The organism is Pseudoalteromonas sp. T1lg76 (genome assembly GCF_002964725.1).
In the GTDB taxonomy this organism is placed as follows: Bacteria; Pseudomonadota; Gammaproteobacteria; order Enterobacterales; family Alteromonadaceae; genus Pseudoalteromonas.
Map to the genome: position 1 here is coordinate 1 of NZ_PQCE01000003.1, position 90,689 is coordinate 90,689.

Genomic DNA, 90,689 nt, shown 5'->3' on the forward strand with positions numbered 1-90,689 from the left:
AAATGGCGGAGTGGACGGGACTCGAACCCGCGACCCCCGGCGTGACAGGCCGGTATTCTAACCAACTGAACTACCACTCCGCAGTATCTATATTCTTTAATTATTCCTAATGGCGGAGTGGACGGGACTCGAACCCGCGACCCCCGGCGTGACAGGCCGGTATTCTAACCAACTGAACTACCACTCCGCGAAGGAATATTGTGTTTGCTTAACTGGCGGAGTGGACGGGACTCGAACCCGCGACCCCCGGCGTGACAGGCCGGTATTCTAACCAACTGAACTACCACTCCACAGAGTAAGCAAACTGGGATAATTGGCGGAGTGGACGGGACTCGAACCCGCGACCCCCGGCGTGACAGGCCGGTATTCTAACCAACTGAACTACCACTCCGCTTTATCCAAACTGTTCAGGACTCTGCCCTGACAGCGGCGTGAATGATACGAATCACCCCTTGGTGAGTCAACAGTTTTTTTGAAATTTTAAGGCTTTTTTAGTCATCTGGCATCGAAAGGTTTAAAATTTCACCTGATTTATCACTTTTTGAGCCATTTTTACCTAAGTTTGCTTGTAAAGCACTGATATAGCCTTGTTGTTTTTTCCACCAAAACAGCAAATTAGCACCTGACATTAGTGGCTTTTTCAGAGCGAAAACACGACGAAACAGGCACCAATCAGCAAATAATCAACTTGCCCGGAACCCGCTAGGGCAACTCATTGCCTGCGGATAACAAAGACGGCACGTTATCCTGCACATCCTTGTTGTAAAAGCCTGGTATTTATTCACCACGCCATAAACAGCTGCCACCCTCTTTGGCGACCAAGTCCAAACGCTCTTCATGCTCAGCCAGCTCAGCTTCGCTGGCGCGTATCACACTAAGCGGGGCTCGATCGCTCGATAGGCGGATAATACCGCCGCTGTTGGCACTGTCTTGTTGTTCGTTATTTTGCGCTAGATTCAGTTTTTTCTGGCCCCCGGTCATGGCCAGGTAAACATCGGCCAAGATCTCGGCATCCAGTAAGGCGCCGTGCAAGGTTCGCTTTGAGTTATCTATATCATAGCGACGACATAAGGCATCCAAACTGTTCTTTTGACCCGGGTGCATATTTCGGGCCATAACCAGGGTGTCAAGAACCTCACAGACGTCCGCGGTTTTTGGCAGGCCGCGATTAAGCAGGGCAAATTCGTGATCCATAAAGCCGACGTCGAACGGTGCATTATGAATGACAAGCTCAGCACCGCGAATATAGTCAAGAAACTCATCGGCTACCTGATGATACAAGGGCTTACCCTTTAGAAATTCGGTGGTGATACCGTGTACATCTATGGCTTCGTCTTCGATACCCCGTTGCGGATTGATATAAACATGAAAGTTATTGCCGGTCAGGCGGCGATTAACCAATTCCACACAGCCTATTTCTATAATGCGATGGCCGTCTTTGGGGTTGATGCCCGTGGTTTCGGTATCTAGGACTATTTGTCTTTGCGCCATATCAGTTTACGCTCATATTTGCTATCTTTGCTGCTTCGGACATTGTACATAATAACAAGGTAAAGCGTGCAAAAAAGCGTAGAAATTTATACCGACGGCTCCTGTTTAGGTAACCCCGGACCGGGCGGCTACGGCGTGTTATTACGCTACGGAGAACATCAAAAGACGCTCAGCCAGGGCTATAAGAACACCACCAATAATCGTATGGAACTGCTTGCGGCCATTGTCGCCCTTGAATCCCTTAAACGCCCCTGTCATGTCGATATCACCACCGACAGCCAATACGTAAAACAAGGCATTGAAAGTTGGATAGACAATTGGAAGAAGCGCAACTGGCGCACCGCCAATAAACAGCCGGTAAAGAATGTCGACCTATGGCAACGTCTTGACGCAGCTCGTACTGCGCACCAGGTAAGCTGGCACTGGGTAAAGGGTCACAGCGGCCATGATGAAAATGAAATCGTTGATGATTTAGCTCGTGACGCGGCCATGAGCCATAATTTATTGGTGGATGAGGGCTACCAAGGTTAGTCCCAAAGATGCCGCCGCCGTTAGCCGAGGCTAACTTTACTCAAGGGTGTGAATGTTATATAACGAATGGATATAACTTATAACTAATTTTGGAATAGCTATGTCACTCAAGGTCATTCCCTTTTTCCATGATGACAGTAACACCCTGAGTTACATTCTTTATTGCGCCCATACTAAGGTCGCGGCGGTGATAGACGCCGTCGCCGACTATAACAGCGAGTCGCATACCCTCAGCTATAGCAGCGCCGACAAGCTGCTGGCCTATATCAATAAGCATCAGTTACAGCTGCAGTGGATCATTGAAACCCATGTTCATGCCGATCACCTCAGCGCCTGCGCCTACCTGCGCCAGCACAGTCACGGGAAAATCGTGGTCAGCGAGCATATCACCGAAGTGCAACAAACCCTGAAACCCATCTATCAACTGGACTGCGCCACCGATGGCTCGCAATTCGATGTGCATGTTAAAGACGGCGATATTTTAGCTCTGGGTGACCTGAATATTGAGATTATTGCCACCCCGGGCCACACGCCCGATGGCATTAGCCTCTATTGCAATAATCAGGTGTTTATTGGCGACACCCTGTTTATGCCGGACTCCGGCAGCGCCCGTTGCGATTTTCCCAATGGCAGTGCAGCACAGCTGTATGACTCCATCACTCGCCTGCTGGCCCTACCCGGGCACACCAAGGTGTGGGTTTGTCATGATTATCAGCCCAATGACCGCGCCCTGGATTGCCACAGTACAATCTTGGAGCAACGCCAGGCAAATGTGCATTTGCAACAGCGCAAAGAGGATTTTATCGCCCAACGCCAATTGCGAGATGCCAGCCTAAACAAGCCAAGACTGATGGATATCGCCGTGCCCTTTAATCTACAGGGGGCGCTGGTCCTTTAAGGTTTTGTTGGTGCGTCCTCGGCGACTCACCTCCACTCCCTTGATGGCAGGCTTAAAGGTTGGACGAGCCTGCCACTTGGGTTTGATTGGCGTCAAAGGTGTCACTCTTTTGCGCGCCACCAGCATATAGACACTGCCCATGGGTTTTAGATAATGACGGCAAAAGCTGCGCCAGCGAGCAAAGCGGGATAACCGTGAGCCACGCGCTAAAGAGGCGTGCAAAAAACGCTCCTCGGCAACCAATTCAAACCCCAGTAAATCCAGCCAGTCTTTAACCCTTGAGGGGGTAAAGAAACGACCGCTCCAGGGTAATTTTTTTCGGCTAAAAGGCATCAAACTGGCTAAGCCACAAAAACTAAGAGGATTAAAACCAGTAATAACTATATAGCCACCGGCTATCAGGGTGCGATGGGCTTCCCTGAGTATATGGTGGGGATCTGTGTTGTATTCCAGGCACAGGCTTAAAACACAGGCATCAACACTGCCCTCGGCAAAGGGCAACTCATCCACCTCGGCAATCACCCCGGCCTTTGGCGTACGCGCCGCCACTCCAACCTGGTGCTTGATGGGACTGGCGGAAGTATCCAGTTGCACGCTGAGATCACCTATTTTCAACAGGTGATAGCCAAACATGCGCTCCAGCCAAGGCTGCATCTTGCGTTCAATATCGCTTTGCAGATACTCGCCATGAGGAAACTGCCCCCAGGCATGGGGCGGCGGATGTCTTTGCAAACTCAGTGCTGGTTTCACACAATTAGCTCGTTATACTAATGAATATGTTAACGATATAGAGCAATGGCCCATGGTGCAAGTAGAGGCAATAAAAGCCTACAAGGATAATTATATTTGGGCGCTACAAGGTAGCGATAATAAACAGGTAGTGGTCGTCGACCCAGGCCTGGCAGAGCCGGTTTTTGACTACCTTAAGGAGCAAGGCAAAACTCTGGCCGCCATCCTTATTACCCACCATCACTGGGATCACACCACAGGGGTGGACGCACTCAAACAGGCCTATCCACAAATCACAGTGTACGGGCCTAAAAACAGTCCCTTTACTGATGTCGATGTCGCACTTGGCGACGGCGATACGCTAAGCGTGCTTGGATACGACTTTAAAGTTCATACCACCCCAGGACACACGCTTGATCATATTTGTTATATCGGAGTCGGCCTGGTTTTCTGTGGTGACACCCTGTTTAGCGGCGGTTGTGGGCGTCTGTTTGAAGGCAGCGCCGAGCAGATGTGGCAATCAATGCAGGTTTTTCGGGCATTAGATGACAACACACAAGTTTATTGCACCCATGAATATACGCAGGCCAATATGCAGTTTGCTGCTGCCAGTCAGCCCAATAATGCAGATGTCTTAGTCTACAAACGCGAGGTCGAGGCCAAGCGTGAGCAGGATCTAAACACCTTGCCGAGCACCATAGGCCTGGAAAAACGCATCAATCCATTTTTGCGTGCCAATGAAATAGCCCTGAGCGCCCTTCCCCCGCAATATCGGCCACAACAGGACGATGCGGCGGCCAAGTTTGCCGCCCTGCGCGCCTGGAAGGATAACTTCTAAGGCCATTGCGAGCTCGGCAAACTGTGCAAAATTTGTCTACGCTCATAACTTTTTGCTAGTATGCGCGCAGTTTTTGCAAAAATTAACGGTTCATGAACAAGATTACCTATTCGCTGGCATTGTTGTTGGCACTATTAACGGGCTGTACGGCAACCGAGACCACTCCGGTGGCACAATTACCGGATAATGGCGCCAGCCCGCAAGAAATAAGTGAAGCGCTCACCCTGGACCTGCTCGATGATGGGCAGCAGCTTGAGGCCGACAGCGAAGAGCCGGTACCCGTTTTTGATGATGTATGGGAGCGCATTCGCTTCCAGCTCTCTATCGACATACCACAAAATCGCCCTGTGGTGACCGAGCGTAATTATTATGCCCGTCATCAAGCCTATCTGGATCGCATCTCACAACGCGCCGAACCGTATCTTTACTACATAGTTGAAGAAGTGGAAAAGCGGCAGATGCCCATCGAAATCGCCCTGCTGCCCATAGTTGAAAGTGCCTTTGACCCCTATGGCTACTCCCATCGCAGCGCCAGTGGTATCTGGCAATTTATGCCGCAAACAGGCAAGCGTTTCGGCTTAAAGCAAAACTGGTGGTACGACGGTCGTCGCGATATTCCCGAGTCGACGCGCGCGGCTCTAGATTACCTGTCATATTTGCACAAAACCCTTGAGGGCGATTGGCTTAACGCCATCGCCGCCTATAACTCGGGCGAAGGCCGGGTGATGCGCGCCATTAAAAAGAACCGTCGCAAACACTTACCTACCGACTTCTGGTCCTTAGAGCTACCTAAAGAAACCACCGCCTATGTGCCTAAGCTGTTGGCCCTTGCCGACTTGCTAAAGCGTCAGGATGAGTTTGGTGTACGTTGGAATAAAATCGTTAACGCCCAGGTCGTTGACCGCGTCGATGCCGGTACACAAATCGATCTTGAGATGGCAGCAAAAATGGCGGGCATTTCCTTGTCGGAGCTATACCGTCTGAATCCAGCTTTTAACCGCTGGGCCAGCGACCCTGAAGGGCCACATCATTTATTACTGCCGCTCGACAGCATAGAGCGCTTCGAGAAGCGTCTGGCGACGGCACAACTCAAAGACCGCATGCGCTGGCAACAGTATGCTGTGCGCTCCGGCGACAGCCTGTCCTTGATTGCCCGCAAGCACAACACCAATGTTAAAGCCATTCAAAGCCTTAACTCCTTATCGTCCACCAATATCCGCGTCGGCCAAACCCTGATGATCCCCTTATCGGACCAGGGTGCCGCCCATCTACCCGAGCGTGTACGTTTGGCTGTTAATGGCGGTTCAAGTGTGACCCGTAGCCATACGGTGAAATCCGGCGATACCCTGTGGGATCTCAGTCGCGAATATGATGTGACAGTAGCCCAGCTTAAAGCCTGGAATAACCTTAAAGACAATGCGGTGCTGCGCCTGGGACAAAAGTTAAAAATTCGCCAGGCGGCCAACTCGGGGGCCGTTAAAAGTGTTAACCGCACCATCACCTACAAGGTGCGCCGCGGTGATTCCCTCTCGCGTATCGCCTCGCAGTTTGGTCTGCGCGTCAGCGACATTCAAAAGTGGAATAAACTGGACAGCAAAAAATACCTGCAGCCTGGGCAAAAACTCAAACTGATTGTCGATGTAAAACGCGGGTAATTTATGAACGAAAAAAGCGCTCCTTGAGCGCTTTTTTTATAATTTAAAGAGTAGTTTATTACCTGCTTAAGATTGCGCTACCAAGCGCTCCACCCAAGGCAGAGCGACAGGCTCGGGCTCAAAATCAACCATGGCATCAATATCCAAGCGTGGTTGGATAATCTTGCCTTGTAGCTCAATAAGCAGCTCTTCAAACTGGCGTCCACCGCCGCAAAAAGTCTCGCCATAACTGCTATCGCCGAGGGCAATCACTGCACAAGGTTTAGCACCCAGTAGCGGAAACTGATCTTGCAACCTAAATACAGTGGCAAGATGTTATCCGGCAAGTCGCCCTGCCCCGTGGTCGAAGTGACCACCAAAATCTGTTCGGCGGCAATAATATCTTCCACCTGAGGGTTATCAACTAGCTTAGCACTGCCGCCCAACTCGTTAATATGAGCGCTGAGGGTTTCGGCAAGACGTTCGGCGGCGCCATACACACTACCGTAAAAAATACTTATGGTTGCCATTTATGGTCCTTTACATAATACCAATTCACTTAAATAGCTAATCATTCTAGCGAGCTAAACATCATGCTAACAGCCTTGGTATAATAACTTTCTTCGCTTTGCGGCCAGCCCAAGCGTGCAAAAATTGCCAAAGCCTGCTCGCCAAGGGGCGCACGAATATGAATTCTTGTTTGCGTATAAGGATGCACAAAGTACAGATCCGTTGCAAACAGCATAAGGCGGGTGCAGTCGAAATGGTCAATAAAAAAGTGGTTTTGGGTGTTATCACCATGGTTTACGTCATTAATAATGGGATGGTTAATGCCGTTAAGGTGACGACGGATCTGATGCTTGCGCCCGGTCTTCGGCCAACACTCCACCAGCGAATAACGCACACTGGGGAATTTTCCTAGGCTTACTGGCAGGCTTGCCTGATGTAGGCAATGCACCTGAGTTTGCGCCTCTTGCGGCCCTTTATTGGTGTCGGCAAACTTATCGGCAATTTTATCCAGCTTTTCTTTTAATGGCCGGTCGATAAACCTATCTTCTGGTGCAAAGCCACGTACTAAAGCCAAATAACGTTTACAGATCAGCTTGTCGCTAAACAGAGTTTGCGCATCCCGCGCCGCTTCGCTGCTAAGGGCGAACAACAAGACGCCTGAAGTAGGCCTGTCGAGACGATGCAAAGGGTAAACATGCTGACCTATTTGGTCACGCAGCATTTGCATCGCAAACTGAGTTTCTCTTTTGTCTATGGGCGAGCGATGCACCAGCAAGCCGGACGGCTTATTGATAGCAATAAAATGCTCGTCGCGATAAAGGATCTCCAAGGGCTCGATCGGCAGCACCTCAATCTCATGCGACTGTGTTTGTTCACTCATAAGTGCCACCCGCATCGTGGCTTAAATGCTGATCCAAAGCAGTAAGCACCTTATGTAGGTCCAAGTAACGTCCGGGCCACTGTACCTCGGCCATGGGTGTCAGCGCTATGCTACTTGGCAGCACGGCGCGATTTTGTACCAAGACGCGCATTTTTACGATAAAGACAAATTGCAACCACTGCTCAAAACGCAGGGTATCGACGCAAAAGGGCTGCCCAGAGTGCAGCAAATGCGCATCTATGGGTTCGGCTTGCCACAATTTATGTGCCTGTAATTGAGTTTCTAGCTGCTGTAACAGCGACGCGGTTTTATCGTACATACTAGGAATTAAAAAAATTTAGCAGCCGCCATAATAGCATTTCCCTTGGGTTGATGACGCAATATGCCTATAATTTGCGGAATTTTATTTCCAGGAGCAGCCCATGACTGCAAATATTGCCACCCTAGCCGAGCTACTCGACGCCGCAGGTACTACCTGGCGGGTGTACGACATTGGCCGTCGCGTGCAGAAACTAGATAAAGCCACCTTTGCCGACATCGAGTCAACCAAGCAGGCTTATCCTTTCCCTTTGGCACAGCATGCCCTACTCGCCATACAATTCTGGGATGCCAAGGCCTCCGCAGAGCCCTATGTGTGGTTTTTAAAGTTGCCACTGGATGAGCAAAGTAAACTGGTTGCCGCCAGTCGCGATCACTTCGCCAATATGGTGCTAGAAGCCGTGGGGACTCAATTACTGGGCGATGAAAAAGAGCAAAGCAAGCTCGACAACAACCCTTATGTGTTTACCCCCAATGCCAATAAGCGCGCAGCCTTTAATGCGCATATTAAGGTAGAGCTACGCCAAAGTGCATCTCAGTATTATGAGCACACGCAGCTGTATTTCAGCGGTAAACTGGGTTGGCAGCAGTGGCAAAGCATAGCGGTGCAAGGGCTGGCGGATTTTGCCGCGCGCTTAAACCAAGGCGATAACGAGCAGCGGTTATGCAGCGCTTGGGAACATCTTCCCGCCGAGGTACGCCAGCCTTTAGCGGCACAACTGGAAAACGCTCAGGTATCGACACAGGTGGCAGAGATGCTACAGCAATCGATACAGCATGCCTTAGGTAAAAATGACAAAGCCTTGTTGATAGACAGCCTGCGTGCTATCAGCTTTGCTCCTGCTTCTGGCATCTGTTGCGCCGCCATCGATGAGGTCCTGGCATCAAACTGGGCTGAAGATGCGGATATTTGTCAGGTGATCGCCGGGCGTTTATGGACTCACCTGCAAGCGCCGGAGCGCCTTGCCGCCTTTATGGAGAAAAGTGCGCAAATCACATCCGAACAGCCTGTTTTTGCCAGCCTGTTTGCCGATCTCGTTGCAATCCCAACGCTGCGCCCCCATGTCTTAGCCATGTTAAGGTGCGAGCAACGCTCTGAAGCGCTGTCGCGGGCAATTGGAGGCTTGTTCTCTTAGTGGCAACTTTATGGATGTTAATGCTGGTCGCGGCGGTGATCGGCTTATTTTGGTATCAGCGCAAGTTAGCTGAACAGGCGCGGATACATGCGCAGCATCAGTGCCAACAGCTGGGTGTTCAGCTTGTCAGTGTGGCCTGTCTAAAATGGCGTATTGGTATATTAACTAACGGTAAGTTGGGAATACGCAGCACTTATCTGTTTGAGTTTTCGAGCGATGGTGAGAGCTTGTATCAAGGAAAGCTGTATATGGACAATGAGCGCCTGCACGGCAAAGACATTCCGCCACACAAAATATAAAGCGCAAATGTAAGACATAAAACTAAGGCGTGACCCTGGTCACGCCCTAATCTAACTCTTCCCTGTGCGATATCCTCTATCGCTGACCACCATGGTCGTCCTTACACCTTCCTGGTTCGATTACCTATCTTAACCGACAGCACTCCGTGCCCTAATTCCTGCTTCGTCCTGAAGTGTCCACTTGCCATCTTGGCTATTCCTAGGCTCCAAGCCTTCCCTGTACTTCCTGTACTCCAGTCCCTGAACGGCTTTCCTAACCGTCTATTCCCTTGCTATTCCTGCAACACCTTGCTTTGTTGGCCTCTATCCCTTCCTTGGCCCGGTACATCCTGCACCCTTGTCTTCCTGACTCTTATAATGATAGAGAAAAATGCCGCCAATACAGCCATTAGGAAGCAATCAAAACCAGTGTCATTAAAATGACATAAAAACAAATGCCTTTAAAATCATGTCATTGAAATTTTTTTGATGCTTTTTTAGAAAGTAAAACACAGGAATACCGCACATCAATGTGAGATATTTCCTACAAGCGAATTTCCCTATACGCCATTGCTTTTATGTTTGAAAAGCAGCTCGCCACTGACCTTACTAAATTGCAATGTCTGCAATACTTCAAAACCGTGGCTGATAAAAAAGTCGATATGAGGTTGTTGGGTGACAAACACGGCCATGCCTTTAAGATCATTATCCTCCTGCATCAGGCTATCCAGGCTATTTAACAGATAATGCCCTAAGCCATGACGTTGGCTTTGCGGCGCTACGGCAATAAAGGCCAAAAACAAATAATTACCCATGGTTTGCAAGGCATTGCGTATGGTTTGCTCTTTTTCAATAAGCTGCTGGGTAGTCAGGTAACCGGCGCTCATCATTAATTTCAAACGCCAATGCCAGTAACGCTGGGCCGGCAAGGATGCCGCCGAGGCAAACACGCAGGCGATGGCCTGTAACCTGTCGTCTTCAAATAACCCCACCAAAGGTTGTTTGGCCTGCCAAAAGGTATGCAGCTCTTCTCGAATTAAGGCGCGCAATTTCTTTTCGTAGTGTTGCTCTGACTGTTCATGGCCATGGAGCAATTCCCGCATTAATGGGTCTTTATGATAGGCTTGATAAATCAGGCTGGCGGCTACGTTTAAGTCCTCTGGAGTAAGGTATTTGACCCTGTATTCGACGGTCACTGACATAGAATTTCCTTGTTATCATTGTTGTTCTATATTTAAACATAGTTGCTATCAACAAAATTGAGAAACTCATGGATACCTCAAAGCACAGTATGAATACCCTGTTCGATCAATTGGGTCTGCCGAGCAGCGATAGCCAGATTGAACAGTTTGTTAGTAATCACAAACTAGATAACAGTCTTAAACTTGCAGATGCGCCATTTTGGTCCAATGCCCAGCGTCATTTTATTAGTGAATCTCTTGCCGAGGATGCAGATTGGGCGGAACTCATTGATATTCTTGATGCTCAGCTTAGACACTAGGCTGTAACCGGGCGAATTTGGCGCCAGCACTGGGCTTGCGGACAGTTTGGGTTCAGCAAAATCGCACTACACTGCGCGGATATTTTTCGCCCCCAAGCGAATCTGCCTTTATAATGCGTCGATTTTCAGTAAGAGGACCTAGCACAATGAACCCTGTGGTGTTTGAAGCGATCAAAGCCCTATTGGCTCAAAACAAAACCCCTACCGTTGCCCTAACCAAATCCATGTTAAGCGAACCTGTGCCCATGCCGATGATCATCGCTGCGGTCAGCCAATACAAGAATAACCCTGAAGCCTTCAAGAACATGGTTATTGAACCTAGTACACAGATCTCGCAACAAAAATCATCGCAACTGGATCGTATTGAGCAAAAACTTGATAAACTATTGGCTTTATTAGAAGCCAAGAAATAAAGATGTTTGTTGCCGATTTAACCTTTGACTGTTATCAAGATACTCAATTAGCCGACGCCGAGCAGGCGATCAACCAAATGGTGGTGGCACTGCGCGCGAATGGGCAGATAATCGGTGACGAATTTCCCACGGTATTAAAAGAGGGCTACTTTCTTACCCGGGTCATGTGCCCAGAAGAAGACTCGCTGCATCCCTTGCATCACAGCCCTTTTGTTAAACACGCCATCAACAAACTTAATGAAGCCGGACTGCTGGCGCCCAAGGTTAAGGTGATCGGTCAGGATATTCATGCCAACAGTGCCGACGCCTGCGACGAGCCGAGCTGTTATATTCTCTATACCACCTATTTGCATACCTGCAGCCCGTTGTATTGTGGCGATGATTTCTTGCCGGTGCCACTTTATAAACTCCCCGCCATTGCCAATGGCGATTACAAGACCTTAATCAAGTGGCAAGAAGACTGGCAGGCCTGCGATCAACTGCAGATTAACGGTGCCACCCGTGCAGAATTTGCGGCGCTCGATGAAATGAGCCTGCTCGATAGCTCGCTCACCCGCCGAGGTCTGGACTTGAGCAAGCGCATTCGTTTTCTTACCAAAAAGCCGGTGTACTACTATTTGTACCGAGTTGGTGGGGAGAGCCTGCAGCACGAACAACAGCGCCGCTGTCCGGGCTGTGATGGCGAGTGGGCACTCGCCGAACCTTGGTTTGGCTTATTCGATTTTCGCTGTGAAAGCTGTGAGCTGGTCTCGAATATTTCCTGGGATCACCAATAGGGTTAAACAACCTCAATGGCGTCTAGTAAGGCGCCAATATTCTCAGCTAATACATGGTGCGGCTCCTTGCCCACATATTCTAGGCACACGGCTCCGTCGCTTAAGCGCACCGTCAGCAAGAGGTCGTCCTGCTCGGTTAAACCGATAAACACAGTATCCTGTTGCTTTAAACGGCGCTTCATCAGCACATGACCGGTAATATTTTGCTGCAAACGCACAAAGTCTTCTTCATTCCAGGGCAATAACAGATCGATACCGCGACCATCGATTTGCGCCGGCAAGTTACCGCCATAGCAGCTGCAAAACAGCTGCTCCAATTGCGCCGGGAATTCAACCTCTAACGCCTTGGCCAAATCGCTTAAGGTCGCCTTATCATCGCGCACATAAGTTTGCCACTGTACTTGTTCGCCCTGCTCGGTGCCGCTGATGGCCGCCGGACTAGGTGACTCGGGGTCGATATAGGCCAAAGGATTAGAATTAAACTGGGCCTGGTGCTTATCGATATGGGTTTGTAGTGCCTGTTGGAGTTGTGTGCTTACACTCATGCATGCTTTCCGTAAATTCGTTATAATGACGTCATTGTAACTAGATTTATAGCATCATGACAGATTACCGTAACGCCCCCGAGCTGCAGGCCAGCATGCTGGGTAAAACCACCGAATACAAAGACTCTTACGATGCGAGTCTGCTCTACCCCATTGCCCGTAAGCTTAACCGCGATGATTTAGGCATAAATGAGCAGGCGCTGCCATTTCAAGGCGAAGACCTGTGGACCGGCTATGAGCTTTCCTGGCTCAATAGCAAGGGCAAACCACAAGTGGCGGTAGCGGAATTTGTGTTTCCCTGCCAAAGCCCAAGCATTATCGAGTCCAAATCGTTTAAGCTGTATTTGAACAGCTTTAATCAGACGCGCTTTGAGAGTATGGACAAGGTACGGAAAGTTCTTGAAGCGGATCTGAGTCAGGCAGTGCAAACTCAGGTTAAGGTAAGCTTGTACGGACCGGACGACACATCTTTGTTTGCCGCCACGCCAATGCCGGGTTTCTGTATCGATGAGCTGGATATAGAAATTGATACCTTCGACCTTGACCCGGCGCTGTTACAACTTGCACCTAATAGCGAACAGGTAGAGCAAACCCTGCATAGCCATCTGCTCAAGTCGAACTGTTTGATCACCTCGCAACCGGACTGGGCCAGTGTGGTGATACGTTATAAAGGACCGCAACTGAGTCATGAGTCCCTGCTGCGCTACCTGGTATCGTTTCGCTCCCACAACGAGTTTCATGAGCAATGCGTAGAGCGTATTTTTAGCGATATTATGGCGCTGGCCAAACCGCAAGAACTAGAGGTCTATGCCCGTTACACCCGTCGCGGCGGCTTGGACATCAACCCCTATCGCTCAACGCATCAGCAACATATTCCCTTTAGTCTGCGTATTAATCGTCAATAACGCTGGGCACCGCCATGGCGCAGGTATCTATGTAGTTCGGGGTGGCCACAAACCAGTCCTCCGGGCGGTTCTTTCGAGCCGCTACCAGCGCCCCAAAGCGTGGCGAGTCGGTACGCATCACGCGAATTTTTGGCTGTTGCGCCACTTCCAATTGACTGGCAAATTGCAAGTCTTGAATAGGATTAAAGGGCATTTGCTTGCTACTAGGACGCTGTAACTGCTGCAGGTGCTCCATGCCACTTAGGACGCGACCAAATACCGTGATGTTTTTATCCAAATAGCGCGGGGCGTGGCCTATTACCACATAAAACTCACTGGTGGCACTGTCTACACCATTGCCTCGGGCCATGCCTAGGGCGCCCATACAATGGAGCTGCCAGGTTTGCGTACCTGCTTCATTTTGACCTACGGCAAAGCCGTTGATAAAGCCACTGCGCGGCGCATAACCGTCATTGTAATTAACTTGGATATCAAGGGGCATGGGCTGCTCACTGTGCCAGACGAACTCCTGCTGCAGCGGCGCAATATCGGTTTTTTGCTCCCCGGCCCCACCTTGGGCGACAAAGCCTTCAACAAAGCGATACATGCTTAGCCCTTGATAGAATCCAGCTTTGGTCAACTCGCGCAGTCTCTGCACATGCTTAGGCGCCAACAGTGGGTTCACCTCAAGATACACGGAGCCGGTTTGCAGGGTGAGGATCATCAGATTATCGCTATCCACCTGACGCCAGTCCGACTCCTGAGCGGCGGCGATAATTTGCCCCGGCGATTGCGCAGCTGGCTTAGCCGGGTTAAAGGCATATGCCTTAGGAGTTAATTGACCGCTCATTTGCGCAGCCAAAAGCCCCGCACTGAGCAAGGCTAAGGATTTTTTTATCATTATTATTTCCCTATTATTTAATCGATATCGAAGCGATAAAGAATATCCAGCGTATCATACAAGCCGCTGGTCACCTCGATATAAAGCTTTTGCAATACCTGATAGCGCACCGCCACCTCGGAGATAGACTCAAACACGCCAACACTGTATTTAACCTGGATCCCCGGAGCAATATAACCGGCGATTTCCACCTTGGTATCATCGCCGCTGCCGCTGGAGTTAAGGGTCACATCACGCAAGCCGATGGACTCACCTATGCGCGATACCAAGCCTTCACCACGATTGGTGCCCTGGGCCAGTAGCATACGCGTTAGTAAAGCATCGGTATTAGTGTCGCCATCCCCTAAGGGTTGGCCGTTGAGCACATACGACAAGGCTTGAGAGCGGTCCATGGCGGGCTCGGAAAATACATGCAGCTGCGGTTGCTCTACGCTGCCAACCAACTCAATGCCGGCCACCACACCATTGGCGGTGTTATCTGGGTTACGAATGGCGCGGACATTAATATGAGGCTTATCCAAGGTACCGCTAAAACCTATTTGTCCTGTGCGGATCAGCAGATCTTGGCCAAAGGCACGGTATTTCCCATCCACCAAATTCAGCTCGCCCACCGCCAGGGGATGACTTTCATTATTGGCGGTGATCATCAGGTCGCCCTTAATATAGGACTTCAAACCAAATGAATCTATATACACATCGTCTTGAATATTAACCTTTAAATCAACATCATACATAAAAGGCACGGTCTGCTCCTGCACCGGAGCATCGACAATGATTTCATCATCACTGACCTTCACCGCCCCCTGCGGCAGCTCTTTTATTTTAATGCGACCATAGGGGACGTCGACAATGCCCCCCACCTTCACCTGCTGGGCATTCACTTCAATATTAAGGTCTGGGGAAAGCGCAATCATGATGCCCTGATCGGGAATGACAACAAATCGCTGCCCCTGCACCTTAAGTGTCAGGTGCGGTTGCTCGCCTAACCATAGGCCTTCACCGCTCACATTTAAGTCTCCCCCATCTGGGTTGGCCAAGTGACCGGTCACCTGGATTTGCTCACCCGCCAATTGCACATTTAGGCGCGATTCGGCTAAAGATAGGGGCAAGGTTTCCCCCTCTAAAGACAAACCTTCTGCATTAATTTGGCCATGCACCAAAGGCTGACTGATATTGCCGGTAAAACGCAAGTCGGCACTGATATCCCCGGCCAGATTCTTAACCTCGGGAGCTAATGCAGCAAGCTTAGTAAGTTGCACACCATCCATTTGCAGTTGCCCATCGAGCTCCTGCGCCGCCATCACATCGGTAACCTTAAGGTTGGCGTTCAAGTTCCCCAAAATGGATGATTTCAGCTGTAACTTAGCCTGAGCCTGGTTAATATCGCTGTGCAAAGACAGGGCTAAGGTTTCAACGGGGAAGTTATGCAGTTGTTGCTGATAACGATAACTCGCCTGCAATTGTTCACTTTGTAGCTCGACATCTATTTGCGGCGCCGCGCCGCTGCGCCATTTAAACTGGGCATGACCTTTGGCTACTCCCGTCAACCCGGTATGAGGGCCAAGATACGGAGTTAACGCCTGCAAATATAAGTGCGTTAGCGTGGCTTTCGCCTCGCCTTGCATTGGGTCTATGTTTGCAGGCTCAAGGCATAAATCCAGCGCCTCACCGCGCAGACACAAACGCTCCGAGTGCAGCGCCTGCTTGGCCAAATCCAGATGCACCTTGGTCGGTGCAGCCAAAGCCACCTGATGCTCCTGAGATTGGAGTTCAAATTGCTCCAATTGCAGCTTTATTTGCTGATATGACGACGACAATTCACTGGTAAAAGCACTTTGCAACTGTGCCAGTGGCGAGTCCAGACGTAAGGAGGTTTGTTGCACCTTGTCGCTGCCACGGGATTGTAATTCAAGGCTATCAAGGTGTTCCCCGCCGGTTTTAATGCCCGATAGCTGAGCAGAAATATCATACTGAAGCGCGTCTTGATATTCACTTTCAACATCCAGGTTGAGGCTGTCCACACTGACGCCTGCACCTTGTACTTGGGCCAGTTGAGCCTCAAGCTTTATCTTCGGTGCCAAACGCTGGCCACGGATCTGCAATTGGGCCTGACCCTTGGCGCCATAACCTGGCATCAATGGCGTGTCGGCGGACAAGGCCAAAGCCCCTTCGAGGCGCCACTGCTCGTCTACCTCCCCCTTGAGGTTTAAGATATTGTCGCCCTGGCGCAGCTGCAACTGACGTACCACGCCATGCAGTGAACTATTGAGGTCGAGATCGGCCTGCAATTGCAGCGCCATGTCGTTTACCGTCCCGCTTAAGGTCGAGGGGGCCACCGCCAGTTGCCACTGGCCTTGAGAGTCCATTTCGAAGGAGCCAGATACCTGGCCGGAAATATCACTTTGCACCGTATCGATAAGATATTCGCTATGCAGATCTGCCAGCTCGGCGCTAAATTCAGCACTTAGGCCATCGCGCCAATTAAGCGCTGTTTTTACCTCGGCTTTACTTTCACCTGCCAGTAATTGCAATGACTCCACTTGCAGCGAGCTTAACGTCCCATTGGCGTTTAGTTGGCTGTGCAGCTCTGGGTAATCACCCAACTGCGAGTGCAATGTCAGCTCAACTTGATAGTCGTCGATATTACCCTGTGCTTGGATTTCGCTTTGCAGCAATTGCAAAGTCTGAGCGCCCGAGGCCGAACTCAATGGCAGCTGCCATTGCTGTTGCTTGGCATGCAAGGTAAAGGGCCAGTTGCTTTGTCGCAGCTCTGCTGTGGCGTTCAAGGTCAGCGGATATTGCCCCTGATTTGCCAATGTAAATTGCAGCTCGCTAAGGCTGCCACTCACATCCAACTGGCTATGCTCGCCCAAGGCTTTCACTTGCAGCGCCAATTGCAGCGCATTATCACCAGAGAAAGCAAGGTTACCGCTTAGAGCGGCGTGCAGTAATTCGGCCTGGGTTTGTGTATCAGTCGCCTCAAAAGGTAACTCATAGCTGAGGCTAACTTGGTCGATGGCCAGCTTATTTCCTAGCAAGGCCGCATTTAAGTGCACATTGCTGAGCTTATGTGTGTTTTCCCCTTGCACCAGGGTTGCATTATTTAAGGCAAAATCCTGAATACGAATATCCAGACCGAGATCAAAGGCAATCTCGGCCAGTGGCGGCAATTGCAACAAGGGCTCGCTTTTTGGCTCTGGTGCCGCAGGAGCCAACTCAAGCTGCAGCTCTTTTACCTTAAAGGGCTTAACCTTGATGCGGTTACCCTGGGCGCTCAGGCTGGCACTCAGATCCTTTACCTGGATCTCTTGCCCCGCCACGGCGATGTCCGCCTCGCCAATGGCGAAGCGTTTAACGGCAATATTAGGTAATTGCAGTTGCACCAGAGGCCCGCTCGTTTGCCTCTTTTCATCATCGGCATTTACGTTAGAACTTGATACTGAGTCCTGTTGTGGAGCGGCACTGATGCTTTGTACGCTTAAACGCTTTGCGGCGATATTATCTAAACACACGCCGACACAGCCGAAAATTCGCACGTCAATCTGCACTGCCTGGGCATTCAGAGTCAGGCCATCACTTTGGTATTGCAGCTCAAAGGGATCATTGGCAAGCAAACGCCCCTGTTTTAGCTCTATATTAAGTCCGTCGACCAGATTATTGGCTATGGCCACCAGGGTGCGATTGCCATATCCGGTAAAGAGTAACAGCGACAGCAACAAGATCAGGGTAAAAAGAGCTGCGGCGAAAACTTTTAGGCTTAAGGTAATAACGCGCTTCATAGCTCAGGCCCCACGGTAATACTTAATCTTGTGGTATTGCCAGGACTGGCTAGGGCCCAGGCGTGATCAAAACGAATGGGGCCAACGGGCGTAAGGTAACGCACGCCAAAACCCACGCCCACAGAGAGCTTTTCGGAAAAGTCGTTGGTGGCCGTACCGGCATCGACAAACAAGGCGCCGCGCCAGTTGCTGGCAAACTGATAGTTATACTCCAAAGTACCAGTTACCAGGTACTTACCCCCAACCTTGGCGCCATCAACCTCGGGGGAAATAGACTCGTATTTATAGCCGCGGATGCTTTGATCGCCACCGGCGAAAAAGCGCAGCGACACAGGTACATCACGGATGCTATCGACATACATGGCGCCCAAATTGACGCGGCTAAAAAACAAATGACGCTGCCAATAGGTTTCTAACCAGGCATATTGCAACTGTACCCGCACTATATCCGTGGAAGATTCAAGAGAATCAGCACCGACCTCGGTACTTATCAGCCATTGTCGCCCCCAATAGGGAGTTGTGCCCCCTTTCGAACGCTTGCGGGCAAAACTGACACCAGGCAAGAGCATTTTCGTGGTTTTTTCTTCATCGGCAATGCGGAACTCTTCGAACTCACGACGGATAAAGACGGTGCGAATCCAATCATCCTCTATCTTCCATTGTCGCTGTACCAGACCGGTTAAGGTTTTTGAGAAGATATCCGTGTCGATATTGTCTTCCAGCTTATAACCAAGACTAAAGCGCCAAATATCATCTATGGGGTCGTCTACTGGGATAGTATAAGAGAGACTGATATCCTGCTGACGCTCGGACACATTAAGGTTACTTTCTAAATAGTGGCCATCTTCGCCTATCCAGGGGCGCGACCATTTAAAACGCACCTTAGGACCCAGGTCGGTCGAATAGCCACCGCCGACCTCGAAGCTGTCTTGTGGTTTATGCAGCACCTCAACACGAATTGGCACTTCATGGCTGCTGCGTTTGGCGATATCAGCGTAGACGCGCACGCTACTGAAATAAGGGGTTTGCGACAGGGCCAGGTTAAATTCGCTGACCTTATTGGCATTGTAGGCCTGTCCGGCTTTGAACTCCGCCAAAGAATGAATATAACCGCTAGCCGGCGTGTCGGTGGCAATATTTAAGGGGCCAAAGTGATAGCGTATTCCCGTGCTCACCACCAGGCTGATATCCGCCCGATAATGGCTGCGATCTATGGCCAAACGCGCCTGCTGCCATTTAGCGTCAAAATAGCCAAGCTCCAGCAGTTGCTTGTCGATAGCGCTTTTGGCCGCATCATAGTGGCCATGATTAATGATCTCGCCGACTTTAAGTGGCAACTGCGCAAGCACCTGAGTCAGCTCTTTATCCTGCAGTCCAGGCCCCAGCAATTGATAATCCAGGTTTTCGATGCGTGTCGCTTGCCCGGGTTTGATTTTCGCGATCACCTTAGGGTTAGCGGTATCGTCTTCTAAGTGCAGCTCCACCTCGGCATGATAATAACCCAGGGCTCGCATACTCAGTAAAACCTGCTCGGTGGCATAACGCTGCAGTTGACGTGTTGGCTGCTCGCCACTGAGCTGCTGCAAATACAGGGCAACATTTTGCTCCAGCTCACCTTCAATACCGTCAATGCTGTACCCTGATATTACCCGCCCTTGGGGGAATTTCCCGGGCTCAGCGCTCCATGCGCCAAGGACGTCGAATGAGCACAAGGCCAGCACCAATAGCAGGCTTGTTAGTAGGTTTAACCTCAACTTACTGTGTCTCCATTGCAATCACTTTACCACCGCCTGTGTCAGCCTTTTTAATCGCGTGTAATTCCCGGGTCTGTTTAATCTGGGCAATAACCCCAAACGCCAAAAAGATAAACAAACTCTATTAATAGCTTAAGTTTATCACCGCTGCCTGGAGCCATTCACTAATGACGACGAAAAATTTCACCTAAGTGGCTTTTTATTTCCAGCAAAAAATAAGACAATCCCTAGATTCACGCTTATATGAGATAAACGATGCACTTTCCCGACGATGAAACAGGCCAAATTTTGCAACAAATGCATGAGCAAGGCGTCGATTTGACGCAACTGCACAACGTCGATTTCTTTCTGTTGTTTGAGCAGCAAGCACATGCGCAAGGCTTTATCGATGCCCTGGCCCATGCCGAAGTAGCGCCGCAAGCCAGCCTTAGCACCTGCCCGGATACAGGTGTTTTTGAAGTGAAGGCCAGCCTTACCATGGTACCCGAATATGAGCTTATCAATAATATGGAAGCCTACTTGGAAAGCCTGGCGGATAAACATAACGGCTACGGTGACGGCTGGGGTCTGCTGGACGAAAACAGCGCCGAGTAACAGTGAAACGCAGAGCCTATCAACGACTATAGGCTTTGCGGTAACTTCCCTGATAATCGAATACCTTTTCACTCACCTGCCAACCATATTTTTTCGACTTACGGGCAATCACAAAATCCGGCCAGCTCAAATTCTGTTGTAACTCCACTACCTGCTCGCTGCTTCGCCACTTATCTATGCCTGGGGCGTTATGACGCTTGCCGAACTCGCGGTTAAATAAGGCCAGTACCTTGGCATTAGTCAGATCATACACTTGCGCCACCGCGGCGCCGTCTTCATCATAATAGGTGATCTTGAGCTTACCCTGCGCCGTTTGCTCACAGCTTAAACCGCTGCAACGCAACACCAAGGCATCTTTTAGGTTGAGCGCCTGGCGTAACTTGTCATCCGGGTCCACCAGCTGATGCGCGCAGCTATAACAACGGCGCGCGGCGATATCATTTTCGCTAAAACACTGGGGACATTCCTTAAACTTAAAGCGATAATCACATTGCTGCTGCTCTTCGCCGTCATCCAATAAGCCTTGGCAACGGCGGCCATAATGCTCGATAACCTGACCCGCGGCATCCTTTTTACCCCAAAACACATTGGCAAAACCACAACCGGGACACAACACCTGCACCGGCTCACTGTTTGGGTCCGGGCGCTGCGCCCCTACCTCGGGGTGATGGATATCAAAACCGTTGCCAGCATAATCGATTACCAGGCATTCATGCTTATCGGCGCATAAGCGTAGTCCGCGGCCAATGATCTGCTGATACAGGCTGACCGATTCCGTGGGTCTTAACAAAGCAATAAAATCAACATGAGGAGCATCAAAACCTGTAGTTAAAACAGAAACATTTACCAGGTACTTAAATTCCTGTCGCTTAAAGCGAGCAATTATGTCGTCGCGCTCGGCGGCAGGTGTGGCGCCAACAATAATATGGGCCTGCCCGGGTGGTAAATAACGATGTATTTCCTCGGCATGGGCAACGGTCGCGGCAAAAATCATCACGCCGCGTCGGGTATCGCTTTGCGCCATCACATCCGTAATAATGGCCTTGGTGGCACGGGTGCTTTGTTGCAACAGCGCATTTAGATCCCCTTCACTGGGCGCCGAGCCGCCATTGAGCAAGGCAGAAAAGTCATAATGCTGCACCGCCGCATCGACTATGCGCGGCGGCGTTAAATAACCCTTGTTAATTAAATAACGCAGCGGTAATTCGTAAATACAATCATCAAATGGCGCATCGCTCGGACCGCGAACAAAACCATGGTAATGACGGTGATATACCCAGCCACTGATAAGCCGATAGGGTGTGGCAGTTAAACCTAGCACCTTAAGGCCTGGGTTAATTTTCTTAAGCTGGGTTATAACCTGCGCATACTGGCTGGTTTGCTCTGTACTAACGCGATGACACTCATCAATAATCACTAAAGAATAGTGCTGCTGCAGCTTATCTATACTACGGGCGAGGGATTGAATACTGGCGAAGGTGACCTGCTCGCTTAAATTTTTATCCTTTAAACCCGCAGAGAAAATCCCCGGTGTTAAACCCATGTCACGAAATTTATTAGCGTTTTGCTCAACCAGCTCTTTTACATGAGTTAATACCAGGATGGGATAACGGGCCAATCGCGCCAGCTCGGCAATAACCAGGCTTTTACCGGCACCGGTAGGCAAAACAATAACGGCCGAGCGCTGTGACTTACGAAAATGCGCCAGGGTATTGTCGACTGCTTGTTGTTGATAGTCTCTGAGTGTATACACTACTGACACCCAAAAAAGTAAAGGTCCATTGCTGGACCTTTGGGTTTATTTATCTTTGCTGTTATTTCGCGAGGTATTTAGCTAGGTCTACATCTTGAAACGCTTTCGGGCGTTTCCCACGGCCTGACCATTCAACCATTTTTCCTTCGAACTCGCGGCGATACTTAGGTTCAACCTTAGTACGCTTGTCCTGGGTCACATCAACAATATCTTCCACACTGAGCCCTTTTTCCTTCATCAGTTGAAGAACTTCCTGTTTCGCTTTTTCTTGCTGTTGCTGATTATCGAGCGCAGTGTTCAGAATATTAATTGCTTTTTCCAACTCATTAATAGATGCCGATTTGGCAAATGCTCTGATTTCTCTCACTGTGATCTCTTATATACTTTAAATGTGGAAATAAAATAATAATTGAAGATCAGTGATATATCAAAGTAATTATATTAATTAGTGACTTAAATGCTGGGAGATAATCTTGGCGTGGCGCCTGGGGGGAAGAGTGAAGCCGAAACGGCTCCACTAATTATTCACTCTAAGAGAGTCAATAAGGAATTAAACCGGAGTTACATTTTCCGCTTCTGGTCCTTTCTGGCCTTGTTTAATGCTGAAAGAAACCTGTTGGCCTTCGCTTAGAGTACGGAAGCCTGAACCATTGATCGCGCTGAAGTGAACGAATACATCTGGGCCATTTTCTTGCTCGATAAAACCAAAGCCTTTTGCTTCATTAAAAAACTTTACTTTACCGTTTACATGTTCTGACATACTAAAGTGTTCCTGTAAGTCAATTTCTATAACTCGCCTATAAATTAGGCACTATCCTCCCTGAGCCAGTGTCGCTACCGCTAGGGTCAGGTACAGGACTAAACGAGGTTAGTCACACTTACAGCGTAGGCCGCACAAAACCGTCACATTGAACGCATTAACTCAAAGCAGTTCCTAGACTACCATAGAAAATATTAATAAGCTTTAAATTATTTAAAATTCACAGTAATGACATAATCCAGGTATGGCCCCTAAAGCGGTGCATGAGCTGTATATTTCCTCTAAGATTATGATATGTTACTGACAAACCTAGATTCTTACAGCCAGATATAAAGGAGCGGTCAATGAAGAATTTACTTGCGGCGGGTGTACTTATGTTACTCAGCGCCTGTGCCTCTGGGCCGGATTTTGATTACGACAAGTCGGTAAACTTTACTCAGTACAAAACCTTTGCCTGGTTTCCTGATGCCAGCCTGACCAATGCCAGCAGTAATTATCAGATCAGCGAATTAATGGAGCGCCGTGTGCGTCAGGCCGTTAATGATGAGCTGAGCGCCAAGGGCATGAGCATGGTGACGGCAGATCAAGCGGATGTGCTGATCAACTACCATGCCTCGGTGGAAAAGAAAGTCGATGTTGATACCTTTACCACAGGCTACAGCGCCCGTTGGGATTACTGGGGTCTGGGCTACAATGTGCAAACCACTACCCGCGAATATGAAGTAGGCACCCTAGTGATTGACGTGGTCGACCGCGCTTCGAACCAGCTGGTATGGCGCGCCGCCAAAGAAGGTCGTTTGAAGAAAAACCAGACGCCAAGCGAGCGCACCGCGGTGATCCGCGAATCGGTCGCTGAAATTTTCAGTAACTACCCGCCAGGATCAAATCAATAATATTTGCATCCTTTCGAGGTGCTTACCGCCTTTAGGTCAGCGCCTCTAATTGGGTAATTCTCCACATCGCTTCGGCATTATTACTGCCACACACATCTTCGCACGCCTTAAATTGTAAACACACAGCCGGCCTGGACGGATCACCAAACAATTTACACAAATTATTTTTGTCTAACTGGACACATCGTTGCCCCGCTTTTTTACCCTCGGGCATACCAGGTATGGGGCTGGAAATACTAGGCGCTATACAGCACGCACCACACCCTAAACGACAATTCATATTCGACCCCTAAAACAAACGCGGCCGCCATTTTAACAGATTACATGCTTTGTTACATATTACACATACCTGTAAACATGATTACCGCTACCATATAGCCTGTCATCGAACTATACAGGGAGCTGCATTGTGGCCAGCAAAAAACAAATACTATTACCTATTGGTGTGTTGGGGGTGTCAGTGGCACTGTTCGCCGCCTTTATGGCAATGAAAAAGCCACCGGAGCAAAAACAACAGGAAAACATCGCCCCACTGGTAGAGGTCACCCCGGTCAACCTGACCGATGTAACCATGCAAGTGCATTCCTACGGCGAGGTCATGGCGCAAGAACAAACCGAACTGGTCGCTCAGGTGTCCGGTCAGGTGGTATCCATAGCCGAACAGTTTGTAAAAGGTGGCTTTGTAAAACAAGGGGACGAACTTATTCGCATCGACCCCAATGACTATGAAGCGGCCCTAATTGAAGCCCAGGCCGGCTTGGCGCAGGCACAATCGGCGCTAGAAATAGAACAAGCACAAGCGCATGTGGCCAAAACCGAATGGCAACGCATTAAGGACAATGCCAATGCGGTGATCCCCTCGGAGCTCTATTTGCGCAAACCTCAGCTCGCAGAAAAGCTGGCAAAATTCCGCGCTGCTCAGGCCCAGGTTAAACGCGCCAAGCGCAATTTAGAGCGCACCTCGATTCGCGCCCCCTACGATGCCCTGGTTACGGCAAAAAAAATCAGCCTTGGCAGCGTGGTGAACCCGGGTAATGTTTTGGGTCAAATCGATGCCACCAGCATTGCTAAAGTGCGTTTACCGGTAGCCAACCATGATCTGCAATACCTGGTTGATGGCGGTATCGGTGCTAAAGTCACCCTAACCAGCGAAGTGGCCGGTAAAATGCGTACCTGGCAAGGCACCATAGTGCGTAATGAAGGCGTGGTCGATAAGCGCTCGCGCATGACCTACCTTGTGGCTTATGTAGACGCACCCTATGAGCAAGCACAACCTCTGCGCTTTGGTGCCTACACCAATGCCAGCATAGTGGGTAAGCATGTACGCGATACCGCCATTGTTCCCAGCCACCTGATCAAGGACAACCGCATTGCCCTCATTGATAATGAAATTAAGCTGATGTTTAGCGACCTTGAGGTGATCCGCGAGCAAAACGGCATGGCCTATGTCACCGCCGGTCTAAACAGTGGCCAGCAAGTTATCACCTCGGCGCTGGAATACCCCACGCAAGGCATGCAACTGCGCTTAGACGAACAAGAACCGAAAACGGCGCACACGCAGCTGGCGCTGAAGGAGGACTAAGCTATGGTGCAAAGCACAGAAAAAGGCTTGATCGCCTGGTTTGCCCGCAACCCAGTTGCCGCCAACCTGCTGATGATAATCATCATAGTCGGTGGTATTCTCAGCGCGCTTTCTATTCGTAAACAGGCATTCCCTCAATTTGAGAGCAACTGGCTCAGTGTGCAGGCCGTGTATCCCGGCGCCGCTCCGCAAGAAGTGGAAGAAGGGATCACCATAAAAATCGAGGAGTCCCTGCAAGGCTTAGAGGGCATTAAACGCCTTATCACCTATTCAAACCGCAGCTTTTCTCAAAGTTGGATCGAAGTCGATGAAAGCTATGACTCTCAAGAAGTGCTCGACGAAGTCAAGATGCAAATCGACTCCATCTCCAGCTTTCCCGCAGAGATGGAACGACCCAATATTCGCCGCGAAAAGTACACTCAAGAGGTGATGATCCTCGCCTTGTATGGCGATATGAGCAATTACGATCTAAAGGAGCTGGGCAATAAGCTCCATGATGAAATGCGCGCTTTGCCTCAGGTCAATCTCGTCAATTTTAATTCGGGTTTGGATTATGAGATAAGCATAGAAGTCAGCCCGGATAAGCTGCGTGAATATGGCCTGACGTTCCGCGATATCGCCACTGCGGTGCGCAACTTCTCCGCCAATATGTCGGCGGGACAAATTCGCTCCGATAATGGCTATATTTCCATGCGCGTGGAAAACCAGGCCTATCGCGGCGGTGAATTTGAACGTCTTCCTCTTTTAACATTAGAAGACGGCGCCCAGGTATTTCTAGGTGATGTAGCAACCATCCAAGACGGCTTTGAAGAAGGCCTACAATATTCAAAATACAATGGTAAAAACTCACTGATTTTTGAGGTCCGTGCGTCAAAAGATCAAGATATCACCCGTGTTGCCGATGTGATGGACGCCTATTTAGAGCGTAAAAAGTCGGAGCTTCCCGAGGGCGTCACACTGGCCCCCATGATTGACATCACATATTACCTTGAAGGTCGCCTCGACATGATGATCGAGAATATGATCTGGGGTGGTATCTTGGTGATGCTGATGTTGGCCTTGTTCCTGCGTATCCGCCTTGCCTTTTGGGTGATGATGGGTCTGCCCGTATCCTTTCTGGGCGCCTTTTTAATGATGCCGGTGGGCTTTTTAGATGTCACCATTAACCTGGCTTCCCTGTTTGCCTTTATTCTCGTACTAGGGATAGTGGTGGATGATGCCATAGTGGTGGGTGAGTCGGCTCACGCCGAAATCGAAAAGCATGGTCATAGCTTGGATAACGTGGTGCGTGGCGTAAAACGCGTGGCCATCCCCGCGACCTTCGGGGTACTGACCACTATCGCTGCCTTCTTACCACAAACCTTGGCCAGCGGCCCGGGAGCGGCGTTTTCTAAAGCCATAGGCGGGGTGATTATTCTCTGCCTATTATTCTCACTGGTCGAGTCTAAGCTCATTCTTCCTGCGCACCTGGCAGCCATGAAGAACCGCCCTGTTAACCCGCGTAACCCATTACACCGCTTACGTAATAAGGTAGACAGTGGCTTGCAATATGTTATCGAGCGCATATACCGCCCTGCAGTACAGCGCTGTATTCATTATCGCTATACCGTGATTGTTGGCTTCTTTGGCATCCTTATAGTCAGTGCTGGCTTGTTTGCCGGTGGCCTGATTAAGTTTATCGCCAACCCGAAAATTCCTCATGATTTCCCAAGTATTAACATTGAGATGAATTTGGCGTCATCGGAAACAGCAACCCTGGATACGGCCAAAAAGATTGAACGTGTGGTGATGGATGTCGAGCGGGTTATAGAGCAGCAATATGGCATGCCCATGGTTAAGGATATCTCCCTGAATATGCAAGGGCGCACCAACGCCCGCTTAATGATGGTCTTGGTAGAGCCGCACCTGCGCCCTATCGACACCTTCGCGTTAAGTGCACTGTGGCGTGATAATATGCCGCCGCTGCCGGGAATGAAGTCAATGACCATTAACGACAGCGTTATGAATGGCGGTGGTGGCCGTGATGATGGTGATATCAGCTTCCGTCTCGAGGGCAATGATGCCGCTGAGTTGAAAGAAGTTGCCGGTAAATTGAAAGTGAAGCTGTCGACCATCAAGGGCGTAGGCGATATCAATGATTCAATGCAAAGCGCAACCGATGAAGTACAACTTGAACTTAAACCCATTGCCTATAGCCTGGGCTTGACCTTGGCCGATGTTGCCTCGCAGGTGAACTTCAGCTTCTATGGCCTAGAGGCACAGCGTATCCTGCGCGATGGCGAAGAGCTCAAAGTAATGATCCGCTACCCCATTGAAGAGCGTAACTCTATCAGCGAAATCAATGATGTGCGCATTATTACTCCAGCCGGAGCGGAAGTACCTTTAGCTGAAATAGCCAGCGTAAACCTGGTTGACGGGGTAAACCGTATTCGTCGGGAAAACGCTAAGCGCACGGTTAATGTGTGGGCAGCCGTAGACACCAATCAGGCACAGCCGTTTGAAATCGCTAAACAAGTGCGCGATGAATACCTTCCAGCATTATTGAAAAACTACCCTGGCGTACAGAGTAATGTCGCCGGTCGAGTGCAAGAAGAGATGGATAGCGTCGCCGAGCAGCGCCGTGACTTAGTGCTTTCGCTTCTTATCATCTTCGCGCTGTTGGCCATTCCTTTGCGCTCCTACTCACAACCGCTGCTGATCATGTCGGTGATCCCCTTTGGTGTGGTCGGTGCCGTCTACGGACACGTGATCTTGGGTATGACCATGAGCAGCCTGTCCTTCTTCGGTATTATCGCCGTGGCCGGGGTGGTGGTGAACGACTCACTGGTGATGGTTGACTATGTGAACAAGGCACGCGCCCGGGGCATTGCCATTAAACAGGCGGTGGTAGAAGCCGGTTGTAAACGCTTTAGGGCCATCCTACTGACCTCCATTACCACCTTTATTGGTCTGGTGCCCATCATTATGGAAACCAGCTTACAGGCGCAAATCGTCATCCCCATGGCGGTATCATTAGCCTTCGGTGTGCTGTTCGCCACAGTGATCACCCTGGTGCTGATCCCTTGCCAATATGTGGCCCTGGAAGACTGTAAACGCGGCCTGCGTAAGCTCTTTGGCAGAGCCCCTAAGGTAGAACCAACGCCAGAACTAAAACAACCAAGTTAAGTACTTGGTATTTATCCCAACCATAAAAGCCTTACTTAAGTAAGGCTTTTTTATTCCCTATGATTTATTAAATTTTCAATTGGTTCTAGTGCCAGAACAACGCCTTACTAATGGGCGCATAAATGCTTGGCTATAATTGGCGACGAAGGAGCACAAGCCAAGCGTTTTGCGTCCTTTTGAGTAACTTGTTAGTAGTAAATTTACTTGCGCCAAACCTTTTTTAACAGATAGTAACCACACCAAAATACAATGGAATATGCTACAGCAGCAAGGATATGGCCATAAAGCGTTGGATAATACCAACCAGTATCTGATGAATACTTAAAAAATGGTTCACCCAAAGACCAAAAAGGAATGTAATAGCCCCAATAACCAGCTAAGCCAATTAACCCGAGTACGAACATGGAGAGATAAAGAGGTATTGGCAGTAGAACTATAGCTAGCCAAATTTTAATAGGTTTAGTCATGACATCCTTTTACTACTAACGCCGGGCTCACCGAGCAAATTTTGCTGGCGGCTTTTGTGGGATTTTTGCACAAAAGGTGACAGCGGAAATTTGCCCGGTGCAGCCGCTTGTTAACTGTTTTTGCACTGAGCTACAAACTCTGATTTCTTAGTAGTAGCTATTTTTAAGCTTGATAGTAAATTAAAAATCCCAATGCCAATACCAGCAAGATACCATGGTGTAATTGCAGGAACCGATGCGGTGGCAATAATTACAGACCACGACTCTTCAATAAAATCAATATAGTTAATATTTTGGAGATCTGGAAAAGAGAAATCAGGATTAATTGTGTACGCCGCAAAAGCAAGAAATGCGTATACAAAGGCAACGCCTAGTATAGCTGACGGAAGGCCAAGCAAGCCAATACCAGGCCATTGCCATTGGGCTCGAAATTTATGCACAGCTGAAATTAATATCAAAACCACAAACAACGCCAATGCAAATAAAGCTTGAGCGGCGGCGTTATCAATTATGCGAGTACCAAACAAAATCATCATTGCAATGTGATATACAAACATGAGCTTGAAATCAAAAGACATATTCTTGGGGTTATTGTCTTTGTTTTGCTTTTCAATCTTCTTACGAATTGAGTCAAACATCCATGATTGCCTATACAGTTAACAGCGTATTAGTGCGAATTCCCAGTTAAGGAAGTTATCCACAACCCCATATTTTCTCACCAATAGACTTTTTATTTAATGATAGTAATAAGTTAGCAGGTGTTTTTCTCGCGAGCAATGAAGAAGTAATTAAGTAAAACGAGCCGTTACTTATTCGAGCCTTATCTCGCTCGCTATGTAATTTATTTTCTCATTCAGTATCAGCGCCTAATCGAACACATCCAAACTCACAGGTATCGATCCCCCGTTTGGATTCGCGCTGGAGAAATCGGCTTTTTTGTGGAGCGTGCTGTTGAGAACGAGACAGGCTGAAAGCGGAAATAAGCAAGTGAATAATTTCACTCGCGCCGCTTGAAGGCGACGAACTCTGTGAGGAGGGGGATTGCCGAGCTAGATTTATCAGTACAGGGATGTACTGTTAAATCGCCTCAATGACTAAACGGAGCGCTTAACAAAACGCTGAGTTCGCAAGCATTGGCGAATCACGGGTTCGCGGAGTTTCCAAAGAGGGGCGACGAGTGACCGAAGCACCGCTTCGCAGCGCTCGGAGGTGGAGACAGGGACGCCGTAACTTCGTCACAAAAGGAGCCCAGTTTCACGGATGAATTACTTGCACGGTGGTTATGCATTTCCTCTGACTTGCCGTCCCCGGCCTTTCGCTGGCTCAAGGCGTAATAGTTCACCGGACTATTTTCTTAACGCGCTCGCCCAACACGGCAAAGCCTGACCTACAGGCATAAAAAAACCCGCTTTAAAGCGGGTTTTTAAACACCTCAACCAAGGTTAGATATATTCAATCTCAGTGATCTCAAATTCTACCGTACCATTTGGTGTTTCGATGTTCACACAGTCGTCCAGCTCTTTACCGATAAGGCCACGAGCAATGGGTGAATTTACAGAGATCAAGTTGTTCTTAATATCTGCTTCATCGTCACCAACAATGCGGTAAGTCACTTCAGCATCCGTGTCTAGGTTTACAATGCTTACAGTCGAACCAAAAATTACCTTACCATTGTTAGGCATTTTCGTTACGTCAATGATTTGCACATTAGACAATTTAGCTTCAATTTCTTGAATACGTCCTTCTCAAAAACCTTGCTGCTCGCGAGCGGCATGATACTCGGCATTCTCTTTCAAGTCGCCGTGTTCACGCGCCTCGGCGATATCAGCGATGATTTTTGGCCGAGTAACAGTTTTTAATTCGTTTAACTCTGCACGCAATAACTCGGCACCGCGTGTGGTCATTGGAATCTTTTGCATAATATTCCCACTTACAGCAAGCCGCAGCGCAAGCGCTGCGGCCTATTGCTTAGTTGATTCGTTGGTGTAACTCTTGAACTGACGAGACACTACCACGGTCATCCGCAGAGTTTGCTGTACAGTTAGCAAACGCGGCGTTCAATGTTGTGGTGTAGTTGGTCTTGTGCATCAAGGCGCCACGACGTAATACCTTAGAGTCTTCAATAGCTTGACGACCTTCTGTGGTATTAACGATATAGCTGTATTCACCGTTTTTAATGCGGTCAAGGATATGAGGACGACCCTCGAATACCTTGTTTACACGGCGAACTTCGATGCCTGCATTTTCAAGCGCCTGGGCGGTGCCTGAGGTTGCGTCTAGTTCAAAACCTAATTCGATCATGGTCTTAGCAAGCTCAACGATGCGAGCTTTATCACCATTGCGAACCGATAGTAACGCGCGACCACCACGTGGTAAAGCATTACCTGCACCTAGCTGGGCTTTAGCGAAGGCTTCGGCGAAAGTATCACCTACACCCATTACCTCACCGGTAGAGCGCATTTCTGGGCCACGAATTGGGTCAACACCTTGGAACTTAGCGAAAGGAAGTACCACTTCTTTTACGCTGTAGTAAGGAGGAATGATTTCTTTGGTGATGCCTTGGCTAGCAAGTGACTGACCGGCCATACAACGGGCCGCTACCTTAGCAAGGGCAACACCGGTTGCTTTTGATACGAACGGCACGGTACGCGCAGCACGCGGGTTCACTTCGATTAGGTAAACCTGACCGTCTTTAACCGCGAACTGAGTATTCATCAGACCCACAACGCCTAGCTCAAGGGCCATAGCACGTACTTGCTCACGCATTACGTCTTGGATTTCCTGGCTTAGGCTGTGCGCTGGCAATGAACAGGCCGAGTCACCTGAGTGAACACCCGCTTGCTCGATGTGCTCCATGATACCGCCGATTATAACCTCGGTGCCGTCACAGATGGCATCAACGTCCACTTCGATGGCGTCGTCCAGGAAGCGGTCTAGCAATACCGGTGCTTCGTTAGAAGCAGATACCGCTTCTGTCATGTAGCGACGTAGGTCGTCTTCATCGTAGACGATTTCCATCGCACGACCACCTAGTACGTACGAAGGACGTACAACCAGTGGGAAGCCGATTTCTTTAGACTTGGCTACCGCTTCTTCAAGTGACGTTACCGTTGCGTTGTCAGGCTGAAGCAGGTTCAAACGCTCAACCATTTGCTGGAAGCGCTCACGGTCTTCGGCACGGTCGATGGCATCTGGTGAAGTACCAATGATTGGCACGCCGTTCGCTTCTAGTTCACGGGCAAGTTTAAGTGGCGTTTGACCACCGTACTGCACGATAACGCCTTTTGGCTTCTCAACGCGGACGATTTCAAGCACGTCTTCTAGAGTGATTGGTTCGAAGAATAAACGGTCTGATGTGTCGTAGTCGGTAGAAACGGTTTCAGGGTTACAGTTAACCATGATGGTTTCGTAGCCGTCTTCACGCATGGCAAGGGCCGCGTGTACACAACAGTAATCGAATTCGATACCCTGGCCGATACGGTTAGGGCCGCCACCGATTACCATGATTTTGTCTTTGTCAGACGGTGCAGCTTCACACTCTTCATCGTAGCTTGAGTACATGTAGGCTGTGTCTGAGCTGAATTCAGCCGCACAGGTATCTACGCGCTTGTACACAGGCAAGATTTCAAGCTGGTGACGCTTCTTACGGATTTCCGCTTCAGATACACCGGCAAGCTCGGCGATACGCGCATCTGCAAAACCTTTACGCTTCAGGCGACGTAGGAAGTCAGCAGTAAGACCGGCAAAGCTACTTCTTCGATTTGCTGCTCGTCTTTGATGATGTCTTCGATTTGTACCAGGTACCAACGGTCAACCTTGGTTAGGTTGAATACATCTTCAACGCTCATGCCGTGACGCATGGCATCGGCGATGTACCAGATACGCTCAGCGCCTGGCTCACGAAGCTCGCGAGTGATCTTTTCAATTGCGCCCTTCTCGCCTACAGGCAAGATTGGGTTGAAGCCAGTCGCGCCTACTTCAAGACCACGAAGTGCTTTATGCAATGATTCTTGTTGGTTACGGCCAATCGCCATTACCTCACCTACCGACTTCATCTGCGTCGTTAGACGGTCGTTAGCACCGGCAAACTTTTCAAAGTTGAAGCGAGGGATCTTAGTTACAACATAGTCGATTGACGGCTCGAATGACGCAGGGGTTGCACCGCCTGTGATGTCGTTTTGTAGCTCATCCAGAGTGTAACCCACAGCCAGCTTGGCTGCGATTTTCGCGATTGGGAAACCCGTTGCTTTTGAAGCAAGTGCTGATGAACGAGATACACGCGGGTTCATCTCGATAATAACCATACGGCCGGTGTTAGGACACACACCAAACTGTACGTTTGAACCACCGGTTTCAACACCGATTTCACGCAGTACCGCCATAGAGGCATTACGCATGATTTGGTATTCTTTGTCGGTCAAGGTTTGCGCTGGCGCTACCGTGATTGAGTCACCTGTGTGTACACCCATAGGGTCGAAGTTTTCGATTGAACAGACGATGATACAGTTGTCGTTTTTGTCGCGAACAACTTCCATCTCGTACTCTTTCCAACCGAGCAGGCTTTCATCGATTAAAAGCTCGCTCGTTGGTGACAGGTCAAGACCACGGGTACAGATCTCTTCGAACTCTTCCATGTTGTAAGCAACACCACCACCGGTACCACCCATGGTGAAAGAAGGACGAATAATACAAGGGAAACCGATACGCGTTAGTGTATCCAGCGCTTCTTCCATTGAGTGAGCGATTTCTGCACGCGGGCACTCAAGGCCGATGTTTTTCATCGCTACGTCGAAACGCTCACGGTTTTCCGCTTTGTCGATGGCATCAGCAGTTGCACCGATTAGCTCAACACCGTGCTTAGCCAGTACACCGTGCTTGTCTAGGTCAAGGGCACAGTTCAATGCAGTTTGACCACCCATGGTAGGCAGTACCGCATCCGGCTTTTCTTTTTCGATGATTTTTTCTACCACTTCCCAGTGAATCGGCTCAATATAGGTCGCATCAGCCATTTCCGGGTCGGTCATAATGGTCGCTGGGTTCGAGTTAACCAGGATTACACGGTAACCTTCTTCTTTTAGCGCTTTACAGGCTTGAGCACCTGAGTAGTCAAACTCACAGGCCTGGCCGATCACGATCGGGCCCGCGCCTAAGATAAGAATGCTTTGAATATCATTACGTTTTGGCATTATTACTCCGGTCTCAAATTAGTTAGATTGCGCTTGCATCAGTTCGATAAAGTGGTCGAACAAAGGGGCTGCATCGTGTGGGCCTGGGCTGGCTTCAGGGTGACCCTGGAAGCTAAATGCTGGCTTGTCGGTGCGGTGAATACCCTGCAAGGTACCGTCAAACAATGATTTATGCGTTGCACGAAGGTTATCAGGCAAGCTTGCCTCATCCGCAGCAAAGCCGTGGTTCTGCGCGGTGATCATCACAACATCACGGTCTAGGTCTTTAACCGGGTGGTTACCACCGTGGTGGCCGAACTTCATTTTTACTGTTTTCGCGCCTGAGGCCAACGCCAATAGCTGGTGACCAAGGCAGATGCCGAAAATAGGAATATCTTTTTCTAGGAAGGTTTTGATCGCTTCAATAGCGTAAGTACATGGCTCAGGGTCGCCAGGGCCATTTGACAGGAAGATGCCGTCTGGGTTTAGTGCCAGTACTTCTTCAGCGCTGGTTTGCGCCGGAACTACAGTCAGCTTACAGCCACGGTCTACCAACATGCGCAGGATATTGCGCTTAACACCGAAGTCATAGGCAACAACGTGGAATTTCTCGTCTTCTGGAGCAAGCGTTTTAAAACCTTCACCCAGAGTCCAGCTTGTCTCAGACCATTGATATGTTGACTCGGTACATACTACTTTAGCTAAATCCATGCCTTTTAAGCCTGGGAAGGCTTTAGCGGCTTCTAGCGCCTTGCTTTCATCAACCTCATCACCGGCGATGATGCAGCCGTTTTGCGCGCCCTTATCACGTAGGATACGAGTAAGCTTACGGGTGTCGATATCGGCAATACCTAAAATGTTGCGCTCTTTTAGGTAATCACTGAGTGATTGTTCATTACGGAAATTACTCGCTAGCAGTGGCAAATCGCGAATAACCAGGCCCTTGGCCCAGATCTTGTTCGCTTCTTCGTCTTCGCTGTTAGTACCCGTGTTACCGATATGCGGGTAAGTCAAAGTTACGATTTGTTCCGCGTAAGACGGGTCGGTCAGAATTTCCTGATACCCAGTCATAGACGTATTGAATACTACTTCACCGACTGACATGCCGTCAGCGCCGATCGCAGTACCGCGAAACACTGTGCCGTCTTCTAGGACTAACAGAGCGGATTTAGTCAAGTTAACCTCCTAACAGTAAAAAACGGGAGTAAAAAATGCGACTGATTTACAACCCGTTTAAAGCGCTTAACTAGGCGCATTATGAAATTTTGGCAAATTGGCGATATTCTACACGAGAGTAGCAAAAAGATCTAATTAAATATCAATAAATATAGAAAACGACACCTTTAACACAAAAAAACACCGAAACACCCAAAAAAGCACGTTTACTTACCCAGTTCCAGCACTTCGCGCATGGAATAAAAGCCAGGGTGTTTATTTTGCACCCACTTTGCAGCCCGCACAGCGCCACGGGCGAAGGTCATTCTTGAGCTAGCTTTATGTGTTAATTCAAGCCTTTCCCCCATTAATGCGAAATAAGCCGTATGTTCGCCAACTATATCGCCCGCTCTGAGCACCGAATAGCCAATTTCCTTTTGTGATTTAGCCTGTTCACTTTGTGAGCGGTCATAAACGGCCACTTGATCATGGTCCCAGCCTTTGGCTTCGGCAATGGCTTCGCCAATGGCCAGGGCGGTGCCCGAAGGCGCATCGATTTTATGACGGTGATGGGCTTCAAATATTTCGATGTCCGCGTCGTCACCGAATTTTGTCGCCGCCGTTTGCACCAAATCCAAAAGCAGATTAACGCCAACACTGAAGTTGCGGGCAAAGACGATGGGGATATGTTTGGCGGCCTCATGCAAGCGCTGCATTTGCGCATCATTCAGGCCCGTGGTGCCGATAACCATAGGGATCTTGTTGGCAACGGCAAAGTCTAGGTGAACCAGCATGCCTTCGGGCAGGGTAAAATCGATCAACACATCCAGCTTGTCGCCGGGCGTAAGAGGGGTAAAGGTAAGGGTCTGCGCGCTCTCTTTAAGTCCTTTGACCAGGGTTTCTACCGCCAGGCCATTTAATGGCGACTGCTCACGTACAAAGGCGCCGCTAATACAGGCTTGTGTATCCTCGTTACCCGCTTCCAACAGTGCCTGCCCCATGCGCCCATTGGCGCCCAAAATGCCTAAACCTACACTCATTCTAATCCCCATAATATGATTCATTTTGACTACCCGTATGCTAACGCAGATGGGTGTTAGGTGCTAGGCACAAGCACCGTGCAAACTAAAAGCATCCTTAAGCAAAGGCATCAGACAAATATGGGCTTTGCTTGAGGGCTTAGCTTTAGGTATTACCTATGTGAGTGACACAAATTAGATATCGTTGTTTTTTTGTGCTACAAAAATGAAAAACAATAACAAAAACGTGATCACCATAGACTTTAGCCATCCACACGTTTAAACTTCTCCACTTGGCGCCGATTTGGTCTTTGGCTTGCGGGCGCATGCACAACAGGGCTTAGCTTGTTTTGCAAAATAAATGCAGCTAAAAGAAGGTTTTGGCTGTTGGTGATCGAAATTGAGGTATACATGCAGCCTAACTACAATGCCACTGTGGCAAAACTTTCACTCGTCCCCCTACTGGTCTTTGTCGCTATATTTTTAGGCACGGGTCTGTATTTACAATCGCAAGGCGTTGATTACGCTTTCTATCAATTACCGGCTCCTGTGGCCATTTTGCCTGCCATAGTACTGGCCTTTGTACTCGCTAAGCAGCGCATCAACGAATCGGTAGAAACCTTTATTCGCGGTGCCGGACACAGCAACATCATCACCATGTGTCTTATTTATTTGCTCGCAGGTGCCTTCTCGGCGGTGGCCGGTGCGACCGGTGGTGTGGATGCCATAGTCAATGCCGGTTTATCCTTTATTCCGCCAAGCATGCTGTTGCCCGGCTTGTTCTTGATTTCGGCCGTGGTTTCCACCGCCATGGGCACGTCCATGGGCACAATCGGCGCCATTGGCCCTATTGCCTTGGCGGTATCACTGAAAACCGGCATAGACCCAGCACTGATGGCCGGTACCATAGTGTCTGGCGCCATGTTTGGCGACAACTTATCTATTATTTCCGACACCACAATCGCGGCCACCCGCACCCAAGGCTGTGAAATGAAAGATAAGTTTCGCGAGAACCTGAAAATCGCCCTGCCTGCGGCCGTGCTAACCATAGCGCTATTGGTTTACCTGACCCCTGAGCCTCAACCTGTAGAGGTGGGTGATTTTGACTGGCTTCTGGTGTTGCCCTACGTCTTTATTCTTGTACTGGCGGTTATGGGCTTAAACGTTTTTGTGGTGCTCTTTAGCGGCATTATTTTCGCGGCACTGATGGGTTTTACCTCAGGTTATGAAGGTGGCGCCTTTGTTAAAGACATCTATAAGGGCTTTAGCAATATGCAGGAGATCTTCTTGCTGTCGATGTTTATTGGCGGTTTGTCTGAGTTTATTCGTCGTGGCGGCGGCCTTGATTACCTAGCACGAAAAATCCAGGCGGTAACCAAGCTCGTGGCCAGGTTTAATCGCCAGGTGGCGGATCAGCTGGGTATCGCCGTGCTGGTAATGACATCGAACCTGTGTATTGCCAATAATACCGTGTCTATTATCGTTGCCGGTCCAATAGCTAAAAAGCTGGCCCAGGACGGCGAGATTTCCGCAAAGCGCTCTGCCAGCTTGCTCGATATCTTTGCCTGCGTGCTGCAAGGGACACTGCCCTATGGCGCTCAGGCTCTGCTTCTCGGCGCGACCTTTGGCATTAGCCCTTGGCAGGTATCTACCTCGGCCTTCTATTGCTTTATCTTGGCTATCACTGCGGTACTGATCATCATCTTACGCCGCCATAAGGTATAACCTAGCATCCTGCCCTCCTGCTTACAGTGGCGGCCTAATGCCGCCATCTGTTACAATAGCCGCCGACATTTCTTTTATTTATTAATCACCTTGTAGTTATGAAAATTACCACACCCTTGTTATACGGCGCGGTGGCGCTGTCCTTGTTTGCCAGTGTAAGCAATGCACAAGCCGCAACCTGGAGCCAAACTCAGTTACATGTAAACTATGGCGACTTTAAAAACCCCTTCACTAAAAAAGAAGCGGGCACCAGTATCGTCTCTTTGCAACACGCTTCGGGTTACAGCCTGGGCGATAACTTCTTCTTTATCGATATCATCAATGACGACCTAGAAGATGGTTATCAGGACAGCGATTTCTACGGCGAGTGGTACTCCAACTTCAGCTACAGCAAGATCAGCGGTAACCAAATTGAGCTAGGTCCGCTAAAAGATGTGGGCTTTGTGATGGGCTTTAACGCCGCCGGCGATGCCAATGTGATGAAGTATCTGCCCGGTGTGAAGCTAGACTGGCAAGTAGAAGGTTTTGATTTCTTCTCAACCCTGGTAACCGCCCATATCGATGACAGCGATGGCGTCGGCTCAGGCGGTGCACCGACTGAAAGCGACAGCTGGATGTTGGACCTGGCCTGGGGCGCACCTTTTAACATAGGCGAGCAAAAGTTTTACTTTACCGGCCATGTTGAATATATCGATGAGCGCGACAACGAGTTTGGCGACAAGGTGAAGAGCTGGCTTTTAGCTCAGCCGATAGTGCAATGGGATCTGGGTCACGCCCTGCAAATGCCGGAGCAAACCCTGATGCTGGGTGTTGAGTGGCAGTACTGGCATAACAAATTGGGCACCAACACCACTGAATCTGTGCCGCAAATCCACTTGGCTTGGACCTTTTAATCGGGTAACTTAACCCGGTCAATTAAATTAGGAAGTAAGACTATGCCTAAGGCTAGCGAAATTAAAAAACACGCCGCCATTGAATACAATGGTCGCGTTATGATCGTCCGTGATATCGAGCGCTCTGTGCCTCAGGGCCGCGCCGGTGGTAGCCTGTACCGTATGCGCATGTATGACGTGGTTGATGGCGGCAAGGTTGATGAGACCTTCAAAGCCGAAGACATGCTGAACTTTGCCGATCTACAGCGCCGCGCAGCTATGTTCTCGTACGTTGATGGCGACGAGTACATCTTTATGGATGATGAAGATTACACGCCGTACCACCTGAACAAAAACAGCATTGCCGAGCAGTTGTTGTTTATCGACGAGTCGACCAAGGGTGTGCAGGTAGTGCTAGTAGAAGGCCGCCCGGTCTCTGTGGACTTGCCGACCAGCGTTGAATTGGTAATTGAAGACACCTCTCCGTCAATCAAAGGTGCCTCTGCCAGTGCGCGTACTAAGCCGGCTACCTTGACCACAGGTCTTGTGGTTCAGGTGCCAGAGCACATCTCAAGCGGCGATAAAATTAAAATCAACACCGCTGAGAGCAAGTTTATTAGCCGCGCCTAATAACTACCTCGCAATTAAAAAAGGTGAGCACTTGCTCACCTTTTTTAATTGCTGATTAGCTTGCTAGTCACACTGCCCTGCCGCCAATTCATAACGCTTTTCACCTATGTAATACCACTTGCCATCTTGCTCTTCTATATAGGCACCTGGGTGATAGGGAAGCTGTTGTAGTTCCTCAAGGGAGTAAAAACCAAGCGAGCGCTGGCAACGCCAATAGATCACCTGTCGGCTGGTACGTGCATCCTGAGATTCTATGGTGTGCACCGTATAGGGACCCTCAGAGGTATAGTGCTCAGCGTCGCTCACCAGGCTTTGTCTGCCGATCAGTAACACCACCGTATGTACCGCACAGATGAGCACCACACATTGCAGCGCAATGGTGATGCCGGGGGAATACTGCCGCCGTGGTACGCCCCACCATAAGTAGGCCGTAAGCACCGCCATACCCAGTAATTTAACCAGGTTAAAGGTCGGCGCTATGCCCGCCATAAACTCGGGGCTGCGCCACTGAATGGCAAAGACAGGCGCCGAGATCAGGCTGTCTAAGGTCAAGGCCGCAGCCAGCAGCAAGGCCAAGCACAGGGCTAGCTTAGGCATGCTACAAACCCAGAATTAACGACACTGAGGACGCTTACCCTGACTTCTAGCCTGCTGATACAAGGCGTTGGCACCTTGCATGCGCTTTTGCAATTCGTTAATACGGCTAGTTGGCGCCGGGTGCGTCGATAAGAACTCAGGAGGAGTCGCGCCACCGCTTTGCGCCATATTTTGCCACAGGGCAACAGATTGCTGTGGTTCAAAACCAGCCTTGGCCATCAGCTCCAGACCCACTTCATCCGCTTCGCTTTCATGGGTGCGGCTAAATGGCAATACCACGCCATACTGAGCACCTAAACCAAGCGCCGCCATGATTTCATTGCGATAACCTATCTCGCCCATATCCATTGCCACGGCGCCAATTTGCATACCGGTTTGCAGCATTTGGCTTTGTGAAGCACGCTCATTGGAGTGCTCGGCGATCACATGGCCCACTTCATGGCCAATCACGGTGGCTAGTTGATCCTGGTTCTGCGCTACCTTAAGTAAGCCGGTGTGCACACCTATATGGCCGCCTGGCAGGGCGAAGGCATTGGCCGAGTCTTCCTCGAATACCACCACTTCCCACTTTTGCTGCGCATACTTTGTCGGTAACACCTGGATCACCGCATCGGCCACACATTGTACATAGGCATTGGTGCGCGAGTCGGTGTTAACCTTTTGTTCTTTTTTCATCTGCTCAAAGCTGGCGCCGCCTAACTGGCTCATTTGCGCATCGGAATACAAGGTCACCTGAGTGCGTCCGGTCGGTGAGGTTTTACAACCGGCGATAACGGCCGCCACACTAAGGGCTAAGATTAGTTTTTTCATTATTAATGCTTCCCATTTTTCTCTTGCGCCAAGCATAGCAAACCACAAAGGCAACGCCTAGCGTCGAATAAAGTGTCTAATTAACATAATGTTAATAAGGTTCCCCTATTCTGGCCGAAACCTTGGTGCTATAGTGAACAAACTAGGCACTGTACGCTGCCTGCGCACTTTCCCCTAGTCTCTCCTTCACCAACTTAGAAGATATTGTATCTATGTCCTTAACCGACACAAGAACGCCCAGTCGGCGTGTGCTATTGCCTTTGTTGGCCAGTATTGTGGCTATTACGCCGCTGGCCGTGGATATGTATTTGCCGGCCATGGTGCAAATCGCCAAGGATCTTGGCGCTACCATGCCTCAGGTGCAAATTTCCCTGAGCGTATACCTTGCTGGCTATGCCTTGGGCATGCTGTTTTTTGGTCCCATTGCCGATCAAATGGGTCGTCGCCGTTTGGCGCGTATCGGCCTCGCCTTGTTTGGGCTCAGTTCGGTGGCTTTGGCCTTTTGCGAAGACATCTATCTATTCTGGTTACTGCGCAGTGTGCAGGCCTTTACCGGCGCCGCCGCGACCGTGGTGGTGCCCGGCATTATCCGCCATATTTATCAGCAAAATACCGCCAAGGGCATGAGCTATGTGTCGATGATCATGATGGTTGCGCCCCTGGCGGCGCCCAGCATAGGCTCGGCAATTCTAACCCTGGCACAGTGGCAGGTGATATTTCTGGTACTCGGCGGCTATGCCTTCTCATGTCTTGTCTGGGTGCAGATGCACCTGATAGATATACCCATTTATCGCAGTGAGCACCGTGGTCTGAAGCTGTTTTTTGCCAGCTATGCTGTGGTCCTCAGTGAGCCCAAAGCTCGCGCCGATATACTTAGCTCCATGTTGGCCTCCTTTGCATTTTTCTGCTTTTTAACCTCGGTACCCTTTATCTACCTGGGTTATTTTAAAGTTTCGGAGCAACTTTTTGGCGTGCTGTTTGCGTTTAATGTTATTGCCTTGATGCTGGGTAACTTTATTAATACCCGAGTGGTGCCTAAGGTCGGCTCGCGCAAGATGCTGTATTTTGGTCTGGCTCTGGCCCTTATCAGCGGCAGCGCCTTGTTGGCCTTTAGCCTGATGGAGCAGTCGCTGTACTACATAGTGTGGAGCATAGCGCCGCTAATGATGAGTTTAGGCATTATCGCCTCAAATGCCGATGCCCTTATTCTAATGGAGTTTGAACGTAACTCGGGGACGGCTACGGCTGTCATAGGTACACTGCGCTTTGGCAGCGGTGCTTTAGTGGGACCCTTTTTAGCGCTGATCCACCCGGTTAATGCGGTGCCCTTCTCCAGCATGATGTTTGTGGCTATTATCCTAATCGCCGTGACTCAGCTTTGGCAACGCAAAAAAAATGCCCACTAAAAAGTGGGCATTTTTCTATTAATCAAAAACTTAAGGCGCTTTCGATACCATAACCATGGCCGGGCGTAACAAACGACCGTTCAGGGTGTAACCCTTTTGCATAACCGCTATAACGGTATTAGGTGCGACATCTTCACTCGGTTGCATTGCCATGGCTTGATGAAGTTCCGGGTTAAACGCCTCACCCTGAGGGTTAACCACTTCGACATTGAACTTGGCAACGGCTTCAACAAAGCTTTTGGCCGTCATTTCGATGCCTTCAAGCATAGGAAGCAAGGCTTCATTTTCTTTGTCAGCAAACTCGATGGCACGCTCTAGGTTATCGATCACCGGAAGCAGTTCGTTGGCAAACTTCTCTAGCGCAAACTTATGTGCTTTTTCAACATCTTGTGCAGCACGACGACGAATGTTTTCAACTTCGGCGGCGGCGCGAATCACGCTGTCTTTTTGCTCTTCAACGGTTTGCTTTGCAGCTTCTAATTCCGCATAAAGAGCCGCTAACTCAGCTTCAATGCTTTGCTCTTGTGAGCCCTGCTCTTGTTCTTGCTCTTCTTGAGCCTCAAGGTTTTCCTGTTCGTGTTCGTTAGCCTGTGGTTGCTCAGACATCTTTATATTCTCCAAAAACTGCGTAACTGCGATTCATTATGGGGATGTATTTAGCGGATTCAAGAGTCAAGGTGCTCGATTTGCGCAAATTCTTGAATGATCGCCTCAATCGGCGCCGACTTGGGCAAGATCACGCAAAATCGACTTTGATATTCCTGGTTGGCAAAGTAAGCCAGGCTAAAAACTAAGAAGGGTTCAAAACCCGGTAAGGGCAACTGATCGCCAAACAACACGGACACACCGTTGCGAAACGCCAGCTTATCTTCTATGCCATGTAAGAAGCGCGCACCTATGTTGAGTTCCTGCTCGCTATTTGTGTAGGCATAAAGGTTATTTTCGCCGACCACTATACTGTTGTCGCTGCCAAGTTTATTTCCTAACTCGCGCGTCCACTGCGCCAAGGAGCCATGACAATAATGGGGCGCGGTGCGGCTCATGGCCTTCATTCGGTGCAGTCCTTCAAGCAGGTTTTGCTGCGCAAAAACCGAATTCAACCAGGTCGCAAACTGATAGCGAATATCATCATTGGCCTCAAGGGGCTTGGTAATAAGAATATTGTGGCCCTGACCTTGGCGGTCCAACAGCAGCACCAGCCAATGGGTACGGTCAAAATCCAGCACTTCTACTCGGAACACCCACTGAGTGGTGACCTGAGGCAGACCAACACAGCAACAAACCTTGTAGCGCCGTGCCAGATGGTGGGCAAATTCAACCAGTTTTTCCTGTGGCGGCTGCCAATATTGACCTAGCTGATCTAGATGAAAATAGGAATCGAACCAAAAATCAAAGCCTTGCTGGGTAGGAATACGTCCGGCCGAGGTATGGGGCGAATAGAGTAAGCCCAGTTTTTCGAGGCGTGCCATGGCGTTGCGTACGGTGGCGCTGCAAACCGCCATTCCCTTTTGCTTGGCAATACGAGAAGAGGCAACCGGCAGACCCTGACCGTCGCAGTATAAACTCATTACCGCAGAGAATATCTGCTCATCACGTGGAGATAATTTCATATTGTTATAATTTAGGCTCTTTGCCTCAGTTTCAACCCCACCACTTTTGCGTTACTCTATAAAGAGTTACTTCATTTATGGCACAGATATGAGCGCTTCTTTTAAAACTATTGGCTTAATTGGTAAAGCACATCATGAAGGCGCGGCGCTGACATTACAACGCCTCTATGCCTTTTTGCAAGCTTTAGGTTACCGGGTCTTGGTGGAGCGTCATTATGGCGGGCAATTGGCGAATCCCGAAGATGCCAATCTGGTCGATTTGGTCGAGCTGGGTGAGCAAGCGGACTTGGCCATAGTGGTCGGCGGTGACGGCAATATGCTTGGCGCCGCGCGCGTACTGGCCCGCTTTAATGTTGGCGTGATCGGCGTAAACCGTGGCAACCTGGGGTTTTTAACCGACCTTAACCCGGACGGCTTTGAGCCTGCCTTGGAGCAGGTGCTCAGCGGCCATTACATAGAAGAAAAACGCTTCTTACTGGAAGTGGAAGTATTTCGTCATGCCGAGCTCAAAAGTGCCAACTCGGCGATGAATGAAGCTGTGCTGCACGCCGACAAGGTGGCACACATGATCGAATTCGAATGCTTTATTAACGATGATTTTGTGTTTTCGCAAAAGTCCGATGGCCTGATAGTGTCAACGCCGACCGGCTCCACCGCCTATTCATTGTCTGGCGGCGGCCCTATTCTTACTCCGGGTCTTAATGCCATGGCCCTAGTGCCCATGTTCCCTCATACCCTATCGAGCCGACCCTTGGTGGTCGATGGTGAGAGCGTTATTCGTCTTAAACTGAGCTTGGATAATACCGACAGCCTGCAGGTCAGTTGCGACAGCCATGTGGTGCTAGCCACCCTGCCCGGCGATGAAGTGGTGATCAAAAAAGCAGAAAGGCCGCTGCGCTTAATTCACCCCACGGATTACTCCTACTATAACGTGCTGCGCCAAAAACTAAATTGGGGCTCGCGCCTGTATTAGAGTTACTTTGGAATACATCAGCGACCGGGAATTACACGGCTTTCAAAGCAAGTTAATTGACGCTGGCAAGAAGATAAATGGCTTAGAGCGTTCCCTAAGCCAGGTATCGAGTACAAGATACCTTCTAGAGTGCCTGCCAACAAATACACCGAGCCAGAGCAAGCGCAAATTGTTTAAAATTTAATTTGCAAAAAAACGGACTACTGTATAGATTAACAGTTAGTATATAACTGGATGGATAAACAGTATGCTTTCGGGATTAACTATTTCTAATTTTGCTATTGTTAGCGAGCTTGAAACCCAATGGCATGCCGGTATGACCGCAATCACAGGGGAAACCGGTGCAGGTAAATCGATTGCCATCGATGCCCTCTCTCTGTGCTTAGGTGAGCGTGCCGACGCTGCCGCCGTGCGCCCCGGCGCCAAACAGGCAGACATTAGCGCCCGTTTCGATATTAGTCGCCTGCCCAAGGCTCAACAGTTTTTGCAAGAGCATATGCTGGAGGCAGATGAGCAAGAATGCCTACTGCGACGCGTAGTTGCGAAAAATGGCCGCAGCAAAAGCTATATCAACGGCATCAGTGTTACCGCCGCCCAGTTAAAGGAATTGGGCCAGCACTTATTATCCATCCATGGTCAGCATGCGCACCAGTTGTTGCTGAAAAACGACCATCAGCTGCAATTACTCGATGGCTATGCCGGCCATAAATCCTTACTTGAAAATACGGCGAAAAGCTTTAGCCGATACCAAAAGTTACAGCTGGAGCTGCGCGAGTTAGAGGCCAAGCACGCCCAACAACAGGCGCAAAAGCAACTGCTTGAATATCAGGTCGCCGAGCTCGACGAATTTGCTCTGGAGGACGGCGAATATGAGCAAATCGAGGTGGAGCATAATCGTCTTAGCCATGCCCAGCACTTGCTTGAAGGCTCACAGCAGCAACTTTATGCCTTGTACGAAGGCGATGAGCAAACCATTAACGGTGCTCTACAGCACAGCGCCATTGCCATTAGCGAGCTGGCCGCCATAGATCCAAGCTTAGAAGGCATCGCCGCCATGCTTAACGACGCCTGTGTGCAGGTAGAAGAAGCAAGCCGCGAGCTGCGCGGTTATTGCGATAGCGCTGAGTTGGATCCAGAGCGCTTAACCCAGCTCGATGAACGCCTGGGCACCGCCATCACCTTGGCGCGCAAGCATATGGTTGAACCTAAGGCTCTGGTGGCACATCACCTGCAAATTAAGACGGATCTTGAAGCAATCTGTGTTGACGATCAACGCCTGGCTCAGCTCGATGATGAGATAGCCGAAGCTCTTAATGAATATCAGCAGTGCTGCGAGCTATTATCCGCCAGCCGTAAAGAGGCGGCGCAAGAATTAAGCGAACTGATCGGCGCCAGTATGCATGAGTTGTCGATGGAAAATGGCCGCTTTGCCATTGCTCTCGATTTTGACTCAGCGCGCACACCCAGCCGCCTTGGTTTAGACCGCATCGAATTTTTGGTAAGCACCAACCCGGGTCAACCCATGCAGGCGCTGTCTAAGGTTGCCTCCGGCGGTGAGCTCTCGCGGATCAGTTTGGCAATCCAGGTGATCATCGCCCAGCGCGTGACCACGCCAACGCTTATTTTCGATGAAGTGGATGTAGGTATCTCCGGGCCAACCGCAGCAGCGGTAGGTAAGTTGCTGCGTCGCCTTGGCCAATCTACTCAGGTTATATGTGTGACCCACCTGCCCCAAGTGGCCTCCAGCGCCATGAACCAGTTCTTCGTGGGCAAACAGGTGGCCAATGATGAAACCTTTACACAAATGCTGGCGCTTAATAAGCAAGGCCGCGTTGATGAAATCGCCCGCCTGCTGGCCGGTGACAATATCAGTAAAACCACCTTGGCCAATGCCAGGGAGCTGATTGCAGCTCACGCTTAACATTATCAATGAGTAAAAACAGCGCATAAAAAAAGCGGGCTAATGCCCGCTTTGCTGCTTCCAAGGTTTATCCAAAATTAAACTTCCAGGTAATCCATAATGCCTTCTGCGGCATTACGGCCTTCAAAGATGGCGGTAACCACCAGATCCGAGCCCCGTACCACATCACCCCCGGCAAAAATTTTCGGGTTAGTGGTCTGATGCGTAAAGGCGCCCTGCTCTGGGGCATTAATGCCACCCCAGTGATTTATTTCCACACCAAAGGGCTCCAGCCATTCCATCTTATGGGGCTTAAAGCCAAAGGCCATCAACACCGCATCGGCGGCAACTGTATGCTCTGAGTCGGGAACTTCTTCGGCGCGATGACGGCCATTTTCATCGGGCTCGCCCAATTGGGTATGCACCATGCGAACGCCGCTCACCCGACCTTGCTCGTCCACCACTATGCCCTTAGGCTGAACATTAAACATAAACTCGACGCCTTCTTCCTTGGCATTTTTTACCTCGCGTTTAGAGCCGGGCATATTCTCTTCGTCACGGCGATAGGCACAGATCACCTGCTGCGCCTGTTGACGCACCGAGGTACGTACACAGTCCATGGCGGTATCACCACCACCGAGTACCACTACCCGCTTACCCTGCATATCAAGATAGGGAGCATCGCCCTCTTCATAGCCCATCACTCGGTTGGTATTGCCAATTAAAAATGGCAGGGCGTCGTGCACGCCTTCGGCATCCTCGTTTTCAAGGTTGGCACGCATACTTTGATAGGTACCGACGCCGAGGAAGACCGCATCATACTGATCGATGATCTGTTGCAGCTCGATATCCTTGCCCACCTCTGTGTTCAGACGAAACTCGACACCCATCTCGGTAAAGATTTCCCGACGTCGTTGCATCACTTCTTTTTCCAACTTAAACGAAGGAATACCAAAGGTCAGCAGACCGCCAATTTCCGGGTGACGGTCAAACACCACGGGTTTAACTCCATTGCGCACCAGCACATCGGCACAGCCGAGTCCCGCCGGCCCAGCACCGATAATGGCGACCTTTTTATCACTCCATACCACGTGCTTCATATCCGGTTTCCAACCCATGGCAAAGGCGGTATCGGTAATGTATTTTTCGATATTGCCTATGGTGACGGCACCGAATTCCTCATTCAGAGTACAGGCGCCTTCACAAAGCCTGTCCTGCGGGCACACGCGCCCACACACCTCGGGCAGACTGTTGGTGCGGTGAGAAAGCTCCGCCGCTTCGAGAATACGCCCGGTGCGAATAAGCTTTAACCACTGCGGGATATAATTGTGCACCGGACATTGCCATTCACAATAGGGGTTGCCACAGTCAAGACAACGATCCGCCTGAGAGTCGACCTGGTTTTGTGAAAACGGCTCATAGATCTCAACAAACTGCTGCTTGCGCGTAGAAATCGGCTTTTTGCGCGGATCGACACGCTGTACATCGATAAACTGATAAACATTCTGGCTCATACTTCCTCCTATTGCGCCTGCACTCGTAGTTCGGCGCTACTGCGGGCGCGGTGTCCCAACAGGCTATGAACATCACTGGAAATAGGCTTCACCAACTTAAACATGGGCAAGTAAAGATCGAAGCTGGCGAGGATGGCCTCGGCGCGCTGCGAGCCAGTCAGCTCAAGGTGCTCGGCAATCAAACCACGCAGATGCTCCTGATGAGTCGGCAACTGCTCCAGGCTCACTATCTCCACCAGCTCAGGGTTCATGCGCTTGGTAAAGTCATGTGCTTCATCAAGCACATAGGCAAAACCTCCGGTCATGCCAGCACCAAAGTTAATACCTACCTTACCAAGCACACAGACCACTCCGCCGGTCATATATTCACAACCGTTGTCGCCAAGACCTTCAATCACGGCGGTAACTCCGGAGTTACGAACGCCAAAGCGTTCACCAGCGCAGCCCGCGGCATATAATTTGCCGCCAGTGGCACCGTATAAACAGGTATTACCTACAATTGCCGCCTGGTGTGACTGGAAACAAGAACCCAAAGGCGGACGCACCACCAAACGGCCGCCAGCCATGCCCTTGCCCACATAGTCATTGGCATCACCGACAAGAGTCATTTCCAGACCACCGGCATTAAACACCCCAAACGACTGACCTGCGGTGCCATGCAATTCAATACGCACCGGCTCTGCAGCCATGCCCTGGTTACCATGCTGGGCGGCGATATAACCGGAAAGCATGGCCCCTACCGAGCGGTCGGTGTTACAGATACGCGTCACCAGATTGGCTCCGCTGCGATTATCTATGGCCTGCTTCGTCTTCGCCAACAGCTCTTCATTAAGGGCGCCGCGATAGTGTGAGGTATTAGGCATAGAACAATATAAGGACTGACCGCTTATATTTTTTGGTTGTGCCAGCAAGTGCGATAAATCCAGCTTTTGCTGTTTCGCCGTTTTGCCTTCGAGCGCCTCAAGCAAGTCGGTGCGCCCGATCAAATCAACCAATCGGGTTACGCCCAAGGAGGCCATCAATTCGCGCGCTTCCTGAGCGATAAACTTAAAGTAGTTCATCGCCATTTCCGGCAGGCCGTGATAGTGCTTGGCACGCAGGGTTTCATCCTGAGTCGCCACACCTGTGGCACAGTTATTCAAATGACAAATTCTGAGGTATTTACAGCCCAGTGCAACCATGGGGCCAGTACCAAAACCAAAGCTTTCGGCGCCCAAGATAGCCGCTTTAATAATGTCGAGACCGGTTTTTAAGCCACCATCGGTTTGCAAGCGAATACGATGTCGCAAGCCATTTTCAACCAGAGCCTGCTGGGTTTCCGCCAGACCTAGCTCCCATGGGCTGCCGGCGTATTTGACTGAGGTCAGCGGGCTTGCACCTGTGCCGCCATCGTAGCCAGCTATGGTGATCAAATCCGCGTAGGCCTTGGCCACCCCAGTGGCTATGGTGCCAACACCGGGCTCAGACACCAGCTTAACCGAGATCATGGCCTCAGGATTCACCTGTTTAAGATCAAAAATCAGCTGGGCCAGGTCTTCAATGGAGTAAATATCATGGTGCGGTGGCGGTGAAATCAAGGTTACACCGGGCACTGAGTAACGTAATTTGGCGATATAGGGGGTGACCTTTTCCCCTGGTAATTGTCCACCCTCGCCCGGTTTGGCGCCTTGCGCTACCTTGATCTGAATAACATCGGCACTGCGCAAGTAATGCGGCGTAACGCCAAAGCGCCCCGAGGCCACCTGCTTGATACGGGAGTTTTTCTCTGTGCCATATCGCAACTTATCTTCGCCGCCCTCACCCGAGTTGGAGCAACCGCCGAGGCGGTTCATGGCAATCGCCAGAGCCTCATGCGCTTCCGGTGACAGGGCACCTATACTCATGGCCGCCGAGTCGAAACGCTTATACAGCTCCTCGGGTGCTTCTACCTCATCGATGGCAATAGCCTTAGTGCCGCCCTTAAGCGCCAACATATCGCGAATGTTGGTGATCGGCCGGTTATTAACCAGATCTGCATAACGCAGATAATCTTGATAATCGCCAGAGCGAACTGCTTTTTGCAGCGACTGGATCACATCCGGATTATAGGCATGGTATTCACCGCCATGAACAAACTTTAATAAACCACCATGGCTCAAAAGCTTGCGCGCGCTAAAGGCAAGCTGGCGCAACTTCAACTGATCCTGCTCGAAATCCTCAAAGCCGGCACCACTAATGCGGTTGGCAACGCCGTTAAAGCACAGGTCCACCACCTGCTCGGACAGGCCAACGGCTTCGAACAACATGGAACAGCGATAGGAAGCCACTGTACTAATACCCATCTTAGACATGATTTTAAGCAGGCCCTTGTTGATGGCGTTACGATACGAAAGCGTCACTTCGCGATAGCTCTTGTTAATGACCTTGGCATCGCTCATCGCCACCAAGGATTCATAGGCCAGATAAGGGTAAATAGCGGTGGCACCAAAGCCAAGTAAGACCGCAAATTGATGCGGGTCGCGGGCGCTGCCGGTTTCGATAATGATATTGGTATCACAGCGCAGGCTGTTGTTGACCAGGCGCTGGTGCACAGCTCCCACGGCCATGGCGGCCGGAATAGGCAGACTATCCTGGCTGATATGTCTGTCGCTGAGCAGCAACATCACCACACCGGATTCGGCCTTGCGCTGCGCTTCATCACAAATGCGCACTAATGCCTGCTCCAGGGTTTCATCGGCGGTGTAGTTTAAATCGATTGAACTATGGCTGTAGTGCTCATCATTGGCGCTGCGCAGCTGTACCATGTCGGAATACATAAGTATGGGGGTGTCAAACTGCAAGCGCTTGGCATGGCCCGTGGTCTCGTTAAAGACATTTTGTTCGCGGCCAATGCAGGTCGCCAAAGACATAACATGATTTTCCCGCAGTGGATCGATAGGCGGGTTAGTCACCTGAGCAAATTTCTGGCGGAAATAGTCGAACAGAGATCTATGTCCCTCGGAAAGCACGGCAAACGGGGTATCATCACCCATGGAGCCGGTCGCTTCCTGGCCATTTTCACCCATCACTCGGATCACCTGATCCAACTCTTCATTGGTATAGGCGAACATCTTTTGATAGATAAGCAGAGTTTCTTCGTCGAATGAGCGGTTGCCCGCCTCTTTATCGCTCAGTAACTCAAAAGGCGTCAGGCGCTTAACGTTTTGCTCAAGCCATTGCTTGTAAGGGTGGCGAGCTTTTAGATCCTGATCGATTTCATCGGAATGCCACACCTTGCCATGCAAAGTATCTATGACCATCAGCTCACCTGGGCCTACCCTGCCTTTTTCCACCACCTCATCGGCGGCATAATCCCAGATCCCTACTTCTGAGGCCAGGGTAATAAAGCCGTCCTGGGTCAACACATAGCGTGCTGGACGCAGGCCGTTTCTATCCAGATTACAAGCGGCGAAGCGACCATCCGACATCACTATGCCGGCTGGGCCGTCCCAGGGCTCCATATGCATGGAGTTAAAATCGTAGAAGGCGCGTAAATCCTCATCCATGGCGCGGTTTTTCTGCCATGCTGGCGGCACCAACATACGCATGGCTCGGAACAAGTCCATGCCGCCGGCCAAAAACAGCTCGAGCATATTATCCAGGCTCGATGAATCCGAACCGCTTTCATTCACAAAAGGCGCCGCGGTCTGTAAGTCCGGCAACAGCGGCGAGGCAAATTTATAGGCGCGAGCTCTGGCCCATTGGCGGTTGCCCGTGATGGTGTTGATCTCGCCATTGTGCGCCAAATATCTAAACGGCTGGGCCAAAGGCCAGCGCGGTTGGGTATTGGTAGAGAAGCGTTGGTGGAACACGCAGATCGCCGTGGTCATACGCATATCGGCCAAGTCGAGATAAAAATTAGGCAAGTCTTCGGGCATCATCAAGCCCTTGTAGACGGTCACCAAACCAGACAAGCTGGCGATATAAAAATCCTTATCCTGCTGCAACTGCTTTTCGATTCGGCGCCGGGCGATATACAAGCGGCGCTCTAAATCCTTGGGCCGCCAGCCCTCAGGGGCACTGACAAATACCTGCACAAACTGCGGCAATTGCGCCAAGGCAATATCACCCAGATAACTGGTATCCACCGGCACCTCGCGCCAGCCCACCAAGGTCAGGGTTTCCTGCTCTAATTCTTTTGCCACCAGCGTCTTGGCCGCCTGGGCCTGGACGGGATCCTGACTTAAAAAAAGCATGCCGACAGCATAGTTTTTACCCAGCAACCAATCATTTTCTTTGGCAATAGCACGAAAGAAGCTATCGGGCTTTTGCATCAATAAACCACAGCCATCGCCGGTTTTACCATCGGCAGAAATACCGCCACGATGCTCCATACGCGCCAATCCGGTAATGGCGGTGCGAATAAGTTTATGGCTAACCTGACCGTTGACCTGGGCTATTAAGCCAAAGCCGCAATTATCTTTTTCTAAACTTGAGTCATATAACATGTTGGACCCCTCTCCCCATTGCTACTGCGTGCTAGCTTGGCAATTATTGACCCTTGCTGTGGTGCTAGCGGACCGTCAACGCTAACCCTTTGCATCTGGGGTGTCAACGAAATAACGAATACATATTCACAATCTTGAATATTTTTCATTATTTGTGATCACCATAAAAAGTAAACACCTTGTACTATTTATCCGCTTTATATTCGTTATTTTTAACATGACACCAGTGTCAAAATGAAAAAACGCTAAATTACGTTAAGGTAAACCTGCACTTTACGTTAACGTAAATGAAATCTCATAGTGAATAATTATTCACAGCGAGCAGTGGGTATTCACTGGTTTTTTAATTGTATGCAGGGCAGGCTTGTTTGAGTCGGGACATCAGTTGCGTACGCAACGCCTGTTTCTGCATCTGCGCGATCTCACTATTAATATCCAACATTAACCTTTGCCACTGAGGCCGCGCCGTTGACAGCGCAAAATACAAGGACTGCTCGGTGATAGCCGGTTGCAATACTCGGTAGCTATCGCTGGCGACATTCTGACGCTGAGCCAGGGTGTTTATCACTAGGGGATCGGCCACAATCAGGTTGACTCGCCCCGAAAGTAATAATTGCAGGTTCTGGCTGTCGTCTATGGCTTGCTGCACAATCACGCGACCACCGTCGAGCACTTTGTCAACCTCGGGTGCATTTTGGTAGCCACGTACCACGCCCACAGCATAATCGGACAAGGATTGAGGAGCCGGAGCCTGGGTGAGCTCGCTGTTGGCGGCGCTAATATAATGCACGGGAGTGTGGGCGTAAGGAGAGGACAAGGCTAAATGCTGTAAACGAGTATTGCCCAGCACCACATCGGACGGTGCCGAAGCTTCTATTTCATATTCGGGAGCGAGTATATCCACATGACCCAGCTCCGCCATACGCACAGCACGGGCCCAGGGTAAAAAGCGAAATTCGGGATTGTAGCCGGCCTGTATTATCACCGCCGCCATATACTGAAGCAGCCAGCCACCTTGGCATTCTTGCCGGCCTATATAGGGAGGCCAATCAAGAGTAGCTACCACCGCCTTGCGCTCTCGGCCGCCATCAAAACTCAGAGTCGCACCCTGCCACATACCGGTGTAACTGTAGTTCTGATTATCAAGTCGGTATTCCAGGGTTACTTGTGTCACCTTGTCTGCTGCTACGACCCACTTAAACGGCCAGCTTGTCGCGAGGAGTAACACGAGTATTCCCTGAATTCGCACTGAGAACATCACCCACTTCCATAGTCACCCATTAATGCCTAGATGAAAGTGTAATAGATGCTGGCGAGATGGAAAGAAAAGAAAAAGAAAAGCCGGCGACTGCCGGCTTAAGTATTATTTTTATCGTTTATCAACGACATAACCCTTGGTTGCGCCCAAGAGCATAGCCTGTTTGCTTATTCGGCGCTGTCCGCTTCTTTATATTTAGCAGCAGTTTCTTGAATAAGTGGCTGTAATTCACCGCGTTGGAACATTTCGATAATAATGTCACAGCCGCCGATCAACTCGCCTTCAACCCAAAGCTGTGGGAAGGTTGGCCAGTTGGCATATTTAGGCAATTCAGCGCGAATATCCGGGTTTTGTAGAATATCCACGTAAGCAAATTGCTCACCACAAGACATCAACGCTTGTGAAGCCTGCGAAGAAAAGCCGCAGCTTGGTAATTTAGGCGAACCCTTCATATAAAGCAGAATCGGGTTTTCGGCAATTTGCTGTTTAATCTTATCAATGGTTTCCATTAACAACCTCTATTTCAATTTTCGATGCTGGTTTGTATTGAAAACCACCACCGCGACCACAATGTTTAGGGTATGTTAAAGCAAACGGCCAACGCTGGATAGTTTCCCAGGGTAAACGCATGAGCTATTTTTCTCGCAAAGTTAACGAAAAATAGTGCCAGGCTTGCTAACATTGGTAAAAGCGAGAATAGCTTACACTTCTTAAAGCGTTGCTGTTTGTTTAAACTTGAGTAAAATACTCGGGAATTATAGTACCACTATAAAGGCTTTCAGTACACCGAGCGCAACGTGCACCCGGTTAAAGCCCATTTTCAAATAAAGACAGATGGAGAAAAACATGGCATTTGAACTACCGTCACTACCTTATGAAATCAACGCTCTTGAGCCGCACATTTCTCAAGAAACTCTTGAGTACCACCACGGTAAGCACCACAACACTTACGTAGTAAAGTTAAACGGCTTAATCGAAGGTACTGATTTCGAAGGTAAATCACTAGAAGAGATCGTATGTTCATCAGAAGGCGGTGTTTTCAACAATGCTGCACAAATCTGGAACCACACTTTCTACTGGCACAGCCTATCTCCAAATGGCGGTGGTGTAGCAACTGGCGCAGTTGCCGATGCTATCAACGCTAAATGGGGTTCTTTCGAAGCGTTCCAAGAAGCTTTCAACGATAAAGCAGTTAACAACTTCGGTTCAAGCTGGACTTGGTTAGTTAAAACTGCCGACGGTTCTCTAGATATCGTTAACACTTCAAATGCAGCGACTCCGCTAACTGAAGCTGGCGTAACTCCTATCCTAACTGTGGATCTGTGGGAACACGCTTACTACATCGATTACCGTAACCTGCGTCCTGATTACCTTAAAGGTTTCTGGGCACTAGTTAACTGGGATTTCGCGAACCAAAACTTCGCTGCTTAATCGCCAAACATTCATGTTAAGGTGAATTAATTTCACCTTGACTAAATGACAAAAAAAGCCTTGTTGTCGGTGTACAACTGGGCTTTTTTTATGCCTGAATCCAACGCCAATCCAGAGGACTAAATTCCTAATATATTTCGCAAATTTTTATAACACTGTCTACGCTTTAAGTAACCGAGTTGCATCTTTGCCTTTCATCTTAGCTTCGGGTTCCTTGGAGGTCGCTATGACAATATTTGAGCATTATCAATCTCGCTTTGAAGCATCCCAAGAAGAAGAATATAGCGTTAGCGAGTTTTTAGAGTTGTGCAAACAAGACAAAACGGCCTACGCCACGGCCGCTGAAAGACTACTGACGGCCATAGGCGAGCCGCAGATGATAGATACCTCGCAAGACTCGATACTCAGTCGCCTCTTTTCCAACAGGGTGATCGCCCGCTACCCGGCATTCAGTGAGTTTTATGGTATGGAAGATGCCATAGAGCAAATAGTGTCTTACCTTAAACACGCTGCGCAAGGCCTTGAAGAGTATAAACAAGTTCTGTACTTACTTGGCCCAGTTGGTGGCGGTAAGTCATCCATCGCCGAAAAATTGAAATACCTGATGCAACAGGTGCCGATTTATTGTTTAAAAGGCTCGCCGGTTAATGACCATCCATTAAGCCTTTTTAACGCCATGGAAGATGGCGACCTGTTAGAGAACGAATACGGCATCAAAAAACGTTACTTGCGCACTATAATGTCGCCTTGGGCGGCGAAACGCTTAAAAGAATACAATGGCGACATCAGCCAGTTTAGGGTGGTTAAGCGCTACCCCTCTATTTTAAATCAAATCGCCATCGCCAAAACCGAACCCGGCGATGAGAACAACCAGGATATCTCGGCCCTAGTTGGTAAGGTCGATATTCGTAAACTAGAGCATTTTGCCCAAAATGATCCCGATGCCTACGCCTATTCCGGCGCTTTATGCCTGGCCAACCAAGGCTTGATGGAGTTTGTGGAAATGTTTAAGGCGCCAATCAAGGTGCTGCACCCACTGCTTACTGCAACCCAAGAAGGCAACTATAACGGCACCGAAGGCATTTCGGCCCTGCCCTTTAGCGGTATTATTCTCGCTCACTCCAATGAGTCAGAATGGCAAACCTTTAAAAACAACAAAAACAACGAGGCTTTCCTCGACAGGGTTTATATCGTTAAAGTGCCCTATTGCCTGCGCGTTACCGAAGAAGTAAAAATTTACGATAAGCTATTACAAAACAGTGAGCTATGCGACGCACCATGCGCCCCAGGCACACTCGAGACTTTAGCCAAGTTCTCAGTTTTATCCCGCCTTAAAGAGCCGGAAAACTCCAGTATTTATTCAAAAATGCGGGTTTATAACGGCGAAAGCCTCAAAGATACGGATCCCAAGGCCAAATCCTATCAGGAATATCGCGACTACGCTGGCGTCGATGAGGGGATGACCGGGCTGTCGACACGTTTCTCCTTTAAGATACTGTCCCGGGTTTTTAACTTTGATCACAGCGAAGTGGCGGCCAACCCGGTGCACCTGTTTTATGTGCTTGAGCAACAAATCGAGCGTGAACAATACAGTGCCGAGGTACAAGAGCGTTACTTATCGCACCTTAAGGGCTACCTGATCCCGCAATACGTTGAATTTATCGGTAAAGAGCTGCAAACCGCTTATTTAGAGTCCTACTCCGAATATGGTCAGAATATTTTCGACCGCTATGTGACCTATGCAGACTTTTGGATTCAGGATCAGGAGTACCGAGACCCGGATACGGGGCAGCTATTTGACCGTGCCGCTCTGAACGCCGAGTTGGAAAAAATTGAAAAACCTGCGGGCATCTCTAATCCTAAGGACTTCCGCAACGAAATCGTCAACTTTGTCCTGCGGGCACGGGCGCACAACAATGGCAAAAACCCCTTGTGGACCAGCTACGAGAAGCTTCGCACCGTGATAGAGAAGAAGATGTTCTCAAATACCGAGGATTTGTTGCCGGTTATCTCCTTCAATGCCAAAACCTCGGCGGAAGATCAGAAGAAGCACGAAGACTTTGTTAATCGCATGGTAGCTAAGGGCTACACCCAGAAACAAGTAAGGCTGTTATCTGAGTGGTACTTGCGCGTACGCAAATCACAATAACGCCTTTGAAGTAAGTTGAGGGGAATTTTATGGCGCACTTTATCGATAGGCGCCTGAACGGCAAGAATAAAAGTACGCTTAATCGTCAACGCTTTATTCGACGCTATAAAAAGCAAATTAAGGAAGCCGTTTCAGACGCCATAAACAAACGCAGTGTCACCGATGTGTCCAGCGGTGAGAGCATATCCATACCCGCAAAAGACATCAAAGAGCCGGTGTTTCATCAGGGCAAGGGCGGCTTTCGCGAGCAGGTGCACCCGGGCAATGATCAGTTCAATGCCGGCGACAGGATCAAGCGCCCTCCTGCAGGGCAAAGCGGTGGCGCCGGTGAAGGCGAAGCCAGCGACCAAGGAGAAGGCACGGATGACTTTGTGTTCTCCATCTCCAAGGACGAATATCTCGACCTCCTTTTTGAAGATCTAGAGCTGCCTAACTTACAGGAAAACAGCCTCGACAAGCTGGTGCAGATGCGCACCCACAGGGCCGGTTTTTGTAACGATGGGGTGCCAAGCAACATAGATATCATCCGCTCATTGCAAAGCTCCTTAGCGCGCCGAGTGGCCATGACAGCAGGGAAAAAGCGTGAGCTGGCCGAACTCAAACAAGAACTTATGCACCTAGAGCAACAACCTGTGCCGGAGCAAACTCGTATCAATCAATTGCTGGTGCAAATAGAAGAGCTGGAGCGCCAAATATCGGCCGTGCCCTTTATCGATAATTATGATCTGCGCTTTCGCAACTATGAAAAACGCCCCCACCCCACCTCCAAGGCGGTGATGTTTTGCTTGATGGATGTGTCCGGCTCCATGGATCAGGCCACCAAGGATATGGCAAAGCGCTTTTATATTCTGCTCTACTTATTCCTTACCCGCACCTATAAGGACATTGAGGTAGTGTATATACGCCATCATACCCAGGCCAAGGAGGTCGATGAGCAGGAGTTTTTCTACTCCCAGGAAACCGGCGGCACCATAGTTTCCAGCGCCCTAAAGCTGATGCACCAGATCATTGCCGCCCGCTATTCCTCCAGCGAGTGGAATATCTACGCCGCCCAGGCGTCCGATGGCGATAACTGGGCCGATGATTCCCCTCAATGCGCTGAGGTACTGAGCAACAAGATTTTACCCATGGTGCGCTACTACGCCTATGTGGAGATCACCAATCGCGCCCATCAAAGCCTGTGGCGCGAGTATGAACAATTAGCGGCGCACTTCGGGAACTTTGCCATTAAGCACATTACCTCGGTGGAAGACATTTACCCTATCTTCCGCGAACTCTTTAAAAAAAGTGCAAGCACTACGGCGCAACGCGCCTAGCATAAGGGGTGACTATGACCAAGCCTTTAAGTGACGGCCCAGATTGGACTTTTGATTTACTGGAAGAATATCGGCAGGAGATCAAACGGGTCGCCGAGCACTATAAGCTCGACACTTACCCCAATCAGATTGAAGTGATCACCGCCGAGCAGATGATGGACGCCTACTCCAGCGTCGGCATGCCCATAGGCTACAACCACTGGTCGTTCGGTAAGAAATTTATTCAAACAGAGCAAAACTACCGCCGTGGCCAAATGGGCTTAGCCTATGAAATCGTTATTAACTCCAACCCCTGTATTGCCTACCTGATGGAAGAAAACACCATGGCCATGCAGGCCTTAGTGATGGCCCATGCCTGTTATGGCCACAATTCCTTTTTTAAGGGAAATTACCTGTTTAAAACCTGGACCGACGCCGGCTCCATTATCGATTACCTGCTGTTCGCCAAAAACTACATCGCCGAGTGCGAGCAAAAATATGGCATAGATGAGGTAGAAGATATTCTCGACTCCTGCCATGCGCTGATGAATTATGGCGTCGACCGCTATAAGCGACCGCAGCAAATATCCCTGTATGAGGAGCAAAAGCGCCAGCAGGAGCGCGCCGATTACTTGCAATCTCAGGTCAATGAGCTGTGGCGTACCATTCCCACCAGTGAGCAACAAAAAAGTAAAAAGCGCCCGCGTTTTCCTTCAGAGCCGCAGGAAAATATTCTCTATTTTGTCGAAAAAAATGCGCCTCTCCTGGAACCTTGGCAGCGCGAGATAGTGCGTATAGTGCGTAAAATATCCCAGTACTTCTACCCGCAAAAGCAAACCCAGGTTATGAATGAAGGCTGGGCCACCTTCTGGCACTACACCCTGCTTAATCACCTCTATGACGAGGGCAAACTCACCGATGGTTTTATGTTCGAGGTGCTGCAAAGCCACACCAATGTAATTTATCAGCCACCCTACAACAGCAATTATTACTCCGGCATCAACCCCTACGCCTTGGGTTTTAATATGATGGTGGATATTCGCCGTATTTGTGAAAATCCGGACGATGAGGACCGTCAGTGGTTCCCCGAGTATGCGGGCAGTAATTGGTTGGAAACCCTGCATTTTGCGATGCAGAATTTTAAAGATGAGAGCTTTATCAGCCAGTTTTTATCACCGCGGCTCATTCGTGAATTCAAACTTTTTTCCATTGTCGATGACAGCCAGCAACCGCATTTAGAAGTCGCAGCGATCCACGATGAAAACGGCTACCAGAAAATTCGCCAGGCGCTGTCAGCACAATACAACCTCAGCAATCATGAGCCCAATATTCAGGTCTATAACATTGATATTCGTGGCGATAGGTCGTTAACCCTGCGCTATATCCCTCATCTTGGTATTCCATTGGCCGAATCCAAAGATGAGGTGCTTAAACACCTGCACAGGTTATGGGGCTTCCCCGTGCGCCTTGAGCAGGAAAACGCTGACGGTAGCATAGTCAAGTTAGGCACTTGCCCCAACTCAGAGTTGGAACTCGAGCACTAAGTCGAGAATAAACGAAGAAATAAAACGTCTAGATTGTCGGTCTGTAATAGAGTCAGACATTCTCAGTCATGGGTTGCGAGCATAAGTTGTACTTCTCAGCCTGTGGGCAAAAGCGGGCGAGTTACGGCTGCGCGACACTGGTGTTTTCATCACTTAGAATACCTGACACCAGGGGCTGAGAATGGTATGAAATGATAATTACCGCTTATTTTACAAAAGCTAACCACAAATAGTGGTATTAACATTACTCAATTTAAATATAGACTGGCTCTATCAAAACAATTTACAGCATACAGATTAAAATTAAGGCAAGAATATGATAAATAAAGTATTGCTCAGCGCCCTCGTGCTGGCTTCCAGTGTCAGCTACGGCGCCTTCGCAGAACAAAGCACCACCATCAACACCCTGGATGCCAATAAGGTTACAGCCAAAGGCAAGCCCGTGGTACTGCTCGGAAATGGTGTAGCCGTTGGTCAAAAGGCTCCTGATTTTCGTGTTGTCGATAGTGCATTCCAGGCCAAAGGCCTGAGTGATTATCAACAACAGGCAGTGCTGCTAAGCGTAGTGCCGAGCCTGGACACTGGGGTGTGCAGCATTCAAACCAAACATTTTAACGAGCAGGTGGCAGCCAATTACCCGCAAGTAGCCATGCTCACCATCAGCACCGATCTGCCCTTTGCACAAAAACGCTATTGTGCCGCAGAAGGCATAGACAAGCTGGAAACCTTATCCGATGCTGTGTGGCGCGATTTTGCCGAACATTATGGGCTGCTTATTAAAGACATGGGCATTTTAAGCCGAGCCGTATTTGTCCTCGATAAAGAGCACAAGGTGGTTTACAAGGAATTGGTCAGTGAACTCTCACAAGAGCCGGACTATAAAAAAGCCATCGCCGCTCTAGATTCACTTTAATATCCGCGGTAAAAATCAGACATTAAAAAAGCGCCCGAGGGCGCTTTTTTTATTACCAGTTCTGCAACTGCGAATAGGCAAGCTCGACCAAGAGCTCGATATGCTCGGCATCATCATTCAGTGCTGGGATATAACCCAAATGCTCACCGCCCGCTTCGGTGAAAATCTCGGCATTTTCTACCGATATTTCCTCTAGGGTTTCCAAACAATCGGCGGCAAAGGCCGGGCACACCACCTGCAGCTTCTTCACTCCAGCTTGACCCAGTTCGGTTAAGGTCTTATCCGTATAGGGTTGCAGCCATTCTTCTTTGCCAAAGCGCGACTGAAAGGTCATCAGCCATTGCTCATCGCTGAGCCCCAACTTCTGTGCGCAGCGCTCGGCGGTAAACTTGCAGTGCTCGTAATAAGGGTCGCCCTTATTCACGCAGCGCTTAGGGATACCATGAAAGGAGAAAATCAGCTTTTCTGCGTCACCATGAACTTGGCGGTATTTGGCAATAGACCCGGCCAAGGCATGAATATAGCTGTCGCGCTCATAATAATGCTTTAAGAAACGGATCTCGGGAATATTACGCACCTTAGCAAGATGACGGTTGAGCTTGTCGAATACCGCCGCCGTGGTGGTTGCCGAATACTGAGGATATAAAGGCAATACCGCTATCTTGTCGATGCCGCGGGCCTGCATATCATCAATACGGCTTTGAATGCTGGGCTGGCCATAGGTCATGGCATAATCAACGTGAATCGACTGGCCACTTTGGCTTTGAATGGCTTGCTTGAGAGCCTTTGCCTGACGCTCGGTAATGACCCGTAGCGGCGAGCCTTCACTTTGCCAGATAGAGGCATAGGCCTTGGCCACCTTAGCTGAACGTGTGGGCAAAATAATGCCATTGAGGATGATGGACCACAGCAAAGGCGGGATCTCCACCACTCGGGTGTCCGAAAGAAACTCTTTAAGGTAAGCACGCACCGCCGCGGCCGTCGGCGCCTCCGGAGTTCCCAAATTGACCAACAACACACCATAACGACTGGCTGGCTGCGTCAAAGCTAAAGACATAAACTCATTTCCTTTCGTTGCAAGGGTCTGTTGACCTTTGTTGTTTGTTTCTGTAGCTGTTTGTAGCGTATTTATACAAGGCGGCACATGTGTGGTGTAGTAATTCTACATAAACATGTGCCAACACGGGAGAAATAGGCTTCAAGCGCTGCCCTAGGGGTTCTTCTAAACGCCCTCTGCTCTTTGTTGCTCGTTACTGACATAGAATAACTATGCTGCATAACGAGCGTCGCGATCAGAATGCGTTTAGATTGAACATAAAGTAAACCGCAAAGATAAACAGACCCTAGGATACTGATTATACCGATAAAAGCAGCGCTAGGATCAAAAAACCGCCTGACGGCGGTTTTTGTTTTTTCGGCGCTTAACCTAGTAATTCAGCTAGTTGCTGACTTACGGTTTCAACCGCCTGAGTACCATTTAGCTTGTGGTACTGAGTGTTGCCCGCATCGGCTTCACCTTGGTAGTAATCAACCAAAGGCTTGGTTTGGTCGTGGTAAATAGCCAGACGCTTACGTACCGTTTCTTCGGTGTCGTCATCACGGATGATTAGGTCTTCACCGGTCACGTCGTCTTTACCTTCCACCTTAGGCGGGTTGTAAACTACGTGGTAAACACGGCCAGAGCCTGGGTGTACGCGACGACCGCCCATGCGCTCAACGATCACTTCGTCGGCAACATCAAACTCGATAACATGATCAACGGCAATGCCGTTTTCTTTCATGGCATCGGCTTGTGGAATAGTGCGCGGGAAACCGTCAAGTAGGAAGCCGTTTTCACAGTCGGCTTTAGCTACACGCTCTTTAACCAGACCAATGATAATATCGTCAGACACAAGTTGGCCCGCATCCATCACTTTCTTCGCTTCTAAACCAAGCGGCGTGCCTTCTTTAATAGCAGCACGTAGCATGTCACCGGTAGAAATCTGTGGAATGCCGTACTTGTCCATTAAAAACTGAGCTTGCGTGCCTTTACCAGCACCGGGTGCGCCTAATAAGATAATGCGCATAATCATATCCTCGTGTCTGCGTTATTGGGGTCATAAAATAAACTCAAATTTTTTCACAAGGACGAGTGTTACTCAAGGATAAAAAGGTAAAACTTTCGTCCAACATGGTTAACAGCCGAATTAGTAACCAGCCGGGCATAAAAAAGCCCGGTTATTTCCGGGCTCTTATGTTCGTTGTTAAACGATTTACTTATGCATCGCGCTCAGCTTTCAAACGAGCTAGGCGACCAACCTGATGAGTCGAGGTTAAGAAAGAGTAGATAGGCGCCAGGTAACCGCGCTTACGTAGCTCAAGGAAGTCCTCATCGCTAAGCTCTTGCAACTTCTTCTCATCAATCAGGTGGATACCCGTGATGTCTTTTTTCTCGCCCTTGATATCAACGGTTAGCGTTTGTGCTACCAGTAGTTCTTTATCGGCAAGGTACTGAGTGAAGGCATCGGTTACACCGCTGAACTCGATAAAAGAAACCAAAGCTTCTTTACGACGCTTAAGGTATTCCGTCTCTTCACCGTTTTCGAATAGGGCATTGCCTTCTTCTTCGCCAACTAGCGGGCTGGCTTCATCGATAACCACACCGTATTGCTCTTGCTCTGGGTGCTTAACCAGACCTAGTGGGTAGCGAGTAACCGCTAGCGGGGCAAAAGCTGCCTGCCATTGGTCATCTTTGATAAACAGGTTTTCGCCCGGCTCAAGACCGAATAAGGCAACCGCTTGGAATTTACCAGACTCATTGTTTTTTACGAACGCCAGTGGGAATTCATTGGCGATACGACCAAACTCGTGCGCCACTACCGGCACTAAATGCTGAGTTTTTAAAAATTCGATGTTAAGGCCAGGTTTAATTTTTGTGTTGGCATGCTTTTCGTTATGCAAAGGCTGTACTTGTTGTTCCGCCATGATACTGCTCCATACTATTTACGTATTTATTACTTGTTGTGGCCTAAGGCTATCGGTTTTGTTGACAAAAAGAAAGTGAAAATACATTAAAGTTTGATGTACCCTTTTCCCCCTATTTTGGCGGTTCGGTAATGCCCTAGCCCTTGGTTAGACTTGTTTAAAACGCCGCAAATTAAGGGCATAAAAAAAGCCAGTGCTCAAACACTGGCTTTTTGCTGTAGCGCACAGCTTAATTATACCAATTCACTTAAATAGCTAATCATTCTAGCGGGCTAAATATCATGCTCACAGCGTTGGAATTTTTCTATGTAGAATAACTACATAAGAAAAAATCCCGCCTTGTTATCACATCATTTATCCAGCGCTATATCTGCTCACATACTTAACAGAATTGGTATTAGAATCGGAACTGTAAACCAAGCTTATAGCGAGCTTCGCCTTCGAAGAACCACGCCGGGTAGCCGTCTTTCAACTCAGGTACTACCTGAGCATCGCCTTCGGCTACACCGATTTGTACACTGTCTTCTTCGGTCAGGTTCACGGCTTCAAAGGTCACATCCAGGCTGTCGGTCACCGAGTACTTGGCGCTTAAATCCAAAGTGCCATAGTCCTGGTGCTCACGGTTGCCATAGAAACCAGGCAACTCACGGATCATGTACTCAGAGCGCCAGTTATAGGCAAGGCGCACGTTAAAGTCGTCTGTCTCATAGTAACCAACCAAATTAACCGTGTGATCCGATGAATCGGTAAACACGGATACACGATCCGGGAAGTTTTCCGCCGGTGCCGATGAATCTACTAAGGTGTAGTTCACCTGGTAACCGAAACCATTGTCAAAGCCGTCTTGCAATTGCAGCTCAAGACCTTGAATTTCACCGCCGCTACCTGTGCCCATGGTGGCTATGGTCCAGTTATCTACGCCCGAATCATTATCAACAATACCTATGCCCTGGTTAAGCACTTGATCGGTTTTAGTAAAGCTAGAGATATCCTTGATAAAGTAAGTGGCGCTGAACATGGCGTCGTTATCGAAATAGTACTCGATACCAAAGTCCGCCTGAGTTGCCTTGAATGGCTCAAGACCGATATTACCTTTTTTCAGCACTTCGTTACCGAGGTACCGTCGTTGTAACCGGCCAAAGTGGAAGCTGAGAACATATCTGCGTAGTTAGCGCGTGACATAACCTGGGCCGCCGACACGCGTAAGATCACGTCTTCGCTTAGGTCAAAGGCAATGTTCACACTCGGCAAGACTTCATCATAGTCCGCCTTGTCGGTGCTCAGAGTATCCGCATAATTGCCCATGGCATCGAGATCATAGTAGTCAGACTCGGCATCGGTAGACACATAACGCACACCGATATTACCGCGCATCCCTTCGGCTTCAAAGTCGGCCATCAGGTAAAGCGCCAGGTTTTCTTCCTTTATGGTGCCGTAACCAGAGCGATAAACGTCAGAGGTATTATCAAAGCTGGCAATTGCCGCGTAACCGTCAGTGATCATGGCATCCAGGTTTGGCTCTGGCAGGGTAAAACCTGCGCCCGATGAAACCGTGCCTGAGTAATAGTGATCGGCGCTCTTAGCGGCGATATTATCAATTAGGTTTGCCGAATAGGTCAGCTGCTTAACCTCATGATCAGCCCAGCGCACACCTGTTTTAATAGCGGTAATGGCACCAAAATCTACCGGGAAGGTGAAATCCACCTGGGCATAGGTTTCTTCGTCCGAGTTGGGTTGTTTCTTCAGTGACCAACCTGCCGGCGACAGCTCGCCGTTAAAGTCGCTGGCATCAAACTCTTTATTGGCGATATCTATCTTGATCACATCCCCGGTAGTATCATAGGTGCCCGCGAAATCTGCCGGAGTGCCCAACCAGAAACCATAGTTTGAAGTCAGGTTGGTACCACCGTCCGACTGGGTATTACCGATACGGCCGGTTACTTCGAAGTTGTCGGCCACATATTTAAAGTCAAAATCAACCGTGTCCGAAGTCATTGAACCTGCACGGGCCCAGGTTTGCGCCCAGCCTGGGTTGGTATCATCGGCACTACGACGATAGAAAGTACAGGTACCCGAAGCATTGGTTTGCTCACAGGCCGCGGCTTTGTCATCCGGGAATACGGCGAACAGCGAAGTGTTGGCGTTGTTTGCTTCAAGTTCCAGGCTCATGATATTTAAGCCTAATTCAAGGGCATCGCTTGGACGATACTGGAAAGCGGCATTGATTGCGGTGCGCTCACGCTCTTGCTGGAAGGTAGTAGGAACTATCTCACCCCAGCCAACTAGAGATTCGATACCGTTACGCTGATAGCTGGTTTCCGAATAGGCTGCGGCTACTAGGAAGCCAAAGTCTTCGTTGTCGTTTTTCCACGAATAAAGACCCGATACATCCGGATCCGTCTCTTCGGAAATAGTGCCATAGTCCGCCTTGATGCCACCGAAAATGGTGTTGGCATCCAAGTCCAGCGGCTTGCGTGTTTTCACGTTCACCGTGCCGCCGATGCCGCCTTCTACTGTATCTGCTTGTGAAGACTTACTTACTTCAATGCCGCCAACCAGCTCAGGTGGTAACAAGGTGTAGTTAAAGCTGCGGTCGATTGACTGCTGATCATACCAACCTGTTGATGCCACCGAGTGACCATTAAGTAAGGTGCGAGTCAGCTGCGCCGACGCACCGCGAATAGACACCTGTTGACCCTGGCCAAACTGGCGGTTTACCGAGATACCAGAAATACGACCCAGGGCTTCACCCACATCGCTATCTGGAAATTTACCAATATCTTCTGCAGATACGGCATCGACAACCGAATTGGCGAAACGCTTGGTGTTCATGGCCGCCGCAAGCGAGCGACGAATACCGCGAACTTCAATTACTTCAACATCTTCTTTTACTTGCGTTTGTGTATCGGCCGCCACGGCTACACCAGAAAAACCGGCGCCGAGCGCGAGAGTAACGTTCACTGCTAATAAGCTTTTCTTAAAATTTTTAGCTAACACAGGATTCCCCTTTAATTATTCTTGAATCATTTTATTGATTATCAAATCACTTCTGCCCAGTGATGATGACAACGCTGTCATCTAGTAACAAACCTTACACTCAAAATTACAAATTCGCTACATTTTTTGTCTTTTTAGTTTAAAAAAAGCACTAATCAAACTGTAACAAACTGATTTTATTTGATTTAACTATGAGCCATTAGGGGTTTGTTGGATTGAATCGCGGCGAATATAACACAAATACTAGAGCAAGAGTAAAGTACGCGATAAGTGAAAGTTAATACGCGGTTACAAGAGCTGATCACAAAAGGATATCGAAATGAAATAGGTAAACCTATGGCCATAAAAAACGCAGCCTAAGCTGCGTTTTCTGTATTTTAAAGGCCAAGCCTTATGGGGAATTATTTACGGAGCCCAGTATACTTCCAGTTTGATGTCTGGATGCTGTAACACAGCGCGCAAAGGCATCGCCTGCACATCACCACCTGCTTTGGCTTCTTTGTAGACAGCCAGTTTTTCCTCGCCGCTGATCAACAACTTAACCACTCGCGCTTGGGCGATAGCATGAAGGGTAAGAGTCATACGCTCGGTGATAGCACCGGTCACTTCGCTTTCGATGGCATTAATCGCACACACTAATTGCTGTGAAGATAAGCCTGTTTCTAAACCTTCGGCGAGAGGAAATAAAGATGCGGTATGGCCATCCGGACCCATGCCCAAGATGGTGACATCGAACGGACGCTGGATCTGTGCATACATTTGCTCACACTGCTCAACCCCGGTCTCGGCGGTTTCAGCGCTGTTTTTCATAGTAATAAAGTTGGCGCTTGCCGCCTTATCCTGCAACAAGGTGCTGATAATAAAGCTTTCGTTGCTCTTATCATGGTCGGCATCAACCCAACGCTCGTCAACCATGGCCACATCAACCTTGTCCCAGGCAATATCCAGGCCCGACAGATATTTATAGGCCGGTGCCGGTGAAGAGCCGCCGGATACCATTAAAGACGCACGTTGACGCTCAGTTAAAGCGCTGGTTAAACGCTCCGCCAGCGAAGCTGCCAGGGCCTGTGTCATTTGCTCTTTTGAGTCAAAAAAATGCTCTGTGATGGTCGCCATTATGCACCCTCTCCTGTGTTGAACCAACGGTGATTAGTTTCGGCCAGCAGTTCATCGGCATCGACTGGGCCCCAAGTACCGGCACGGTATAAAGCCGGCGCGCCTTTTTCCTGCCAGCGCTCAATAATAGGGTCGATCCACTGCCAGGCTTGACGTACTTCGTCACGGTGAATGAACAGAGCTGGATTATTGGCCGCAGCATCGAGCATCAAGCGCTTGTAGGCATCGGAGTGGAAACCTGAGCCATAAGACTCGGATAATTCAATGTTCAAGGTCACCGGCTCAAGTTGCATCTCAAGATTGTCCAAACGCTTTGACATCAGGGTTAATTGAATGCTCTCTTCCGGCTGTAAACGGATCACCAAACGGTTAGGCTGAATGGGGCCAACACTCTCATCATAAACATTATGAGAAACTGGCTTATACTCAACCACGATTTCGGCACAACGTTTTTTCATGCGCTTACCGGTGCGCAGATAGAATGGCACACCCGCCCAACGCCAGTTATCAATATGCGCCCTAATGGCGACAAAGGTTTCGGTATTGCTTGGGCCGTCCGCGAGCTCTTCAAGATAGCCCGGGACTATTTTGCCGCCAAGATCGCCGGGCACATACTGGCCACGAACGATATTGTCATCGACCTGCTCGGCCACCAGCGGGCGCAGGGCCTCAAGCACTTTTAATTTTTCGGTGCGAATGGAGTTGGCATTGAGCTTATGCGGTGACTCCATGGCCACTAGGCACAGCAACTGCAACAAGTGGTTTTGTATCATATCGCGCAGCGCCCCGGCCTTGTCATAGAAGCCAGCGCGGCTCTCCAGACCTACTGTCTCGGAAATGCTGATTTGAATATTATCTATGGTCTTGGCATCCCACAGGTTCTCAAATACTGAGTTAGAGAAACGCAGCGCCATCAGGTTTTGCACCGTTTCTTTACCCAGGTAATGGTCGATACGGAAAACTTGCTCTTCGCTAAAGTATTGCGCGATTTTCCCATTGATCTGCTCGGCAGACTCACCACAATAGCCGATTGGTTTTTCCACGACCACACGCGAGGTGTCGGTGATAAGACCCTTGGTGGATAAAATTTCACAGCAGGTACCGTAAACGGCTGGCGGCAGAGAAAGATAGAAAACACGCGATTTATCTTCATCATGCTCATTCAGAATGCTGTTCAACTCATCCCAATGCTCATCGGCCTCGGTTACATTGATCAGCACGGGTACCAGGTAGTTGGCAAAAGCCTGCCAGTCTTTGTTATTGTATTCGCCCTGGCTCAGGTGCTCTTTTAAAGCGAGGTGAGCAGTTTCAATGTATTCGTCACGCTGTTCTACGCTGCGTACGCTAGGTAAGATCCGCGTTCCTTGTGGCAGGTTCCCTTCCTGATAAGCGCGATACATGGCCGGTAGCAGCTTGCGCAAAGCAAGGTCGCCACCACCACCAAAGATTATGATATCAAAAGGATTTAGCATGATTTACTCTCTACCTGTTTACTGTGTGTTCCGACAAGCCAGCAATGCCGAGCCTGTATAGGGCATATTCGTTGTTCTTATTGGGAATTATAACAAGCCCACGGCCTGTGACCCTGATGTTGGTGCGCACCCAAGGGTGCGTCTAGCCATTAACGCCAGACGAATTCTTAGCGGCGAAAAAGGCAAAGCTCCGATCCTAGACAACTAGCGACCGGAGCTTGGGAATAAATGAGCTTTAGGGTCACTGTAATTCCTCTCACAAAAATACAGGCCCCAAAGACTCCAGCGCTACCCGTTCAAAGGTATTCTGTAAGCCGTCCCATCATGGGATAAGCGCTACTCGGCTTTGCTGACGATGCAGCTAAATCTGTTATCGGCGTTTATTCAGATAATACGCCATCAGTCCCTGCGTTGAGCTATCGTGCTCCCCAACACTCTGCGCCCGCAGTTCCGACTCGATATTCTTTGCCAGTCCCTTGCCAAGTTCGACGCCCCATTGATCGAAGGAGCAAATCTGTAAGATGATCCCCTGCACAAAAATCTTATGCTCATACAAGGCGATTAAGCGCCCCAGCGCTCGCGCATCCAACTTATCTAAAATAATAGAGGTTGTTGGCCGATTTCCCGGATGCAGCTTATGAGGGATCAACTCTTCTATTTGTTGCTCACTGACACCCTTTTGCAGCAAATCAGCACGCACCTGCTCGGCGTCAACCCCGTTCATCATGGCCTCACTTTGAGCGAAGAAGTTCGACATCAAAACATCATGATGGCCATCAACCTCGGTCTGCGGCTCGACCGACGCAATAAAGTCCGCCGGCACTATAGTCGTGCCTTGGTGTAGATACTGGTAAAAGGCATGCTGACCATTAATGCCCGTCATCCCCCAGATCAGCGGCACCGTGGTATAAGGCACGGGGTCACCGGCAAAATTTACCGCCTTACCATTACTTTCCATTTCCCCTTGCTGCAAGTAGGCAGGCAACATATGCAGGGCTTGATCGTAAGGCAAAATAGCCAGGGCTCTATGATCTAAAAAGCTGGTATTCCAAACGCTCAACAAGCCCATAAGCACCGGGATATTGGCGTTTAACGGGGCCTCGCGGAAATGCTCATCGATTTCAAAGGCGCCGGCCAGCAATTCACTAAAGGCGTCAAAGCCAAGATACAGGGCTATAGGCAAACCTATCGCACTCCACATCGAAAAGCGACCACCAACCCAGTCCCACATAGTGAATACGTTTTCATCAGCAATGCCAAAGGCTGCAGTTTTTTGCAAATTGGTGCTCACGGCAACAAAATGCTTGGCCACGGCGCCATCATTTTTGGCCGCCTCTTTTAACCAGCGTACCGCGGTGGCGGCGTTGGTCATGGTCTCCGAGGTGGTAAAGGTTTTCGACGACACCACAAACAAGGTAGTTTCTGGGTTGAGTTGCTTTAATACCTGAGCTATCTGCACCCCATCAACATTGGAAACATAATGTATGTTGAGGGTATCATCGGCATAGCTTGCCAATGCTTCTGTCGCCATTTGCGGGCCAAGATTAGAACCGCCCACACCAATACTGACGACATCACGAATGGCTTTATCGCTATAACCGCGCCATTGACCACTGCGCACCTTGTCAACAAAAGCGGCTACTTTCGCCAATTCCTTGTGTACCTGTTCAACAACATTGACGCCATCAAGATTAATAGCCTGAGTGCCTGGGTTACGCAGTGCCGTATGCAAGACCGCGCGTTGCTCGGTAAAATTGATCCTGTAACCGGCAAACATCTTGTCGCGCCACTGAGCCAGGTCGCATTGCTCCGCCAGCTCAACCAGGGTGTCGCGTACCTGTACATCTATCAGTTGTTTGGAATAATCAAACAGCACTCCGGGAATAGCCAATGACAACTTATCGAAGCGGCTTGCGTCCGCGGCAAACAGGTGTTTTAAGTGGGTGTTTTTTAACCCTTGGGCCTGCTTTTGAAGCGTTTGCCAGCTCGTTAATTGTGAACGACTTGCTACCATTGTTAATTCCTTACCTTTCCAACTAGATTAATAGACTCGCGACCGTTGCGCGCGAATTCACTCACTATCACCACATTTTTCTTTATTTTTGTGAAAGTACGAGGACAAACCCACTAATCTTGCGTTTAAAATTGCCATTTTCGGTAAACGTTAAGTTAAAATGACAACGCTGTCAAATTGCTTATTTGAAATTTTATGGGCGGATCATAGCGCATATTTTCGTCCTTGACACCGGTATCATTAGGAAAAATTAAAATTATTCCTGCTAATTATTTATAACTTTAGATACACTCAATGAAAACTTGACCTACAGTCATTTTTCTTTGGAAACAGCGAGTGGGAACTGGCAAAACTAGGAAGCGAATAGGCCTAAGCTTTACTCGATTCTCTGCTGTGTACAGTACCATCTAGGTCACTAATTAGAGACGCTAATTAGATAACAAATACGGGCACCGCCAAGCGCTGCCAAAATAATAAGAAACGCTCATGAAAGTAACCATAAATGACGTTGCGAAACTGGCCGGGGTGTCAATGAAAACGGTTTCGCGGGTAATCAATAACGAGCCTTCGGTGCGCAAAAAAACCCATGACCAGGTCATGGCCGCGGTAAAAGAACTCAATTACCAGCCCAACCTGGCCGCCCGCAACCTGGCCGGTACTTCCTCCTACGCCATAGGTTTAGTTTACGATAACCCTAACGCCTACTATGTAATCGACATGCAAAACGGTGTTTTGTCGCGCTGCCGCCAGGAAGGCTATGAGCTGGTGATCCATCCCTGCAGCTACGCCGACAGCGATATGAGAACCGAACTGAAAACCATGATCCGCCGCTCCCGTATTGCCGGACTGGTGCTCACCCCGCCTTTGTCGGAACAACAAGACCTTATCGATGAACTCGATGAAATGAATATGCATTATGTGCGCATTCTCTCAGGTCGTGGTGATAACAAGGACAACAGCGCTTGCATTTATGTTAACGACTATGCGGCGGCCTACGAGATCACCTCTCACCTGTTGCAGCTTGGCCATAAGAACATCGCCTTTATTTGCGGTGATCAGGGACACAAGTCCACCACCGAGCGTTTGGCCGGCTATCAACGAGCTCTGGCAGACAATCAGATTCAGGCCAGCGAAGCCCTGCTCTACCGCGGCGACTATTCTTTTGAATCTGGCGTAAAGGGTGCCAAGGAGCTGCTCAAAAACGACAATGCCCTTGGCATCACAGCCGTGATGGGCGGTAACGATGAAATCGCCGCTGGCGCCTTGTTTGCCGCGCGCCTGATGAATATTGCCATCCCTGGCGAACTGGCTATCACCGGCTTTGAGGACTCACCCTTTTCCAAACAAACCTGGCCCAAGTTGACCACGGCTCATCAGAATAATGACGAGATCTCCCAGCATGCGGCACGACTCTTGTTCAGTAAAACCCGAGGCGCACGCAATCAGGATAAAGACATCACTCGTATCTTCACCCCAAGCCTGGTGATCCGCGGCAGCTCCGACGCCAAAACCGCCTAAGCACGAACATGGCGGTCTCGGCCGCCACTCTCTCGCGATTGACCATCCTCGCCTATTGACCATCGCAATGGTTGTGAAATGGCCGAGAAATAAGGATAATAGTTCGGTTCTTTTCAGCTTCTTGGGTGCCTATGACGGAATATCTCTTACTGCTTGTCAGTACCGTGTTGGTCAACAATTTCGTATTAGTACAATTTTTGGGTTTATGCCCCTTTATGGGCGTGTCCAGCAAACTGGATACCGCCGTCGGCATGTCACTGGCCACCACCTTTGTACTGACCCTAGCGTCCGTCACTAGTTACCTGGTAAATCAATATATTCTGCTGCCTCTTGAGCTGACCTTTTTGCGTACCATGAGCTTTATCTTGGTGATCGCCGTGGTGGTGCAATTTACCGAAATGGTGGTGCAGAAAACGTCACCCACACTATACCGCTTACTGGGTATCTTCTTGCCGCTCATCACCACCAACTGTGCGGTGCTAGGTGTCGCCTTGTTAAATATCAAAGAGCAGCATAGTTTTGTCGAGTCGGCCGTTTACGGCTTCGGTGCCGCGGTGGGCTTCTCCTTGGTCTTGGTGCTGTTTGCGGCAATGCGCGAGCGCTTAGCCGGTGCCGATGTGCCTGTGCCCTTTAAAGGCGCGGCCATTGCCATGGTCACCGCTGGGTTAATGTCTATGGCCTTTATGGGCTTTAGCGGATTAGTTAAGTTTTAATGATGATTTTATTTTACGCCCTCTGTGCCCTGGGTATCCTAGCGTTAATCTTCGGCGTCATCCTAGGTTTTGCCGCGGTGCGTTTTCGCGTTGAAAGCGACCCCATAGTCGAGCAAATCGATGCCATTTTGCCACAGACCCAGTGTGGTCAGTGCGGTTATCCAGGCTGTCGTCCCTATGCCGAAGCCATCGCCAATGGCGATGATGTCAACAAGTGCCCGCCCGGTGGTGAAGCCACGGTTAAAAAATTAGCCGACCTTATGGGCGTTGAAGCGACCCCGCTCGCAGGTGGCGAACAGGCCGAACCAGAGAAGAAAGTGGCCTATATTCGCGAAGACGAATGTATCGGCTGCACCAAATGTATTCAGGCTTGCCCGGTCGACGCCATAGTTGGTGCCACGCGACAAATGCACACGGTACTGATTGATGAATGTACCGGCTGTGACTTATGTGTCGACCCCTGCCCGGTGGATTGCATCGACATGGTGCCGGTAGCGCAAACCAAACAGACGTGGAAATGGCAGTTGCAAGCCATCCCCGTGACACAAATTGATTAAGAGGTGCAGTGTTGGACTCTTTATTAGCTCGTATTAGTCGCGGACAACTTTGGCCAAGCCCAGGTGGCGTTCACCCGGCGGTAAACAAAAGCCAGTCAAATTCGTTGCCTATCCATATTCTGCCGCTGCCGCCGCGCCTGGTGCTGCCGGTAAAACAGCATATAGGGGCGCAAGGACACCTGCTGGTGAATGTCCATGAGCAGGTGCTTAAAGGCCAGGCATTAACCAAGCCTCATGCCAACTGGTCGGTGCCCGTGCATGCGCCAACCTCTGGGCGAATCGTCGATATTACTCCTATGCCCTCGGCACACCCGTCGGCATTGCCGGAGCTCAGCATTATTATTGAGCCCGATGGCGAAGACCGTTGGTGCGAGCTAGTGCCCCACCCTAATTACCGCGAGCTGACTGCCGAGCGTTTAATCGACATACTGCATTTTGCCGGTATTTCCGGCATGGGTGGCGCAGGCTTCCCAACCTATATTAAGGCTTCGACCAAGCAGCAAATCGAGGTGCTGATCATCAACGGCGCCGAGTGCGAACCCTATATCAGCGCCGATGATGTGCTGATGCAGGCGCACAGCGACGAAATCGTGCGCGGTATTGAAGTACTGCGCCATCTGTTACAGCCCAAGATCACCCTGATCGCTATCGAAGACGATAAGCCCAAGGCAATAGCGGCCATGGAGCAAGCCTGTGCCAGCATTGAAGATATGCAGGTGCGCGCCATCCCCACCAAGTACCCATCCGGCGGGGAAAAACAGCTGATCCAGATCCTAACGTCAAAAGAAGTGCCCGCCGGCGGCATTCCCGCCGATATTGGCGTGCTGGTGCAAAACATAGGTACCATGTACGCGGTGCAACAGGCGGTTGAGCTGGGTAAGCCACTGATTGAGCGTGTGGTCACAGTTACCGGTGACACCCTGGCCGAGCAGCGCAATGTTTGGGCCTTGCTGGGAACCGAGGTCAAACACCTATTGGCGCAACAAGACTTTACTCCGGAGCCGATGCAAAGGGTGATTATGGGCGGCCCCATGATGGGCTTTACCCTGCCCACGGTACGTATTCCCGTGGTGAAAACCACAAACTGTATCCTGGCGCCAAGTGAAGCCGAGATGCCATTCCCGGGTGAAGAGCGTGCCTGCATTCGCTGTAGCGCCTGCGCCGATGCCTGCCCGGCTTCCTTGTTGCCGCAACAGTTGCAATGGTTCGCCAAGACCAAGGAATACAAAAAGCTCGAAGAGCACAAGCTATTCGACTGTATCGAATGCGGTGCCTGCGCCTATGTCTGCCCCAGCGAAATCCCACTGGTGCAGTATTATCGCGTGGCCAAAGCGGAAATTCGCGAACAGCAGATTGAACAAATTAAATCGGACCGTGCCAAGGAGCGCTTTGAAGCCCGTAAGGAGCGCTTAGAACGCGAACAAGAAGAACGTCGCAATCGCCATAAGCGTCCTAGTCGCAGCAAAGAGCAAGACACGCAAAGCAAAGAAAAGGTGGCCGAAGCCCTGGCTCGGGTTAAAAGCAAGCAAGCCGATAAAGGCGCTGACAAAGACAAGGTCGCCGCCGCCATTGCCCGTGCTAAAGCGAAAAAGGCTGGCGAACAGCTTGAACCGGACAACAGCGAAGTAGCGCAGGAGCGCGCCGCCCGTAAAGAGCAGGCACGCTTGTATAAAGAGCAAAAGCAACAAGCGGATACTACCGAGCCGGACGCAGCGGACGATAAAAAAGCCGCGGTAGCCGCTGCCATAGCTCGTGCCAAAGCGAAAAAAGCAGCCCAGGCTGCAGAAACTGAGGCGCCAGCGCAGGACGATAAAAAAGCCGCGGTAGCCGCTGCCATAGCTCGCGCCAAAGCGAAAAAAGCGGCGCAAGCCGAAGATGCTGACGCACCGGCACAAGACGATAAGAAGGCTGCAGTAGCCGCCGCAATTGCCCGTGCTAAAGCGAAAAAGGCCGCACAGGCAGCCGAAGCCGATGAAGCACAGGTAGAGACAAACGATGACGCAAACTCGGCCACAGCACCACAGTCCGAGGAAGATAAAAAGAAAGCCGCCGTCGCCGCTGCCATAGCTCGTGCCAAAGCGAAGAAAGCGGCCCAGGCTGCAGACGCCGCTAAAACCGAGACTGCTCAGGGCGAAGCTACTCAGGACAAGCCTAACGAAGAAGCGACAGCCTTTGATGCGCAATCTTCGGCGGAAGATAAAAAGAAAGCGGCGGTTGCGGCAGCCATAGCTCGCGCCAAAGCGAAAAAAGCGGCCCAAGCTGCAGACGCCGCTAAAGCCGAGACTGCTCAAGGCGAAGCTACTCAGGACAAGCCTAACGAAGGAGCGAAAGCCCTTGATGCGCAATCTTCGGCGGAAGATAAAAAGAAAGCGGCGGTTGCGGCAGCCATAGCTCGTGCCAAAGCGAAAAAAGCGGCGCGCGATGCCCAAAATAAACCAGATCAAGAGGATCCATCATGAATCTCAATATGATGAGTTCACCTTATAAGCACAGCCATAAATCGCTCACGAGTGTGATGATGTTAGTGGCCCTGGCTGCGGTGCCGGGAATATTGGCGCAGTGCTACTTTTTCGGCGCTGGGGTGCTGATCCAGCTGGCATTGGCCCTGGTGTGTGTCACCCTGTTTGAAGCCGGTGTGCTGTATTTGCGCGGCCGTAAAATTTGGCACACCCTGCAAGACGGCAGCGCCTGGTTGACCGGACTGTTATTGGCGGTAAGTATTCCTCCCTTGGCGCCCTGGTGGGTGATAGTGATCGGCACTTTCTTCGCCATCGTCTTTGTTAAACAGCTTTATGGTGGCTTGGGTGGCAACCTATTTAACCCGGCTATGGCGGGCTATGTCTTGCTGCTGGTGTCTTTCCCTGTGCAAATGACCTCTTGGTTACCGCCGGCAGAATTGATGCATCATCAGGTTGGTTTGCTCGATGAGCTAAGTATGATTTTCAGCAACTATAGCCAATCTGGATACAGTTTGGAGCAACTGCGCTCCAACGTCGATGGCATTACCATGGCCACCCCCTTGGATACCCTGCGCACCGATGTCAGCCATGGTTTGACCGTGGCCGAGAGCATGACAAAGCCTGTTTTTACCGAGACCGCCGGCTTGGGTTGGCAATGGGTTAACGCCGCTTATTTACTTGGTGGCTTATTTTTACTGCAACAGCGGGTGATCAATTGGCATATTCCCGTGGCCATGCTCGCAGCCTTATCCCTGTGTGCCAGCATCGGCTATATCTTCGATTCAGGCAATCAGCCCGGCTTAGCATTCCACTTACTCAGTGGCGCCACCATGCTGGGCGCCTTCTTTATCGCCACGGATCCGGTATCGGCATCTACTACCAATCGTGGCCGCCTGATTTATGGCGCCGCCATTGGCGTGATCGTTTACCTGATCCGCAGTTTCGGTGGCTACCCGGATGCGGTGGCTTTTGCCGTGTTACTGATGAATATGGCAGTGCCGCTGATTGACCATTACACCCAACCGCGCACCTATGGCCATGGAGCAAAATCATGATCCTCTCATCTATGGGAAAAAATGGCGCCATTTTGACCGCCTTTGCGCTGCTCACCACAGGTGCTGTGACCCTGGTCCAGCAATTCACCGCACCTAAAATTGCCATTCAAGAGAAAAAACAGCTACAGGGGCTGCTGCATCAAGTACTTCCCGAGTCTGCCTATGACAACGAATTGTATCTGGATTGCACTCAGATAAGCAGCCAGGAGCTGGGCCCACAGCCTAGCTATACCGTCTACCGGGCCCGACAGCAAGGCGAGGTGGTGGCCTTGGTGATGCAAAGCACGGCACCGAATGGCTACAGCGGCAATATCGAGCTGCTCAGCGCCATCTACCCCGACGGTACGGTAGCGGGCGTGCGGGTTACCAAACACAACGAAACGCCCGGCCTTGGCGATAAGATAGAAGCCAAACGCAGCGAGTGGATCAACAGCTTTAGCACCCAACAGGTGCGCAGCCAGGATGACAGACGCTGGGCGGTGAAAAAAGACGGCGGCACCTTTGATCAGTTTACCGGGGCCACCATAACCCCGCGCGCCGTGGTCGGTGCGGTAAAAAATACCGTGATCTATGCGCAGCGTAATTTCAATACCCTGGCCCAGGCAGAGAATAGCTGCAACCCGGGAGAGTCATAATGAGCGATTTCAAAACCCTTTTTAAAGACGGTGTCTGGGCCAATAACCCGGCCCTGGTTCAGCTGCTTGGCCTGTGCCCGTTGCTGGCGGTGAGCAGCACCATCACCAATGCCCTAGGCCTTGGCCTTGCCACCCTGCTGGTCTTGGTGGGCTCGAATGTCACCGTGTCCCTGGTACGTAACTGGGTGCCTAAAGACATACGTATTCCCGTATTTGTGATGATCATTGCCGCCTTTGTAACCATTATTCAATTGCTGATGAATGCCTTTACCTTCGGCCTGTATCAATCACTGGGTATTTTTATTCCCTTGATCGTGACCAACTGCGCCATTATTGGTCGCGCCGAGGCATTCGCCTCAAAAAATAGCCCCCTGCTCAGCGCCTGGGATGGCTTGATGATGGGTTTTGGCTTTGCCCTTATTCTTTGCGTATTGGGCGCCATGCGCGAATTGATTGGCCAAGGCACCTTGTTTGACGGTGCCGATTTACTCCTTGGCCCTTGGGCTCAAAGCCTGCGCCTGGACATCATTCATTTTGATAATCAATTTTTACTGGCTATTTTGCCGCCCGGTGCCTTTATCGGTTTGGGCTTACTAATTGCCGCTAAAAACCTCATTGACGCGCAATTAAAGGCAAAGCAACTGGCACCGGATGCCGAGCAGGTAAAAGGGCCACGGGCTCGGGTTACCAGCTTAGACTAGCGTCCACGCGAAACTGTATAAAAATAACAAGGGCAGAAAATGAATAAAGAAAAACGCCGCCTGATTTTAGAGCGCTTACGCGAAGCCAATCCGCACCCGGAAACCGAACTTGAATACAGCTCGCCGTTTGAGCTGCTGGTTGCCGTTACCTTGTCTGCGCAGGCTACGGACGTGGGCGTTAACAAAGCCACCCGCAAGCTTTTTCCGCGTGCAAATACGCCTCAAGCGATTCTTGATTTAGGCCTCGAAGAGCTGCGCGAAGCCATTAAAACCATCGGCCTGTTTAACTCCAAAGCCAATAACGTCTACAAGATGTGCCAAATTCTGGTGGAGCAGCATGGCGGCGAAGTACCGGAAAATCGCGAGGCCTTAGAAGCCCTTCCAGGCGTAGGCAGAAAAACCGCTAACGTGGTCCTTAATACAGCTTTCGGCTGGCCAACCATAGCCGTCGATACCCATATCTTCCGCGTCTCTAATCGCACTAAATTTGCCATGGGCAAAGACGTGGTAGCGGTTGAACAAAAGCTGGAAAAAGTGGTGCCCAAAGAGTTTAAGGTCGATGTGCACCACTGGCTTATTCTCCATGGCCGTTACACCTGTGTGGCGCGTAAACCGCGCTGTGGCAGCTGTATTATCGAAGACCTATGTGAATTTAAGGATAAGACCGAGTGACCATAGGCTGCTTTTAGTGATACGTCCCAAGCTTGAGCTGGCTAAAACGTGTAAATGACACTTAGACCTACCTCAGCTTCATAATTATTGCGAGCGATTGGGCTATCTTTAACTTCACTACTATAGTATTCAAAAAGTGCTTCACCATATATCTGCCAGTGCTTATTGATATTATGTCGGTAATTATAATCAACACCAACCGAACGTATTCCTCCGCTTAGGTTGGTTTCTGCCAGGCCTGATGCAGCCGATTGTTTTGCATCTATACCAAAACCTTTGTTAGCGTAATCGCTGTCATGAACAACTACAACCAAATTAATCTCTGAACCCGTGCCATCAACTTGCTCCCCAAAGCGGCGACCCACGCCAAATAAACCTAAACTTCCCTCATCACTTGCCACCACACGGCCTACTAACCAATATCGCCAGTCGGAGGTGAATGAGCGGCGTGCTTGAAACACTAGTTCAAAGCTTTCATCTTGGTCACCAAGACCGTCAAGTCTACCATCATCCGAGTCACCTTCTTCTCGTCCTTCATCAAAACCAACCGAGGCATCTAGCAGCCAGTTTTCAGCAACAAGACTTCGCCAACCAAGTGCTTCTCCTGCAAAGTAATATATGTGGTTACCGTCTCGCCACTGCACAGCACCAGCAGGTTGGATTTCAAATCCAAATTCGTCTGACCCTTCGTACGCAGACTCATATTCAACACCTAACCCGAGTCCTAACGCCCACCCATCTTCCCCTCGGGTAAAGTCATCTACCGAGGGTAAAGGCACTAAAGCGGGTTTGTTGTCTTGTGCTATTGCTGTATTAAAGAGGGGCAGTTGTATTAGCAAGGCCAAAAGTAAGCTTTTAATATTTTTCATTTGGTTACCCTGTATAAGTGCTGGTAGATATACTTAGTAACCTTAGTTTACGCGTGGGCTCAGTGAAAGGTTCACATATTCTCGTTTTATGTTTTAAAGTTATACCGACCTATTATCACAGACTAAACTTACCTTTCGCTATTGGCACAGAACAGCTATCGATAGTTAAACATACTTTTACATCTACCCTTTTTATCCTTTTTTGCTGGCCGACCATAGCCATGGAAACCCATATCTTTGCGTTTCAAACCGTACCAAGTTCGCCATGGGCAAAGACGTGGTGGCGGTTGAGCAAAAGCTAGAAAAACTGGTGCCCAAAGAGTTTAAGGCCGATATGCACCACTGGCTTATTCTCCATGGCCGTTACACCTGTGTGACGCGTAAACCGCACTGTGGCAGCGGTATTATTGAAGATTTGTGCGAGTTTAAGGATAAGACGGAATAGCTGAATAAAGAGCGCAGCAGCGGCAATCGCCAGACCCTTTTCACTAATCCAGCTCGGTTAGACCTAAACTGATCGCCGCTTTAATCAAGCCGGCAAGATCATGAATGCCTAGCCTGTTCATAATTGAGCTGCGGTGAGCCTCAACGGTTTTTAAACTGACATTGAGTTCGCTGGCGATGTACTTGGACGAGTGCCCTTCCGCCACCAGCTGCAATACCTGCCTTTGCCGCGGTGTAAGCAGCTCTTCTTGCTCCGCATCCATGTACTCTAAAACATCGTCCACGGCCTGGGCACAAATGCCTTTTGATAAATAGCGCTCATGCTTCATCACCGTATTTATGGCCACCAGCAACTCTTCAAAGGCAGAGTCTTTCAACACATAGCCGTTGGCCCCGTTAAGCCAGGCTCGGGCAACATACTTTGGCCAGTGATGCATGGAGAGCATGATTACTTTGCCCTTGAATCCCGCCTTTCGCGCACTGGCGACCACATCCAACCCATTCATCGTTGGCAAGGTTACATCCAGCAGGGCTAATGCCGGTTGCTGTTCGAGTATCAACGCCAACGCGCCATCACCGGACCCGGTTTCTAGCACGGGAACATCTGGGAATTGTTGTTGAATCAAGCTCTTTAAACCCGAGCGCACCAATTCATGGTCATCAGCCATGATCAAGCTTTCTATCGCTGTCATTGTAATGGGATCCTTGCTTTGATTTTACAGCCTTGGTGGCGCCCCGCGTTGATAGTTAAATCGCCTTTAACCTGGTATAAGCGCTCGCGCATCCCCAGTAAGCCAAGATGCTTGCCGCTGCGAATGCATTGCTCAATGTCTTTTAGCTCAATGCCGACGCCATTATCGGCCACCGTCAGCACCAGGTGCTCTCGCACCCGTGTCGCACTCACCTCTATGGTACTGGCATTGGCGTGCTTTAAGGCATTATTCACCGCCTCTTGAATCACCCTGAAGGCCAGCTCACCATGGTGGTTAATGCTTGACTCCAGATCAGGCTGTAAATACACACAGAGCCGTGTGTTGGTTCGCTTTTGTAGCTCTATAAAGTATCTGTCCAAGGCCGCAAACAGCCCTAATTCATCAAGCATGGGGGGTCGCAGGGACTGGGTTAAGTCACGGGTTTGGCTGATAATTTTATCAAGCAAGGACACGCTGCCCGCGACTTGAGCACACAAGTCGGGGCTTTGCTGTTGCAAGTTAAGCATTTGCAGACCGAGTTTGCACGCCGTCAGGTTTTGCCCTATTTCATCATGCAACTCCCGGGAGATGTGCTGTCTTTCTTGCTCCTTTGCCTGCTGCTTTAACGCTTGCAAACGCAATAAATCCTGATTGCGCTGATGCAACCTTTGGGTGCGCATTTTGTGCCACCACCACATGGTTACAAGCGCCCCACAGACTAGGATTACAACGAACCAGGGTGTTTGCCACCAGTGTGGGTTTACCTTCACAAGCAGGGGCTTGCTGTACTGCCATCGGCCGGTGAAGTCCCGGCTACGAACCTGGATTTGATAACTTCCCGCAGACAAATGATGCAGCAAGAATTGCTGGGTTGCACCAATGGCTTGCCAGGCTTCATGGGCACTGAGTCGATACTCATATTCTTTCGTGCCTACGCCATAATCCAACAAGGCAAAATCGAGTTCGATGATGCTTCTTGGGCCCACCGACAAAGAACTATCTGTGGTGAACTTCAACGTCTTATCTTCTTGCTTCACCTTTGCATTTAAAAGCAGCGAATGTTCAACGTCTGCAGGCATTTTTGTATGCTTGTTAATTCGTATCACGCCCTCGAGCCCACCGAAAAAAAGCGCATCCTCGTTTTGAGCGCTGGCGTGGGCATTAAACTGGGGGGTGCCTACCAACTCATCGATTGGATAATTGACAACATCATCACGACTTGGGTTTAGCCGTGAAAGTCCCTTGGCGGTGGCCAGCCAAACACTGCCATCACTGTCTTCCTCAACGGCTAAAATAATGTTTGAGTTTAAGCCCTGCTCCTCGGTGACCTTGTGTAGGCTGGTACTTGAGCTCGTATTGGTTAGCTCAAAGACTCCCCCACCGCGTGTTGCAAACATGATGTTGCCATTACTCAACTTAGCGATTGCTGTTACATTAAAATGTGATGCACTGCCACTGAGTGAGTCCAGGTGTTCACATTTTAGGGGCTTTATCTCACAGCGACTGAGGCCATTGGAGCGGGTACCCACCCAGAGATAGCGCCCATCTCTTTGCAGCGTCGTGACATAGTCGCCGCTGAGTCCCGAGTTAGGCATTTCATGCTCGTTGAAGCCTATCAAGAGCTGAGATTTTCCCGACCAAAGCATCAAGCCTAAACCACCACTGCCAAACCAGACATCGCCCTTGTCGTCTATGTGTAAGGCATTCACATAGCCAATCTCTGTATGGCGATAGCGAGCAATTTTCAGCAACTGCTCGGTATTCAAATCGATAGCCCATAACCCGACCGTGGTGCCCAAATAAAGCCTATTTCGCTCGGTATCAAACTCGACCGCCAGGATGCCAACCTTGGTTATCTCTGGGTATTGCTCTCGTAGACGCTGGAACCGAGAGGCGGATATCCCTTGAACACTTCCTTGGTCCATTCTCACCAATGACTCATCGCCTTGGGTTACCATCAAGCCAGCACCAAAGCTACCGAATATAGGGTCTCCATTGGCAACAATATCCACACTGGTGATATTGGTCAGATCGCCCATCACATCCGTGCGCATTAGCCGTGCATCAAGGTCGTTATAGTTAATTCTTGAGCTGTACAGGCCTTTACTTAAAGTGGCTATAAACAGCTGAGATTCGTATAGGGCCAAACTATAAATGGGCACCGCGGGCGTCTGCAGACGGGAACCCAACTCGCTCGGATTAGCGGCGCTCAGTGAAGCCGTTTGAATATCATAGACGAAGACACCGTCATTGAGTGTCGAGACAAAGACTTTACTCTCATCTAACGCCAAGTCGGTCACGGTTCCAAGCTCTTGTCCTGGTTCAGACGACAGGGTCACCGGCTCTAGTTGCTTATTGACGTAGTGATAGCGATACAAGCCGGTACGAGTAGCGAATAGGAACAGCTCTGACGACAATTGTCTGACTGCAAACACCCCATCACTGTTTTTAAATGTGGTGTAACGACTCAACCAGATTTGTTCAAAGTTATCCTGCTCGGGGTTATAGACAGACACCCCTCCGCCTAAGGTCGCGACCCATACCCTTTGGCTATCATCGACAAATAATGAATAACCGTAGTTAGCGGAAACACTCTGAGGATCAGTTGCTTTATGAAAATACCGCGTAAACGTACCACTTTGAATATCAAAAAGATTTAGGCCGTTTTGTGTGCTCACCCAGGCGCGGTCCTTGCCAACGAAGGCGACATCATAAACGGAGTCATTGGACAAAGAATTCGGCGAAGATGTTTGCCTAAAGCGCTGCACCGAGCCCGTTTTTGGGTCAAAGATATTGAGCCCACCCGAGTTCGTGGCTATCCATATATTGTCCGACATATCAACGGTCAATGAGCGTATATCATCGTCGGACAAGCCATCCTCAGAAGAAATATGCTGCAGTCGACTACCATCATAACGATACAGCCCCTCACGAGAGGCCAACCACATCACTCCTTGGCTATCGAATTCAATATCGATTATTGAACCCAGATCAATGCCAACATGATGAAAACTTAGACTCGCAAAAGCACTTTGAACACTCAGTGCAATGACAAAAAATGCAACAAACTTCAATATTTTTTCTACAAATAAAACAATCGAGAAACAATACCTCGCCCATGGATTCAGGGTCAAGAGGCTAAATTCGGTACATTTCATACTAGGGTTTCCCCTAATACCCTCCTGAAAACCAAGTTGTTATAACCCTTATAAGTGAATGCTTATTCACCACCAACTAGAACAATCCTCTAATCAACAGGATGGAAATATGAAACGTCATAACAAGGTGTTTGCTAAAACAGCTTTAGCTACCTTAACGGCAATGTATGTAGCGAGCCTTGGTGCTACTACCTTGCCTTCAGCGCCAAATTCGGCATTAAAAGTAGATAAAATCGAATTTAACTCTCAAGCCATTGCAGCTCGTATGGAAGCGCAAAAGGCCAATATTGAAGAGCCATCACTGCTTCAGGGCAATGGTCGTAATGTGATGATTCGGCCACCACAAAAATTTGTTGCTGGGCCTGATGATGCCCCGTCGCATACTTATTTAATTCGCCTTCGCGATACGCCGGCAGCCTTGCATAAAGAGCTTCAGCAAGACGGCTCACAAACCGCTTTATTCGCAGCCAATACGCTTGGCGCCCGCCAGCAAAACCCACTGGCTAAGCCTGAAGTAGCGAACTACATTGACTCGTTGAAACAAAAACAAACAAGTTTCGTTTCAAGCGTTAAGCGCCAAACCGGTATCAATATCGCGGTCGAGCATAGTTTTCAAATTGCTATCAATGGTATTGCCTCACACTTAAGCACCGCCGATGCAGAGCGCCTTTCGAAGCTGCCAGAAGTTGCCAGTGTACGCGCGGTACAAACCTATGATCTGCTGACAGATACCAGCCACGGACGCATTGGCACAAAAGAAGCATGGGCGAACACTCAGTATGGCTCGAGCACGGGCCTAAAGGGTGAAGGCATGCTCGTTGGCGTGGTTGATACGGGTATTAATCCAGAACACCCTATGTTCCAAGCCACGGGCGATGACGGCTATACCGTAATGAACCCACTGGGCAGTGGCAACTACCTTCACGATTGTAAAATCGACGGCTATGAAGACCTGTGTAATGACAAACTTATCGGTATTTGGTCACACCCAGATATTACCTCGGCGTACAGCGACCCTGAAGCTGGGCCTTACGGTGAAACTCGCCCTGAAGTGGGCTTGGACTTCAATGGCCACGGCTCCCACACCGCAAGTACCGCGGCGGGGAATATTGTCTATAACGTAAAACATAAACTGCCTGCTCTGGCTGCTACCTCACAGGGCATCGAGACAGGTATTACGTTGGACCAGGTATCCGGTGTGGCCCCTCATGCCAACATTATTTCATACCAGGCCTGTTTACCCGGTCAGGTCGGTGCCTTGGATAAATACATCGGCTGTCCGACCGTACCCCTGGTTGCCGCAATTGAACAAGCGATCATTGATGGCGTAGACGTTATCAACTACTCGATCTCCGGTGGTTGGGATCCCCACAACGACGACGTAGAGCTGGCCTTCTTAGCCGCTCATGAAGCGGGCATAAACGTGTCGGCCTCTGCCGGTAACGCCGGAACCTATGGCTCCGTGCAGCACGTCTCTCCTTGGGTACTATCCGTAGGCTCAACACAAACGGGCCGTTCGTTTTCCATCGCCCAATCATCTCGCGCTATCAACCTAGAGGGAGGCATTACTCCTCCTCGCAGCTGGCGTACAGATATCTACGGGACATTCTTAAGTGACATTACAGGCCCTGTGGTACTGGCCTCGGATTATGGCAACGAATTCTGTGAACAGCCCTTTACCAACACCTTTACCAATGGTGAAATCGTGTTCTGCGCCCGCTCAGATAGCAGCAGTGAAAATGGCGCCCTAGCCGACAAAGTAAAACATGCTAAAGACGCAGGTGCTGCGGCTGTAGTTGTTTACAACACTGAGTCATCGAACGCCAACATGCACTATACCTTGGAAACCGACATTCCACTTGGCATGACACCTCTAAGCAACGCTAACGAATTTGTCGCCTGGTTGAGCGAAGGCACGGATCATCGCTTAACGATCCCTAAATCAAATAACACCATTAAGCATAACGAAAACATGGTCGATGCCATGTCTATGTTCAGCTCTATCGGTCATGCTGCGGTGCCCCAATACCGTGAAGCTACGGCGCCGGGTATTGCCGCTCCGGGTTCGGATATCCTTGCCGCAGACACCACAGATCAACCGTTTACTTATGGTGCTCAGGTTGCGATTGGCTCAATTGGACCGGCAGATTACGGCGTTAAAAGTGGTACTTCAATGGCCAGCCCGCATATTGCTGGGGCTATGACGCTAGTGCGTCAAGCACATCCCGAGTGGTCCCCTTCCGAGGTGATGTCAGCCATTCAGCTCACCGCCAACGATGATGTAAAAAATGCGTTGGGCCGCTATGACAACATTCACCCTTGGTTCCATGGCTCGGGTATTGCGCAAGTTGATAAAGCAATCAATGCCGGCCTCATCATGCACGTGCCGGTTGAGCACTATCAGCTTACGAACCCATATGGTGGTGGTAACTTAGGTGCATTAAACACCCCTAATATGGTGGACGAACGCTGTTTCTATCGCTGCAACTGGATCCGAGAAGTCACGGCAACGGTCGATGGCACCTGGGATGTCAGCACGATTACCGATGAATACAGCGTCCATGTCGATGTTGAGCCAAAACAATTCACCCTGAAAAAAGGTGAGACGCAGCGCTTGTCGATCACGGGCAGCTGGCAAAATGCTCAAAGTATTACCGACAGTGCCCGTGGTGCCACGGTATTTGGTAAGGTGCAGTTAATTGCTCAAGACCCTGCCGTGCCTGTGTCGCAATTGAATGTGGAAATGTCTCTGGACAGCGGTAAGCTGCCTGAGATCGTTGAATTTACTTCGCACACGGATGCGCCCACCTTCCGTTTGGATAACCAGCCACTTGGTAAAGCCACGGCGCCACAGGTGACTGTGTATGAGCCGGTGCAAGCGAATATCGAAGAGCTATTGCTTAAAGAGCTGCCAAATGGCAATGGCTCTGAAATGTTCCAAGCAAAACAGGATACGTCCAGTGAAACGCTGCACGTTTCTTGGGTGGATGTACCCGAAGACGCGGTGCGCTTTATCGCCGAGCATGTCAGCTCTGGCCCGGCAACGGTTGAAGACGAGCGTAACGCAGACAAAGGTAATATCAGTATTTACGTCGGTATCGACGCTAATGGCGACAACCAGGTTCAATACGACGATGAAGTTATCTGTAAGTCTACGGTTAAAAACACCGAAGTGACCGAGTTCTGTAATATTCCTTACCCGGAAGCAGGAAAATACTGGGTTGTGTGGGAAGAAAACAACCAGAATCGCTACTACTGGCAAGGCAAAGAAGATGCCTGGTTCCCGCACAAGGTAGCAACTGCCGTGGTGCTTGGTAACAAGGCTGAGAATGCCGAAGGCTCGGTCAGTGCCGTGACTGACTCTGACGTACTGTCAGATATTACCGTTAAATTTAACGACTTTGAGCAGCAAACAGGTGAGCGCCATTACGGTGCCATTGAGCTGGGCTCGGACAGCCAAAACCCGGATAACCTTGGTTTAGTATCGATCAACGTTAATCGCGGTGATGATGTGGTCAGCTTCCATAGCGATAAAGCGCGGGCTATTGCCGGTGATAAAATCGCCTTCGAACTTGATGTGTTGCCGAATGTTTCTGGCGGCGACCGTACCTTCAATATCAGTGCTGAGTTGCCAGAGGGCTTGACCCTGGATGAGGTGTATCTATCAAACAATGGCTTCATCACTGGCGAAGTAGCGATTGAGGGCAATAGCTTTGTGGTCTCTGGCGTGCAAAACAACAGCCAAGGCCGCAAGTCCATGTACCATATCACCGACTCCATTACCGATCAGTCATGTAAGACGCCGGTAGGAAACGGTGGCTATATCGACCTGCTCTCTTACGGTATTCAACCTGAGCCCAGCGCCCCGGTTATTCCATTGGACGGCGCATGGCAAATCCCCTTCTCGACACTCTTTACCGATAAAGAAAAAGACGAGCAATTTGCGCTGTTTCACAACTATGAGTTTGGTAATGCGTCAGATAGCCTCTACATTCACCCAACCGGTGCAATCGACTTTGATGGCGCAGTCACATTGAGCTACCGCTTTGCCGCTGACAACTTTAACAGTCCGGCGCAATTGATGGGGGCATTCTGGTATAACCGCTTCCACCCTGTGATGGCTAAAGAAATGGCGTGGGGCGCACCTTACCAAGTGAACGATGCTGAGGGTAACGCCCTGCCCGAAAGTGAGGTCGCAGGTATTACGGTTACTCGACTTGTCGACCCAGGTACGGGCTCAGGTACGCACGTAGTCGTTGAGTGGGACAACCTGCAACATATGCAAGGTAAAAATGGCTGTGATTACTTCAGTTGCGGTCTTGATTTTGAGTATGAACCACTCGAAGGCAATGATATGCGAGTGGATGCCCAGGCAATTATTGCCCGTGGCTACGACCACTCCCCAGGTGCCTATGAGGTTATTTACGCCTATGACAACCTGCACTTTGAAGATTGGAACGGTAACGGCACGGGTATCCAAGCCGGTCTAGGTGTGATGGAATTTGCTTCTGCCGGTATTCGTGGCTTCCGCGGCCCAATGGACCAGCGTTCGCCCTTCTATGGTTGGACAAACCAAAGTATCGTTCCTTGGGATGACAACTATGGCTTACTTGATGAATATCTTAAAGACGACATGGTTGTGTGCCTTGATTACGATGGCCCGGAAGTGACCGCGTTCAAAGTACACATAGTTGCCAGCTCAAATGCAAACTCAATTGGTCAAGACTTTGATGTAACAGTGAATGCTGACATCGAAGGTGAACCTATGATGGCAATGAGCAAAACGATTAGTTTCCCATCGAATATCACTTTGTTCTCTATCGACGATGTAACGACGATGGAAGAGCAAACGGTGAGCGGTATTCGTGTCGACTATATGGATAATGACAATGTCTCTAACACCATTTCCGTTAGCGGTGAAGGCTTTACAGCCACAGTAAATGGCCACCAAAGCGGTTCAACCATAGATATTACCCCTAATCCGGATTTCAGTGGTGAAACGCAAGTAACGGTGAAAGTGAGCGATAACAACTACCCAACGGATGCTATGAGCACTACATTTATGCTCAATGTTGAGGCCGTCAATGACGCGCCGACGGCACAGGCAAGTGCAAACAGCACGCAAGTTGTTGAAGGCGCGAGCATCACCTTGTCCGCTGACGCAGCCGATGTGGATGGTGATGAATTGTCTTACCTGTGGGAAGGTCCTGG

69 protein-coding genes, 4 tRNA genes and 5 pseudogenes are annotated in these 90,689 nt (G+C 49.8%); 35 read left to right on the forward strand and 43 right to left on the reverse strand.

The window, feature by feature from the left end:
* Positions 1-3 precede the first annotated feature (3 nt).
* The 6 genes from C2M35_RS00575 to dnaQ all read right to left on the reverse strand — a co-directional run bounded on the left by C2M35_RS00575 (position 4) and on the right by dnaQ (position 1,491).
* Positions 4-80: transfer RNA gene (locus tag C2M35_RS00575), tRNA-Asp, on the reverse strand.
* Between the two features lie 30 nt (positions 81-110).
* Positions 111-187, reverse strand: a tRNA-Asp gene (locus C2M35_RS00580).
* A gap of 26 nt (positions 188-213) precedes the next feature.
* A tRNA-Asp gene (locus C2M35_RS00585) sits at positions 214-290 on the reverse strand.
* A gap of 24 nt (positions 291-314) precedes the next feature.
* Positions 315-391 (reverse strand) — tRNA-Asp (locus C2M35_RS00590).
* 100 nt (positions 392-491) lie between these two features.
* Positions 492-629, reverse strand: coding sequence for a hypothetical protein (locus tag C2M35_RS15620; RefSeq protein ID WP_158677884.1), 138 nt, complete (start codon positions 627-629; stop codon positions 492-494).
* Between the two features lie 148 nt (positions 630-777).
* The gene (gene dnaQ / locus C2M35_RS00595; protein WP_105200560.1) at positions 778-1,491 is read right to left on the reverse strand and encodes a DNA polymerase III subunit epsilon; all 714 of its coding nucleotides are present in this window, start codon (positions 1,489-1,491) and stop codon (positions 778-780) included.
* A gap of 66 nt (positions 1,492-1,557) precedes the next feature.
* On the opposite strand from dnaQ, the gene rnhA reads away from it, so the two are divergent.
* Positions 1,558-2,022 carry a ribonuclease HI gene (gene rnhA, locus C2M35_RS00600; RefSeq protein ID WP_105200561.1) on the forward strand — a complete coding sequence of 155 codons (465 nt, stop codon included), beginning with the start codon at positions 1,558-1,560 and terminating at the stop codon, positions 2,020-2,022.
* Positions 2,023-2,122: 100 nt separating this feature from the next.
* Positions 2,123-2,920, forward strand: a complete 798-nt coding sequence (locus C2M35_RS00605) for an MBL fold metallo-hydrolase (protein ID WP_105215594.1) — start codon at positions 2,123-2,125, stop codon at positions 2,918-2,920.
* On the opposite strand, the gene C2M35_RS00610 is transcribed toward C2M35_RS00605, so the two are convergent.
* Positions 2,897-3,670, reverse strand: a complete 774-nt coding sequence (locus C2M35_RS00610) for a class I SAM-dependent methyltransferase (protein WP_105215605.1) — start codon at positions 3,668-3,670, stop codon at positions 2,897-2,899. The genes C2M35_RS00605 and C2M35_RS00610 overlap by 24 nt on opposite strands.
* Positions 3,671-3,722: 52 nt before the next feature.
* On the opposite strand from C2M35_RS00610, the gene gloB reads away from it, so the two are divergent.
* Together gloB and C2M35_RS00620 are read left to right on the forward strand one after the other, a co-directional pair.
* Positions 3,723-4,487, forward strand: a complete 765-nt coding sequence (gene gloB, locus C2M35_RS00615) for a hydroxyacylglutathione hydrolase (protein ID WP_105264390.1) — start codon at positions 3,723-3,725, stop codon at positions 4,485-4,487.
* Between the two features lie 92 nt (positions 4,488-4,579).
* On the forward strand, positions 4,580-6,142 hold the full coding sequence (locus C2M35_RS00620; protein WP_105215609.1) for a LysM peptidoglycan-binding domain-containing protein: 1,563 nt from the start codon (positions 4,580-4,582) through the stop codon (positions 6,140-6,142).
* 66 nt (positions 6,143-6,208) lie between these two features.
* Here C2M35_RS00620 and C2M35_RS00625 read toward each other — a convergent pair.
* The 3 genes and pseudogenes from C2M35_RS00625 to C2M35_RS00635 form a co-directional block, all read right to left on the reverse strand.
* Positions 6,209-6,651 (reverse strand): annotated as a pseudogene (locus C2M35_RS00625) (flavodoxin).
* 41 nt (positions 6,652-6,692) lie between these two features.
* Positions 6,693-7,511 (reverse strand): tRNA pseudouridine(65) synthase TruC, encoded by an 819-nt coding sequence (gene truC / locus C2M35_RS00630; protein WP_105264391.1) that lies wholly within the window; start codon positions 7,509-7,511, stop codon positions 6,693-6,695.
* A complete protein-coding gene (locus C2M35_RS00635) occupies positions 7,504-7,830 on the reverse strand; it encodes a YqcC family protein (RefSeq protein WP_105257834.1) in 327 nt (108 codons plus the stop codon). The genes truC and C2M35_RS00635 overlap by 8 nt, the downstream gene beginning before the upstream one ends.
* Positions 7,831-7,933: 103 nt before the next feature.
* Between C2M35_RS00635 and C2M35_RS00640 the strand changes: the two genes are divergently transcribed.
* On the forward strand, positions 7,934-8,965 hold the full coding sequence (locus C2M35_RS00640; protein WP_105264392.1) for a DUF3549 family protein: 1,032 nt from the start codon (positions 7,934-7,936) through the stop codon (positions 8,963-8,965).
* Complete coding sequence (locus C2M35_RS00645) at positions 8,965-9,264, forward strand: DUF3301 domain-containing protein (RefSeq protein WP_105200570.1); 300 nt, start codon at positions 8,965-8,967, stop codon at positions 9,262-9,264. The genes C2M35_RS00640 and C2M35_RS00645 overlap by 1 nt, the downstream gene beginning before the upstream one ends.
* 539 nt (positions 9,265-9,803) lie before the next feature.
* On the opposite strand, the gene C2M35_RS00650 is transcribed toward C2M35_RS00645, so the two are convergent.
* Positions 9,804-10,445 (reverse strand): GNAT family N-acetyltransferase, encoded by a 642-nt coding sequence (locus C2M35_RS00650; protein WP_105264393.1) that lies wholly within the window; start codon positions 10,443-10,445, stop codon positions 9,804-9,806.
* Between the two features lie 68 nt (positions 10,446-10,513).
* Between C2M35_RS00650 and C2M35_RS00655 the strand changes: the two genes are divergently transcribed.
* The 3 genes from C2M35_RS00655 (at position 10,514) to C2M35_RS00665 (ending at position 11,933) form a co-directional block, all read left to right on the forward strand.
* On the forward strand, positions 10,514-10,744 hold the full coding sequence (locus C2M35_RS00655) for a DUF2789 domain-containing protein (protein WP_105200572.1): 231 nt from the start codon (positions 10,514-10,516) through the stop codon (positions 10,742-10,744).
* A gap of 146 nt (positions 10,745-10,890) precedes the next feature.
* Complete coding sequence (locus tag C2M35_RS00660; protein ID WP_105200573.1) at positions 10,891-11,157, forward strand: hypothetical protein; 267 nt, start codon at positions 10,891-10,893, stop codon at positions 11,155-11,157.
* A gap of 2 nt (positions 11,158-11,159) precedes the next feature.
* Positions 11,160-11,933 carry a Zn-ribbon-containing protein gene (locus tag C2M35_RS00665; RefSeq protein WP_105264394.1) on the forward strand — a complete coding sequence of 258 codons (774 nt, stop codon included), beginning with the start codon at positions 11,160-11,162 and terminating at the stop codon, positions 11,931-11,933.
* Between the two features lie 2 nt (positions 11,934-11,935).
* Here C2M35_RS00665 and syd read toward each other — a convergent pair whose 3' ends face one another.
* Entirely contained in the window at positions 11,936-12,478 is a 543-nt protein-coding gene (gene syd, locus C2M35_RS00670) for a SecY-interacting protein (RefSeq protein ID WP_105264395.1), read from the reverse strand.
* Positions 12,479-12,534: 56 nt separating this feature from the next.
* Between syd and queF the strand changes: the two genes are divergently transcribed.
* Entirely contained in the window at positions 12,535-13,383 is an 849-nt protein-coding gene (gene queF / locus C2M35_RS00675) for an NADPH-dependent 7-cyano-7-deazaguanine reductase QueF (RefSeq protein WP_105200576.1), read from the forward strand.
* Here the strand turns inward: queF and C2M35_RS00680 are convergent.
* The 3 genes from C2M35_RS00680 to C2M35_RS00690 are packed head-to-tail and all read right to left on the reverse strand — an operon-like array spanning position 13,370 to position 19,796.
* On the reverse strand, positions 13,370-14,263 hold the full coding sequence (locus C2M35_RS00680) for a peptidylprolyl isomerase (RefSeq protein ID WP_105264396.1): 894 nt from the start codon (positions 14,261-14,263) through the stop codon (positions 13,370-13,372). The genes queF and C2M35_RS00680 overlap by 14 nt on opposite strands.
* Positions 14,264-14,280: 17 nt before the next feature.
* Positions 14,281-18,042, reverse strand: coding sequence for an autotransporter assembly complex protein TamB (tamB, locus tag C2M35_RS00685; RefSeq protein WP_105264397.1), 3,762 nt, complete (start codon positions 18,040-18,042; stop codon positions 14,281-14,283).
* Entirely contained in the window at positions 18,039-19,796 is a 1,758-nt protein-coding gene (locus tag C2M35_RS00690; protein ID WP_233997956.1) for an autotransporter assembly complex protein TamA, read from the reverse strand. The genes tamB and C2M35_RS00690 overlap by 4 nt, the downstream gene beginning before the upstream one ends.
* 255 nt (positions 19,797-20,051) lie before the next feature.
* On the opposite strand from C2M35_RS00690, the gene C2M35_RS00695 reads away from it, so the two are divergent.
* The gene (locus tag C2M35_RS00695; RefSeq protein WP_105200579.1) at positions 20,052-20,390 is read left to right on the forward strand and encodes a ribonuclease E inhibitor RraB; all 339 of its coding nucleotides are present in this window, start codon (positions 20,052-20,054) and stop codon (positions 20,388-20,390) included.
* Positions 20,391-20,409: 19 nt separating this feature from the next.
* Here C2M35_RS00695 and C2M35_RS00700 read toward each other — a convergent pair whose 3' ends face one another.
* The 3 genes from C2M35_RS00700 to C2M35_RS00710 all read right to left on the reverse strand — a co-directional run bounded on the left by C2M35_RS00700 (position 20,410) and on the right by C2M35_RS00710 (position 22,903).
* Positions 20,410-22,143, reverse strand: a complete 1,734-nt coding sequence (locus C2M35_RS00700) for a DEAD/DEAH box helicase (protein WP_442792740.1) — start codon at positions 22,141-22,143, stop codon at positions 20,410-20,412.
* A 61-nt stretch (positions 22,144-22,204) separates the two neighbouring features.
* Complete coding sequence (locus tag C2M35_RS00705) at positions 22,205-22,510, reverse strand: H-NS family histone-like protein (RefSeq protein WP_105200581.1); 306 nt, start codon at positions 22,508-22,510, stop codon at positions 22,205-22,207.
* A gap of 183 nt (positions 22,511-22,693) precedes the next feature.
* Positions 22,694-22,903, reverse strand: coding sequence for a cold-shock protein (locus C2M35_RS00710; RefSeq protein WP_105200582.1), 210 nt, complete (start codon positions 22,901-22,903; stop codon positions 22,694-22,696).
* A 344-nt stretch (positions 22,904-23,247) separates the two neighbouring features.
* Between C2M35_RS00710 and C2M35_RS00715 the strand changes: the two genes are divergently transcribed.
* Positions 23,248-23,796: a DUF4136 domain-containing protein gene (locus C2M35_RS00715; protein WP_105200583.1), complete on the forward strand. Its 549-nt coding sequence runs from the start codon at positions 23,248-23,250 to the stop codon at positions 23,794-23,796.
* A 31-nt stretch (positions 23,797-23,827) separates the two neighbouring features.
* Here C2M35_RS00715 and C2M35_RS00720 read toward each other — a convergent pair whose 3' ends face one another.
* Positions 23,828-24,076, reverse strand: a complete 249-nt coding sequence (locus tag C2M35_RS00720; RefSeq protein WP_105200584.1) for a YkgJ family cysteine cluster protein — start codon at positions 24,074-24,076, stop codon at positions 23,828-23,830.
* Positions 24,077-24,205: 129 nt separating this feature from the next.
* Here C2M35_RS00720 and C2M35_RS00725 point away from each other — a divergent pair, with 129 nt between their 5' ends.
* Together C2M35_RS00725 and C2M35_RS00730 are read left to right on the forward strand one after the other, a co-directional pair.
* The gene (locus C2M35_RS00725) at positions 24,206-25,378 is read left to right on the forward strand and encodes an efflux RND transporter periplasmic adaptor subunit (protein ID WP_105200585.1); all 1,173 of its coding nucleotides are present in this window, start codon (positions 24,206-24,208) and stop codon (positions 25,376-25,378) included.
* A 3-nt stretch (positions 25,379-25,381) separates the two neighbouring features.
* The gene (locus C2M35_RS00730) at positions 25,382-28,543 is read left to right on the forward strand and encodes an efflux RND transporter permease subunit (protein WP_105264399.1); all 3,162 of its coding nucleotides are present in this window, start codon (positions 25,382-25,384) and stop codon (positions 28,541-28,543) included.
* Positions 28,544-28,743: 200 nt separating this feature from the next.
* Here the strand turns inward: C2M35_RS00730 and C2M35_RS15625 are convergent, their stop codons facing one another.
* The 6 genes and pseudogenes from C2M35_RS15625 to dapB all read right to left on the reverse strand — a co-directional run bounded on the left by C2M35_RS15625 (position 28,744) and on the right by dapB (position 36,370).
* Positions 28,744-29,010, reverse strand: a complete 267-nt coding sequence (locus C2M35_RS15625; protein WP_158677885.1) for a hypothetical protein — start codon at positions 29,008-29,010, stop codon at positions 28,744-28,746.
* Between the two features lie 110 nt (positions 29,011-29,120).
* A complete protein-coding gene (locus tag C2M35_RS00735) occupies positions 29,121-29,648 on the reverse strand; it encodes a hypothetical protein (RefSeq protein WP_105200586.1) in 528 nt (175 codons plus the stop codon).
* Positions 29,649-30,452: 804 nt separating this feature from the next.
* Positions 30,453-30,929: pseudogene (greA, locus tag C2M35_RS00740) on the reverse strand (transcription elongation factor GreA).
* Between the two features lie 49 nt (positions 30,930-30,978).
* Positions 30,979-34,196: pseudogene (carB, locus tag C2M35_RS00745) on the reverse strand (carbamoyl-phosphate synthase large subunit).
* An 18-nt stretch (positions 34,197-34,214) separates the two neighbouring features.
* On the reverse strand, positions 34,215-35,351 hold the full coding sequence (gene carA, locus C2M35_RS00750; RefSeq protein ID WP_105200589.1) for a glutamine-hydrolyzing carbamoyl-phosphate synthase small subunit: 1,137 nt from the start codon (positions 35,349-35,351) through the stop codon (positions 34,215-34,217).
* A gap of 206 nt (positions 35,352-35,557) precedes the next feature.
* Positions 35,558-36,370 (reverse strand): 4-hydroxy-tetrahydrodipicolinate reductase, encoded by an 813-nt coding sequence (gene dapB / locus C2M35_RS00755; protein WP_105264400.1) that lies wholly within the window; start codon positions 36,368-36,370, stop codon positions 35,558-35,560.
* Between the two features lie 390 nt (positions 36,371-36,760).
* Between dapB and C2M35_RS00760 the strand changes: the two genes are divergently transcribed.
* The 3 genes from C2M35_RS00760 (at position 36,761) to efpL (ending at position 39,576) form a co-directional block, all read left to right on the forward strand.
* Positions 36,761-38,074 (forward strand): Na+/H+ antiporter NhaC family protein, encoded by a 1,314-nt coding sequence (locus C2M35_RS00760; RefSeq protein ID WP_105200850.1) that lies wholly within the window; start codon positions 36,761-36,763, stop codon positions 38,072-38,074.
* 98 nt (positions 38,075-38,172) lie between these two features.
* Positions 38,173-38,967: a nucleoside-binding protein gene (locus tag C2M35_RS00765; RefSeq protein WP_105264401.1), complete on the forward strand. Its 795-nt coding sequence runs from the start codon at positions 38,173-38,175 to the stop codon at positions 38,965-38,967.
* A 42-nt stretch (positions 38,968-39,009) separates the two neighbouring features.
* Entirely contained in the window at positions 39,010-39,576 is a 567-nt protein-coding gene (gene efpL, locus C2M35_RS00770; protein WP_105200592.1) for an elongation factor P-like protein EfpL, read from the forward strand.
* A gap of 63 nt (positions 39,577-39,639) precedes the next feature.
* Here efpL and C2M35_RS00775 read toward each other — a convergent pair whose 3' ends face one another.
* Complete coding sequence (locus C2M35_RS00775) at positions 39,640-40,173, reverse strand: hypothetical protein (RefSeq protein ID WP_105264402.1); 534 nt, start codon at positions 40,171-40,173, stop codon at positions 39,640-39,642.
* Between the two features lie 15 nt (positions 40,174-40,188).
* Positions 40,189-40,983, reverse strand: coding sequence for a M48 family metallopeptidase (locus C2M35_RS00780; protein WP_105257822.1), 795 nt, complete (start codon positions 40,981-40,983; stop codon positions 40,189-40,191).
* A 212-nt stretch (positions 40,984-41,195) separates the two neighbouring features.
* On the opposite strand from C2M35_RS00780, the gene C2M35_RS00785 reads away from it, so the two are divergent.
* The gene (locus C2M35_RS00785; protein ID WP_105264403.1) at positions 41,196-42,389 is read left to right on the forward strand and encodes a multidrug effflux MFS transporter; all 1,194 of its coding nucleotides are present in this window, start codon (positions 41,196-41,198) and stop codon (positions 42,387-42,389) included.
* A 30-nt stretch (positions 42,390-42,419) separates the two neighbouring features.
* Here C2M35_RS00785 and grpE read toward each other — a convergent pair whose 3' ends face one another.
* Positions 42,420-42,995 (reverse strand): nucleotide exchange factor GrpE, encoded by a 576-nt coding sequence (gene grpE, locus C2M35_RS00790; RefSeq protein WP_105200596.1) that lies wholly within the window; start codon positions 42,993-42,995, stop codon positions 42,420-42,422.
* A gap of 59 nt (positions 42,996-43,054) precedes the next feature.
* Positions 43,055-43,999, reverse strand: coding sequence for an HrcA family transcriptional regulator (locus C2M35_RS00795; RefSeq protein ID WP_105264404.1), 945 nt, complete (start codon positions 43,997-43,999; stop codon positions 43,055-43,057).
* An 88-nt stretch (positions 44,000-44,087) separates the two neighbouring features.
* Here C2M35_RS00795 and nadK point away from each other — a divergent pair, with 88 nt between their 5' ends.
* Both nadK and recN read left to right on the forward strand, forming a co-directional pair.
* A complete protein-coding gene (gene nadK, locus C2M35_RS00800) occupies positions 44,088-44,972 on the forward strand; it encodes an NAD(+) kinase (protein WP_105200598.1) in 885 nt (294 codons plus the stop codon).
* A 247-nt stretch (positions 44,973-45,219) separates the two neighbouring features.
* On the forward strand, positions 45,220-46,893 hold the full coding sequence (gene recN / locus C2M35_RS00805) for a DNA repair protein RecN (protein ID WP_105257819.1): 1,674 nt from the start codon (positions 45,220-45,222) through the stop codon (positions 46,891-46,893).
* 77 nt (positions 46,894-46,970) lie between these two features.
* Here recN and C2M35_RS00810 read toward each other — a convergent pair whose 3' ends face one another.
* The 4 genes from C2M35_RS00810 to C2M35_RS00825 form a co-directional block, all read right to left on the reverse strand.
* Positions 46,971-48,386 carry an FAD-dependent oxidoreductase gene (locus C2M35_RS00810; protein ID WP_105257818.1) on the reverse strand — a complete coding sequence of 472 codons (1,416 nt, stop codon included), beginning with the start codon at positions 48,384-48,386 and terminating at the stop codon, positions 46,971-46,973.
* Positions 48,387-48,394: 8 nt separating this feature from the next.
* Positions 48,395-52,852: a glutamate synthase large subunit gene (gene gltB, locus C2M35_RS00815; protein ID WP_105264405.1), complete on the reverse strand. Its 4,458-nt coding sequence runs from the start codon at positions 52,850-52,852 to the stop codon at positions 48,395-48,397.
* Between the two features lie 343 nt (positions 52,853-53,195).
* A complete protein-coding gene (locus C2M35_RS00820; protein ID WP_158677886.1) occupies positions 53,196-54,026 on the reverse strand; it encodes a substrate-binding periplasmic protein in 831 nt (276 codons plus the stop codon).
* Between the two features lie 251 nt (positions 54,027-54,277).
* Entirely contained in the window at positions 54,278-54,619 is a 342-nt protein-coding gene (locus C2M35_RS00825) for a Grx4 family monothiol glutaredoxin (RefSeq protein ID WP_105200603.1), read from the reverse strand.
* Positions 54,620-54,956: 337 nt separating this feature from the next.
* Here C2M35_RS00825 and C2M35_RS00830 point away from each other — a divergent pair, with 337 nt between their 5' ends.
* From C2M35_RS00830 to tpx, 5 genes are all read left to right on the forward strand, one after another.
* Positions 54,957-55,541, forward strand: a complete 585-nt coding sequence (locus tag C2M35_RS00830; RefSeq protein WP_105200604.1) for a Fe-Mn family superoxide dismutase — start codon at positions 54,957-54,959, stop codon at positions 55,539-55,541.
* Between the two features lie 226 nt (positions 55,542-55,767).
* Entirely contained in the window at positions 55,768-57,690 is a 1,923-nt protein-coding gene (locus C2M35_RS00835) for a PrkA family serine protein kinase (protein WP_105215658.1), read from the forward strand.
* Between the two features lie 29 nt (positions 57,691-57,719).
* A complete protein-coding gene (locus C2M35_RS00840; RefSeq protein WP_105264406.1) occupies positions 57,720-59,006 on the forward strand; it encodes a YeaH/YhbH family protein in 1,287 nt (428 codons plus the stop codon).
* Between the two features lie 14 nt (positions 59,007-59,020).
* A complete protein-coding gene (locus C2M35_RS00845) occupies positions 59,021-60,529 on the forward strand; it encodes a SpoVR family protein (protein WP_105200606.1) in 1,509 nt (502 codons plus the stop codon).
* A gap of 316 nt (positions 60,530-60,845) precedes the next feature.
* Positions 60,846-61,442 carry a thiol peroxidase gene (tpx, locus tag C2M35_RS00850; RefSeq protein WP_105215660.1) on the forward strand — a complete coding sequence of 199 codons (597 nt, stop codon included), beginning with the start codon at positions 60,846-60,848 and terminating at the stop codon, positions 61,440-61,442.
* Positions 61,443-61,494: 52 nt separating this feature from the next.
* On the opposite strand, the gene hemH is transcribed toward tpx, so the two are convergent.
* From hemH to pgi, 7 genes and pseudogenes are all read right to left on the reverse strand, one after another.
* The gene (gene hemH / locus C2M35_RS00855) at positions 61,495-62,499 is read right to left on the reverse strand and encodes a ferrochelatase (RefSeq protein ID WP_105264407.1); all 1,005 of its coding nucleotides are present in this window, start codon (positions 62,497-62,499) and stop codon (positions 61,495-61,497) included.
* A gap of 364 nt (positions 62,500-62,863) precedes the next feature.
* Positions 62,864-63,508, reverse strand: coding sequence for an adenylate kinase (adk, locus tag C2M35_RS00860; RefSeq protein ID WP_105215662.1), 645 nt, complete (start codon positions 63,506-63,508; stop codon positions 62,864-62,866).
* 190 nt (positions 63,509-63,698) lie between these two features.
* Positions 63,699-64,406 carry a SapC family protein gene (locus C2M35_RS00865; RefSeq protein WP_105200610.1) on the reverse strand — a complete coding sequence of 236 codons (708 nt, stop codon included), beginning with the start codon at positions 64,404-64,406 and terminating at the stop codon, positions 63,699-63,701.
* A gap of 397 nt (positions 64,407-64,803) precedes the next feature.
* Positions 64,804-67,403, reverse strand: a pseudogene (locus C2M35_RS00870) (TonB-dependent receptor).
* A 405-nt stretch (positions 67,404-67,808) separates the two neighbouring features.
* A complete protein-coding gene (gene pgl, locus C2M35_RS00875; protein ID WP_105264408.1) occupies positions 67,809-68,519 on the reverse strand; it encodes a 6-phosphogluconolactonase in 711 nt (236 codons plus the stop codon).
* Positions 68,519-69,991 (reverse strand): glucose-6-phosphate dehydrogenase, encoded by a 1,473-nt coding sequence (gene zwf / locus C2M35_RS00880; RefSeq protein WP_105264409.1) that lies wholly within the window; start codon positions 69,989-69,991, stop codon positions 68,519-68,521. Before zwf ends, pgl begins: the two co-directional genes overlap by 1 nt.
* Positions 69,992-70,361: 370 nt before the next feature.
* Positions 70,362-72,005, reverse strand: coding sequence for a glucose-6-phosphate isomerase (gene pgi, locus C2M35_RS00885; protein ID WP_105264410.1), 1,644 nt, complete (start codon positions 72,003-72,005; stop codon positions 70,362-70,364).
* Positions 72,006-72,491: 486 nt separating this feature from the next.
* Between pgi and C2M35_RS00890 the strand changes: the two genes are divergently transcribed.
* From C2M35_RS00890 to nth, 8 genes are all read left to right on the forward strand, one after another.
* Positions 72,492-73,523, forward strand: a complete 1,032-nt coding sequence (locus C2M35_RS00890; protein ID WP_105264411.1) for a LacI family DNA-binding transcriptional regulator — start codon at positions 72,492-72,494, stop codon at positions 73,521-73,523.
* Positions 73,524-73,654: 131 nt separating this feature from the next.
* Positions 73,655-74,236 (forward strand): electron transport complex subunit RsxA, encoded by a 582-nt coding sequence (rsxA, locus tag C2M35_RS00895; protein WP_105190380.1) that lies wholly within the window; start codon positions 73,655-73,657, stop codon positions 74,234-74,236.
* 2 nt (positions 74,237-74,238) lie between these two features.
* The gene (gene rsxB, locus C2M35_RS00900) at positions 74,239-74,793 is read left to right on the forward strand and encodes an electron transport complex subunit RsxB (RefSeq protein ID WP_105200851.1); all 555 of its coding nucleotides are present in this window, start codon (positions 74,239-74,241) and stop codon (positions 74,791-74,793) included.
* An 11-nt stretch (positions 74,794-74,804) separates the two neighbouring features.
* On the forward strand, positions 74,805-77,252 hold the full coding sequence (rsxC, locus tag C2M35_RS00905) for an electron transport complex subunit RsxC (protein WP_105264416.1): 2,448 nt from the start codon (positions 74,805-74,807) through the stop codon (positions 77,250-77,252).
* Entirely contained in the window at positions 77,249-78,307 is a 1,059-nt protein-coding gene (gene rsxD / locus C2M35_RS00910) for an electron transport complex subunit RsxD (protein WP_105200616.1), read from the forward strand. Before rsxC ends, rsxD begins: the two co-directional genes overlap by 4 nt.
* Positions 78,304-78,942, forward strand: coding sequence for an electron transport complex subunit RsxG (gene rsxG, locus C2M35_RS00915; protein WP_105264412.1), 639 nt, complete (start codon positions 78,304-78,306; stop codon positions 78,940-78,942). Before rsxD ends, rsxG begins: the two co-directional genes overlap by 4 nt.
* Positions 78,942-79,643, forward strand: coding sequence for an electron transport complex subunit E (locus tag C2M35_RS00920; RefSeq protein WP_105200618.1), 702 nt, complete (start codon positions 78,942-78,944; stop codon positions 79,641-79,643). Before rsxG ends, C2M35_RS00920 begins: the two co-directional genes overlap by 1 nt.
* A gap of 39 nt (positions 79,644-79,682) precedes the next feature.
* Positions 79,683-80,315 (forward strand): endonuclease III, encoded by a 633-nt coding sequence (gene nth, locus C2M35_RS00925; protein WP_105200619.1) that lies wholly within the window; start codon positions 79,683-79,685, stop codon positions 80,313-80,315.
* Positions 80,316-80,356: 41 nt separating this feature from the next.
* Here the strand turns inward: nth and C2M35_RS00930 are convergent, their stop codons facing one another.
* A complete protein-coding gene (locus tag C2M35_RS00930; protein WP_105264413.1) occupies positions 80,357-81,184 on the reverse strand; it encodes a MipA/OmpV family protein in 828 nt (275 codons plus the stop codon).
* A 200-nt stretch (positions 81,185-81,384) separates the two neighbouring features.
* On the opposite strand from C2M35_RS00930, the pseudogene C2M35_RS00935 reads away from it, so the two are divergent.
* Positions 81,385-81,629, forward strand: a pseudogene (locus C2M35_RS00935) (endonuclease III); the annotation flags it as partial.
* A gap of 43 nt (positions 81,630-81,672) precedes the next feature.
* On the opposite strand, the gene C2M35_RS00940 reads toward C2M35_RS00935, so the two are convergent.
* Entirely contained in the window at positions 81,673-82,320 is a 648-nt protein-coding gene (locus C2M35_RS00940) for a response regulator (protein ID WP_105200622.1), read from the reverse strand.
* The gene (locus C2M35_RS00945) at positions 82,317-85,394 is read right to left on the reverse strand and encodes a ligand-binding sensor domain-containing protein (protein ID WP_158677887.1); all 3,078 of its coding nucleotides are present in this window, start codon (positions 85,392-85,394) and stop codon (positions 82,317-82,319) included. Before C2M35_RS00945 ends, C2M35_RS00940 begins: the two co-directional genes overlap by 4 nt.
* A gap of 193 nt (positions 85,395-85,587) precedes the next feature.
* Here C2M35_RS00945 and C2M35_RS15895 point away from each other — a divergent pair.
* Positions 85,588-90,689: S8 family serine peptidase (locus tag C2M35_RS15895; RefSeq protein WP_105264415.1), on the forward strand; the 5,102-nt coding region annotated here is incomplete at its 3' end.

What these genes read in the sequence shown, in the direction of transcription:
- C2M35_RS15620 (WP_158677884.1), bottom strand. Translation starts at nt 629, where the DNA reads ATGTCAGGTGCTAATTTGCTGTTTTGGTGGAAAAAACAACAAGGCTAT.
- dnaQ (WP_105200560.1), bottom strand. Translation starts at nt 1,491, where the DNA reads ATGGCGCAAAGACAAATAGTCCTAGATACCGAAACCACGGGCATCAAC.
- C2M35_RS00605 (WP_105215594.1), top strand. Translation starts at nt 2,123, where the DNA reads ATGTCACTCAAGGTCATTCCCTTTTTCCATGATGACAGTAACACCCTG.
- gloB (WP_105264390.1), top strand. Translation starts at nt 3,723, where the DNA reads ATGGTGCAAGTAGAGGCAATAAAAGCCTACAAGGATAATTATATTTGG.
- C2M35_RS00620 (WP_105215609.1), top strand. Translation starts at nt 4,580, where the DNA reads ATGAACAAGATTACCTATTCGCTGGCATTGTTGTTGGCACTATTAACG.
- truC (WP_105264391.1), bottom strand. Translation starts at nt 7,511, where the DNA reads ATGAGTGAACAAACACAGTCGCATGAGATTGAGGTGCTGCCGATCGAG.
- C2M35_RS00635 (WP_105257834.1), bottom strand. Translation starts at nt 7,830, where the DNA reads ATGTACGATAAAACCGCGTCGCTGTTACAGCAGCTAGAAACTCAATTA.
- C2M35_RS00640 (WP_105264392.1), top strand. Translation starts at nt 7,934, where the DNA reads ATGACTGCAAATATTGCCACCCTAGCCGAGCTACTCGACGCCGCAGGT.
- C2M35_RS00650 (WP_105264393.1), bottom strand. Translation starts at nt 10,445, where the DNA reads ATGTCAGTGACCGTCGAATACAGGGTCAAATACCTTACTCCAGAGGAC.
- C2M35_RS00655 (WP_105200572.1), top strand. Translation starts at nt 10,514, where the DNA reads ATGGATACCTCAAAGCACAGTATGAATACCCTGTTCGATCAATTGGGT.
- C2M35_RS00660 (WP_105200573.1), top strand. Translation starts at nt 10,891, where the DNA reads ATGAACCCTGTGGTGTTTGAAGCGATCAAAGCCCTATTGGCTCAAAAC.
- C2M35_RS00665 (WP_105264394.1), top strand. Translation starts at nt 11,160, where the DNA reads ATGTTTGTTGCCGATTTAACCTTTGACTGTTATCAAGATACTCAATTA.
- syd (WP_105264395.1), bottom strand. Translation starts at nt 12,478, where the DNA reads ATGAGTGTAAGCACACAACTCCAACAGGCACTACAAACCCATATCGAT.
- queF (WP_105200576.1), top strand. Translation starts at nt 12,535, where the DNA reads ATGACAGATTACCGTAACGCCCCCGAGCTGCAGGCCAGCATGCTGGGT.
- C2M35_RS00680 (WP_105264396.1), bottom strand. Translation starts at nt 14,263, where the DNA reads ATGATAAAAAAATCCTTAGCCTTGCTCAGTGCGGGGCTTTTGGCTGCG.
- tamB (WP_105264397.1), bottom strand. Translation starts at nt 18,042, where the DNA reads ATGAAGCGCGTTATTACCTTAAGCCTAAAAGTTTTCGCCGCAGCTCTT.
- C2M35_RS00695 (WP_105200579.1), top strand. Translation starts at nt 20,052, where the DNA reads ATGCACTTTCCCGACGATGAAACAGGCCAAATTTTGCAACAAATGCAT.
- C2M35_RS00710 (WP_105200582.1), bottom strand. Translation starts at nt 22,903, where the DNA reads ATGTCAGAACATGTAAACGGTAAAGTAAAGTTTTTTAATGAAGCAAAA.
- C2M35_RS00715 (WP_105200583.1), top strand. Translation starts at nt 23,248, where the DNA reads ATGAAGAATTTACTTGCGGCGGGTGTACTTATGTTACTCAGCGCCTGT.
- C2M35_RS00720 (WP_105200584.1), bottom strand. Translation starts at nt 24,076, where the DNA reads ATGAATTGTCGTTTAGGGTGTGGTGCGTGCTGTATAGCGCCTAGTATT.
- C2M35_RS00730 (WP_105264399.1), top strand. Translation starts at nt 25,382, where the DNA reads ATGGTGCAAAGCACAGAAAAAGGCTTGATCGCCTGGTTTGCCCGCAAC.
- C2M35_RS15625 (WP_158677885.1), bottom strand. Translation starts at nt 29,010, where the DNA reads ATGACTAAACCTATTAAAATTTGGCTAGCTATAGTTCTACTGCCAATA.
- C2M35_RS00735 (WP_105200586.1), bottom strand. Translation starts at nt 29,648, where the DNA reads ATGTTTGACTCAATTCGTAAGAAGATTGAAAAGCAAAACAAAGACAAT.
- dapB (WP_105264400.1), bottom strand. Translation starts at nt 36,370, where the DNA reads ATGAGTGTAGGTTTAGGCATTTTGGGCGCCAATGGGCGCATGGGGCAG.
- C2M35_RS00760 (WP_105200850.1), top strand. Translation starts at nt 36,761, where the DNA reads ATGCAGCCTAACTACAATGCCACTGTGGCAAAACTTTCACTCGTCCCC.
- C2M35_RS00765 (WP_105264401.1), top strand. Translation starts at nt 38,173, where the DNA reads ATGAAAATTACCACACCCTTGTTATACGGCGCGGTGGCGCTGTCCTTG.
- efpL (WP_105200592.1), top strand. Translation starts at nt 39,010, where the DNA reads ATGCCTAAGGCTAGCGAAATTAAAAAACACGCCGCCATTGAATACAAT.
- C2M35_RS00775 (WP_105264402.1), bottom strand. Translation starts at nt 40,173, where the DNA reads ATGCCTAAGCTAGCCCTGTGCTTGGCCTTGCTGCTGGCTGCGGCCTTG.
- C2M35_RS00780 (WP_105257822.1), bottom strand. Translation starts at nt 40,983, where the DNA reads ATGAAAAAACTAATCTTAGCCCTTAGTGTGGCGGCCGTTATCGCCGGT.
- C2M35_RS00785 (WP_105264403.1), top strand. Translation starts at nt 41,196, where the DNA reads ATGTCCTTAACCGACACAAGAACGCCCAGTCGGCGTGTGCTATTGCCT.
- grpE (WP_105200596.1), bottom strand. Translation starts at nt 42,995, where the DNA reads ATGTCTGAGCAACCACAGGCTAACGAACACGAACAGGAAAACCTTGAG.
- C2M35_RS00795 (WP_105264404.1), bottom strand. Translation starts at nt 43,999, where the DNA reads ATGAAATTATCTCCACGTGATGAGCAGATATTCTCTGCGGTAATGAGT.
- nadK (WP_105200598.1), top strand. Translation starts at nt 44,088, where the DNA reads ATGAGCGCTTCTTTTAAAACTATTGGCTTAATTGGTAAAGCACATCAT.
- recN (WP_105257819.1), top strand. Translation starts at nt 45,220, where the DNA reads ATGCTTTCGGGATTAACTATTTCTAATTTTGCTATTGTTAGCGAGCTT.
- C2M35_RS00810 (WP_105257818.1), bottom strand. Translation starts at nt 48,386, where the DNA reads ATGAGCCAGAATGTTTATCAGTTTATCGATGTACAGCGTGTCGATCCG.
- gltB (WP_105264405.1), bottom strand. Translation starts at nt 52,852, where the DNA reads ATGTTATATGACTCAAGTTTAGAAAAAGATAATTGCGGCTTTGGCTTA.
- C2M35_RS00825 (WP_105200603.1), bottom strand. Translation starts at nt 54,619, where the DNA reads ATGGAAACCATTGATAAGATTAAACAGCAAATTGCCGAAAACCCGATT.
- C2M35_RS00830 (WP_105200604.1), top strand. Translation starts at nt 54,957, where the DNA reads ATGGCATTTGAACTACCGTCACTACCTTATGAAATCAACGCTCTTGAG.
- C2M35_RS00835 (WP_105215658.1), top strand. Translation starts at nt 55,768, where the DNA reads ATGACAATATTTGAGCATTATCAATCTCGCTTTGAAGCATCCCAAGAA.
- C2M35_RS00840 (WP_105264406.1), top strand. Translation starts at nt 57,720, where the DNA reads ATGGCGCACTTTATCGATAGGCGCCTGAACGGCAAGAATAAAAGTACG.
- C2M35_RS00845 (WP_105200606.1), top strand. Translation starts at nt 59,021, where the DNA reads ATGACCAAGCCTTTAAGTGACGGCCCAGATTGGACTTTTGATTTACTG.
- tpx (WP_105215660.1), top strand. Translation starts at nt 60,846, where the DNA reads ATGATAAATAAAGTATTGCTCAGCGCCCTCGTGCTGGCTTCCAGTGTC.
- hemH (WP_105264407.1), bottom strand. Translation starts at nt 62,499, where the DNA reads ATGTCTTTAGCTTTGACGCAGCCAGCCAGTCGTTATGGTGTGTTGTTG.
- adk (WP_105215662.1), bottom strand. Translation starts at nt 63,508, where the DNA reads ATGCGCATTATCTTATTAGGCGCACCCGGTGCTGGTAAAGGCACGCAA.
- C2M35_RS00865 (WP_105200610.1), bottom strand. Translation starts at nt 64,406, where the DNA reads ATGGCGGAACAACAAGTACAGCCTTTGCATAACGAAAAGCATGCCAAC.
- pgl (WP_105264408.1), bottom strand. Translation starts at nt 68,519, where the DNA reads ATGGCGACCATCACAGAGCATTTTTTTGACTCAAAAGAGCAAATGACA.
- zwf (WP_105264409.1), bottom strand. Translation starts at nt 69,991, where the DNA reads ATGCTAAATCCTTTTGATATCATAATCTTTGGTGGTGGTGGCGACCTT.
- pgi (WP_105264410.1), bottom strand. Translation starts at nt 72,005, where the DNA reads ATGGTAGCAAGTCGTTCACAATTAACGAGCTGGCAAACGCTTCAAAAG.
- C2M35_RS00890 (WP_105264411.1), top strand. Translation starts at nt 72,492, where the DNA reads ATGAAAGTAACCATAAATGACGTTGCGAAACTGGCCGGGGTGTCAATG.
- rsxA (WP_105190380.1), top strand. Translation starts at nt 73,655, where the DNA reads ATGACGGAATATCTCTTACTGCTTGTCAGTACCGTGTTGGTCAACAAT.
- rsxB (WP_105200851.1), top strand. Translation starts at nt 74,239, where the DNA reads ATGATTTTATTTTACGCCCTCTGTGCCCTGGGTATCCTAGCGTTAATC.
- rsxD (WP_105200616.1), top strand. Translation starts at nt 77,249, where the DNA reads ATGAATCTCAATATGATGAGTTCACCTTATAAGCACAGCCATAAATCG.
- rsxG (WP_105264412.1), top strand. Translation starts at nt 78,304, where the DNA reads ATGATCCTCTCATCTATGGGAAAAAATGGCGCCATTTTGACCGCCTTT.
- C2M35_RS00920 (WP_105200618.1), top strand. Translation starts at nt 78,942, where the DNA reads ATGAGCGATTTCAAAACCCTTTTTAAAGACGGTGTCTGGGCCAATAAC.
- nth (WP_105200619.1), top strand. Translation starts at nt 79,683, where the DNA reads ATGAATAAAGAAAAACGCCGCCTGATTTTAGAGCGCTTACGCGAAGCC.
- C2M35_RS00930 (WP_105264413.1), bottom strand. Translation starts at nt 81,184, where the DNA reads ATGAAAAATATTAAAAGCTTACTTTTGGCCTTGCTAATACAACTGCCC.
- C2M35_RS00940 (WP_105200622.1), bottom strand. Translation starts at nt 82,320, where the DNA reads ATGACAGCGATAGAAAGCTTGATCATGGCTGATGACCATGAATTGGTG.